General features: G+C 59.0%; 82 protein-coding genes and 1 pseudogene (1 of these 83 cut by a window edge). 43 read left to right on the top strand and 40 right to left on the bottom strand.

Going from position 1 to position 84,498, the window contains the following annotated elements:
• Positions 1 to 745: the 5' portion of a nuclear transport factor 2 family protein gene (locus tag B9Z48_RS13820; protein ID WP_158273269.1), read on the bottom strand. 476 nt of this gene lie to the left of the window's left edge; the window shows 745 of its 1,221 coding nt (coding positions 1-745); it begins with the start codon at positions 743 to 745; its stop codon lies beyond the left edge, outside the window.
• A gap of 247 nt (positions 746 to 992) precedes the next feature.
• Here B9Z48_RS13820 and B9Z48_RS13825 point away from each other — a divergent pair, with 247 nt between their 5' ends.
• Positions 993 to 1,883, top strand: a complete 891-nt coding sequence (locus tag B9Z48_RS13825; protein ID WP_158273270.1) for a DMT family transporter — start codon at positions 993 to 995, stop codon at positions 1,881 to 1,883.
• Positions 1,884 to 1,886: 3 nt separating this feature from the next.
• Here B9Z48_RS13825 and B9Z48_RS13830 read toward each other — a convergent pair whose 3' ends face one another.
• From B9Z48_RS13830 to B9Z48_RS13840, 4 genes are all read right to left on the bottom strand, one after another.
• Entirely contained in the window at positions 1,887 to 2,573 is a 687-nt protein-coding gene (locus B9Z48_RS13830) for an RluA family pseudouridine synthase (RefSeq protein WP_108379152.1), read from the bottom strand.
• Between the two features lie 40 nt (positions 2,574 to 2,613).
• Complete coding sequence (locus tag B9Z48_RS21670; protein ID WP_019427071.1) at positions 2,614 to 2,754, bottom strand: hypothetical protein; 141 nt, start codon at positions 2,752 to 2,754, stop codon at positions 2,614 to 2,616.
• Positions 2,755 to 2,871: 117 nt separating this feature from the next.
• Positions 2,872 to 3,510: a nitroreductase family protein gene (locus B9Z48_RS13835; RefSeq protein ID WP_108379154.1), complete on the bottom strand. Its 639-nt coding sequence runs from the start codon at positions 3,508 to 3,510 to the stop codon at positions 2,872 to 2,874.
• 89 nt (positions 3,511 to 3,599) lie between these two features.
• The gene (locus B9Z48_RS13840) at positions 3,600 to 4,130 is read right to left on the bottom strand and encodes a pseudouridine synthase (protein WP_108379156.1); all 531 of its coding nucleotides are present in this window, start codon (positions 4,128 to 4,130) and stop codon (positions 3,600 to 3,602) included.
• Between the two features lie 122 nt (positions 4,131 to 4,252).
• Here B9Z48_RS13840 and B9Z48_RS13845 point away from each other — a divergent pair, with 122 nt between their 5' ends.
• The 3 genes from B9Z48_RS13845 to B9Z48_RS13855 are packed head-to-tail and all read left to right on the top strand — an operon-like array spanning position 4,253 to position 5,598.
• A complete protein-coding gene (locus tag B9Z48_RS13845) occupies positions 4,253 to 4,975 on the top strand; it encodes an SOS response-associated peptidase family protein (protein ID WP_108379158.1) in 723 nt (240 codons plus the stop codon).
• 60 nt (positions 4,976 to 5,035) lie between these two features.
• Complete coding sequence (locus tag B9Z48_RS13850; protein WP_108379160.1) at positions 5,036 to 5,299, top strand: type II toxin-antitoxin system ParD family antitoxin; 264 nt, start codon at positions 5,036 to 5,038, stop codon at positions 5,297 to 5,299.
• Positions 5,299 to 5,598: a type II toxin-antitoxin system RelE/ParE family toxin gene (locus B9Z48_RS13855; RefSeq protein WP_108379162.1), complete on the top strand. Its 300-nt coding sequence runs from the start codon at positions 5,299 to 5,301 to the stop codon at positions 5,596 to 5,598. The genes B9Z48_RS13850 and B9Z48_RS13855 overlap by 1 nt, the downstream gene beginning before the upstream one ends.
• A 28-nt stretch (positions 5,599 to 5,626) precedes the next feature.
• On the opposite strand, the gene argH is transcribed toward B9Z48_RS13855, so the two are convergent.
• The 3 genes from argH to ppc all read right to left on the bottom strand — a co-directional run bounded on the left by argH (position 5,627) and on the right by ppc (position 11,327).
• Positions 5,627 to 7,075, bottom strand: a complete 1,449-nt coding sequence (argH, locus tag B9Z48_RS13860; protein WP_108379164.1) for an argininosuccinate lyase — start codon at positions 7,073 to 7,075, stop codon at positions 5,627 to 5,629.
• A gap of 54 nt (positions 7,076 to 7,129) precedes the next feature.
• Complete coding sequence (locus tag B9Z48_RS13865) at positions 7,130 to 8,389, bottom strand: serine hydrolase (protein ID WP_108379166.1); 1,260 nt, start codon at positions 8,387 to 8,389, stop codon at positions 7,130 to 7,132.
• 82 nt (positions 8,390 to 8,471) lie between these two features.
• Positions 8,472 to 11,327 carry a phosphoenolpyruvate carboxylase gene (gene ppc, locus B9Z48_RS13870; RefSeq protein ID WP_233261130.1) on the bottom strand — a complete coding sequence of 952 codons (2,856 nt, stop codon included), beginning with the start codon at positions 11,325 to 11,327 and terminating at the stop codon, positions 8,472 to 8,474.
• Positions 11,328 to 11,509: 182 nt separating this feature from the next.
• Here ppc and hemC point away from each other — a divergent pair, with 182 nt between their 5' ends.
• Genes hemC through B9Z48_RS13890 form a run of 4 tightly spaced genes read left to right on the top strand, consistent with a single transcriptional unit; the run spans position 11,510 to position 15,614 of the window.
• The gene (hemC, locus tag B9Z48_RS13875; RefSeq protein ID WP_108379168.1) at positions 11,510 to 12,427 is read left to right on the top strand and encodes a hydroxymethylbilane synthase; all 918 of its coding nucleotides are present in this window, start codon (positions 11,510 to 11,512) and stop codon (positions 12,425 to 12,427) included.
• 14 nt (positions 12,428 to 12,441) lie between these two features.
• The gene (locus B9Z48_RS13880; protein ID WP_108379170.1) at positions 12,442 to 13,281 is read left to right on the top strand and encodes a uroporphyrinogen-III synthase; all 840 of its coding nucleotides are present in this window, start codon (positions 12,442 to 12,444) and stop codon (positions 13,279 to 13,281) included.
• Positions 13,282 to 13,295: 14 nt separating this feature from the next.
• The gene (locus tag B9Z48_RS13885; protein WP_228769129.1) at positions 13,296 to 14,318 is read left to right on the top strand and encodes a uroporphyrinogen-III C-methyltransferase; all 1,023 of its coding nucleotides are present in this window, start codon (positions 13,296 to 13,298) and stop codon (positions 14,316 to 14,318) included.
• 6 nt (positions 14,319 to 14,324) lie between these two features.
• The gene (locus B9Z48_RS13890; RefSeq protein ID WP_108379172.1) at positions 14,325 to 15,614 is read left to right on the top strand and encodes a heme biosynthesis protein HemY; all 1,290 of its coding nucleotides are present in this window, start codon (positions 14,325 to 14,327) and stop codon (positions 15,612 to 15,614) included.
• Between the two features lie 95 nt (positions 15,615 to 15,709).
• Here B9Z48_RS13890 and B9Z48_RS13895 read toward each other — a convergent pair whose 3' ends face one another.
• The gene (locus B9Z48_RS13895) at positions 15,710 to 18,847 is read right to left on the bottom strand and encodes an Rne/Rng family ribonuclease (protein ID WP_108379174.1); all 3,138 of its coding nucleotides are present in this window, start codon (positions 18,845 to 18,847) and stop codon (positions 15,710 to 15,712) included.
• Between the two features lie 589 nt (positions 18,848 to 19,436).
• On the opposite strand from B9Z48_RS13895, the gene B9Z48_RS13900 reads away from it, so the two are divergent.
• Genes B9Z48_RS13900 through B9Z48_RS13915 form a run of 4 tightly spaced genes read left to right on the top strand, consistent with a single transcriptional unit; the run spans position 19,437 to position 22,481 of the window.
• A complete protein-coding gene (locus tag B9Z48_RS13900) occupies positions 19,437 to 20,432 on the top strand; it encodes an RluA family pseudouridine synthase (RefSeq protein ID WP_108379239.1) in 996 nt (331 codons plus the stop codon).
• Complete coding sequence (locus B9Z48_RS13905; protein ID WP_089955005.1) at positions 20,422 to 21,102, top strand: HAD family hydrolase; 681 nt, start codon at positions 20,422 to 20,424, stop codon at positions 21,100 to 21,102. Before B9Z48_RS13900 ends, B9Z48_RS13905 begins: the two co-directional genes overlap by 11 nt.
• Before the next feature lie 12 nt (positions 21,103 to 21,114).
• Positions 21,115 to 21,480 carry a Rieske 2Fe-2S domain-containing protein gene (locus B9Z48_RS13910; protein WP_089955001.1) on the top strand — a complete coding sequence of 122 codons (366 nt, stop codon included), beginning with the start codon at positions 21,115 to 21,117 and terminating at the stop codon, positions 21,478 to 21,480.
• A 56-nt stretch (positions 21,481 to 21,536) separates the two neighbouring features.
• Entirely contained in the window at positions 21,537 to 22,481 is a 945-nt protein-coding gene (locus B9Z48_RS13915) for a S49 family peptidase (RefSeq protein WP_233261131.1), read from the top strand.
• 3 nt (positions 22,482 to 22,484) lie between these two features.
• Here the strand turns inward: B9Z48_RS13915 and B9Z48_RS13920 are convergent, their stop codons facing one another.
• Positions 22,485 to 23,264, bottom strand: a complete 780-nt coding sequence (locus B9Z48_RS13920) for an SAM-dependent methyltransferase (protein WP_108379178.1) — start codon at positions 23,262 to 23,264, stop codon at positions 22,485 to 22,487.
• 2 nt (positions 23,265 to 23,266) lie between these two features.
• Complete coding sequence (locus B9Z48_RS13925) at positions 23,267 to 23,833, bottom strand: Maf family nucleotide pyrophosphatase (RefSeq protein WP_108379241.1); 567 nt, start codon at positions 23,831 to 23,833, stop codon at positions 23,267 to 23,269.
• Positions 23,834 to 23,937: 104 nt separating this feature from the next.
• Between B9Z48_RS13925 and B9Z48_RS13930 the strand changes: the two genes are divergently transcribed.
• The 20 genes from B9Z48_RS13930 (at position 23,938) to B9Z48_RS14020 (ending at position 42,042) form a co-directional block, all read left to right on the top strand.
• Positions 23,938 to 24,486: a DUF177 domain-containing protein gene (locus B9Z48_RS13930; RefSeq protein ID WP_108379179.1), complete on the top strand. Its 549-nt coding sequence runs from the start codon at positions 23,938 to 23,940 to the stop codon at positions 24,484 to 24,486.
• Between the two features lie 134 nt (positions 24,487 to 24,620).
• Positions 24,621 to 24,803: a 50S ribosomal protein L32 gene (gene rpmF / locus B9Z48_RS13935; protein ID WP_005794249.1), complete on the top strand. Its 183-nt coding sequence runs from the start codon at positions 24,621 to 24,623 to the stop codon at positions 24,801 to 24,803.
• Between the two features lie 110 nt (positions 24,804 to 24,913).
• Positions 24,914 to 25,978, top strand: a complete 1,065-nt coding sequence (gene plsX / locus B9Z48_RS13940; RefSeq protein ID WP_108379181.1) for a phosphate acyltransferase PlsX — start codon at positions 24,914 to 24,916, stop codon at positions 25,976 to 25,978.
• Positions 25,975 to 26,952 (top strand): beta-ketoacyl-ACP synthase III, encoded by a 978-nt coding sequence (locus B9Z48_RS13945; RefSeq protein WP_089954978.1) that lies wholly within the window; start codon positions 25,975 to 25,977, stop codon positions 26,950 to 26,952. Before plsX ends, B9Z48_RS13945 begins: the two co-directional genes overlap by 4 nt.
• Positions 26,953 to 27,030: 78 nt before the next feature.
• Entirely contained in the window at positions 27,031 to 27,981 is a 951-nt protein-coding gene (gene fabD, locus B9Z48_RS13950) for an ACP S-malonyltransferase (RefSeq protein ID WP_108379183.1), read from the top strand.
• Entirely contained in the window at positions 27,978 to 28,721 is a 744-nt protein-coding gene (gene fabG / locus B9Z48_RS13955) for a 3-oxoacyl-ACP reductase FabG (RefSeq protein ID WP_108379185.1), read from the top strand. The genes fabD and fabG overlap by 4 nt, the downstream gene beginning before the upstream one ends.
• Positions 28,722 to 28,783: 62 nt before the next feature.
• The gene (acpP, locus tag B9Z48_RS13960; protein WP_019427049.1) at positions 28,784 to 29,020 is read left to right on the top strand and encodes an acyl carrier protein; all 237 of its coding nucleotides are present in this window, start codon (positions 28,784 to 28,786) and stop codon (positions 29,018 to 29,020) included.
• A 6-nt stretch (positions 29,021 to 29,026) separates the two neighbouring features.
• Positions 29,027 to 30,271 carry a beta-ketoacyl-ACP synthase II gene (gene fabF / locus B9Z48_RS13965; protein WP_108379187.1) on the top strand — a complete coding sequence of 415 codons (1,245 nt, stop codon included), beginning with the start codon at positions 29,027 to 29,029 and terminating at the stop codon, positions 30,269 to 30,271.
• Between the two features lie 14 nt (positions 30,272 to 30,285).
• Entirely contained in the window at positions 30,286 to 30,783 is a 498-nt protein-coding gene (locus B9Z48_RS21415; RefSeq protein ID WP_146186290.1) for a hypothetical protein, read from the top strand.
• Between the two features lie 87 nt (positions 30,784 to 30,870).
• Positions 30,871 to 32,328: a DegQ family serine endoprotease gene (locus B9Z48_RS13970; RefSeq protein WP_089954961.1), complete on the top strand. Its 1,458-nt coding sequence runs from the start codon at positions 30,871 to 30,873 to the stop codon at positions 32,326 to 32,328.
• A 440-nt stretch (positions 32,329 to 32,768) separates the two neighbouring features.
• The gene (lepA, locus tag B9Z48_RS13975) at positions 32,769 to 34,577 is read left to right on the top strand and encodes a translation elongation factor 4 (protein ID WP_089954957.1); all 1,809 of its coding nucleotides are present in this window, start codon (positions 32,769 to 32,771) and stop codon (positions 34,575 to 34,577) included.
• On the top strand, positions 34,577 to 35,542 hold the full coding sequence (gene lepB, locus B9Z48_RS13980) for a signal peptidase I (protein WP_089954953.1): 966 nt from the start codon (positions 34,577 to 34,579) through the stop codon (positions 35,540 to 35,542). The genes lepA and lepB overlap by 1 nt, the downstream gene beginning before the upstream one ends.
• Positions 35,543 to 35,567: 25 nt before the next feature.
• Positions 35,568 to 36,254 carry a ribonuclease III gene (gene rnc, locus B9Z48_RS13985; protein ID WP_089954948.1) on the top strand — a complete coding sequence of 229 codons (687 nt, stop codon included), beginning with the start codon at positions 35,568 to 35,570 and terminating at the stop codon, positions 36,252 to 36,254.
• The gene (gene era / locus B9Z48_RS13990; RefSeq protein WP_194944635.1) at positions 36,251 to 37,306 is read left to right on the top strand and encodes a GTPase Era; all 1,056 of its coding nucleotides are present in this window, start codon (positions 36,251 to 36,253) and stop codon (positions 37,304 to 37,306) included. The genes rnc and era overlap by 4 nt, the downstream gene beginning before the upstream one ends.
• Positions 37,307 to 37,317: 11 nt before the next feature.
• Entirely contained in the window at positions 37,318 to 38,067 is a 750-nt protein-coding gene (gene recO, locus B9Z48_RS13995) for a DNA repair protein RecO (RefSeq protein WP_089954943.1), read from the top strand.
• Positions 38,064 to 38,822, top strand: a complete 759-nt coding sequence (locus tag B9Z48_RS14000; protein ID WP_089954939.1) for a pyridoxine 5'-phosphate synthase — start codon at positions 38,064 to 38,066, stop codon at positions 38,820 to 38,822. Before recO ends, B9Z48_RS14000 begins: the two co-directional genes overlap by 4 nt.
• 252 nt (positions 38,823 to 39,074) lie before the next feature.
• Positions 39,075 to 39,500 (top strand): holo-ACP synthase, encoded by a 426-nt coding sequence (acpS, locus tag B9Z48_RS14005; RefSeq protein ID WP_089954935.1) that lies wholly within the window; start codon positions 39,075 to 39,077, stop codon positions 39,498 to 39,500.
• Positions 39,501 to 39,535: 35 nt separating this feature from the next.
• A complete protein-coding gene (nagZ, locus tag B9Z48_RS14010) occupies positions 39,536 to 40,618 on the top strand; it encodes a beta-N-acetylhexosaminidase (RefSeq protein ID WP_089954931.1) in 1,083 nt (360 codons plus the stop codon).
• An 84-nt stretch (positions 40,619 to 40,702) separates the two neighbouring features.
• A complete protein-coding gene (locus B9Z48_RS14015; protein WP_146186291.1) occupies positions 40,703 to 40,939 on the top strand; it encodes a hypothetical protein in 237 nt (78 codons plus the stop codon).
• A 92-nt stretch (positions 40,940 to 41,031) separates the two neighbouring features.
• Positions 41,032 to 42,042 (top strand): serine hydrolase, encoded by a 1,011-nt coding sequence (locus B9Z48_RS14020; protein WP_158273271.1) that lies wholly within the window; start codon positions 41,032 to 41,034, stop codon positions 42,040 to 42,042.
• Between the two features lie 9 nt (positions 42,043 to 42,051).
• Here the strand turns inward: B9Z48_RS14020 and lysS are convergent, their stop codons facing one another.
• Together lysS and B9Z48_RS14030 are read right to left on the bottom strand one after the other, a co-directional pair.
• Entirely contained in the window at positions 42,052 to 43,608 is a 1,557-nt protein-coding gene (lysS, locus tag B9Z48_RS14025; protein WP_089955304.1) for a lysine--tRNA ligase, read from the bottom strand.
• Between the two features lie 93 nt (positions 43,609 to 43,701).
• Positions 43,702 to 44,388, bottom strand: coding sequence for an LON peptidase substrate-binding domain-containing protein (locus tag B9Z48_RS14030; RefSeq protein WP_089954921.1), 687 nt, complete (start codon positions 44,386 to 44,388; stop codon positions 43,702 to 43,704).
• Positions 44,389 to 44,420: 32 nt separating this feature from the next.
• Here B9Z48_RS14030 and B9Z48_RS14035 point away from each other — a divergent pair, with 32 nt between their 5' ends.
• Positions 44,421 to 44,969, top strand: coding sequence for a YggT family protein (locus B9Z48_RS14035; RefSeq protein ID WP_089954919.1), 549 nt, complete (start codon positions 44,421 to 44,423; stop codon positions 44,967 to 44,969).
• A gap of 90 nt (positions 44,970 to 45,059) precedes the next feature.
• Here B9Z48_RS14035 and accD read toward each other — a convergent pair whose 3' ends face one another.
• The 18 genes from accD to B9Z48_RS14125 all read right to left on the bottom strand — a co-directional run bounded on the left by accD (position 45,060) and on the right by B9Z48_RS14125 (position 62,677).
• Positions 45,060 to 45,932, bottom strand: a complete 873-nt coding sequence (gene accD / locus B9Z48_RS14040) for an acetyl-CoA carboxylase, carboxyltransferase subunit beta (protein WP_089954915.1) — start codon at positions 45,930 to 45,932, stop codon at positions 45,060 to 45,062.
• A 75-nt stretch (positions 45,933 to 46,007) separates the two neighbouring features.
• Positions 46,008 to 46,817: a tryptophan synthase subunit alpha gene (trpA, locus tag B9Z48_RS14045; protein WP_089954911.1), complete on the bottom strand. Its 810-nt coding sequence runs from the start codon at positions 46,815 to 46,817 to the stop codon at positions 46,008 to 46,010.
• 10 nt (positions 46,818 to 46,827) lie between these two features.
• A complete protein-coding gene (gene trpB, locus B9Z48_RS14050; protein ID WP_108379189.1) occupies positions 46,828 to 48,111 on the bottom strand; it encodes a tryptophan synthase subunit beta in 1,284 nt (427 codons plus the stop codon).
• An 86-nt stretch (positions 48,112 to 48,197) separates the two neighbouring features.
• Positions 48,198 to 48,905, bottom strand: a complete 708-nt coding sequence (locus B9Z48_RS14055; protein ID WP_089954904.1) for a phosphoribosylanthranilate isomerase — start codon at positions 48,903 to 48,905, stop codon at positions 48,198 to 48,200.
• Positions 48,902 to 49,687 carry a tRNA pseudouridine(38-40) synthase TruA gene (gene truA / locus B9Z48_RS14060; RefSeq protein WP_108379191.1) on the bottom strand — a complete coding sequence of 262 codons (786 nt, stop codon included), beginning with the start codon at positions 49,685 to 49,687 and terminating at the stop codon, positions 48,902 to 48,904. Before truA ends, B9Z48_RS14055 begins: the two co-directional genes overlap by 4 nt.
• Positions 49,684 to 51,396: a FimV/HubP family polar landmark protein gene (locus tag B9Z48_RS14065; RefSeq protein ID WP_158273272.1), complete on the bottom strand. Its 1,713-nt coding sequence runs from the start codon at positions 51,394 to 51,396 to the stop codon at positions 49,684 to 49,686. The genes truA and B9Z48_RS14065 overlap by 4 nt, the downstream gene beginning before the upstream one ends.
• 97 nt (positions 51,397 to 51,493) lie before the next feature.
• Complete coding sequence (gene asd / locus B9Z48_RS14070) at positions 51,494 to 52,624, bottom strand: aspartate-semialdehyde dehydrogenase (protein ID WP_089954893.1); 1,131 nt, start codon at positions 52,622 to 52,624, stop codon at positions 51,494 to 51,496.
• Positions 52,625 to 52,873: 249 nt separating this feature from the next.
• Entirely contained in the window at positions 52,874 to 53,959 is a 1,086-nt protein-coding gene (leuB, locus tag B9Z48_RS14075) for a 3-isopropylmalate dehydrogenase (RefSeq protein ID WP_108379195.1), read from the bottom strand.
• Between the two features lie 106 nt (positions 53,960 to 54,065).
• Positions 54,066 to 54,713, bottom strand: a complete 648-nt coding sequence (gene leuD / locus B9Z48_RS14080) for a 3-isopropylmalate dehydratase small subunit (RefSeq protein ID WP_089954886.1) — start codon at positions 54,711 to 54,713, stop codon at positions 54,066 to 54,068.
• Between the two features lie 4 nt (positions 54,714 to 54,717).
• Positions 54,718 to 54,846 carry an entericidin A/B family lipoprotein gene (locus tag B9Z48_RS14085; RefSeq protein WP_108379197.1) on the bottom strand — a complete coding sequence of 43 codons (129 nt, stop codon included), beginning with the start codon at positions 54,844 to 54,846 and terminating at the stop codon, positions 54,718 to 54,720.
• A gap of 17 nt (positions 54,847 to 54,863) precedes the next feature.
• Positions 54,864 to 56,285: a 3-isopropylmalate dehydratase large subunit gene (gene leuC / locus B9Z48_RS14090; RefSeq protein ID WP_108379199.1), complete on the bottom strand. Its 1,422-nt coding sequence runs from the start codon at positions 56,283 to 56,285 to the stop codon at positions 54,864 to 54,866.
• Between the two features lie 370 nt (positions 56,286 to 56,655).
• Positions 56,656 to 57,954 (bottom strand): citrate synthase, encoded by a 1,299-nt coding sequence (gene gltA / locus B9Z48_RS14095; protein WP_089954876.1) that lies wholly within the window; start codon positions 57,952 to 57,954, stop codon positions 56,656 to 56,658.
• A gap of 42 nt (positions 57,955 to 57,996) precedes the next feature.
• Positions 57,997 to 58,305: a succinate dehydrogenase assembly factor 2 gene (locus B9Z48_RS14100; protein WP_089954872.1), complete on the bottom strand. Its 309-nt coding sequence runs from the start codon at positions 58,303 to 58,305 to the stop codon at positions 57,997 to 57,999.
• The gene (locus tag B9Z48_RS14105) at positions 58,305 to 59,009 is read right to left on the bottom strand and encodes a succinate dehydrogenase iron-sulfur subunit (protein WP_089954868.1); all 705 of its coding nucleotides are present in this window, start codon (positions 59,007 to 59,009) and stop codon (positions 58,305 to 58,307) included. Before B9Z48_RS14105 ends, B9Z48_RS14100 begins: the two co-directional genes overlap by 1 nt.
• 63 nt (positions 59,010 to 59,072) lie before the next feature.
• On the bottom strand, positions 59,073 to 60,878 hold the full coding sequence (gene sdhA, locus B9Z48_RS14110; RefSeq protein WP_089954865.1) for a succinate dehydrogenase flavoprotein subunit: 1,806 nt from the start codon (positions 60,876 to 60,878) through the stop codon (positions 59,073 to 59,075).
• A gap of 53 nt (positions 60,879 to 60,931) precedes the next feature.
• Positions 60,932 to 61,297 carry a succinate dehydrogenase, hydrophobic membrane anchor protein gene (gene sdhD, locus B9Z48_RS14115; protein ID WP_089954861.1) on the bottom strand — a complete coding sequence of 122 codons (366 nt, stop codon included), beginning with the start codon at positions 61,295 to 61,297 and terminating at the stop codon, positions 60,932 to 60,934.
• Between the two features lie 33 nt (positions 61,298 to 61,330).
• Positions 61,331 to 61,762: a succinate dehydrogenase, cytochrome b556 subunit gene (gene sdhC / locus B9Z48_RS14120; protein WP_089954858.1), complete on the bottom strand. Its 432-nt coding sequence runs from the start codon at positions 61,760 to 61,762 to the stop codon at positions 61,331 to 61,333.
• Positions 61,763 to 61,891: 129 nt separating this feature from the next.
• Positions 61,892 to 62,677 carry a GntR family transcriptional regulator gene (locus tag B9Z48_RS14125; protein ID WP_089954856.1) on the bottom strand — a complete coding sequence of 262 codons (786 nt, stop codon included), beginning with the start codon at positions 62,675 to 62,677 and terminating at the stop codon, positions 61,892 to 61,894.
• 238 nt (positions 62,678 to 62,915) lie between these two features.
• Here B9Z48_RS14125 and B9Z48_RS14130 point away from each other — a divergent pair, with 238 nt between their 5' ends.
• The 4 genes from B9Z48_RS14130 (at position 62,916) to acnB (ending at position 68,191) form a co-directional block, all read left to right on the top strand.
• Positions 62,916 to 63,902 (top strand): malate dehydrogenase, encoded by a 987-nt coding sequence (locus B9Z48_RS14130; protein ID WP_089955300.1) that lies wholly within the window; start codon positions 62,916 to 62,918, stop codon positions 63,900 to 63,902.
• A 110-nt stretch (positions 63,903 to 64,012) separates the two neighbouring features.
• Positions 64,013 to 64,939: a CoA ester lyase gene (locus tag B9Z48_RS14135; protein WP_233261132.1), complete on the top strand. Its 927-nt coding sequence runs from the start codon at positions 64,013 to 64,015 to the stop codon at positions 64,937 to 64,939.
• 29 nt (positions 64,940 to 64,968) lie between these two features.
• A complete protein-coding gene (locus B9Z48_RS21855; RefSeq protein WP_228769127.1) occupies positions 64,969 to 65,574 on the top strand; it encodes a hypothetical protein in 606 nt (201 codons plus the stop codon).
• Positions 65,575 to 65,599: 25 nt separating this feature from the next.
• Complete coding sequence (acnB, locus tag B9Z48_RS14145; protein ID WP_089954850.1) at positions 65,600 to 68,191, top strand: bifunctional aconitate hydratase 2/2-methylisocitrate dehydratase; 2,592 nt, start codon at positions 65,600 to 65,602, stop codon at positions 68,189 to 68,191.
• 346 nt (positions 68,192 to 68,537) lie between these two features.
• Here acnB and B9Z48_RS14150 read toward each other — a convergent pair whose 3' ends face one another.
• Positions 68,538 to 69,248, bottom strand: coding sequence for a pseudouridine synthase (locus B9Z48_RS14150; RefSeq protein WP_108379201.1), 711 nt, complete (start codon positions 69,246 to 69,248; stop codon positions 68,538 to 68,540).
• Here B9Z48_RS14150 and yaaA point away from each other — a divergent pair.
• Genes yaaA through B9Z48_RS14165 form a run of 3 tightly spaced genes read left to right on the top strand, consistent with a single transcriptional unit; the run spans position 69,247 to position 71,335 of the window.
• Positions 69,247 to 70,023 (top strand): peroxide stress protein YaaA, encoded by a 777-nt coding sequence (yaaA, locus tag B9Z48_RS14155; protein ID WP_108379203.1) that lies wholly within the window; start codon positions 69,247 to 69,249, stop codon positions 70,021 to 70,023. The genes B9Z48_RS14150 and yaaA overlap by 2 nt on opposite strands.
• A 2-nt stretch (positions 70,024 to 70,025) precedes the next feature.
• Positions 70,026 to 70,871, top strand: a complete 846-nt coding sequence (gene queF, locus B9Z48_RS14160; protein ID WP_108379205.1) for an NADPH-dependent 7-cyano-7-deazaguanine reductase QueF — start codon at positions 70,026 to 70,028, stop codon at positions 70,869 to 70,871.
• A 23-nt stretch (positions 70,872 to 70,894) separates the two neighbouring features.
• Positions 70,895 to 71,335: a PACE efflux transporter gene (locus tag B9Z48_RS14165; protein ID WP_108379243.1), complete on the top strand. Its 441-nt coding sequence runs from the start codon at positions 70,895 to 70,897 to the stop codon at positions 71,333 to 71,335.
• A 77-nt stretch (positions 71,336 to 71,412) separates the two neighbouring features.
• Here B9Z48_RS14165 and B9Z48_RS14170 read toward each other — a convergent pair whose 3' ends face one another.
• The 5 genes from B9Z48_RS14170 to B9Z48_RS14190 form a co-directional block, all read right to left on the bottom strand.
• Positions 71,413 to 72,840 (bottom strand): DUF1501 domain-containing protein, encoded by a 1,428-nt coding sequence (locus B9Z48_RS14170; RefSeq protein WP_108379207.1) that lies wholly within the window; start codon positions 72,838 to 72,840, stop codon positions 71,413 to 71,415.
• A 7-nt stretch (positions 72,841 to 72,847) separates the two neighbouring features.
• Positions 72,848 to 74,590: a DUF1800 family protein gene (locus B9Z48_RS14175; protein WP_108379209.1), complete on the bottom strand. Its 1,743-nt coding sequence runs from the start codon at positions 74,588 to 74,590 to the stop codon at positions 72,848 to 72,850.
• 398 nt (positions 74,591 to 74,988) lie between these two features.
• Positions 74,989 to 76,104 (bottom strand): lipocalin-like domain-containing protein, encoded by a 1,116-nt coding sequence (locus B9Z48_RS14180; RefSeq protein WP_146186292.1) that lies wholly within the window; start codon positions 76,102 to 76,104, stop codon positions 74,989 to 74,991.
• A 5-nt stretch (positions 76,105 to 76,109) separates the two neighbouring features.
• Positions 76,110 to 78,620: an FtsX-like permease family protein gene (locus tag B9Z48_RS14185; RefSeq protein WP_146186293.1), complete on the bottom strand. Its 2,511-nt coding sequence runs from the start codon at positions 78,618 to 78,620 to the stop codon at positions 76,110 to 76,112.
• 32 nt (positions 78,621 to 78,652) lie between these two features.
• Positions 78,653 to 79,315 carry an ABC transporter ATP-binding protein gene (locus B9Z48_RS14190; protein WP_108379215.1) on the bottom strand — a complete coding sequence of 221 codons (663 nt, stop codon included), beginning with the start codon at positions 79,313 to 79,315 and terminating at the stop codon, positions 78,653 to 78,655.
• Between the two features lie 307 nt (positions 79,316 to 79,622).
• On the opposite strand from B9Z48_RS14190, the gene B9Z48_RS14195 reads away from it, so the two are divergent.
• Positions 79,623 to 81,554: an AAA domain-containing protein gene (locus B9Z48_RS14195; RefSeq protein WP_233261133.1), complete on the top strand. Its 1,932-nt coding sequence runs from the start codon at positions 79,623 to 79,625 to the stop codon at positions 81,552 to 81,554.
• A gap of 244 nt (positions 81,555 to 81,798) precedes the next feature.
• On the opposite strand, the gene B9Z48_RS14200 is transcribed toward B9Z48_RS14195, so the two are convergent.
• Together B9Z48_RS14200 and B9Z48_RS14205 are read right to left on the bottom strand one after the other, a co-directional pair.
• Entirely contained in the window at positions 81,799 to 82,155 is a 357-nt protein-coding gene (locus tag B9Z48_RS14200; protein WP_108379219.1) for a helix-turn-helix domain-containing protein, read from the bottom strand.
• Positions 82,136 to 82,525, bottom strand: a pseudogene (locus B9Z48_RS14205) (type II toxin-antitoxin system RelE/ParE family toxin). Before B9Z48_RS14205 ends, B9Z48_RS14200 begins: the two are co-directional and overlap by 20 nt.
• 46 nt (positions 82,526 to 82,571) lie before the next feature.
• Between B9Z48_RS14205 and B9Z48_RS22115 the strand changes: the two are divergent.
• Positions 82,572 to 82,850 carry an AAA domain-containing protein gene (locus tag B9Z48_RS22115; protein WP_108379221.1) on the top strand — a complete coding sequence of 93 codons (279 nt, stop codon included), beginning with the start codon at positions 82,572 to 82,574 and terminating at the stop codon, positions 82,848 to 82,850.
• Between the two features lie 101 nt (positions 82,851 to 82,951).
• Entirely contained in the window at positions 82,952 to 83,692 is a 741-nt protein-coding gene (locus tag B9Z48_RS14215) for a type IV toxin-antitoxin system AbiEi family antitoxin domain-containing protein (RefSeq protein ID WP_108379223.1), read from the top strand.
• A gap of 211 nt (positions 83,693 to 83,903) precedes the next feature.
• Here the strand turns inward: B9Z48_RS14215 and B9Z48_RS14220 are convergent, their stop codons facing one another.
• Positions 83,904 to 84,377: an ATP-binding protein gene (locus B9Z48_RS14220; protein ID WP_108379225.1), complete on the bottom strand. Its 474-nt coding sequence runs from the start codon at positions 84,375 to 84,377 to the stop codon at positions 83,904 to 83,906.
• Positions 84,378 to 84,498 lie beyond the last annotated feature (121 nt).

Raw genomic sequence — 84,498 nt, forward strand, 5'->3', positions numbered from 1 at the left:
CCGATGCCGGGGTCTGAGAGGCTGGTTTGGCGGTGGGGCTTGCACTGCTGCTGACCACCGGTGGTGTGCCGGGCGTCTGTGTTTTAGAGGGGGCAGGTGCTGAGGACGCAGGTGCCGGTGTGGGGGCGCTTGTTTTGGCCGCAGGAACCGCAGAAGCGGTGGTGGGCGTGGAGGCAACGGCCACAGTGGTTGTGGGCGGTGTTTTGGCGGCCACGGGTGATGACGCAGCTTGGCTGCGTTTTTCAGGACCGATGCTGCCCAGCAAAGTCAATTGGGGGGGGCTGCTTTTGACTTTGGGGTCCACTTGCAAGGCCTTGGCATAGCTTTGCTTGGCCAGTTGGCTGTGGACGTCAGACAAGTTGCGGTGAGCCGCTGCGTAACTGGGGTGGGTCTGAAGGGCTTTTTCGAGGTAGCTGCGGGATTCTTCGAGTTGGCCTTTGGCAGCGTAGAGAACACCGAGGTTGTTGTAAGCCTCTGACAACTCAGGGTGTGATTGGGTGATGTTTTTGAAGGTGTCGATGGCCTTGTCGGTTTGACCTTGCTGGGCTTGGATCACCCCTTCCATGAAGCGCATTTGGACATCTTTGGGGCTGCGTTCGCGCTCTTGTTGGACCAGTTTGGCCGCCAAATCAAGTTGTCCTGATTGCAGGGCTTTTTTGATGGATTCTTGGGCGTTCGGACTCGATTGGGCCATCACCGTGCTGCACAGCGCTGCGACCATGGCAATGGTCCACCCAGAAACCATTTGATGGAGTAAAGACTTGGGTGCAGCTCGCCACCGCAGAGATTCAAAAAACGACATGGCCTGCTAAAAAGTTCGAACTTATCTATTTTATCGGTTGATCGATTGAGGATGGATGTCTTGGTCAGAATTCGCACCGGAATGTGACTGGATTGGGTGTGGCGATGGATGGGGTCACCGTGAATGCGTGACATCTCCTTTGAAAGCCGCATGCAAAAATAGTTCTTCAACACGAAGTCGTTTGAAATCCATGTCCACTTCCCCTTTTGAGTTTCATGATCCCGCGCGAAGGGGTGTGGGCATTGCTTTGGCTGTGGCAGCCATGGCCAGCCTGAGCTTCAGCGACGCCACCAGCAAATGGGTCATGCTCAGCGTCACGCCCGTGATGGTGCTGTGGTTCCGTTACGCGGTGCAGGCCGTGGGCACCGCGCTGGTGCTGGCCCCATTGCGTGGGCGTGCCATGTGGCGCACACACAGCCTGCGCTGGCAGTTGCTGCGCGGCTTGCTCATGGTGTCGTGCAGCTTGTTGGCTTTTTATTGCCTGCAGCGCATGCCGGTGGCCGAGTTCACCGCCACCGTCATGCTCACACCCTTGGTGCTCACTGCATTGGCCCGCTTTGTCATGAAAGAACAAGTCTCTGCGCTGCGCTGGCTCATGGTGGTGGGTGGGCTGATCGGGGCTTTGCTGGTTATACGCCCGGGCGGGCAGGTCGACAGCACGGTGGGCTGGATGGCGCTCACGGTGGTGGTGACTTATGCCGTGTTTCAGGCCGTGACCAGCCACATGACGCGCACCGAAGACCCGGCCGTGATGCAGCTGTACACAGGGTGGGTGGGCTGGGCGGTGAGCACGCTGCTGGTGTTCAACGCCTGGGTCACCCCGCAAAGCCTGCACGATTGGGCGCTGTTGCTCATGGTGGGCCTGGCCGCCACGCTGGGCCAATACCTGCTGATCGTGGCCTTTTCCAAAGCCCCGGCCTCGGTGGTCTCGCCATTTCTCTACACCGGGGTGGCCTTTTCCACGTTCATGGGCTGGTGGCTGTTTGACCACATCCCCGACGCGCTGGCCTTCACGGGCATGGGCCTGGTGGTGCTGTGTGGTGTGGTGGCGGGCCGCATCAAGGGCGCAGCCCAGGCCTGACGCTCAGGGCTGAGGGTGATGAACGGCCAAGAACGGCGATAGGGCAGACCACTCGACCGAGGCCTTGAATGCCAAAGCTTGTTCGGTGAAGGGGTGCACAAAGGCCAGCTCTTGTGCGTGCAGCAGCAAGCGGGGGCTGAGCGCCTTGATGTCGGGTGGCGCGTACAGTGAGTCGCCCAGCATCGGGTGGCCAATGCTTTGCAGGTGCACCCGCAGCTGGTGGGTACGGCCCGTGACGGGTTCGAGCTCGATCAGGCTGGCGCTGTCACTGGTTTGCAGGGCACGCCAGCGGCTGCGGCTGGCTTTGCCGTCGGGGTGAATGATGTGCAGTGGGCGGCGCTCCCAGTCGAGCAGGATGGGGCCGTCGATGGTGCGCCAACCGTCTTCGTCAGTCTCCATGGCCGCCTGGGATTGCGAAGGCTGGCCCGCCACCACCGCCACGTAGCGTTTTTTGACCTGGCGTGTTTCAAACAGCTTGCTCAAGCGGCGCTGGGCTTCGATGCCCCGGGCCATGAGCAGCAGGCCCGAGGTGTCTTGGTCCAAGCGGTGAACGATCAGGGCTTCGGGGTAGCGGTCCTGCACCCGTTTGGACAGGCAATCTTGCTTTTCCGGGCCGCGACCGGGCACCGACAACAAGCCGCTGGGTTTTTCCAGCACCAGCAGGTGCTCGTCTTCGTGGATCGGGATCATGCAGGGCGGGCCAAGCGAGCAAGGCGCTTGGCCAAAAAAATCACTTGTCTTTGACTTTGCCGCGAGGCGCCACAAAGGTGGACGGGGCCATCGGGCGGTCTGAGGTGAACGTCTTGGGGGGTGACGTGTCTTTCTTTGGCTTCTTGGCCATTTTGTTGCTGCGTTGTTCGCCTTTGGCCATGTTGGTTCCTTGGATAAACATCCCGGTTTGGGAAGCCCTTGATGTTAAAGCACAAAGCCGCAGAATCTGCGGCTTTGTGGCGGTATCAAGCGGCCCCGCTTGCAGCGGGCGCCGCCCTTATTTGACTTCGGTCACGAACTGGGCGGTGGGGCGGCGCACTTTTTTCAGGTTCGCCAACCAGTCGCCTTCTGCGGCGCGGTAGCCCAGAGGCACGATCACCACGCTGCGCAGACCGCGTGCGGCCAAGCCCAGAATCTCGTCCACGGCTTTGGGGTCAAAACCTTCCATGGGCGTGGCGTCCACTTCTTCGAAAGCGGCGGCGATCAAGGCAGCGCCCAAGCCGATGTAGGCCTGGCGAGCGGCGTGCTCGAAGTTCACCTCGGGTGTGCGGGCGGGATAGTTCTTGAGCAACATCTGGCGGTAGTTTTCCCAGCCTTCGTTGGTGCCGCCGCGCTCAGCGTTGGTCAGGTCAAACATCATGTTGATGCGCTCGGCCGTGTAGTTGTCCCAAGCGGCAAACACCAGCAGGTGCGAGCCGTCGGTGATCTGCGCCTGGCCCCAGGCCTTGGGCTTGATCTGCTCGCGCACGCCGGGGTTGGTCACCACGATGATTTCGAAGGGCTGCAGACCGCTCGATGTGGGGGCCAGACGGGCGGCTTCGACGATGCGGTCCACTTTGTCTTGCGGCACGGACTGGGTGGGGTCCATTTTTTTGCAGGCATAGCGCCATTCGAGTTTGTTCAGCAAATCAGACATGCGGGTTACCTTGGAGGTTGAAAGATGCGCGATTGTGCAGGAAGACGCTGGCCACCGGTGTTGCGTTGGCGCAAGCCACTGTGCCGGGCTCAGACTTGTTGCCAGGTGCCCGAGGGCAGACCTTCCAGGTGGTAAGGCCCCACGGCGGTGCGGATCAGGCGCAGCGTGGGCAAGCCCACCGCCGCGGTCATGCGCCGCACTTGTCGGTTGCGGCCCTCGCGTATGCACAACTCCAGCCACGAGGTGGGAATGCTTTGCCGCTCGCGAATCGGTGGGTTGCGTGGCCACAGGTCGGCAGGCGGCTCCACAGCGCGGGCGCGGGCGGGCAGGGTGGGGCCGTCGTTCAGCGTCACGCCCCGGGCCAAGGCGGTCAGGGCTTGGTCGCTCACCACGCCCTCCACCTGCACCAGATAGGTTTTTTCCATCTTGAAACGCGGGTCGGCAATGCGGGCCTGCTCCTTCCCATCGTCGGTGAGCAGCAGCAATCCCTCGCTGTCGGCGTCCAGTCGCCCGGCCACATACACGCCGGGCAGGTCGATGTGGTCCTTGAGCCCCTGCCAGCGCCCCTCGGGGGTGAACTGGCTGAGCACGCCATAAGGTTTGTTGAAGCGGATCAGCATGGGCCAGCACGTCTTGTTATCGAGCGCTGAGCGTATCAGGTCGGTGGTCCGGATTTGTAGGTCGGTAACTTCAGGTCCGACAAGAGCTGACTGGCCCACACCTGTCGGTTAGCATCGACCGCATGAGCACCCAATACGAATGTCTGAAAAGCCCTGACCTGTACGCCGAGGCCTTTGGCATCGCCCCGCCCCAAGCCCTGCTGGGCAAAGAAGTCTGGCCGCGCCAGCCGGGTTTTTTCATCCGCAAAGCGTTTGTGGCGGCAGAGCAAACCTTGGCCTCTGTCTCTGAAACCACCCCTGAAACCGAAGTCACACCCCAGCCTGTCCCCGCCAGCCCGCTGGTGATGGAACTGGCCCAAGGCCAATTCGGTCTGGTGCCCACCTGGGTCAAGTCGGCGTCAGACGCCAAACTGCGGTCCACCAAGTTGGCCGTCACGCGCTACGAAACCATGAGCACCGCCACGGCCACGCGTGAAACCTGGCTCAAAGGCCAGCGCTGCATCATCCCCATGCAGGCATTTTTGGAAGACGACTGGCGCAGCCGCAAAGCCGTGCCCACCCGCATCGCCCGCGTGGACGGACAACCCATGGGTGTGGCCGGTTTGTGGGAGCGCTGGACACAAGGCGAAGAAGAGATCGTCAGCTTCACCCTGCTCACGGTGAACGCCAACAGCCACGCCCTGATGAACCGCTATGGCCAAAACGGCAACGAAAAACGCATGCCCGCCATCTTGAACGAAGGCGCGTATGGCGCGTGGCTCAACGCCCCCATCGACAAAGCCCGCGAGTTCATGCGGGCCTACCCGGCCCACTTGCTGTTGGCCAATCCGGTGCAGAAACGCTGACCCGTTGCGCTGTTGGCAAATGCCGTAATATGGCAATCTTTGGCATCAAAGGGGAAGCAAATGGCGCTCAATGTATCTTTGCCCATGGAGCTCGAGGCCCGGGTTCGCCAGCATGTTGCTTCTGGCATGTATGGTTCCGCCAGCGAAGTCATTCGAGAGGCGCTCAGACTCTTTGAGGCGTATCAGTCTGTTCAGCAGTCCAGTCTGGTGGCCCTCAAGTCTGACATTGAGCGTGGCATGGAGGACGTCAAAGCAGGACGCGTCAAGCCGATGGACATGGCCACCATCAAGGCGCGAGGCCGTGCCCCTCAAAAGATGCCCTGATGTCCACGGTATCGTTTGCGCAAAGCGCAGAGACGGATTTGCTGGAAGCATGGACCTTCATTGCTGAACAAAGCTTTGAAGCGGCAGACCATGTATTGGATGTCATTCAACAGGAAGCTCAAACGCTCGCCCTTCAGCCTTTGATGGGGCGTGCGAGGCCGGAACTTGCTGAAGGCATTCGGTGTTGGCCCACCTCAAGCTCTTACAACTTGTACTACTGCCCAAGTGACTGCGGCATCACGGTCGTTCGTGTTCTTCATCACGCGCGTGATGTCCAAAGCCGCAATTTCTTGATTTGAATTGATGGCTTGGATGGGCTACACCGCCTCAGCCCAAGCGGCTGCGGTGGCGTGCAATTTGAAAGCGCACCTGTTCAGGCGCGGTGCCGCCCAAGGTGTTGCGGGCGTTCATTGAGCCTTGCAGGCTGAGTGGCCCGAACACATCGGCTTCGATGCGGCTGTCGAATTTTTGCAGGGTTTCCAGCGGCAGCTCTGACAAGTCCACACCCAAGCCCTGAGCGGTCTTGACCGCGTGGGCCACCACCTCGTGGGCATCGCGGAAGGGCAGGCCTTTTTTCACCAAATAGTCGGCCAAGTCGGTGGCGGTGGCGTAGCCCTTTTTCACGGCCGCTTCCATGGCGGCGGCGTTCACGGTGATGCCGCCTTCTTTGACGCCCGTCGCGGGGTTGACCTGACCGCCGACCATTTCGCTGAAGATGCGCAGCGTGTCTTTGAGCGTGTCCACCGTGTCGAACAGCGGCTCTTTGTCTTCCTGGTTGTCCTTGTTGTAGGCCAGGGGTTGGCCCTTCATCAGGGTGATCAGGCCCATCAGGTGGCCGACCACACGGCCTGTTTTGCCGCGTGCCAGCTCGGGCACGTCGGGGTTTTTCTTCTGCGGCATGATGCTCGAGCCGGTGGTGAACCTGTCGGCAATGCGCACAAAGCCGAAGTTCTGGCTCATCCACAAAATCAACTCTTCAGAGAAGCGGCTGATGTGCACCATGCACAGGCTGGCGGCAGCGGTGAATTCGATCGCAAAGTCGCGGTCGCTCACGCCGTCCAGGCTGTTTTGGCAGACCTGCGGGTTGCCCGCCTCATCGACCATGCCCAGCGTGCGCGCCACGCGTTCGCGGTCCAGCGGATAGGTGGTGCCGGCCAAGGCGGCGCTGCCCAGCGGCAGGCGGTTGGTGCGGCGGCGCACGTCGCTCATGCGCTCGGCATCGCGGCTGAACATTTCCACATAGGCCAGCAGGTGGTGCGCAAAGCTCACCGGCTGGGCCACTTGCAGGTGGGTGAAGCCCGGCAGGATCACCTCGACGTTTTGCTCGGCCACATCGACCAGTGACTTTTGCAGGACGACCAGCAAGTCGATGATCAGGTCCATCTCGCTGCGCAACCACAGGCGCACATCGGTGGCCACCTGGTCGTTGCGGCTGCGGCCGGTGTGCAGACGCTTGCCCGCATCGCCCACCAGCTGGGTCAGGCGTGCCTCGATGTTCAGGTGCACGTCTTCCAGGTCGAGCTTCCACTCAAAAGCGCCGGATTCAATTTCTTGGGTGATTTGCGCCATGCCGCGCTGGATGTCGGCCAGGTCGCTGGCACCGATGATCTTTTGCGCTGCCAGCATGTCGGCATGGGCCAGCGAGCCCTGGATGTCGGCTTGCCACAGGCGCTTGTCAAAGAACACGCTGGCGGTGTAGCGCTTGACCAACTCGCTCATGGGTTCAGAAAAAAGGGCGGACCAGGCTTGGGATTTTTTGTCGAGTTGGTTTGTCATAAGCCCGCAATTTTATCGGGCTTCGATTCGCATGGGCTTTCCAGCCCTCAGCCCTTATCGTTCAGCCAGCAAGGCGAGCGCCAAGGCGTGGTAGGCGGGCAGGGTGTGCGGGTCGTTGGCGATGTTGGCCGCCACCGGGTGCGAGGCGTAGCGTGCAATCACCATCTCGGCCTGGGGGTCGATGTAGATGTTTTGCCCGTGCACGCCCCGCGCCATGATGGCACCGTGCGCGTTGTGCGACACCCACCACATGTTGCGGTAGCTCCATCCCGCCAGCGTGGGTGGGCCATTGGCCGCAAAACGGGCCGGGTCGGCTCCCGCAAAGGTGTCGGCCACGGCGGCTGCGGGCAAGACTTGTTGGTGGCCGACGCATCCATGGTTGCGCACCAATTCGCCAAACCGCGCCAAGTCGCGCAGGCCGGTGTTCAGGCCCCCGCCCGCAAAGGCGGTGCCGATCGGGTCCACCGTGTAATACGCGTCCAGCTCGGCCCCCATGGGCTGCCAGATGCGCTCGGACAGCATTTGCTCTGTGTTTTGACCGCTCACGCGGCGCACGATCCAGCCCAGCACATCGGTGTTGGCCGTGCGGTAAGTGAAGCTGTCGCCGTGCTCTCCGAGTTTGCGCACGGTTTTGAGGTAGTCATAAAAGCTGCCCGGGCCGCTGTAGCCCGGTGGGCTGGGCATCACGCCGCCTGCACGCATGTGGTTCCAGATTTCGGCCTGTGGGTCGGCGTAGTTTTCGGTGTAGTCGATGCCGGTGGTCATGTCCATGACCTGCCGCACGGTGGCATCGCCAAAGCCGCTGCCCGCGAGTTCGGGGATGTAATGGTCAACCCGCTGCGCATCGTCCAGCCGCCCATCGGCGACCAGGCAAGCAGCCAGCAAACCCATGAACGACTTGGACACCGACATGGCAATGTGCTCACGCCCGGGGTTCATCACACCGCCAAAGTGCTCAAAAATCACCTGCCCTTGGTGCATGACCACGAGCGCATCGGTGTAGGTGGCCTCCATCATGTCGGCCCAGTTGCAAAGGCCTGTGCCGCCCATGGGGGTGTAACTGACGCTCGGCAAGGCACGTTGGGCCAATGGCAAAGGCGTGGAGGGTGTCAGCCCTTTGGACACCGTGACCGTGGGCACCAGCTGCCGGTAATGCGCAAAGCTCCAGCGCAGTTGCGGAAAACGGTAGCCGCTGCCATCTTGAAAGCGGATGATTTTGTCGGCGGGCGGTGGTGAGCCTTGCATCCAGCCGAGTTGGACAGGGTCACAGTCTTTGGCGGCTGGAAACGTGGGCAGGGCGTTGAGCATGGACATGCGAGGCTTTCAAAATTTGATGGGTCATGAGCTGTTAAGAGTGCTTATAAAGGTGCTCATGCGGGCACCTTTTGGGTGCTGCTCAACCCGTATTGCGCAGCCCTGCTGCGATCCCGTTGATCGAGATGTGAATCCCGCGCTGCACACGCTCGTCGGCCAAGCCTGCGCGGTAGCGGCGGATCAACTCGACTTGCAGGTGGTGCAGCGGGTCGATGTAGGGGAAACGGTGGCGAATCGAACGGTCCAGCGCGGGGTTGCTGGCCAGGCGGCTTTTCTCGCCCGTGATTTGCGTGAGCGCATCGGCGGTACGGTGCCATTCGGCCTCAATGGCGGCAAAGATTTTTTTGCGCAGTCGGGCGTCGCCCACCAGTTCGGCATACCTTGAGGCCAGGGCCAAATCGCTCTTGGCCAGCACCATGTCCATGTTGGACAGCAGGGTGCGGAAAAACGGCCATTGGCGGTACATCTTTTGCAGCAAGGCCAGCGCGGCTTGGCGCTCGGCCGCCTCGGGTTTGTCCAAAAAGGCCGCCACTGCGGAGCCAAAGCCCAGCCAGCCGGGCAAGGTCAGGCGGCATTGGCCCCAGCTGAAGCCCCAGGGGATGGCGCGCAGGTCTTCGATTTTTTGCAGGGCCTTACGCGAGGCAGGGCGCGAGCCGATGTTCAGCTGAGTCAGCTCTTTGAGCGGGGTGGCCCCAAAAAAGTAGTCGGTGAAGCCGGGGGTGTCGTAGACCAGGGCGCGGTAGGCGCCCATGCTGGCCTCTGACAACTCGGCCGCTGCGTCCAGAAAGGCCCGGGTGGCGGGCTTGGTGGGTTGCAGCAAGGTGGCCTCCAAAGTGGCGGCGACCAGGGTTTCGAGGTTGCGGCGGCCGATTTCGGGGTTGGCGTATTTGGAGCCGATCACTTCGCCTTGTTCGGTCAGGCGGATCTGGCCGCGCACGGTGCCCGGGGGTTGGGCCAAGATGGCCTGGTAGCTGGGGCCGCCGCCCCGGCCCACGGTGCCGCCTCGGCCGTGGAACATGCGCAAGGTGATGCCGTGGCTGCACTTGAGTTTGTCAAACAGCTCGACCAAGGCGATTTCGGCGCGGTACAGCTCCCAGTTGCTGGTGAAGATGCCGCCGTCTTTGTTGCTGTCCGAGTAACCCAGCATGATGTCTTGCTCACCGCCCGAGCGTGCAATCAGCGCCGCCACGCCAGGCAGGGCATAAAAGTCGCGCATGATGGGCGCGGCGTTGCGCAGGTCTTCGATGGTCTCGAACAGGGGCACCACGATCAGGTCGTTGTGTGCTTGCGCGTCCAGCGTGCCGCGCAGCAGCCCCATTTCTTTTTGCAGCAGCAGCACTTCCAGCAAGTCGCTCACGGTTTCGGTGTGGCTGATGATGTAGTGGCGAATGGCCTCCCGACCGAAACAGCGCAGCATGCGTTGCGCGGTGTCAAAAATGGCCAGTTCCGAGAGGGTGTGGGCGCTGTAGGCGGCCCCGGGCACGCGCAGCGGGCGGGCGTCGTTTAAGAGGCCCAGCAGCAGCGCTTGCTTGGCGTGTTCGTCGAGTTGGCTGTAGTTTTTTTCCACGCGTGCAGTGGTCAGCAGCTCGGCGACGACTGCTTCGTGTTGGTCCGAGCTTTGGCGCAGGTCCACCGTGGCCAGATGAAAGCCAAACACCTCGACGGCGCGGATCAGCGGGTGCAGACGCTGGCCGGCCAGGGCTTCGGCGTGGTGGCTGCACAGCGAGGCTTCGATCACCCGCAGGTCGGCCAGAAATGCTTCGGCGCTGGCATAAGGGTTTTGCGGGGCCACGGCGTGGCGGGCGGCTTCACCGCCTGTGAGTTTTTTCAGGGTGGCGGCCAGGCGGGCATACATGCCGGTGAGGGCCCTGCGGTAGGGCTCGTCCTGGCGGTGTTCGTTGTTGTCGGGCGAGCGCTCGGCCAGGGCCAGCATGTCGGGGCCAAAGGGCACCAGCATGGCCGACAGCGACAGCTCGCCGCCCAAAAAATGCACCTCGGTCAGGTAGTGGCGCAGGGCCACGTCACATTGGCGGGTCAGGGCGTGTTCGAGCGTGGGGGCGGTGACGTTGGGGTTGCCGTCGCGGTCGCCGCCAATCCATTGGCCCATGCGCAAAAAGCTGGCTATTGGCTGGCCGGGCAGGGCTTGTTCCAACTCGGCATAGAGCTTGGGAATTTCGCGCAAAAAGGTGGCTTCGTAGTAACTCAATGCGTTTTCGATCTCGTCGGCCACGGTGAGTTTGGTAAACCGCAGCAAACGGGTTTGCCACAGCTGCATCACGCGTGCGCGCATTTGCAACTCGTTGGCGGCCAGTTCTTTGGGCGTCAGGGCGTCTTTGGTGGCGTTCACAGCGGCGGCGCGGGCCTTGATGGTGTCGCGCTCGGTCAGCAGGTGGGCGATGTCGCGCTCGGCGTCCAGAATGCTTTGGCGCTGCACTTCGGTGGGGTGGGCCGTGAGCACGGGCGAGACATAGCTGGTGGCCAGCATGTCCGAGATGCTGCGCGGCGTGATGCCCGCCCAGCGCAGGCGCTGCAGCGCCACGTCGATGCTGCCTTCTTGGGTGTGGCCCGCACGCTCGTGGATGGCGCGGCGGCGGATGTGGTGGCGGTCTTCGGCCAGGTTGGCCAAGTGGCTGAAATAGGTGAAGGCGCGGATCACGCTCACCGCGCGGTCGCCGGTCAGACTTTTGAGCAGTTTTTTCAGGGCTTTGTCGGCTTCATGGTCTGCGTCGCGCCGGAAAGCGACAGAGAGTTTGCGGATTTGCTCGACCAGCTCATAGGCCTCGGGGCCTTCTTGCACGCGGATCACATCGCCCAAAATGCGGCCCAGCAAGCGAATGTCTTCGACCAGGGGGCGTTCGCTGTCGCGTTTTTCGCTTTTGTTGGGGACGCTGGCGCTGGCCTTGGCAGATAGGGTGGCTTTGGGGAGGGCCTGTTTCATGGTGTGCTGCGCGGATGGGGGTGGATCGGGTGAGCAAAGGTTGGAGGCCTTGTGGCAGAAGTGCCAACCGAGAGACAATCGGGTGTCAATCAGCCTTGACGTCATGCTAGCATCGCCAAGAGAGACAAAATTACCAATTGATTTCATTTTGATGGGATCAAAATTATTTTCAGGAATCCGCCGTGACCGAGACCACCCAACCCTCCATCGTCATCGCCACCCGTGAGAGCCGTTTGGCTTTGTGGCAAGCCGAGCATGTCAAATCTTTGCTGGAGGGGCTTGGCTGCACGGTCAAGTTGCTGGGCATGACCACCCAGGGCGACCAAATTCTGGACCGCAGTCTGTCCAAGGTGGGCGGCAAGGGCTTGTTTGTCAAAGAGCTGGAGGTGGCGCTGCAAGAGGGCCACGCTGACATCGCGGTGCATTCGCTCAAAGATGTGCCCATGGACATGCCCGAGGGCTTTGAGCTGGCCTGCGTGATGGAGCGCGAAGACCCGCGCGATGCTTGGGTTTCGCCGCAATACGCCCGTCTGGAGGATTTGCCACACGGCGCGGTGGTGGGCACATCGAGTCTGCGCCGCACGGTGCTGCTGCGGGCACTGCGCCCCGATTTGAAGATCGAGCCCCTGCGTGGCAATCTGGACACGCGATTGCGCAAGCTGGACGAAGGGATGTACGCAGGCATTGTGCTGGCGGCAGCGGGCCTCAAGCGCCTGGGTTTGTCCGAACGGATTCGCCATATCTTTGAAACCAGCGAGATGCTGCCCGCCGCAGGGCAGGGCGCACTGGGCATCGAAATTTGCAGCAACCGGCCCGATTTGCGCGCCTTGCTGGCACCGCTGGCCGACAGCGTGAGCTGGCAGCGTGTGGCGGCCGAGCGAGCCGTGAGCCGCGCCATGGGCGGCAGCTGTTCCATGCCTTTGGCCGCGCACGCCACGATTGAGGGCGGTGTGCTCAAGCTGCAAGCGGCCTGGGGTGATCCGGATGGGGCGGCCACGCTGGTGACCGCCGCCGAAGACGTGACCGCCCAAGACCTGGCCGGGGCCGAGGCTTTGGGTCTGCGTGTCGCGCAAGCCCTGCAACGCGACGGGGCGCATTGACTTTTCACGCTGCCATGCCCCCGTCAGGCCTTGTACAAGTGCCAAGCTTGGAGCGCCAAGGGCATTCGATTCGGGTGATGGTGACGCGCCCGGAGCGTGAAGCGAGGGTCTGGGCGGCCGCGTTGCAGTCAAAAGGCATTGACTGCGAAACCCTGCCTTTGATTCAAATTGCGGCTTTGCCCGAAACTTCGGTGTTGGCCGGCGTTTGGGCCGGTGTGCCAAGCCACTTGGCGCTCATGTTTGTCAGCGCCAATGCGGTGCGTTTTTTCATGGCTGCCCGGCCTGCAGGCCAGCCCATGCCCACTTGTCGTGCCTGGTCCACTGGCCCAGGCACCGACTCGGCCTTGTTGGTTGCAGGCTGGCCTGCTGAGTTGATCGATTCCCCAGATGCAAATTCGCCGCAGTTCGACTCAGAAGCTTTGTGGCAAAAGGTGCAAGAACGGGTGGATTTGGCTGTCCATCAGTGCCCAAGCAAGCCTTCGGTTTTGATTGTTCGTGGTGCCGATGCACAGGGGCAATTGGCCGGGCGCGATTGGCTGGCACGGCAATTGATGTCTGCAGGGCTTGAAGTGAGCCAGACCGTGGCTTACGCACGTCAAGCGCCAGCCCTGGATTCAGCCCAACGACATCGGATTGAAAAGGCCCTTGCTGAGGGGGCTTGGTGGTTGTTCAGCAGTTCAGAGGCGGCGCAGCACCTGCTTGAATCTTGCCCCGATTTGCCTTGGAGTCAAGCCCGGGCCTTTGCCACGCACCCCCGCATTGCCCAACGCTTGCAAGCGGCCGGTTGGGGCTGTGTGCAGACCGTACCCGCCAGCCTCGAGGCGCAAGCCGTGTCGATAAAATCGTGGGCATGACACCCACTCCTGACATGACCGCATCCGACCGGTCAGCCCCCAAATCTGCTGTGCATTCGCGGTTGGCGATTTCTTTGGTGGCCGCTGTGGCGGTCATCGCCTTGGGGGTGTCGGTGTTGCTTTGGCAAAAGCTTTCACGCATTCAAGAGCAGTTGGCCCGTCAAAGCGCCGACACAGGCTTGCAAGCGCTGGAGGCCAAGACGTGGGCCAAACAATCTCAGGAATTGGTGCAAGACAGCGCTGCCCGTGTGGCACTCATGGAGGTTCGTTTGGCCGAAGTGGCCTTGCAGCGCACCCAGCTGGAAGAGTTGATGCAAAGCTTGTCGCGCTCGCGCGATGAAAATCTGGTGGTGGACATTGAGGCGGCATTGCGCATGGCGCAGCAGCAGGGGCAATTGACGGGCAGCTTGGAGCCCATGTTGGCTGCTTTGAAGTCGGCTCAAAAACGCGTTCAACGCTCGGCTCAGCCTCGTTTGGCACCGGTATTGCGTGCTTTGGAAAAAGACCTCGACCGCCTGACCACGACGCAGGTGTTTGATTTGCCGGGCTTGTTGATCCAGCTGGACGAGGGGGTGGCTTTGGTGGACGGGCTGGCCTTGGCCAATGAGGCTTTGGGCCGTGTCAGGCAGCGCCAAGAACTTGCGCCCACGCCCCAAGCCGATTCGCAAGCGCCATCGAGGTGGGTTGCTGGCTTGAATGCTTTTGGGGATCAGCTCAAAGGTCTGATCAGGGTCAGCCGCATCGATTCCCCTGATGCTGCCTTGCTGTCACCCGAGCAAGGGTTTTTCTTGCGAGAAAACCTCAAACTCAAATTGCTCAACGCCCGCATGGGTTTGTTGGCCCGTCAAAAAGATTCGGCCCGTGCGGACTTGGGGTCAGCGGCCATCTTGGTGCGCCGATATGCCGATGTCAATTCGCGCAAAACCACGCAGTTGCTGCAACTCTTGGAGCAAGCGAGTGTGCAAATGCGTGCGGGTGACATGCCGGGTCTGGAGGGGTCATTGACCGCCTTGGCCACGGCTGCAGCGGGAAGGTAATTCGGGATGCGTGCTGCTTTATGGCTCATCAGTTTGTTTGCCCTTGCGGCGGCGGGTGCTTGGTTGGCCGGTCACAACCAGGGCACGGTCACCCTTTTCCTTTCGCCTTTGCGGGTCGATGTTTCACTCAATTTAGCCGTTTTGGCCTTTTTGTTGGTGGTCCTCTTGGTGGTCTTGGCCCAAAAGGCACTGGCTGCTTTGTTGTCACTGCCCAAGCAGGCGCAGCGTTGGCGTGTGCAACAAAAAGAAAGAGCGGCGCACGCCGATCTGTTGGATGCCATGGGGCACTTCATGGCTGGGCGTTTTTTGCGTGCTCGCAAAGCGGCAGAGTCAGTGCTTGACAAAGAGGAACACCTGCGCGAGGTCGGTGTCGAGTTGGACCATGCGGTTTCTTTGCGCTCTGTAGCCCACATCATGGCCGCTGAGGCCAGTCATGCGTTGCAAGACAGGGACCGCCGTCAACATCATTTGGCTCAAGCGGTCTTGCACGCCCAGCAAGGGCAAAGTGCCCAACGGCAAACCTTGACGGAAGGTGTTCAATTGCGGGCAGCACGTTGGTTGCTCGACGACCGGGATGCCCAAGGCAGCTTGGACCGTTTGAAGGAGTTGCCACCCGCTTCGGGTCGCCGCATGGTGGCCATGCGTTTGCAACTCAAGGCGGCCCGCTTGGCGGGTCAACCTGCGCAGGCGCTGGAGACGGCGGTTTTGCTGGCCAAGCACAGGGCGTTTTCTCCCTCGGTGGCTCAGAGTCTGGTGTCTCGGCTGATCCTGGAATGGGTGGCCAGCACGCACGATGCAGAGGGCATGCAGCATGTTTGGAAAAAACTCACACCGGCTCAGAAGTTGATGCCCGAAGTGGCTGCTGAAGCCGCTTTGCGTTGGTTGCAATTGGGGGGCGAGCCCTTTCAGGCCAGGCAATGGCTGCAAGCAGTGATCATGCCCTTGTTGGACACCCCAACGGCATGGCGAGATGCCGTGGACATGCGTTTCGTTCAAGCCTTAGAGGCCAGTCTGGCCGATACTCAGTCGCAAGATGCCCTCGATTGGTTGTCGCGCATTGAACGTGCACAACAGGCCTTGCCCCGCGATCCTTATTTGCAGTTTTTAGCCGGGATGCTTTGCTGGCGGCACAAGCTCTGGGGCAAAGCCCAAGGCCTGTTGTCACAATCGATCAAGTCCTTGGTTGAGCCAACCCTCAGACGCCAAGCTTGGTGTGCCCTGGCCGAATTGGCCGAGCAAAGACAAGATGCAGAGGCGGCCAAAAACGCTTGGAAGCAAGCTGCTCAAACGATTTGAAAATCCCAGTTGAAGCCTCATGAAAAAACCGGACCTTGGGTCCGGTTTTTTGTAGAGCCCCAAGGGTCAGGGTTCAGGCAGCCAAAGTACCTTTGTTAAAAGGGAACTTTCAGTTGGTTCAGGTCTTTGCGAGTTTCGACCAACACCAGTGGGCCCTCATTCACCACCACCGCAGCAGGGCGTTCGCGCGGAATCCGCACAACGGGAGGCTCCGCTGCAATGGCGGCTTGAACAGCTGCAATTTTTTCGGCATCCGAGTTGACCCAAATGAGTCCAGAGTCATGTGCAACTTGTTGCAAACGATCCACGGGCAGTTCGTACAGAACGGCCGAAGGTAATCCCTGAACAACGGGCGCAACTTCTGTGTGGGTCGCCTGTTTGACGGTTTCTGCGGGCGTTGCGGTCTGTTCGATCGTCACGGGCTTGGTGGTCACCGGTGCAGATGCCACAGGTGCAGATACCACAGGCTCAGGGCTGGCATGGGCTGCGGCAGTCGGGGTGTGATCAGCTGCAGTATTGGCAAGGGGTTCTGAGTTTGCGCCGGCCGCTGCTGCGTTGACCATCGCAGGGCTGGAGTCGCTTGCTGCAGCGGCGGTTTCCGTGACGGTGGGCACTGCAGCTTGCTGAGCCCGCTCGAAATACGAGCGGGGCGCAGGACGCTCTTCTGACAAGGTTTCCGTTGCAGGTGCAGCCAAAGCATGGCCGGTGGGAGCCGTGTCTTGCTCCGCAGGGTTTTCTTGACGCGGCTCCGCATTGCGTTCACGGCGATCGCGACCATAACGATCCCTGGAGCGACGTTCGCGGCGTTCAGACGTGTTGTCTGACGCGTGGCCTTCTGTAACCGGGTTGTCAGAGGTTTCGGCCACGTTGCCTGTGGGTTCTGTGACCGTGGGCTCCATGGGCGCTTTGTCGTCTTGTCGACGTTCGCCGCGTTCAGCCCGATCCCGACGACCTTCGCCTCTTTCGCCCCGTTCGCGACGACCTTGGCCTTCGCTGCGATCAGCGCGAGGTGCGCGGTCTGAGCGTGCTTCGGTGTTTTCAGCGTTCAGTTCAGCCGTTGTCTCTACGCGCACTTCGTTTCGGGGTTCACCGCGTGCTTCGCCACGTCGGCTGTCGCGCTGTGGGCGTTCGCCGTTGGGACGCTCAGACCGCTCCATGCGTTCGCCATTGGGTCGCTCAGCACGCTCCATGCGTTCGCCGCTGGGGCGCTCAGACCGCTCCGTGCGTTCGCCACGCTCAGGTCGCTCGCTGCGGGCTGGGCGTGTTTCGTTGTCGCGTCCTTCAATGCGTCCTTCTGAACGGCGTCCGTTTTCGCGTGAACCTTCGCGTGGAGCGCGGCTTTCGCCCGTGATGGCCTCACCGCGTTCACCACGGCGGCCACCACGGCGTCCCTCTCGGCGCTCGTTGTCCCGACGTTCGTTGTCACGGCGTGATTCAGGTGTGTTGATGTCTTTTTTGACGGGTTCAACAGGCGCTTGGGGTGTGGCACTTGAACCAAAAAGATTTTTCAACCAAGCGAAGAAACCACCACCTGTGGAAGGCGCTGTGGGTGCAGCGGCTGCAACCGCTGGGGCTTGGACAGCTTTGGGGGCCGGTTTGGCGATTTCGGGTTTGGCCTGAGCCACAGGCGCTGGTGCATCGGGTAGCACGCCTTTGATGACCGGCGTTTGCTTGTTGGTGGGCTCTTGCGAGCGGCGCGTCACGGTGGTCGCGTCTTCGATCTCTTCGGCCATTTTGTAGCTGGCTTCGATGCGGTCCAGGCGTGGGTCGTCGTGCTTCAAGCGCTCGAGCTTGTAGTGCGGCGTTTCCAGCGACTTGTTGGGCACCAGCAGCACGTTGATGCGTTGCTGCAGTTCGATCTTGGCAATCTCGGAGCGCTTTTCATTGAGCAGGAAAGACGCGACTTCGACGGGCACTTGGGCGTGCACGGCAGCGCTGTTGTCCTTCATGGACTCTTCTTGAATGATCCGCAAAATTTGCAGCGCCGAGCTTTCAGTGTCACGGATGTGGCCCGCACCGCCGCAACGTGGGCAGGGGATGGACGCACCTTCGGACAGCGCAGGTTTCAAGCGCTGGCGGCTCATTTCCATGAGGCCGAACTTGCTGATGGAGCCGAACTGAACGCGTGCCCTGTCTTGGCGCAGCGCATCGCGCAAGCGGTTTTCCACCTCCCGGCGGTTCTTGCTTTCATCCATGTCGATGAAGTCGATCACGATCAGACCACCCAGGTCGCGCAGTCGCATCTGGCGGGCCACTTCGTCGGCGGCTTCCAGGTTGGTGCGGGTCGCGGTTTCCTCGATGTCGCCGCCTTTGATGGCGCGGGCCGAGTTGACGTCCACCGACACCAAAGCTTCGGTGTGGTCGATGACGATGGCACCGCCAGAGGGCAGTTGCACGGTTCGGGCATAGGCCGACTCGATCTGGTGCTCGATCTGGAAACGGCTAAAGAGGGGCGCGTCGTCGCGGTAGCGCTTCACGCGCGGTGCGAATTCGGGCATGACGTGGCTCATGAACTGCTGAGCCTGGTCATAGATGTCATCGGTGTCGATCAGGATGTCGCCGATGTCGTTGTTGAAATAGTCACGAATGGCGCGGATGACCAGCGACGATTCTTGGTAAATCAGGAAAGCGCCTTTGCCCTGGGTGGCGCCATCGATGGCGGTCCAAAGTTTGAGCAGGTAGTTCAGGTCCCATTGCAGCTCTGGCGCTGTGCGGCCGATGCCTGCGGTGCGGGCGATGATGGACATGCCCTTGGGGTATTCCAGCTGGTCCATGGCCTCTTTGAGCTCGGCCCGATCGTCGCCCTCAATGCGGCGGCTGACACCACCACCACGGGGGTTGTTGGGCATGAGCACCACATAGCGGCCTGCCAGACTGACGAAGGTGGTCAGCGCCGCGCCTTTGTTGCCACGCTCTTCTTTTTCGACCTGCACCAAGAGGGATTGGCCTTCCCTGATGACGTCCTGGATGCGGGCTTGGCTGACGGACACGCCTTCAGCAAAGTATTGGCGCGAGATTTCCTTGAAGGGCAAAAAGCCGTGGCGGTCTTCGCCGTAGTCCACAAAGCAGGCTTCGAGCGAGGGCTCGACGCGGGTCACAATGGCTTTGTAGATGTTGCCCTTGCGTTGTTCGCGGCCTTCGATTTCGATTTCGTAGTCGAGGAGTTTTTGTCCGTCGACGATGGCCAGGCGGCGCTCTTCAGCTTGCGTGGCGTTGATCAGCATCCGTTTCATGATGCGTTCCTTTATTGACAGCGGTGGCCCCAGCGCAGAAGTGTCTGCGATTTGAAGCCTGATTACACAACCGGCTTTGGGTTCAGAAAACCGCAAAGCCCACGTTGCCGGAGCTGACGCTAGAAACGAAGGGAATTGCCTTGGAGGATCGTCCGCTCAGCTGTGCGTAAGTACAGCAAGGGGGATCGTGGCGCGTGGATGGGGCGAGGCCAGGGGCATGCAAATATTCGTCCACTGCCGGAGGCTTCCTCCGGTGTCCAAGACAAATTGTCGGGCACAAGGCGTGACGGGTGTGCTTGGCTTCGTGAGCCATTTCATCCACATCAACAAATTTCCGAACAACACAGCCATCTCGCTTTGATCCGTTCAGCAGCCAAAAGGGCTGCTGAACTTGGGGTATTCCGTATCTGGGTTTCTGGGCGTCGGCCCAACCTCCGGGTCGTTTGGCCACTGTTGGCACTCGCCTTCAGTCTGCAAAACGTGCCGAGGGTGGCATCGACCATCTGGATTGGCTTGGTGGTGGTGAACTAAACTCCTGATTTGCAGGAATTCATTTCCATCTGAATCAACCACTTACAGCCAGTTGCCAGTGAAACACATTATAGATGCCCAAACCCCAGCTGCAGCACCTGCCGTCAAATGGTTGTTGGTGGATGAGGAGTCCGTGGGACAGCGTTTGGACAACTTTTTGATGCGTCATCTCAAGGGGGTCCCTAAAACCCACATTTATCGCATCATTCGCAGCGGTGAAGTGCGCATCAACAAAGGTCGCGCGTCGGCGGACAGTCGTGTCGAAGCGGGGGACCAAGTGCGTTTACCCCCCGTGCGGGTGTCTGAAAAGGTGATTGAAAAGGCCCTGCATCCCGCGCCTGGACGAGAGTTTCCTGTGCTGCTCGAAGATGACTTTTTATTGGCCATTGACAAACCTTCCGGGGTGGCCGTGCATGGCGGCTCGGGTGTGAGCTTTGGTGTGATCGAACAATTGCGCCAAGCCCGCCCACAAGCCAAGCTGCTCGAGTTGGTGCATCGCTTAGACCGCGACACCAGCGGCATTTTGCTGGTAGCCAAAAAACGCAGTGCCCTCAAGCATTTGCAAGACCAGTTTCGTGAGCGAGAGACGGGCAAGACTTATTTGGCCTTGGTCAAGGGCGAATGGCCAGCCAAACTGAAAGTGATTGATCAGCCCCTGCTCAAGTTTTTGTTGCCTGGCAAAGAGGGGCAAGATGGCGAACGCCGGGTGCGTGTGACCACGCCTGACGATCCGGATGGCATGCGCTCCATCACCTTGGTCAAGGTGGCCCAGCGCTGGGCTGGCGCTACTTTGCTGGAGGTGACCATCAAAACCGGGCGAACTCACCAAATCAGGGTTCATTTGTCTGCCCAAGGTCATCCCATCGCAGGGGATGACAAATATGGTGATTTTGAATGGAATCGTCAGCTTCAAAAATTGGAAAGCAAGGGACTCAAGCGCATGTTTTTACATGCTTGGCGTTTGCAGTTCAACCATCCTGGGACTGCTGAACGGGTGGCCTTGCAGGCCGATTTACCTCCTGAATTGAAAGCATATTTAGACCATGTCACTTGATTTGAATCAGTTTCGACCTCGGCAATTTGATCTGATTGCCTTTGATTGGGACGGCACTTTGTTCGATTCCACCGCGATCATCACCCGTTGTATTCAGCGGGCGGTCGTGGATGTGGGCGGGCGCGAGCCGACGCGAGAGGCGGCTTCCTACGTGATTGGCATGGCCTTGATGCCCGCTTTGGCCCACGCTGCTCCCGATGTGCCTCAGGAAAAATACCCCGCCTTGGGTCAGCGATATCGCCACCATTACATTCAACACCAAAACGACATCAGCCTTTTTGAAGGTGTGCTGGACATGCTGGACGATTTGAAGAGTCGCCACCATTGGTTGACCGTGGCAACGGGCAAAAGCCGTCAGGGATTGAATGAAGCTTTGCAAGCCGTGGAGTTGCGGGAACGTTTTGACGGATCACGTACGGCGGATGAAACGGCAGGCAAGCCGCATCCCTTGATGCTGCTTGAGTTGATGCGTGAATTTGGCGTTGAACCCGAGCGCACTTTGATGATTGGGGATACCACCCACGATTTGCAAATGGCATTGAATGCGGGCTGTGCCAGTGTGGGCGTGAGTTATGGCGCTCATGAACCGGATGCATTTCATGAGTTGAAGCCCCGATATGTGGCCCACAGCGTGCTTGATTTGCACCAATGGTTGTTACAACACGCATGAACAGGAGTTTTCATGGAGCCGATGATCCCCTTGTGCAACAGTGCGGATTTGACCAACAGCGGTCGCGCTGTGCCATTTGACATTGTTTATGCCGGCCAGACGTGCCGCGCTTTTGCCATTCGATACAAGGGGCAAGTGCATGCTTACCTCAACCGGTGCACCCATGTGGCCATGGAAATGGATTACCAGCCAGACCGTTTTTTCGATGAATCCGGTCGCTGGTTGATGTGTGCCACGCATGGAGCGACTTACCACGCCGATACAGGGGCTTGCTCGGGCGGCCCATGCCGTGGTGGTTTGGTGAAAATTGAACTCTCAGAACGTGATGGCGTGGTTCACTGGCATACTGCTTACAACTTGAAACCCCTTGAATTTTGAACATGCAAGAACCACAGGACCTGACGTCCTCCACCGCGCCTCACGATCCTTTGAAAATGCCAACCCCAAGCGCTGCCGACGGGTGGGAGCGACAGACCTTGGAGCGCTTGGCTTTTGCGCAATTGAATGAACAACGCTCCGCACGTCGTTGGCGCGTTGGCTTGCGCCTTGCTTGGCTCATTTTGTTTGTGTTTGTTTTCTGGCAAGCGTTCAGCTACAAATCTCCCACAAGTCATCCTGCCTTGCCGCATACCGCTTTGGTCACCATTGTGGGAGAAATTGGCGCAGAAACCGAGGCCAGCGCTGAAAACGTCATGTCAGCCATGCGATTGGCTCTGGAGGATTCGGGGTCGCAGGCCTTGATCTTGTTGATCAACTCTCCAGGGGGCAGTCCGGTTCAAGCGGGTCTCATCAACGATGAAATTGTTCGTCTGAGAGCCGTTCACAACAAACCCATTTATGCGGTGGTTGAAGAGTCTTGTGCTTCGGCGGCGTACTACATTGCCGCAGCGACTGACAAAATTTATGTGGACAAGGCCAGCATCGTGGGCAGCATCGGGGTGTTGATGGATGGTTTTGGTTTCACCGAACTGATGAACAAGCTGGGTGTGGAGCGTCGACTGATGACGGCGGGTGCCAACAAGGGATTTTTGGATCCTTTCAGCCCGCAAACCGAGGCCCAACGCAAACACGCCCAAGCCATGCTGGATCAAATTCACAACCAATTCATAGACGTGGTCAAAAAAGGGCGGGGGGATCGGCTGAAAGAAACGCCTGACATGTTCAGTGGCTTGTTTTGGAGTGGTCAGCAAGCGGTTGATTTGGGCTTGGCAGACAGTTTGGGCAGTGTGGATGGGGTGGCCCGTGAGGTGGTACAAGCCCCCGATGTGATTGATTACACCCAGCGCGAAAACGTGGCTGAGCGCTTGGTCAAGCGTTTTGGTGCAGCCGTGGGCGAGGGCTCTGTTCGAGCCCTGCGTGCGAGCACAGGGCTGCGTTGACCATCAAGGTCCGATGGCGTACACCGCAGGCGTGTGACCATCCGGACCTTTGATTCCCTTTTTCCATTGGCCCACACTGTGGCTTTGGATGCTGGCCGTGGCCAAGGTCAGGCCGCTGGCAATGGCCAATCGGGTTGACCCTTGAAGACCTTGTACCAAGGTCGACAGCATGGCCGCATTGCGGTACGGGGTCTCGATCCAAAGTTGTGTTTGACCGGTTCTTTGCGCTAGATTTTCAAGTTGCTTGACCCGTGCTGCTCGCTCAGCGGCATCTTGCGGTAAGTACCCCACAAAAGCAAAATTTTGACCGTTCAGGCCACTGGCGGCCAAGGCCAACAGCAAAGACACGGGACCCACCAAGGGCACCACCTTCAAATTCAGATCGTGAGCGGCACGCACCACCGAGCTGCCGGGGTCCGCCACGGCAGGCATGCCTGCTTCGCTGAGCAGACCCACGTGATGTCCATCTAATGCAGCCGATAAAAGCGGTTTGCCATCAAAACCAGATTGATGATCGCCTTTTTTGTGCACATGGCGCGGCAGTTCGGTGATGGTCTGCTCGGACAACGGAACGGCCAAAGGGTGAATTTCATTCACGCGCTTTAAAAATGCGCGGGTCGATTTGGCGTTTTCACAGACCCAGTGCCTGATTTCCGATGCGGTTTTCAAAGTCGCTTGCGGCAATACATCGGTGATGGGCGATGACTCAGCGCAGCCAAAGTCCAAAGGAGTGGGGACCAAAAACAAATGCCCTGGATCGTTTTTCATGAGAGATGAGGACATGTTCACAGCAATTTGATGCCGGCTTGGCGCAGCAGGCGTGCTGTGCGGATCAAGGGAAGACCGACCAGTGCGGTGGGGTCATCGTTGTCAATGGATTCAAGCAAAACAATGCCGAGTCCTTCGCTTTTGGCGCTGCCGGCGCAGTCGTAAGGTTTTTCTGCTTGAAGATACGCCTCGATTTCTGCATCGCTCAGGTCGCGAAACACCACCCGCACTTCGGCCAATTCGACTTGTTCGAAAGCGGTTGCCAAGCAAATCACGGCCAGTGCGGTTTGAAAAATCACCGTTTGGCCACGCATTTGACGCAGTTGTTGAACCGCTTGCTCATGGTCTCCTGGTTTGCCCAGAGCTTGTCCAGCCAGATCGGCCACCTGATCAGATCCAATGACCACCGCTAGGGGATTCAAGGCAGCCACGGCGCGGGCTTTGGCCAAGGCCAAGCGCAATGCCAAGGCTTTAGGCTGCTCGCCAGGCATGGGTGTTTCGTCAACCAAAGGGGCAACCACCTGAAAGGGAATGCGCAGGCGTTCAAGCAACTCGCGTCTGTAGCGTGAAGTCGATCCCAACACCAGGTTCGGGCCGCTGGCGTGCGGGTTGTGATTTGAGGTCTTGGTCGATGTCAAAGCGCAAATCCAAATGAAATTCAAAGAGGTGATTCTCTTACACTGGCGTCATGGATAAAAAATTAGACCCTCAACATTTGGATTTGTTGTCGTTTGCCCGTGAGGGTGCTGCATTGTCGGGCGAGGGGGCTTTGACCGCCTGGCCGCGTTTGTTCGAAGAGCAATTTGGAGTCGACGTGCTTGCGGGCCCTGTGCTGTGGCATTTGCAAGGTCGAAGCGTCCCCAAGCTGGGGCATGGCGATGAAATTTGGCTCGATTTGAACGCTGAAGTGAGTTTGCCCATGCAGTGCCAGCGCTGTTTGTCACCTGTTTTGACAAAGGTGCAGGCTCAGCAGTCCTTTCGTTTTGTGGCGGATGAGGCCACAGCTGCCGCTTTGGACGATGAGGCTGAGGAGGATATTTTGGTGATCAGCCGCGATTTCGATGCATTGGCCTTGGTCGAGGACGAGTTGATTTTGTCTTTGCCTCTTGTTCCTTTGCATGACACATGCCCAGAGGTGTTGCCCACCACAGCCGTTGACCCGGAATTTGAAATGGCCGCCGAACGCCCCAATCCATTTGGTGTCTTGGCTGGGCTCAAAAAAGGCTCGACCCCCTGACCATTCTGCGCAATGTCTCCATTTGGTTTTGGCTTGGGCTATAATCAATGGCTTCGCCCGGTACGCCGGGAGACATTCCCATCAACCAGAAGCTGCGTTTGACTGCGCGGCCTCCAAGCTTCCAAGGAGCCATCATGGCTGTTCAGCAAAACAAAAAATCACCCTCCAAGCGTGGTATGCACCGTTCACACAATGCCTTGAATGTGCCAGGCATTGCCGTGGAACCTACAACGGGTGAAACCCACTTGCGTCACCACATCAGCCCCAATGGCTTTTACCGTGGTCGTCAAGTGCTGAAAAACAAATCCGAAGCCTGATCGGCGTCAGCCCTTCAGCCTAATGAGGCCCGGCGCTACTTCACAGTAGCCTCGGGCTTTTGTATTTCTGGCTCTGATTTGTACATTCAGGTTTTGTGCCCAAGGATTTCATGACTTCGCCCACTACGATCACGTTGGCTGTCGATTGCATGGGCGGTGACCACGGTCCCCGCGTCACGCTGGCGGCCTGCCGCCGCTTCTTGTCGACCCATCCCGATGCACGCCTTTTGTTGGTGGGCCGTGCAGAGGCTTTGGTCGGATTTGTCGATCCTCGCGCCGAAGTGGTGGCTGCCTCCGAAGTGGTCGAGATGGACGATCCGCTTGAAGTGGCGCTGCGCAAGAAGAAAGACTCGTCCATGCGATTGGCCATCGAGCAAGTGCGGGACGGCAAAGCTGGGGCAGCGGTGTCTGCGGGCAACACAGGTGCCCTCATGGCCATAGCCCGTTACGTGCTCAAAACCATGGACGGCATTGACCGCCCGGCCATAGCAGGGCAGATGCCCAACTTCAAGGGCGGTGGCACCACCATGCTGGACCTTGGTGCGAATGTGGACTGCACGCCTGAACATTTGCTGCAATTTGCGGTCATGGGATCGGCCTTGGTGTCGGTCTTGCAAAACAAGGAAAACCCCACAGTGGGTTTGCTCAACATTGGCGAAGAAGCCATTAAAGGCAATGAGATCATCAAAAAAACCGGTGAATTGCTCCGATCAGCGGGCAGTTCGGGTGATCTGAATTTTCATGGCAACGTTGAAGGCAATGATATTTTCAAGGGCACAGTCGACATCGTGGTCTGCGATGGCTTTGTGGGTAACGTGGCTTTGAAGGCCAGCGAAGGTCTGGCGACCATGATTGGCGGCTTCTTGAAAACCGAGTTTTCGCGCAATATTTTCACGAAAACAGCGGCAATTCTGGCTTATCCGGTCTTATCTGCTTTTAAAAATCGGGTAGATCACCGCCGCTACAACGGTGCAGCATTGTTGGGCTTGCGTGGTTTGGTCTTCAAGAGCCATGGTTCGGCCGATGAGGTGGCATTTGAGACGGCACTGAACCGGGCTTATGATGCAGCCCGAAACCAATTGCTGGACCGCGTTCGTGAACGCATCGCGCATGCCGCCCCCTTGTTGATGGGAGCGCAAGCCGATCGGTCAGAACCCGCGGTCACCACACCATGAGAATTTATTCCCGCATTCTGGGCACCGGCAGTTACTTGCCAGAAAAACGCCTGACCAACGCCGACCTTGCCGCCGAACTGTCGCAGCAAGGCGTTGAAACCTCTGACGACTGGATCGTTGAACGCACCGGCATTCGGGCCCGTCATTTTGCCGCCGACACCCAAGGCAGCAGCGACTTGGCAACCGAAGCCGCTCGCCAGGCGCTCACGGCAGCCGGCATTTCGGCCGAAGAGCTGGACCTGATCATCGTGGCGACCTCGACGCCCGACATGGTGTTTCCGTCGGTGGCGACCATGGTGCAGCACAAGCTGGGCACCGCAGGCTGCCCGGCGTTTGACGTGCAGGCCGTGTGCAGTGGCTTCATTTATGCGCTGACGATCGCCGATTCGATGATCCAGTCCGGTTCGGCCAAGCGTGCTTTGGTCATTGGTTCGGAAGTGTTCAGCCGCATCCTCGATTTCAAAGACCGCACAACCTGTGTGTTGTTTGGCGATGGTGCTGGCGCGGTCATCCTCGAAGCCTCAGAGCAGCCCGGCATTTTGGCCACTGACTTGCATGCCGATGGCAAATACAAAGACATTTTGTGTGTGCCTGGCCATGTCAACCGGGGTGGCATTCTGGGCGATCCTGTGCTCAAGATGGACGGGCAGGCCGTCTTCAAGCTGGCCGTCGGTGTGCTCGAAGAAACGGCCCGTGCAAGTCTGGCCAAGGCCAATATGACCGATGCCGACATCGACTGGCTGATCCCGCACCAAGCCAACATCCGCATCATGCAGAGCACGGCCAGGAAGTTGAAGATGTCTGCTGACAAAGTGGTGGTGACTGTCGATCAGCACGGCAACACTTCGGCTGCCTCGATCCCGCTGGCGCTGGACACTGCCGTGCGAGACGGGCGCATCCAGCGCGGCCAGACCCTCATGCTCGAAGGCGTGGGCGGCGGCTTCACCTGGGGCTCGGTACTCCTGCGCTACTGAGGGGCAGTTGACAGACATCCCGTGGTCAGTGATGCGCGGCACGCTCAAGCTCATTTTTTACCGTTACAAAATTTGCACATGACGACATTTGCTTTTGTTTTTCCCGGCCAGGGCTCCCAATCGGTGGGCATGCTGGACGCTTGGGGTGACCACCCCGTGGTGCTCGAAACCCTGAAAGAAGCCTCCGACGCCCTGGGCGAAGACGTGGCCCAACTGATCCACGAAGGCCCCAAAGAAGCGCTGGCCATGACCACCAACACCCAGCCGGTGATGCTGGTGTCTGCTGTGGCCGCTTACCGCGCTTGGCTGGCCGAAGGTGGTGCCAAGCCGTCCGTGGTGGCGGGGCATTCGCTGGGCGAATACAGTGCCTTGGTGGCTTCGGGTGTGCTGACACTGGCGCAAGCTGCACCCCTGGTGCGCTTGCGTGCCGCGGCCATGCAAGAAGCCGTGCCCGTGGGCGTGGGTGCCATGGCCGCCATTTTGGGTTTGGCCTCAGACAAAGTCATCGCTGGGTGCCAAGAAGCCCAAGCCACATTTCCTGCGGGCAGCGCCGAAGTGGTTGAAGCCGTGAACTTCAACGACGCCGCGCAAACTGTGATTGCGGGCAGCAAAGCGGCGGTGGACAAAGCCTGCGAGGTGCTTAAAGGCATGGGGGCCAAACGTGCGCTGTTGTTGCCCGTATCGGCCCCCTTTCATTCGAGCCTGATGAAGCCTGCCGCTGAAAAACTGCGCGAGAAGCTCGCCACGCTGAGCTTGGGTGTGCCCCAGATTCCGGTGCTCAACAACATCGATGTGGCCATCGAAACCGATGCCGACCGCATCCGCGATGCGCTGTACCGTCAGGCCTTTGGCCCGGTGCGTTGGGTTGAGTGTGTGCAGGCCATCAAGGCCCGAGGCGTGACCACTGTGGTCGAGTGCGGCCCTGGTAAGGTGTTGGCGGGCATGACCAAGCGCATTGACGCTGAATTGAACGGCGTGGCCCTGTACGACCCCGCCACCTTGGCTGAAGTGAAAGGACTCCTCTCGTGAGCGAAGCACAAAAACAAGTTGCCTTGGTCACAGGCGCTTCACGCGGCATCGGTGCATCCATTGCCCTGCATTTGGCCCAACAAGGTTTTGTGGTCATTGGCACCGCCACCAGCGACGATGGTGCCGCCAAAATCAGCCAGGCCTTATCAGCCTTCCCCGGCAGCCGAGGTGCCAATCTGAACGTGAACGACGCCGCCGCTGGTGTTGCACTGATCGACGCGATCGTCAAAGAACACGGTGGCTTGCAGGTGCTGGTCAACAACGCGGGCATCACCCGCGACACCTTGGCCATGCGCATGAAGGACGACGACTGGGACGCGGTGCTCGACACCAACCTCAAGGCGGTGTTCCGCATGAGCCGCGCCGTGATCCGCCCCATGATGAAGCAGCGCTACGGCCGCATCATCAGCATCACCAGCGTGGTGGGTGCATCGGGCAATCCCGGCCAAGCCAACTACGCCGCCGCCAAGGCCGGTGTGGTGGGCATGACCCGTGCGCTGGCCCGCGAACTGGGCAGCCGTGGCATCACGGTCAACTGCGTGGCCCCCGGTTTCATCGAGACCGACATGACCGCCAGCCTGCCTGAAGAGCAACAAAAAGCCTTGTTGGGCCAGATTCCTCTGGGCCATTTGGGCAAACCCGATGACATCGCACACGCAGTGGCCTACCTGGCTGGAAGCCATGCGGGCTATGTCACCGGACAAGAATTGCATGTCAATGGTGGCATGTTCATGGCCTGATTTTCGGAAACCCCTTCCGGACAGGTAAAATCTTCATTTTTCACAACCCTCAGAGGGACCCCATGAGCGATATCGAAGCACGTGTCAAAAAAATCATTGCTGAACAACTCGGCGTTGAAGAGTCACAAGTCACCAATGAAAAAGCCTTCGTGGCCGATTTGGGTGCCGACTCCCTGGACACGGTGGAACTGGTGATGGCACTCGAAGACGAGTTCGGCATCGAAATTCCTGACGAAGACGCAGAAAAAATCACCACGGTGCAAGCTGCGATCGACTACGCCCAAAGCAAGAAGGCCTGACTGGCAATGACCCGGCGCCGCGTTGTTGTCACGGGTTTGGGATGCATCAGCCCCGTGGGCAACACGGTCGCTGATGCATGGTCCAACCTGATTGCCGGCCAGTCCGGCATTGGTCTGATCACTCGTTTTGATGCTTCAGCTGTAGCCTGCCGGTTTGCGGGTGAGGTCAAAAACTTTGATCTTGAGTCTTACATGTCCTCCAAAGAAGCGAGGACCATGGACCGATTCATCCACTTTGGTATTGCAGCTGCTGCTCAGGCCATTGAGGATTCTGGCTTGCCTACAGGGGCTGCGCTGGATGAAGAGGATGCTTGTCGTATCGGTGTGGTGATTGGTTCTGGTATTGGTGGTTTGCCACTGATTGAAGAAACACATACCGAGTACACAGCGCGGGGTGCACGCCGCATTTCCCCATTTTTTGTCCCTGCTTCGATCATCAACATGATCTCTGGACATGTTTCAATGCGAAGCGGTTTCAAAGGCCCCAACCTGGCGGTTGTCACCGCTTGTACGACGGGTTTGCATTCCATTGGTGAAGCCGGCCGTTTGATCGAATACGGTGACGCCGACGTGATGGTGGCAGGTGGAGCGGAAGCCTGTGTGTCTCCTTTGGGCGTGGGTGGTTTTGCCGCCATGCGTGCTTTGTCTACACGCAATGACGACCCTGCGGCTGCTTCACGCCCGTGGGACAAAGACCGTGATGGTTTTGTGCTCGGTGAAGGTGCAGGCGTGATGGTGCTCGAAGAGTACGAACACGCCAAGGCCCGAGGTGCCAAAATTTATGCCGAGCTGGGCGGTTACGGCATGAGTGCCGATGCCGGTCACATGACTGCACCGAGCATGGATGGACCACGTCGGGCCATGATCAATGCGATGCGCAATGCCGGTGTGAACGCCGACCAAATTGATTACTTGAACGCGCACGGCACGTCCACGCCGCTGGGTGACATCAACGAAACCAATGCCATCAAGGCCGCCTTGGGCGACCATGCCTACAAAACCGTGGTCAGCTCAACCAAGTCCATGACCGGTCACCTTTTGGGTGGAGCAGGAGGCATTGAGAGTGTGTTCACGGTTTTGGCACTGCATCACCAGAAAGTGCCGCCGACCATCAACTTGACCAATCCCGATCCTGAGTGTGATTTGGACTACTGCGCCAACACAGCGCGTGATGTGAAAATCGACGTGGCTCTCAAAAACAATTTTGGTTTTGGTGGTACCAACGGATCCTTGGTGTTCAAGCGCATCTGACTTGAAAGCCGCTGATGCGCCATCATGCCCCACCTGTGGTTTACCCGGTGGGGCATTTTGTTTGGGGTCGTGTTGTCTTTGTGACGACAGCTTTGTTGTCCGCCTTGGGTTTGTTGGTTTGGCAAATACAAGGCGCTTACAGCGTTGTTTGTAATGCTGCTTGGCTCGGATGGCTGGCCTGTTTGATCGGAACTGCAGTGTGGGGGCCTCGGCAAACCCTGAGCCATGGGGAATTGTTTTGGTCTGGTGAAGCTTGGTTTTGGCAGTACCGTGACCCACACTGTCAATTTCAAGCACATCAGGTGCTTTTGGAAAAAGGTTGGGATACAGGCACAGGACTTTTGCTCTGGGTCAAACCGATGGATACACCAGACCATGGTCGATCTTCTTTGCGTGCTGCCTGGCTCTGCGAAGCACAGTTGCCCTCGAAATGGCATGGATTTAGATGCGCTGTATATTCGCGCAGCAGAGAAGAAATTCATACACCCACGGCAGACGATGTCCGTGCCTGATGCGCCTTGAATTTGCCTTTTTCGACTTTATTTACCATCTGATTTCCACAACGGTTGACTGTACACAAGGAGTCTTGAGTGCTGAAAATGAATTGGACCAAAGGGGCAGCATCGGCCATTCTTGGCGGTGCCTTGTTGTTGGGTTTGGCCGGAGTTCCTACGGCGTCGGTTTGGGCTCAAAACCCAAGTGCGGGTGCCAGGGGTTTGCCTGACTTTACCGATCTGGTCGAATTGGTCGGGCCTTCGGTGGTGAACATTCGCACCTTGGAGAAGGCGCGTTCTTCTGCGCCCGGTGCAAGCGCACAGGACGAAGAGATGCAAGAACTGTTTCGGCGGTTTTTTGGCGTCCCCATGCCCAATGCTCCTCGTCAAGGTCCGCGCCAAAACAGACCCGAGCAAGAGGCACAACCTCGCGGTGTAGGTTCGGGTTTTATATTGAGCTCTGATGGATTCATCATGACCAATGCCCATGTGGTCGAGGGTGCAGACGAAGTCATGGTCACCCTGACCGACAAACGCGAATTCAAGGCCCGCATCGTGGGTGCAGACAAGCGCACCGATGTCGCCGTGGTCAAAATTCAGGCCACAGGCCTGCCCGCCGTGAAGGTGGGTGACGTGGGTCGCTTGCGTGTGGGTGAGTGGGTCATGGCGATTGGCTCGCCCTTTGGATTGGAAAACACCGTGACGGCCGGCATTGTCAGTGCCAAGCAGCGCGACACGGGTGACTACTTGCCCTTTATTCAAACCGATGTGGCCATCAATCCCGGCAACTCCGGTGGTCCCTTGATCAATATGCGTGGTGAAGTGGTCGGTATCAACAGCCAGATTTATTCGCGCTCGGGTGGGTTCATGGGCATTTCATTTGCCATTCCCATGGATGAAGCCATGCGCGTCAGCGAGCAGTTACGCGCAAGTGGACGTGTCAGCCGGGGACGCATTGGTGTCCAAATCGGGCCCGTGACCAAAGAGGTGGCCGAGTCCATCGGCTTGGGCAAATTGCAGGGTGTTTTGGTGCGCGGTGTGGAGGAGGGCTCGCCAGCTGACAAGGCGGGCATCGAGGCGGGCGACATCATTACCAAATTTGATGGCAAAGCCATTGAAAAACCGGCTGATTTGCCACGCGCTGTGGGCAACACGAAGCCGGGCAGCCGGGTGGTGGTCACGGTGTTTCATCGCGGTGCCAGCAAAGATGTGAACGTCACGGTGGCCGAAGTCGAGCCGGAAAAAACAGCTGCCGCTGCCCCAGAGAAAAAAGCACCGGTTGCCACCATTCAACATCTTGGGCTCACCCTCAGTGATTTGAGCGATGTTCAGAAAAAAGAGGCCAGAATTCGTTCGGGTGTTCGTGTGGATGCTGCCGTTGAAGCGGCAGCCCGGGCCGGCATCCGTGAGGGCGATTTGATTTTGGCGGTTGCCAACACGGAAATTGGTTCGGTCAAGGTGTTTGAAGCCTTGATGTCTCGCATCGACAAGACCCGTCCTGTGAGCGTCTTGATTCGACGAGGTGATGCTGCGCAATATGTGCTGATTCGCCCGGCGCCCTGAGTTCAGCAACCTGTTGAAGCTGTGAGCACGGTGGAGTCCATGCCACTTCATTGAGGTGGGTGGGCGCTAACAAATATCTTTTTTCATGCCAATTTTGGATAAAATCGACGGTCTTGATCTACGTTCGTGGCATATCAAGCAGGTTTGTAACCATGAAGTGATATTTGAGTGGGCCTTCCACCGATGATCCACAGACAGTCCACAAGTTATTCAATGGCGTTCTGATTGTTTTGTGGATAAGTTGTTCATCAATTTCGACTTGCATGGATGCAATGACCTGCCTAGCGAGTTGGGGGCTGTGAGAATGGGCCAATTTGCCTACAATGAAGCCCCAGCCATCGCAGTTGCCAATGATTGTTGGTTCAGGGCGCGTCGCCACCAGACGCGCCCTTTTTTCTTTTACGGGTCCTTGATCCACAAACACTTGCAGAACTTGCTTGATGAATCACATCAGAAATTTTTCGATCATTGCGCACATTGACCATGGCAAATCCACGCTGGCCGATCGCTTGATTCAACGCTGCGGGGGCCTTGAGGCCCGTGAGATGGAGGCTCAAGTTCTCGACTCGATGGACATCGAGAAAGAGCGTGGCATCACCATCAAGGCGCAGACCGCTGCGCTGCACTACAAAGCCAAAGACGGGCAGATCTACAACCTGAACCTGATTGACACGCCCGGCCATGTGGACTTCTCCTACGAAGTGTCGCGTTCGCTGTCGGCCTGTGAAGGCGCGTTGCTGGTGGTCGATGCCAGCCAAGGCGTGGAAGCGCAAACCGTGGCCAACTGCTACACCGCCCTCGACTTGGGCGTGGAAGTGGTGCCAGTGCTCAACAAGATGGACCTGCCCAACGCCGATCCCGACAATGCCCGCAGCGAAGTCGAAGACGTGATTGGCATCGACGCGACCGATGCGATTCCGTGTTCTGCCAAAACCGGCATGGGCATCGAAGAAATCCTCGAAGCCGTGGTCGCACGCATCCCGCCGCCCAAGGGCAACCCCGATGCGCCATTGCGGGCCATGATCATTGACAGCTGGTTTGACAGTTACGTCGGTGTGGTCATGTTGGTGCGTGTGGTTGATGGCCAATTGCTCAAAGGCGAGCGCATCAAGATGATGGCCAGTAATGCGGTTTATGAAGCAGGCAGCTTGGGCGTGTTCACCCCCGCCAACGAGCCGCGCCAGTCGCTGCGAGCCGGCGAGGTGGGTTACATCATCGCGGGCATCAAGGAATTGCAGGCGGCCAAGGTGGGTGACACCGTGACCTTGGAAAAGAAGCTGCCCAATAACTTGGGCCCTGCCGCCGAGGCCCTGCCGGGTTTCAAGGAAATTCAGCCCCAAGTGTTTGCCGGTTTGTACCCGACGGAAGCCAACCAATACGACGGTCTGCGCGACGCGCTCGAAAAGCTGAAACTCAATGATGCGTCTTTGCATTACGAGCCCGAAGTCTCGCAGGCGCTGGGTTTTGGTTTTCGCTGCGGCTTTTTGGGCTTGTTGCACATGGAAATCGTGCAAGAGCGTTTGGAGCGCGAATTTGATCAGGACCTGATCACCACAGCCCCCAGCGTGGTCTACCAAGTGGTCCAGCCCGGTGGGGAAGTCATCATGGTCGAAAACCCGTCCAAGATGCCCGATCAAGGCAAGCTGCAAGAGATCCGCGAGCCCATCGTCACGGTTCACCTGTACATGCCGCAAGACTATGTGGGCCCCGTGATGACGCTGGCCAACCAAAAGCGCGGCGTGCAAATGAACATGGCCTACCACGGTCGCCAGGTCATGTTGACCTATGAAATGCCGCTCGGCGAGATCGTGCTCGACTTTTTTGACAAGCTCAAGTCGGTCAGCCGAGGTTATGCGTCCATGGATTACGAGTTCAAGGAGTTTCGCGCTTCCGATGTGGTCAAGGTCGACATTTTGCTCAACGGCGAAAAAGTCGATGCCCTGTCCATCATCGTGCACCGTTCGCAGTCCCAGTACCGGGGGCGTGCGGTGGTGGCCAAGATGCGCGAGATCATCAGCCGCCAGATGTTCGATGTCGCCATTCAGGCCGCCATTGGTGCCAACATCATTGCGCGTGAAAGCATCAAGGCCTTGCGCAAAAACGTGCTGGCCAAGTGCTATGGCGGCGATATTTCGCGCAAGCGCAAACTGCTTGAAAAGCAAAAGGCCGGTAAAAAGCGCATGAAACAAATTGGCTCGGTCGAGGTGCCCCAAGAGGCATTCTTGGCCATTTTGCAGGTGGAAGATTGATGCAGTTCCTCACATCTTTGGTCTTGGCGGCTTTTGTCGGCTATGCCGGTTCTTGGTATTTCGGCTATTTAGAGGGCAATTTTGCATTGCTCTTGCTGCTGGCCACGGTGGTCACAGGCATTTATTGGCTGGCAGAGCGCTTCTTCTTTTTGCCCCAGCGACAAAAGGCGGTGGCCCAATTAGAGGCGCAGACGGCTCAGCGTCGGGCCGAATTGGCCAAAATGGGCATTGATAAGGTGGACACAGACATCCGCGAAAGCCGCGAAAAACTGCTGATGCAGCCTTGGTGGTTGGACTGGACAGCGGGATTGTTTCCGGTGATTGTGGTGGTGTTCATCCTGCGCTCGTTTTTGTTTGAGCCCTTCAAAATTCCCTCGGGCTCCATGATCCCGACCCTGCACATTGGTGACCTGATTTTGGTCAACAAGTTCCATTACGGTCTGCGTTTGCCTGTGGTCAATACCAAATTGACCGAGGGTTCGGCCGTACAGCGTGGGGATGTGATGGTGTTTCGCTACCCCCCAAAGCCCAATGTGGATTACATCAAGCGTGTGGTGGGGGTGCCAGGTGACGAAGTGTCTTACTTGAACAAGCGTTTGACCGTGAATGGTCAGCCCATTGCGACCAAGGCATTGCCGGATTTCTTTGATGAATCCACCATGCGTTATTTCAAGCACTACAGCGAAAATGTGGGTGCCAAACCACACCAAATTTTGCAAGACGATGAGCGACCAGCTTTTATACCCGGCGCAGACCCATTTCCTGGTCGCGACCAATGTCATTACACCGTGGAAGGGGTGACCTGCAAGGTGCCTGCGGGTCACTACTTCATGATGGGTGACAACCGCGACAACTCTTTGGATTCGCGTTATTGGGGTTTTGTGCCGGATGCCAACATTGTGGGCAAAGCCTTTTTTGTCTGGATGAACTTTGGCAACCTCCAGCGCATTGGCGCTTTTGACTGAGGTGGGTGTGGTCGTTCAATCCCCCATGCCTTCAGGCTTGTCCCAGCTTCAAATCCGTTTGGGTTATGCCTTTCGCCAATGGAGTTTGCTGCAACAGGCGCTGACCCACCGCAGTTTCAGTGCAGATCATTACGAGCGTCTGGAGTTTTTAGGTGACTCGGTGCTCAATTTGGCGGTCTCGCACATGCTCTACACCCAGTTGCAGCACATGCCAGAAGGTGATTTGTCTCGCGTGCGGGCCAACTTGGTCAAGCAAGACACACTGCACCAACTGGCCAAAACGCTGGATGTCGCCGAGGTCATGCGTTTGGGTGAAGGCGAGATGCGTTCCGGTGGTCAGGGCAGGCCCTCTATTTTGGCGGACATGGTCGAGGCCATCATTGGCGCGGTGTACCTCGATGGTGGTTACAAGGATGCACAAGCCTTGGTCGAGCGCCTGTTTGCCAAAGTGGACATCAAACCTGACATGCAAGCCGTGGGCAAAGACCCCAAGACAGAATTGCAAGAATGGCTGCAAGGGCGCAAGCTCGCGCTGCCCAAATACACTGTGGTCGGCACCTCCGGTGCGGCGCACCGCCAGCAGTTCGAGGTCTCTTGCGAAGTGACCGAGTTGCGCCAAACCCAACAAGGCTCGGGCGCATCGCGTCGCGCCGCCGAACAAGCAGCGGCCGCCGCCATGCTGCAAACCCTGAAATCCGAAAGCGCCGCATGAGCACCGACAAAAAAACACCTGAAACTGAACGCACGCCGCAAGAGCAAACCATGCGCCGCCCTGTGCAAATCGCGGGTGTGACCATCCAGCCACGCGATGCATCGGAAGACGCCGATTTACCCCCGGTGACGGCTACAGCAACCCCCGTGCCCGTTGAAGGCCAGCGCTGTGGCCTCGTGGCCATTGTGGGCAAGCCCAACGTGGGCAAGTCGACTTTGCTCAACGCCTTGGTCGGTCAAAAAATCAGCATCACCTCGCGCAAAGCACAAACCACGCGCCACCGCATCACCGGCATTCGCACCCAGGGCGCTGCCCAATATGTGTTTGTCGACACCCCGGGTTTCCAGACCATCCACGGCACCGCGCTCAACAAGTCGCTGAACAAAACCGTGGTGGGTGCGGTGAGCGATGTGGACTTGGTGCTGTTTGTGGTGGAGGCGGGCAGCTTCACCACGGCAGACGCCAAAGTGCTGGCGCTGCTCAAGCCCGGCATTCCGGTCTTGCTGGTGGCGAACAAGCTCGACAATGTGCACCGCCGTGGCGACATCGCGCCTTGGCTGCAAAGCATGCAAGAGCGCCATGCCTTCACCGAGTTTGTGCCCATGTCGGCCAAGCAGCCAAAAGACATCGTGCGCTTGCTCGACATTTGCGAAAAATACCTGCCCGAGCAGCCCTGGTGGCACGCCGAAGACGAACTGACCGATCGCAGCGAGAAGTTCCTGGCCAGCGAAATGGTGCGCGAAAAACTCTTCCGCTTGACGGGTGACGAGCTGCCTTATACCTCCACGGTGGTGATCGACAAGTTCGAAGAAGAAGCCGGGCGCACGGCCAAGCGCATGTTGCGCATCGCGGCCACCATCGTGGTCGAGCGCGAAGGCCACAAGGCCATGGTGATCGGTGACAAGGGCGAAAAGCTCAAGCGCATCGGCACCGAAACCCGCGTGGAGCTGGAAAAGCTGCTGGACGCCAAGGTCTTCATCGAGCTGTGGGTCAAGGTGCGTTCGGGCTGGGCCGACGACGAAGCCCGCGTGCGCAGCTTCGGCTACGAGTAATTCCACAGCCAATGGCCTCCAAGCGGATCGCAGACGAGCCAGCCTATGTGCTGCACCGCTACGACTGGAGCGAAACCAGTTTGATTCTGGAGGTCTTCACCCGCCACCACGGACGGGTGGCTTTGGTGGCCAAAGGGGCCAAACGCCCCACATCGAGCTTTCGCCCGGTGCTTTTGCCGCTGCAGCCTTTGTCGCTGGCCTTTGGGGGTGATGGTGACATCCGCACCCTCAAGTCGGCCGAATGGGTGGGCGGGCACGTCATGCCCACGGGCGAGGCGCTGCTGTCGGGGTACTACCTCAATGAACTGCTGATGCGCTTGACCGCGCGAGATGATCCGCACCCACAGCTGTTCGAGGTGTATGCCGCTGCCGTGCGCCTCTTGGCCAGTGGCGACCCGGACGCCCTGCAATGGGCCTTGCGTGGCTTTGAGTTGCTGCTGCTGCGCGAAATGGGCTTGCTGCCCGCTCTGAACCAACAAACCCTGACCCTCAAGCCTTTGTCGCCCACCGACTGTTATGCCCTGGTACCTGAAGCGGGGTTGCAGTGGGTGAGCGATGACCCTCGCCGCGCCTTGCGCGGCGAACAGTGGCTGGCGCTGCACGCGGCGCTGGCGTCCCCCAGCCCCTTGGCGGCTTTGCTGCGCGAGTGCGCCGACCTGCTGGTGCAACTGCAGCGCCCCTTGCGTCTCTTGCTCAACTACCATTGCGGTGTGGGCGCTTTGCGCACCCGCCAAATGATGCTGGACTTGCAAACCTTATGAACACCTCCATGACGACTTCTTCCCAACGTGTGGCCCTGTCGGTCAATGTCAACAAAGTTGCTTTGTTGCGCAACTCGCGCCACTTGGGCATTCCCAGCGTCAGGCGTGCGGCCGAGCTGTGCTTGCAAGCGGGCGCGAACGGCATCACCATCCACCCCCGCCCGGACGAACGCCACATCCGCGCCAGCGACGTGCCCGAGCTGCACGCCCTCATGCAGGCCTGGCCCGAGCGTGAGTTCAACATCGAAGGCAACCCCTTCCACAACCTGATGGAGCACGTTCGAGCCGTGCGCCCGCACCAAGTGACCTTTGTGCCCGACAGCGAGGGCCAGTTCACAAGCGACCATGGCTGGACCTTCCCGCAAGATGCCGAACGCCTGAAGCCCCTGATTGACGAATGCAGGGCGCTGGGCGTGCGCGTCAGCCTGTTCATGGACCCGATCCCGGAGCAAATGGCTGCCGCCCGTGCCGTGGGGGCCGACCGGGTGGAGCTGTACACCGAGCCTTATGCCGCTGCCTTTGGCACGCCAGATCAAGACCCGCAGCTGCAACGTTACGCCGCTGCCGCCGTGGCGGCCATGCAAGCAGGCTTGGGCCTGAATGCTGGCCACGACCTGAACCGCGACAACCTGCCCGCCTTTGTAGCCGCGGTCAAGGGCCTGCAAGAAGTCTCGATTGGCCACGCCTTCATGGCCGATGCGCTGGAGATGGGCTATGCCGCGAGCGTTCAAGCCTATATGGCGCTATTGGGTTGAGCGCATTGGGTTGAGCGTTCAGAGTGAAGACATCAAAACCCCGCCTTGGAGCTGGCCCGATGATGTTTGGACTGAGGTTTTTTTGTGGGAGCGACGCCCTCGTCGCGATAATCTCTCTGAGACCCCCACCCATCGCCCCAAGGACGGAGCTCTCACAGTGACTGCCTCGCTTACCGCTGTGCCCAATACAAGCCTTTCACTTCAAACTTCACAGGGCCGGATCCATAACGCCCAACGCCCAACCCCCAACATATGATTTACGGCATCGGTACTGACATCTGCGACATCCGCCGCATCCGGGCCAGCTTGGAGCGGCACGGCGATCGCTTTGCTGCCAAGGTGCTGTCTGATGCCGAAATGGCCACCTGGAAAGCCCGTAGTGCCCGTTGGCCTGAGCGGGGAGTGCGCTATTTGGCCACACGCTTTTCGGCCAAGGAGGCCTTTAGCAAGGCCATTGGCTTGGGCATGCGAATGCCCATGACCTGGCGGCTGTGCGAAATCGGCAAACTCCCCAGTGGCCAGCCGGTGATCGTGCTGCATGGGGGCTTGAAAGACTGGTTTGAAGCCAAAGGCCTGAGCGCCCACATCACCGTGACCGACGAGTCCGAGTACGCGGCCAGCTTTTGTGTGGTCGAGACCCGAGCACCAGCAGCGGCTGCAGACATGCCAGGCCCTTGATTTGCACACGATCACCCTGAACTGTTGAGACACCCATGAGCATCCACGCCCCCCTGATCCTGGACATTGAAGGCCACAGCCTCACGGCGGTGGACCGCCGCCGATTGGCGAACCCGCTGACCGGCGGCATGATTTTGTTTGGCCGCAATTGGCAAAGCCGGGCGCAACTGACCGATTTGTGCGCCGAGATCAAAAGCATCCGCTCGGACCTTTTGATCGCGGTGGACCACGAGGGTGGTCGTGTGCAGCGCTTTCGCACCGACGGCTTCACCCACTTGCCCAGCATGCGGGCCATTGGCGAGCTTTGGGGTCAAGACGACAAGGGCCAGCCCGGCTCGGGCGTGCTCAAGGCCTGCGAGGCGGCGACTTCGGTGGGCTTTGTGTTGGCCAGCGAATTGCGTGCTTGTGGTGTCGATTTCAGCTTTACCCCAGTGCTGGACCTCGATCACGGCGAAAGTGGGGTGATCGGTGACCGCGCTTTGGCGCGAGACCCGCGTGTGGTGAGCTTGCTGGCCCGCAGTCTGATGCACGGCCTGCTCCAGGCTGGCATGGGCAATTGCGGCAAGCATTTCCCAGGCCACGGCGCGGTCAAGGCCGATTCACACACCGACATCCCCGTGGACAAGCGCGGCCTCAAGACCATTTTGTCGGACGATGCCGCGCCTTATTCCTGGTTGGGCAGCGTGCTCACCGCCGTGATGCCAGCACACGTCATTTACAGCCGGGTCGACTCCCGGCCCGCTGGTTTTTCGAAGCGCTGGTTGCAAGACATTTTGCGTGGCCAGATGGGATTTCAAGGCGCAGTTTTCAGCGACGATTTGTCGATGGCCGGTGCTCGCCAAATGGACGGTCGCAGCCTGAGCTCCACCGAAGCCGTGCGTGCCGCGCTGGATGCGGGCTGTGATCTGGCTTTGCTGTGCAACCGATCGGTCGGGGGCGGGGCCGAACTGGACCAAGTGCTGGACGATTTGAGCGAAGCGGCGGTCAAAGGGCATTGGCTGCCGAGTGAGGTGAGCGAGCAACGCCGTTTGGGCTTGTTGCCGACGGCCATTGCCCGAGATTGGGAAACCTTGGTGCGTTCGGCCGATTACATGCGTGCGCTGGATTTGTTACCGTGACACCACTGAATTTCAACGAAGAGTAAACAAACCATGGTCGGCTGGGTATTCAAGCTTTTTTTAGCTTTTTTTGGACTGGTGTTGATGTTGGGCATGCTTGTGTTTTTGCTGCTTTACATCGTTTGGGCCAGTGTGCGTTGGCTGTTGACGGGCCAAAAACCCCAAGTGGCGGTGGTCTGGCAGCGATACCGTGAGATGCGCAGTGCGCGAGCCGGCGCATGGCGGCCTGCGGGCCCAGCGCAAAGCATGTCCGATGATGTGGTGGATGTGGAAGTGCGCGAAGTCAAACCGACCCCTGATCCCGTCAAACTTTTGAAATGAAGCGGCTTGTATTCGCCGTTTTGTGCGGATTTCTGAGTGTTGCCTGTGTCCCTGTTTCCTCACTTGGTGTGCTGTCACAGCCAAGCCAAAGCTTGCGGCAAGAGCTGTCAGACCTTGCCAAAGCGGGTGAATCGGCCGATTTGCCCGGGTATGCTTTAAGGGTTTATTCGCAAGGCCAATTGGTCTATGCCCACGACACCGGTTATGCGGGTGCGGGGTTTTCTAACTTGATTCATGAGGACACGACTTTCGAGTTGGCCTCCTTGTCCAAAATATTCACCGCTTTGGCCGTGATGCAGTTGCAGGAGCAAGGTCTCATTGAATTGCACGCACCCGTCGGCACCTACATTCGTGGTCTGCCGCGAGCGTGGCAAGGCGTGACCGTTCACCACTTGTTGTCTCACCAATCGGGTTTGCCCGACTTGATGAATCAGTGGTCCCGCAGACGCGTCAATGGTCTTGACCTGAAGGGGATGATGGCGCATTTTGAACACAATGTGCGTCTTCAGTTTGAACCCGGTACACGAGCGGCCTACAGCAACACCAACTACATTTTCCTGGCTGAATTGGTGGCGCAGGTTTCAGGCCAAGACTTTGGGGATTACCTGAAACTGCATGTTTTTGACCCCGCTGGCATGGCCTCCAGCACAGTGTCTTCTGAGCGTTGGCGTGCCATGGGCGTTTTCCATGCTTTGCCTTATGCCGAAAACAGCAAAATCCACGAGGCAGACTACAACCTGTTGGGTGCCATCAATCAAAAAAGCTCAATCCATGACCTGGCGAAATTTGTCAATGCATTGATGGACAAGCAACTGATTCGACCCGAAACACTGGCCACCATGATGGTTCCACACGCCGTTTTTGAGGATGGCAAACGTTATGGTTATGGTTGGTACATCGGTCAATTGGGGGGATGGGCCGCCATGTCGAGCACGCTGCCCGCTGCTGGTGTGGGGCACACAGGCAGGTTAGGGGCCTACCGAACAGCCTTGTATTTCAACAAGCAGCGCAATTTTCAATTGCTGATGCTGTCCAACGGTGGCGTCAAAACAGAAAAACTGTTGGTGGATTTCCTGCAAAAAACGCGCACACGGTTGGAGTAAGCAAGAGGTTTATTCCTGAACGTGCCGCAGGGCAGGGAACAGGATCACATCGCGGATGCTGGCGCTGTCGGTCAGCAGCATCATCAGGCGGTCAATGCCGATGCCGCAGCCGCCTGCGGGGGGCATGCCGTATTCGAGCGCACGCACAAAGTCGTGGTCGTAGTACATGGCTTCGTCATCGCCGTCGTCTTTGGCGGCCACTTGGGCTTGGAAGCGAGCGGCCTGGTCTTCGGCGTCGTTCAACTCGCTGAAGCCGTTGCCGAATTCGCGCCCTGTGATGTAGAGCTCAAAGCGCTCGGTCACTTCGGGGCGGGTGTCGTTGGCGCGGGCCAGCGGGCTGATCTCGGTCGGGTGCTCCATGATGAAGGTCGGCTCCCAGAGCTTGTCTTCCACGGTTTCCTCGAAATAAAACACCTGCAGGCTGGCCAAACTACGCGTGGACAGTTTGTCCTTGGCTTCGCTCATGCCCAGCTTTTTCAGGGCGTTGATCAGCCACTCGGCGTTGTCGACGTTGTCACCGGCTTCGGTGTGTTTGACGATGGCTTCGCGGATCGTCATGCGGGCAAATGGCTTGTTCAGGTCGACCGGCTTGCCGTTGTAGGTCAAATCGAGCGTGCCAGCCGCAGTCATGGCCGCGTCGCGGATCAGGCTTTCGGTGAAACCCATCAGGTCCTGGTAGTTCCAGTACGCCGCGTAGAACTCCATCATGGTGAACTCGGGGTTGTGGCGCACCGAGATGCCTTCGTTGCGGAAGTTGCGATTGATCTCGAACACACGTTCAAAGCCGCCCACCAGCAGGCGCTTGAGGTACAGCTCAGGGGCAATGCGCAAGAACATCTCTTGGTCCAGTGCGTTGTGGTGCGTCACAAACGGCTTGGCATTGGCACCACCTGGGATGGGGTGCAGCATGGGCGTTTCGACTTCCAAAAAGCCGTGCTGAACCATGAACTCGCGGATGCCGCTCACGGCCTTGCTGCGGGCTGCAAAGCGCTTGCGGGCGGCTTCGTCGGTCATCAGGTCCACATAGCGCTGGCGGTACTTCACCTCTTGGTCGGCCACACCATGAAACTTGTCGGGCATGGGCCGCAGGCTCTTGGTGAGCATGCGGATGCTGGTCGCGTGGATCGACAACTCGCCCGTGCGGGTCTTGAACAAATGGCCTTCCACGCCCACGATGTCGCCCAAGTCCCAGTGCTTGAACAGGGCGTACAGGTCTTCGCCCACATCGTCACGGGTCACATAGACCTGGATGCGGCCCGTGGCGTCTTGCAGCGTGGCAAAGCTGGCCTTGCCCATCACGCGCTTGAGCATCATGCGGCCTGCGACTTTGGCGGTGGTCTTGGCCACGCCTTCGCCGTTCAGTTCTTCGGCGACTTTCTCGCCATGGGCTTGGTGCAGGTTGGCGGCGTGGTGCTCGGGTTTGAAGTCGTTGGGGAAGGCCACGCCTTTGCCATCGGCCTGCGCCTGGCGCATGGCTTTGAGTTTTTCGCGGCGCTCGGCGATCAGCTGGTTTTCATCTTGTGGGGCTGGCGTTTGCGCGGCGGCAGAGGCATTTGTATCGGACATGTCGGGCGGTGTTTGGGGACGGTTGCGCGGGGGCGACCTGTACCTGGGTTGCAAAGAATGGTGAGACTGCGCCAAAGCGCAAAACCTGCTATTTTAAGAGTTCGCAGGGGGCTTGGTGTCGGGTTTACCTTGGGATTGCGAGGAAGGCTCTGCCGGGGCCACCAGATCGCCCACAAGTTCCAGCCGCATGAGCGGCTCGTTCAGGGCAAACAGCCGGTATTTCATTTGCAAAGGCAGGGGCAGTAATTCACCCCAACGGTTGGACAGCCAACTGCAGTCTTGCAGTCGCCAGCTCTCTGACCAGTGCGGCACCACGCTGGGCCGCTGACTCAGTTGGCTCAAGGCTTCGTGCATGTGTGTGGACAAATGTTGCAAGTCGTCGGGCACTTGCACGGCGGGTTCGGGTGGCAAGGCCTGCACATGACCGAGCCAAAGGCCGTCGCTGCGTTGCTGAGTGTCTTGAATGCGGAATTTCTCCAGCCCCCGGCACCAGACCATCACCAAGCCGGGTTGGGGCCTGTCGATGCGTTCGATCCGCACGCGGGTGCCCAAAAGTTCAAACTGCTCAGTGGGTTCGCCGGGGCGATGCACTTCCCGGCCCTGAGTCAGCGTCACGATGCCAAAGTCGGTGCCCTTGCGTTCGCACTCACCAATCATTTGCAGGTAACGCAGTTCAAACAGTTGCAAAGGCAACAAAGCCCCGGGAAACAACACCGTAGACAAAGGGAACAGCGGCAATGGCGGCGACAAGTCATGGGGTGGAGGGGGCAGCTTGGACATCTGGGTATCATCGCACGAGCAGGAGAACAGCAATGTGGTTTCAAATGGTCAATATGGTGTTGGATGTGCTTGCGGGCTTGGTGGCGGGCACGTGTTTGCTGCGTCTTTTGATGCAGTGGCAGCGCATATCGTTCAATCAACCTTTGGGGCGTTTTGTGTTCGCGATGACCGACTGGCTCATCCTGCCCTTGCGCAAAGTGATTCCCCCCGCCTTGTCTTGGGATTTGTCGAGTCTGGTGGGCGCCTGGCTGGTCAAGTTGGTGCAGTTTATTTTGCTTTGGCTGGTCGCAGGGGCACATGGCAATTGGGGTCTGCTGCCCCTGGTCAGCCTGGTTGGGCTGGCGCAATTGCTCGCCTCTGCCCTGAGCGCCTTGGTGCTGGTGCTGGCCATCACCTCTTGGGTCAACCCGGGCACGCCCATGCATGTCTTGGCCATGCGTTTGTGTGAGCCGTTTTTGCGCCCATTTCAGCGTGTGTTGCCTTTGATGGGCGGGATTGATTTGTCGCCCATGGCGCTGCTGTTGGTGCTCCAATTACTCGGCATGCTGTTGTCAGGCCTGCAAATGAGCCTGATGCGCTGAAGGGGTTCTTTCCAATTTTGAGGGCGTGTGGCGGTACATGCCATGACAAAGGCCCTCGAAAGAGGGCCTTTGTCATCGGGTCTTGAGTGATCAACTCACCGCATCGGCGGGTTGGCGTTGCAACATGGCCAAGGTGCTGGCAATGGTCTTGCGCAGTTCGCGGCGGTCACAGATGAAGTCCACAGCCCCTTTGCTTTGCAAAAACTCGGCACGCTGGAAGCCTTCGGGCAAAGTCACGCGCACAGTGCTTTCAATCACGCGCGGGCCTGCAAAGCCAATCAGGGCTTTGGGTTCGGCAATGACCACGTCACCCAAAAAGGCAAACCCTGCGGACACGCCACCCATGGTCGGGTCGGTCAGTACGCTGATGTAAGGCAGCCCCTTTTTGGCCAGACGGGTCAACGCGGCGTTGGTTTTGGCCATTTGCATGAGGGACAGCAGGCCCTCTTGCATGCGTGCACCGCCCGTGGCGGTGAAGCAAACAAAAGGCACTTTTTGTGCGATGGCGGTTTCAACACCCCGCACAAAGCGTTCACCCACCACCGAGCCCATGGAGCCGCCCATGAAGTCGAACTCAAAACACGCCGCGACCAGTTCAATGCTGTGTACCGCACCGCCCATGACCACCAGCGCATCAGTTTCACCCGTGTTGTCCATGGCTTCTTTGAGGCGTTCGGGGTATTTGCGACTGTCCTTGAATTTGAGGGCGTCCACTGGCAAAACTTCTTGGCCAATTTCGTAGCGGCCTTCGCCGTCCAGGAAGCCATTGAGTCGGGCACGGGCACCGATGCGCAGGTGATGCGAGCAGCTGGGGCAGACGTTCTGATTTTCTTCGAGGTCGGTCTTGTAAAGCACGGTCTCGCAGCTGGGACACTTGACCCACAAACCTTCGGGCACCGTGCGGCGCTCGGCCGGGTCGGTGTGCTGGATTTTGGGGGGAAGCAGTTTTTCTAGCCAACTCATGAGGGTTCTCCTTCAGGGGCGGATTATCGTCGAAACGCTTTTGTCATTTTTGATGACTTTGGCACGCAAGCCTGTTCAAGCATCCAGCGCCTGGCGGATACCGCTCAGGAACTCGGCGGCCACAGCATTGACCTGATCGGCTGGGGCCGCGTCGATCAGCTGAATCAGGCGTGAGCCGATCACCACCGCATCGGCCACGCGGCTGATGGCTTGGGCAGTCGCCGCGTCGCGGATGCCAAACCCCACGCCGACGGGCACACTGACGTGCTGTCGGATGCGCGGCAGCATCGCTTCGACCGCGTCGGTGTCGAGCGTGCCCGAGCCGGTCACGCCCTTGAGCGACACATAGTACACATAGCCGCTGGCCACCTGGGCCACCTGCTGCATGCGCTCGTCGGTGCTGGTGGGGGCCAGCAAAAAGATCAGGTCCATGCTGTGTGCTCGGAGCTTGGCGGCAAATTCCACGCACTCTTCGGGTGGGTAGTCCACGATCAGCACGCCGTCCACACCCGCTGCCGAGGCGTCGCGGATGAAGCTGTCAGCGCCGTGTTTTTGGTCGTAGCGCTCCACCGGGTTGGCGTAACCCATCAGCACCACCGGGGTGGTGCTGTTGGTTTGGCGGAACTCACGCACCATGGCCAGCACCTGCGCGGTGCCAATGCCCAAAGCCAGCGCTTTGTCACCGGCTTTCTGGATGACCGGACCGTCGGCTGACGGGTCCGAAAACGGTACCCCCAGCTCGATGACGTCGGCCCCGGCTTGGGCCATGGCGTGCATCAGGGGGACGGTGGTGTCCGCTTGCGGAAAACCAGCCGTGACATACGGGATCAGGGCTTTGCGGCCTTGGGCTTTGAGGGCGGAGAGGGTGGTGTCGATGCGGCTCATGTTTTTGCCCTCACTTCACAAAGTTCACAGGCTGCTCAGCGCCTTTGACCGACTGGCCTTGGCAGCTGGGTCGGCAGAAAAAGTCGGCATTCGACAAATCGGCCACAGTACCGATGTCTTTGTCACCACGGCCCGACAGGTTGACCAGGATCGACTGGTCAGGGCGCATGGTTTTGGCCAGTTTCATGGCGTAGGCCACGGCATGGCTCGACTCCAGCGCCGGGATGATGCCCTCGGTACGGCACAGGTAGTGGAAGGCTTCGAGCGCTTCTTTGTCGGTGATGCCCACATACTCGGCGCGGCCGATGTCTTTGAGGAATGCGTGTTCGGGTCCGACGCCGGGGTAGTCCAGTCCCGCGCTCACGCTGTGGGTTTCGGTGATTTGGCCGTTGTCGTCTTGCAGGATGTAGGTGCGGTTGCCGTGCAACACACCGGGGCTGCCCAGTTGCAGCGAGCACGAGTGCTTGCCCGAATCCATGCCTTCGCCAGCCGCTTCTACGCCGATCAGGCGGGTGTTCTCGTGCGGAATGTAGGGGTAAAAAATGCCCATGGCGTTGCTGCCACCGCCCACGCAGGCGATCACCGCATCCGGTTGCTGCTCCGCCATCTTGAGCGACTTGAACATCTCGGGCATTTGCGTCAGGCACTCTTCGCCGATCACGCTCTGGAAGTCGCGCACCATCATCGGGTAGGGGTGTGGACCGGCCACGGTGCCGATGATGTAGAAGGTGTTGTCCACGTTGGCCACCCAATCGCGCATGGCTTCATTGAGCGCGTCTTTGAGGGTGCGACTGCCACTTTCCACGGGCACCACGGTGGCACCCAAGAGCTTCATGCGGTAAACGTTGGGGCTTTGGCGCTTGACGTCTTCACTGCCCATGTAGACCACACATTCCAAACCATAACGGGCACAGATGGTGGCGGTGGCCACGCCGTGTTGGCCAGCGCCTGTTTCGGCAATGATGCGCGGTTTGCCCATGCGCTTGGCGAGCATGGCTTGGCCAATGGTGTTGTTGATTTTGTGGGCACCGGTGTGGTTGAGGTCTTCACGCTTCAAAAAGATTTGCGCACCGCCCATCTCACGGCTCATCCGGGCTGCGTGGTAGAGGGGGGAGGGACGGCCCACAAAGTGCGCCAATTCGGACTTGAATTCGGCCATGAAGGCCGGATCGTGCTGGTACTGGGCGTAAGCGGCTTTGAGCTCGTTGATGGCATGTGTCAGGGTTTCGCTGACAAAACTGCCGCCGTAGATGCCGAAATGGCCTTTGAGGTCGGGTTGTTGGTATTCGAACATGGTGATGGCCTTGGTTGGGGCGGGGGCCGCTCGGTGCTTGCAGTGGTGAACGCTGCAGAGGGTGCCGAAGCAAGCCCTTCAATACTTTAAAAGGAGAGGTTGTTGTCTGCGGTGCGCACCGCTTGGACAAACTGCCGCATTTTGTCGGCATCTTTGAGGCCCTTGCTTGCCTCGATGCCAGAGCTCACGTCAACGGCCAGAGACAGGCCGTGCGTGCGCAGTGCCCGAATGCCATCGCCCACGTTTGCAGGTGTGAGTCCACCAGACAAAACGAGGTGAGCATTGACGTTTGGTGGCAGCAGTGACCAATTGAATGTTTTCCCGCCCCCGCCGTATCCGTCGACATGAGCGTCGAGCAAGAGGGCTTGGGCAGCGTGGTGAGTTTCGGAGAATTCTAGCAAGTCGAAGTCCTGGACTTCGGACAGGGGGATTCGGGCCGCTTTGAGGTGCGGGCGGCCTGTGAGCAGCGACATGGCTTCGCAAAATTCGGGAGACTCATCGCCATGAAACTGCAGCACAGCGCCAGGCACTTGTCTGCAAGCGGCTTGAATGCGGTCGGCATTTTCGTTGACGAACAACAGCACCGGGCACACAAAGGGGGGCAGCACGCTGGCCAGCTCGGCAGCCCTGTTCACACTCACAGCGCGAGGGCTCGGTGGGTAAAGCACAAAGCCGATGGCGTCTGCACCCGCAGCACAGGCCGCCAGCACATCGGCTTCGCGGGTGAAGCCGCACATTTTGATGCGTGTGCGCTGCTGTACAGCGTTGCAAACTGTGGTGTTCGGTTGGGTCATGGCAACCAATCAAAAGCCGGGGTGGTGTCGGGCAAACCCCAGTCGGGGCTGTAAATAGGGCCTGCAAAGTACAGACCGTCGGGTGAAAACGTGGGTGCAGCAGCGTCACGACTTTTGGCCAGCAAGACCTCTTGCATCCACTCGGGAGGGTGGTTGCCTTGTCCAATGGTCACCAGGCAGCCCATGATGTTGCGAATCATGTGGTGCAAAAAGGCATTGCCTTCAAACTCAAATCGCCAGTAGGCACCCTGTTTGGAAATGCGGATGTGCCGCAGTGTTTTGACAGGCGACAACGCCTGGCAGCTGCTGGCCCTGAAGGATGAAAAATCATGTTCGCCCAGCAGGTACAAGCTGGCCTGGTGCATGGCGTCTTCGGCCAGAGGCCGGTACACCCAACCGACCCGGCCGGTTTCCAGACTGGGGCGAACGGCCGAGTCGAGCACCACATAGATGTAGCGCCTGCCCGTGGCGCTGGCGCGACAATGGAAAGAGTCAGGCATGACTTGTGCCCACTGCACTGCAATGTCAGAAGGCAAATAACGGTTGGTGCCGCGCACCCAAGACTGTGGATCGCGTTGTAAATCGGTGTCGAAATGCACCACCTGCATGAGTCCATGCACCCCCGCATCGGTGCGGCCTGCACACAGGGTGCTGATGCGCGGCACATTGGCAAACTGGGTGAGCGCTTTCTCCAGCTTGTCTTGAACCGTCAGGCCCGAAGACTGGCTTTGCCAACCTTGGTAGGCTGAACCCGAGTAACAAACGCCCAGTGCCAGCCTCACCGGATTTGACCGAGCATCTGCAAGGCCCGTGATTTCAAATCTCCTGTGGCGGTCGAGGCCACAGACAAAATCAGGGCGCGTGCCAAATCGTGATCCCCTTTGGAGAGCAGTTGTTGCGCCAGATTCAATTTGTTGTTTTCGGTTTCATCGGCAGCAAGGGTCGCCGAAGGGGGGGGCACGGGCACGCTCGCCGGTGAAGGTGCCGAGGCCATCGCATTCAAATTCAAGTCAATCGATGACATTTGGGCTGGAATACCCTGATCTGCTGGCGCAGGTGTCGCAGAGGGCTCGATGGCGCTTTCGGTGATGTCGTTGTAAGACGGCGCAAAAACATCTTCTTGGGGTTCGGTCTTTTTTCTGACCCACAACACCAAGAGCATCATCAGGCTCAAGAGCGCTGCAGCCCACAGCCAGATGTCCTTGTTTTGTTGGGTTTTTTCAAGAATGGACGAGAACAAATTGGACTCGGACGCGTCAGGGGCGGGCGCGGTGACCACCGATGCCGATGCATCTTGAGGGGCTGAGGCAGCAAGGCCTGCAGCGGCAGGGGTTTTGCCGGAGGCCAAGGCCTCCAGGTCTTTCAGGTTCTGGTTCAGACTCTCGAGTTGGCTGGCTTTGTCGGCACTTTCACGCTGAACGGCCAATTTGGCTTCAGCACTGTCCGTGCTGACTTGGGGTTTTGACAAAGTGAGCTTGTCTTGCTGGGGTGATTGTCCATCGACGTTTTGCACATCGACGCCCACTTTGCCCGTCATTTCGCGGGTGTTGCGAGAGCCGATCACCATGGGCGATTGCGCCAGTCGTCGGGCGTATTCTGCAAAGTCGCGAGTCTGTGCAATCACCGTTTGACGGGCTTCACCCCGGGAAATCTGAGCTGCTTCATCCGGGGTGGGGATGCGCAATGAGGCTCCCGCCTTGATCAAATTGACGTTGTTTTCGATGAAGGCATCGGGATTGGCCTTGAGCATGGCCAAAAGCATTTGGTCCAGCGAAATGTTGGCCGCCAAATGCCGAATGGCCAATCGTGAGGCGGTGTCCCCTGGCATGACGAGCACACGGTCGCCCTCTTGAGGGTTGGCAATGGCTTTGGGTTGCGCTTGAACGGCCGGTGCCGATTCTGATGCGTTGGCCGTTGGCGCAGCGCCATTGGCTGTCCGAGCAGGGGCGGGTGGAGCCGCTTTGTTGTCGACCGGCTCAAAGCGATAAACCGGCACTTTTTGTGCATTGAGTTCGACGCTGCTGGGGTTGAGTCGTGAACTGGATGCTGTCGAACGGTTGGCGGCTGTGTCGGCTGCGTTGCCGGTCACAGGCAATTGCAATGCGGGTGCTGCGCTGGCGCTGCTTTTGTCACTGACCGAATTGAGCAGGACCGCATAGTTTTTGACCACATTACCGGTCGCCCATTGGCTTTCGATGACCAAATCGATGAAGTTGTCCTGAACGGGTGTTTTGCCATTCAAGACGATCACGGAGTTGCCATTGGCTCCGGTTCTCAGTGTGGCGGTGACCCCCCTCAAGGCGGGGTTGAATTCCATGCCGACCTTGCGGAAACTTTCGGGTGAAGCCAACTGAACACGCAAACTCTTGAGCTCTTCAGGCAAAAGCTTGGCGATTTCGATTTCTGCACGCAAGGGCTCACCAATGGCCGACTGAAGTTGCAGTCGGCCTAATTCAAGGGCAAAAGTGGGCAAACCCCAGACAGAAACCATCAAAGCACTGATTGCTTTTACTTTGAAGCTGGTCACTCTGACCTGTTTTGATGAACCCATTTTTTTCCCTGAAGATGGTTTGTCGTTGGCCTGAGATTCAGGCTTCCAACAGAATGCGCAGCATGCGGCGCAGCGGTTCCGCTGCACCCCAAAGAAGTTGATCCCCGATGGTAAATGCTCCTACATATTCTGGACCCATTGCCAACTTTCGTACTCTTCCCACCGGGATTGCCATGGTGCCGGTGACGGCCACTGGTGTCAAGCCCTGGATGGTGGCTTCCCGAGTGTTAGGAATCACTTTGACCCACTCGTTGTCGGCAGCGATCATGGCTTCGAGGTCGGCCACGGGCACATCTTTTTTGAGTTTGAAGGTCAAGGCCTGGCTGTGGCAGCGCATGGCACCCACGCGCACGCAAAAACCGTCGACCGGGATGGCGGCAGAGTCAAAACCCTCGCCCATGCCCAAAATCTTGTTGGTTTCGGCCATGCCTTTCCACTCTTCTTTGGACATGCCGTTGCCCAGGTCCTTGTCGATCCAGGGAATCAAAGAGCCACCCAGTGGCACGCCAAAATTGGCGGTCTCAGAGGCGGTCAGGGCGCGTTGTTTGGCTACAACCATCCGATCGATTTCGAGGATGGCGCTCTTGGGATCGTCCAGCAAGGATTTGACTTCGGCGTTCAGGGTGCCGTATTGGGTCAGCAATTCGCGCATGTGCTGCGCACCACCGCCTGAAGCCGCTTGGTAAGTCTGGGTGCTCATCCATTCCACCAAACCCGCTTTGTACAAAGCACCTACGCCCATCAACATGCACGACACAGTGCAGTTGCCGCCCACCCAGTTCTTGCCACCGTGCGCCAAGGCGTTCTTGATCACGGGCATGTTGACCGGGTCCAGAATGATGACCGCGTCTTTTTCCATGCGCAGGGTCGAAGCCGCGTCGATCCAGTGCCCGTTCCAGCCTGCTGCACGCAGTTTGGGGAAGACTTCAGAGGTGTAGTCGCCGCCTTGGGCCGTGATGATGATCTCGCAGCGCTTGAGCTGCTCGATGTTGAAGGCGTCTTGGAGTGTGGTTTCGTTCTTGGCCATCGAAGGGGCTTTGCCACCCGCGTTCGATGTGGAGAAGAACAATGGCTCGATCAGGTCAAAGTCTTTTTCCTGAATCATGCGGTCCATCAGAACCGAGCCGACCATGCCGCGCCAGCCGACCAAACCTACTAACTTGCTCATTTCAACGCCCTTTCAGTTTTTAAAACAGTGTTTGACCAGACTGTTTGCCCGGCTCGTCTGGCCGGGAGGGCGCACGACGAACCAGGCCGGATCAGCCCTTAATGGTCGTGGTTTTTGTGGAAGTTGCACGCGCACCAGCAGCCACTGCAGCGGCAGTGATCAGGTTCAGGGAGAACAGGTGGGCGTGGAACATGGCCGAAATTGTAATGGATGCTGCCTGAGTGCTTCCTGACAGCATCCTTTGGGTGCTCAACCCAGCGCTTTGACCACCGCATCACCCATTTGCGCGGTGCCCACCTTGGTGGTACCTTCACTCCAGATGTCACCCGTGCGCAGACCTTGGGCCAGGACGTTTTGCACGGCCGCTTCGATGCGTTGGGCGGCTTCGGGCTGGTTCAGGCTGAAGCGCAGCATCATGGCGGCGGACAAGATGGTGGCCAGCGGGTTGGCCACGCCTTTGCCCGCGATGTCGGGGGCGCTGCCGTGGCTGGGCTCGTACAGGCCTTGGTTCTTGGTGTTCAGGCTGGCCGAGGGCAGCATGCCAATCGAGCCCGTCAGCATCGAGGCTTCGTCGCTCAGGATGTCGCCAAACATGTTGCCTGTGACGACCACGTCAAAACGCTTGGGTTCCTTGACCAACTGCATCGCTGCGTTGTCCACATACATGTGGTCCAGCGCGATGTCGGGGTACTCTTTGCCCACTTCGGTGACCACGTCTTTCCAGAACTGGAAAGTCTCAAGCACGTTGGCTTTGTCCACGCTGGTCACGCGGCCCTCGGTGCCCGCAGCTTTGCGCTTGCGGGCGGCCTGGAAGGCGACGTGCGCGATGCGCTCGATCTCGGGCTTGGAGTAGCGCATGGTGTCGAAGGCTTCTTCGGCGCCGGGGAAGTGCCCATCGGTCGCGATGCGGCGCCCGCGTGGTTGGCCAAAGTAGATGTCGCCCGTCAGCTCACGGATGATGAGGATGTCCAGACCCGAAATCAGCTCAGGCTTGAGGCTGGAAGCGCCCACCAGTTGCTCGTAGCAAATGGCGGGTCGGAAGTTGGCGAACAGGCCCATGTTTTTGCGCAGGCCCAAAATGGCTTGCTCGGGGCGCAGGGGGCGGTCGAGCTTGTCGTATTTCCAGTCGCCGACCGCGCCAAACAGCACGGCATCACTGTCCATGGCCAGCTTGAGTGTGGCTTCGGGCAGGGGGTGGCCATAGGCGTCGTAAGCGGCACCACCGACCAAGGCGGTTTCCATCTCGAACTTCAAGTCGAGCGTTTTCAGGACTTTGACGGCTTCAGCGACGATTTCGGTGCCGATGCCATCACCGGGGAGGACTGCGATTTTCATGGGGGTTCCTAGGGGGGTGTCTGGGCAGATGGCGCGGCCTTTGGCAATGGCGCGTGCACCGGTGGGCGTGCGCTCATCGCGGCGGGGGCGCCGCTCCTACAAGGGGTCAATGGGCGGTGTGTGCGAGCCAGGGCTTGGTGGCCAGACGCTCGGCTTCATAGGCCTTGATCTTGTCGGCGTGGCGCAGGGTCAGGCCAATGTCGTCCAAGCCGTTGAGCAGGCAGTACTTGCGGAAGGCTTGCACTTCAAATGGGATTTCCTGGCCTTGGGGGCGCACCACCACTTGGCGTTCCAGGTCCACTGTCAGTTCGTAGCCGGGGAAGGCGGCCACTTCGTCGAACAGTTGGGCCACCACCGCTTCGGGCAGCACGATGGGCAGCAGGCCGTTTTTGAAGCAGTTGTTGAAAAATATGTCGGCAAAGCTGGGTGCGATCACGCAGCGAAAGCCGTATTGGTCGATGGCCCAAGGCGCGTGCTCACGCGATGACCCGCAGCCAAAGTTTTTACGGGCCAGCAAGATGCTGGCACCTTGGTAGCGAGGCTGGTTCAGCACGAAGTCCGGGTTGGGCTTGCGGCTGGCCGGGTCTTGGCCGGGGTAGCCCACATCGAGGTAGCGCCATTCGTCGAACAGGTTGGGGCCAAAGCCCGTCTTGCGGATCGACTTGAGGAATTGCTTGGGGATGATGGCGTCGGTGTCCACGTTGGCGCGGTCCATCGGGGCCACCAGGCCTTTGAGTAAAGTAAATTTTTGCATGGCTTTATTTCTTGGCAGCGCCTTCAATGGTGGAACCCAGTTTTTCAATGTCCTGACCGATGCCGCGCACGGTGTTGCACGCGGTCAAACTCAGCACACTGGCGATCAGCATCATGCGAATCAGGGTGTTCATGTCCAGGCTCCTTGGGTTCAGGCGAATTTGCGGATGTCAACAAAGTGGCCGTGCACGGCCGCAGCAGCGGCCATGGCGGGGCTGACCAGGTGGGTGCGGCCACCCGCGCCCTGACGGCCTTCGAAGTTGCGGTTGCTGGTCGATGCGCAGCGCTCGCCGGGCTCCAGGCGGTCGGCGTTCATGGCCAAGCACATGGAGCAACCGGGTTCACGCCATTCAAAGCCGGCGGCCTTGAAGATTTCGTGCAAGCCTTCGGCTTCTGCTTGTGCTTTGACCAAACCGGAGCCAGGCACGACCATGGCCAATTTGACGTTCTTTGCAACTTTTTGGCCAAGCTTTTTGACGACGGCAGCGGCTTCGCGCATGTCTTCAATGCGGCTGTTGGTGCACGAGCCGATAAATACCTTGTCGATGGTGATGTCGGCCAGCGCTTTGCCGGGCTGCAAGCCCATGTAAGTCAGTGCACGCTCAATGGCATCGCGCTTGACGTCGTCTTTTTCTTTGTCGGGGTCGGGCGTGTGGCCGTCGATGCCCAGTACCATTTCGGGCGAGGTGCCCCAGGTGACTTGCGGCACGATGGCGCTGGCGTCCAGCTCGACCACGGCGTCAAAGTGCGCGCCGGGGTCAGACTGCAAGGTCTTCCAGTAGGCCACGGCGTGGTCCCACTCCACACCCGTGGGCGAGAGCAAACGGCCTTTGACGTACTCGATGGTTTTTTCGTCCACCGCCACCAAGCCCGCGCGTGCGCCGCCTTCGATGGCCATGTTGCAGACCGTCATGCGGCCTTCCATGCTGAGTGCCCGGATGGCCGAGCCTGCAAATTCGATGGTGTAGCCGGTGCCGCCTGCGGTACCGATCTTGCCGATGATGGCCAGCACGATGTCTTTGCCCGTGAGGCCTTTGGCCAGCGTGCCTTCGACTTTAATCAGCATGTTTTTGGCTTTTTTGGCCAAGAGCGTTTGCGTGGCCATGACGTGTTCGACTTCGGAGGTGCCGATGCCGTGGGCCAGAGCGCCAAATGCGCCGTGGGTGGAGGTGTGCGAGTCGCCGCAGACCACGGTCATGCCGGGCAGGGTGGCGCCGTTTTCAGGGCCGATGACGTGCACGATGCCCTGGCGCTTGGACAGGAAGGGGAAGAAAGCGGCAGAGCCATATTCGGCCATGTTCGCGTCAAGCGTGGTGATTTGTTCTTTACTGATCGGGTCGGTGATGCCGTCATAGCCCAACTCCCAGCCGGTGGTGGGTGTGTTGTGGTCGGCGGTGGCCACGATGGAGCTGACACGCCAGACCTTGCGGCCGGCTTGACGCAGGCCTTCAAAGGCTTGGGGGCTGGTGACTTCGTGCACCAGATGGCGGTCAATGTAGAGGACGGAGGTGCCGTCTTCTTCGGTGTGGACGACGTGTTCGTCCCAGATCTTGTCGTAGAGCGTGCGTGCCATGGAGCTTCCTTGCTGTGCAACCTGCCATTTTATGCGGTTCGCATGCTGTGTCAGTCGCGTTGGCTAATGCCTAGCCAAGGCTTGTGTCAATGGACAGATGAAGTGCCCCCCTCGCGTGGGCTCGAGGGGACGAATCCGGGGCCTGCCAGGCCTCATCAGTCGCTTCGCGCCAGCAAATCGGCCAGCCAGGCCCCGGACCCGTCCCCTCAAGTGGTTGTGATTTTGTAGGTCGGCGGCTTCAGCCCCGACATGTGGCTCGCAGATTTGTATGGGACAAGATTGTCGGGGCTGAAGCCGCCGACCTACGGGGTTGCACCAGGCATGAAAAAAGCCCGCACAAGGCGGGCTTTCGGGTTCGGTTGAAAACCGATCAGCGCTGCACGTCGCGGCGCACAGAGCCGGTGAACAGCTGACGTGGGCGGCCGATTTTGTACTCGGGGTCGCTGATCATTTCGTTCAGTTGGGCAATCCAGCCCACAGTACGGGCCAAGGCGAACACACCAGTGAAGAGGTTCACTGGAATGCCGATGGCGCGTTGCACGATGCCGGAGTAGAAGTCCACGTTGGGGTAGAGCTTGCGGCTGACGAAGTAGTCGTCTTCCAGAGCGATTTTCTCCAGAGCCTTGGCCAACTTGAACAGTGGGTCGTTTTCCAGGCCCAACTCTTTTAGCACTTCGTCGCAAGTTTCTTGCATCAACTTGGCGCGTGGGTCGTAGTTTTTGTAAACGCGGTGACCAAAACCCATCAGCTTGACGCCGGAGTTTTTGTCTTTGACCTTTTCCATGAACTCGCCCACTTTGGAGATGCCCCCCATTTTCTGGATGTCTTCGAGCATGTTCAGGCAAGCCTCGTTGGCACCGCCGTGCGCAGGGCCCCACAAGCAAGCCACGCCCGCAGCGATGGCCGCAAACGGGTTGGTGCCGGACGAGCCGCACAGACGAACGGTGGAGGTCGATGCGTTTTGCTCGTGGTCTGCGTGCAGCGTGAAGATGCGGTCCATGGCGCGTTCGAGCACGGGGTTGACCACGTAGTCTTCGCACGGTGTACCAAACATCATGCGCAGGAAGTTGCCCGCATAGGACAACTCGTTGCGGGGGTACATGTAGGGCTGGCCCACGCCGTATTTGTAGGCCATGGCCACCAAGGTGGGCATTTTGGCGATCAAACGGATCGCCGCAATGTGGCGATGCTCTGGATTGTTGATGTCGGTGCTGTCATGGTAGAAGGCCGACAAAGCGCCAATCAGACCGGTCAACACGGCCATGGGGTGCGCATCACGGCGAAAGCCACGCAGGAAAAACTGCATTTGCTCGTTGACCATGGTGTGGTTGTTGACCAGCTTGTGGAAGTCCTTGCTTTGCTGGCCGACGGGCAACTCGCCATTCAAGAGCAGGTAGCAGGTGTCCAGGTAGTCGGCCTTGTTGGCCAGCTGTTCGATGGGGTAGCCGCGGTACAGCAGCTCGCCCTTGTCGCCGTCGATGTAGGTGATGGCGGACTGGCATGAAGCCGTGGACAGAAAACCCGGGTCATAAGTGAACATGCCGCTTTGGCCGTACAGCTTGCGGATGTCGATCACATCGGGACCGATGTTGCCGGAGTAAACGGGCATCTCGATGCTGGGGCTGCCGTTGGAGAACGACAGGGTGGCTTTGTTATCGGCGAGTTTCATGGTGGGTTTCCTCAAAAATTCAGGGGGGTGAACCTGTTGGGTTCACGCTCTCAACATGTCCAGGACTTCGCGCACCTCTTCGGTGCTGATCTCGGTCTGCAGCTCCGTGCGGCGCAGCAGCAAGTCCATGAGATCGTTGTCTGACAGGTCCATCAGCACGTACATGCCCCGGGCCTGGCCAACCGTCAGCGCAGCAGCGTGCCGGTTGAAAAAGCGCTCGATGAACAAATCGTTTTCAAGCAGGCCGCGTCGGCTGCGCCAGCGCAGCTTGCTCAGCGACCGCTCGCTCAAAAGAGCGAGGCGGTCTGCGCCAACCAGAGACGCGTCTTCCAGGATGGGGGTGACGGTCATCAGACAGCGCGGCGAACCATCATCTCTTTGATCTTGCCAATCGCCTTGGTGGGGTTCAGACCCTTGGGGCAGACATCGACGCAGTTCATGATGGTGTGGCAGCGGAACAGACGGTAAGGGTCTTCCAAGTTGTCCAGGCGCTCGGCGGTGGCTTCGTCACGACTGTCGGCGATGAAGCGGTAGGCCTGCAGCAAACCGGCGGGGCCCACGAACTTGTCGGGGTTCCACCAGAAGCTGGGGCAGCTGGTAGAGCAGCTGGCGCACAAGATGCACTCGTACAAGCCGTTCAGCTCGTCACGCTCTTCCGGGCTTTGCAGACGCTCGGTCTCGGGCGGGATGGTGCTGTTGATCAGGTAGGGCTTGATCGAGTGGTATTGCTTGAAGAACTGGGTCATGTCCACGATCACGTCGCGGATCACGGGCAGGCCTGGCAGGGGTTTCAACACGATGGTGCCGGGCAAAGTGTTCATGTTGGTCAGGCAAGCCAGACCGTTTTTGCCGTTGATGTTCATCGCGTCCGAGCCGCACACGCCTTCGCGGCACGAGCGGCGGAAAGAGATCGTGGGGTCCACGGCCTTGAGCTTCATCAGGGCGTCGAGCAACATGCGCTCGTTGCCGTCCAGTTCGACCTGGATGGTTTGCATGTAGGGCTTGGCGTCCTTGTCGGGGTCGTAGCGGTAGATCTGAAAAGTGCGTAGGGTCATGAAAGAACTCCTGGTGTATTCGGGTGGTGGACCGCCAATGAGGGTGAGCGGTCCAGACAATCTTTAGAAAGTACGAACCTTGGGTGGCACGGAGTCCACAGTCAAAGGCTTGAGCTTGACCGGCTTGTAGGTCAGGCTGTTGTCGGCGCTGTGCCACAAGGTGTGCTTCATCCAGTTGGCGTCGTCGCGACCCAATGGGGCCACGGCGTCATCGGCTGGGCGCTCGTAGTCGCTCACGGTGTGGGCACCCCGGCACTCGCGGCGGGCAGCGGCCGAAACCATGGTCGCTTGGGCAGCTTCGATCAGGTTGTCCACTTCTAGGGCTTCGATGCGGGCGGTGTTGAACACTTTGGAGGTGTCCTTCAGGCCAATGGCATTGACGCGCTCGCGGATGGCCGCGATCTTTTGCACGCCTTCGTCCATGGAGGCCTGGGTGCGGAACACGCCAGCGTGTTGCTGCATGGCGGCACGCATGTCGTTGGCCACGTCTTGGGCGTATTCACCGCCACGGCCTTCTAGCTTGTTCAAGCGGCTCAGGGTGAAGTCTGCAGCGTCGGCAGGCAAAGGCTTGTGCGACTTGGTTTTGGAAGCGAAGTCCACGATGTGGTTGCCCGCTGCGCGGCCGAACACCAGCAAGTCGAGCAAGGAGTTGGTGCCCAGGCGGTTGGCACCGTGCACCGACACGCAAGAGCATTCGCCCACCGCGTACAGTCCGTTGACCACGGCGTTGTGGTCGGTGGGGTTCTGGATGACGACTTGGCCGTTGATGTTGGTCGGGATACCGCCCATCTGGTAATGGATGGTGGGCACAACAGGAATCGGCTCTTTGGTGATGTCAACGTTGGCGAAGTTGACACCAATTTCGTACACCGAGGGCAGACGTTTGTGGATGGTCTCAGCACCGAGGTGGTCGAGCTTGAGCAGCACATAGTCCTTATTCGGACCGCAGCCACGGCCTTCCTTGATTTCCTGGTCCATGGAACGGGACACGAAGTCACGCGGGGCCAAGTCTTTCAGGGTGGGGGCGTAGCGTTCCATGAAGCGTTCGCCATTGCTGTTGAGCAAGATCGCGCCTTCGCCACGGCAGCCTTCGGTCAACAACACGCCAGCACCAGCCACGCCGGTGGGGTGGAATTGCCAGAACTCCATGTCTTCGAGCGGGATGCCTGAACGGGCAGCCATACCCAAGCCGTCACCGGTGTTGATGAAGGCATTGGTGGAGGCGGCATAAATGCGGCCAGCACCACCGGTGGCCATCAGCACGGTTTTGGCGTGCAGGATGTGCAAGTCGCCCGTTTCCATCTCCAGTGCGGTCACGCCGACCACATCGCCTTCGGCGTCCCGGATCAAGTCCAAAGCCATCCATTCGACAAAGAAGCTGGTTTTGGCAGCGACGTTTTGTTGGTACAGGGTGTGCAGCATGGCGTGACCGGTACGGTCAGCGGCAGCGCAAGCGCGCTGCACGGGCTTTTCACCGTAGTTGGCGGTGTGGCCGCCAAACGGACGCTGGTAAATGGTGCCATCGGGGTTGCGGTCAAAAGGCATGCCCATGTGTTCCAGGTCGTACACGACTTTGGGGGCTTCACGGCACATGAATTCGATCGCATCCTGGTCGCCGAGCCAGTCGGAGCCCTTGATGGTGTCGTAGAAGTGGTAATGCCAGTTGTCGTCCGACATGTTGCCCAAGCTGGCACCGATGCCGCCTTGGGCCGCCACGGTGTGCGAACGGGTGGGGAACACTTTGGACAGCACGGCGACATTGAGGCCAGCACGGGCCAGTTGCAGCGAGGCACGCATGCCCGAACCACCGGCGCCGACGATCACGACGTCAAACTTGCGGGTGGTGATTTTGTCTTTGGTATAGCTCATGGTTTATCTTGGTTGGTGTGGTTTCAGCGCAATGACAGGCGAGGGCTGACGCATCACAGGCGCCACAGGGCCTGAACAGCCCAGCCAGCACAGCCGATCAGCCAGACGAGGGTGAAAACGTGCAAGGCCAGGCGCACGGCCAAGGGCTTGACATAGTCCATCCAGATGTCACGCATGCCCACCCAGACGTGGTACAGCAGGGAAAGGATCACGCAAAAGGTCAAGACCTTCATCCACTGGGAAGCAAAAATACCCGCCCATTCTTCATAACCGATGGGACCCGTGGTGAAGATCACCTGGGCCAGCAAAATCACGGTGAAAAGGGCCATCAAAATGCCGGTCACGCGTTGCGCGAGCCAGTCACGAAAGCCGTAGCCTGCACCGGTCACGATGCGCTTGGAGCCGTAGTTCACGGACATAGTGGAGTTTCCTTTTTGTTGTTAGGGGGCAGATCAGTACAAGCCGAACAGCTTGGCACCCAGCACGGCTGTGAGGCCAATGCTCAAAACCAAGGTGACGATGGCCGAAGACTTGCCGAACTCTTTGGTCACGGCGTGGAAGGTGTCCATGTACAGGTGACGCAGACCTGCAATGAAGTGGTGCAGGTATGCCCAGATCAATGCCAGGGCGACCAGTTTCATGAACCAGCCCGGTACAAAACCAATACCGATGTTAAAAGCGGCAGAGAACTTGGCAAACGAAATTTCGGACGAGATGGAGTTGTCAAACATCCAGATGATCAGCGGCATCAGCAAAAACATCAGAAAACCGCTGATGCGATGCAAGATGGACACAATGCCGGCCACTGGAAGGCGGTAGCTGGGCAAGTCTTTCAGGGCGTTGATGTTGCGGAATTCAGGCCGCTTGCGGGCGAGTTCGGTCATGTGGGTACTTTCTGGGTGTAACGCGTTCTTGACATTTGAGGCTAACGATCGAATTCTATTGCAACGCAGCAAACTGACATGAGCATTTCAGCGACAGTCTCAAAACAGACTTGTAAAGGGTGGTTTTCATCAATTCAGGGCGTTGTGGTAGTGGTGGGTGTCGGTGCGGTAAAAACCGCGCCGCAGTTCCATGGGGGTGTCGTTGTAGGTGTAGGCCACCCTTTCGACACTCAGCAAGGGGGTGTTGCTGGCCAATTGCATCAACTCTCGCTGAGACTTGTCCGCCAAGACCGCCCGAATTTTTTCTTCTGCCCGCACCATTCGTACGCCAAATTCGGTCTCAAACAGCGCATACATGGGGCCGTGATAGGCCGTCAGCCTTTCTGCAGTCAAGCCTTTGAAAGGGACACCCGGCAGCCACAGATCTTCCAAAATGGTGGGAATGCTCGCAAAAGACAGGACGCGCCGCACTTGCAAGACGGCGTCTCCGGTCCTCAGCGCCAACGCTCTGGCAATGTCGGCCGAGGCGCGTAAACGCTTGCAATCGACGATTTGACGCTGGGCAGGGCCTTCGGTGTTCAAGTCACCTTGGTCGGGCACGAGTTTCAAAAAACGGTATTGCACCTGGTGCTCGGCATGGGTGGCCACAAAGGTGCCTTTGCCTTGCTTGCGGATCAAAAGGTGGTCACTGGCCAATTCGTCGATGGCCTTGCGCACCGTGCCCTGGCTGACCCGGTAACGAGCAGCGAGTTCCATTTCGCTCGGGATGGACTCGCCGGGCTTCCACTCGCTGGACTGCAGACTTTGCAAAATCAACCCTTTGATTTGCTGATAAAGGGGGCTGAATGCCGGAGTCACGGCGGCGGCCTGTACAGCAGGCGAGGCAGCGTCGGTCGGTGTCAAAGGGAGGTTCATGGGCGCCAATGCTTCATGCGGTCAGGTGCATGTCAGATGCCGCATCATATCTTATATAAGACATAAGACAAATTGACGAATCAGGGTTTTCGCGGGTACACTCCTTGGCTGTTTGCCAGCGCTTTTGGCCTATTTGGTGGGTTGGGGGTGCGGGTCCGGTGCGCTGGACAGCCTTGCTGACACAGATGTTGGCAACGGACTGCAACCCTTGTTTACAACACTTCTGGAGTTTTCCACCATGAGCAAAAAGCCCGTCCGCGTTGCCGTCACCGGCGCAGCAGGTCAAATCGGTTACGCATTGTTGTTCCGCATCGCCTCAGGCGAAATGTTGGGCAAAGACCAGCCCGTCATCCTGCAATTGCTCGAAGTGCCCGTTGAAGGCCCCCAAAAAGCGCTCAAGGGCGTGATGATGGAACTCGAAGACTGCGCATTCCCATTGCTGGTGGGCATGGAAGCCCACGGCGACCCCATGACCGCATTCAAGGATGTGGACTACGCCCTGTTGGTCGGTTCGCGTCCACGCGGCCCTGGCATGGAGCGTGCCGAGTTGCTGGCCATCAACGGTGCCATCTTCACTGCACAAGGCAAAGCCCTGAACGCGGTGGCTTCGCGTGACGTGAAAGTGCTGGTCGTGGGCAACCCCGCCAACACCAACGCTTACATTGCCATGAAGGCCGCGCCTGACCTCAAGCCCGGCAACTTCACTGCCATGTTGCGTTTGGACCACAACCGTGCTCTGTCACAAATCGCAGCCAAGACTGGCAAAGCCGTGGCCGACATCGAAAAACTGTGCGTCTGGGGCAACCACTCGCCCACCATGTACGCCGACTACCGCTTTGCCACCATCAACGGCGAATCGGTCAAGGACATGATCAACGACCAGGAATGGAACGCCAACGTGTTCCTGCCCACCGTGGGCAAGCGCGGCGCAGCCATCATTGAAGCCCGTGGCCTGTCTTCGGCGGCTTCGGCTGCCAATGCGGCCATCGACCACATGCGCGATTGGGCCCTGGGCACCAACGGCAAGTGGGTCACCATGGGTATCCCATCACAAGGCTGGTACGGCATTCCTAAAGACGTCATGTTCGGTTTCCCCGTCACCTGCGAAAACGGCGAATACAAAGTCGTGGAAGGTCTGGACATCGACGCCTTCAGCCAAGGCTGCATCGACAAGACGCTCAAAGAGTTGACCGACGAGCAAGCTGGCGTCGCTCACCTGATCTGATTTCAGGCCGAGAAGTCCAAGTGAGCCATCCTCGCGACGTACTGTTGGGAGCACAAGCCGGAGCCGTCCAGCTGCCGGTGTGTGACCATTACTCTGGTGTCGAAGCGAGGATGCGTAAAAGCCTTCAATTGCAGGCAGACATGATGCAAGAGTTCGGTGCTTGCGTCTTTGATGTCACCCTGGATTGCGAAGATGGTGCACCCGTGGGTGGCGAAGCCGAACATGCCGCCTTGGTCACCGAGCTGGCATTGGCCGCTACGGCTGCCAACCCTGGGGCTCGTGTGGCCGTGCGTGTCCATCCTGTCGATCACCCCTCTTTTGATGCCGACATGGCGCTGATTGCGGCCCAAGCGGGTTCATGCCTGTCGCACATCATGGTGCCCAAGGTCGAAACCGTGGCCGATGTTGAGCGTGCGCAAGCGGCCCTGTTGCAAGCAGGGGCAGGCCATTTGCCACTGCATGTGTTGATTGAATCACCGGCAGCCGTGCACCGGGCATTTGACATCGCTGCCCACCCCCGTGTGCAGTCGCTGAGCTTTGGCCTGATGGACTTTGTCTCGGCCCATGGCGGGGCCATACCCGCAGAAGGCATGGGCATCCAAGGCCAATTCACGCACCCCTTGGTGCTGCGAGCCAAGCTCGACATCGCCAGTGCCTGTCACGCGCACGGCAAGGTGCCTTCGCACTGCGTGGTGACCGAATTCAAGAACACCGAGGCCATGCGCATGGCCGCCCACAAAGCCGCTTGTGAGCTGGGTTACACACGCATGTGGAGCATCCACCCGGACCAGATTCGCCCCATTTTGGCTGCCATGTCCCCCAGCGAGGCGCAGATTGAGCAGGCCAGCGCAATCGTGTTGGCTGCTCAGGCCGCTGCATGGGCACCGATCAGTCATGCGGGACAGCTGCATGATCGGGCCAGCTACCGCTTTTTCTGGCAGTTGCTCGAGCGAGCCCATCAGACCGGTTGTTCCTTGCCCCCCGAAATCCGATTGTTTTTTTCTGAACCCGTGGCTTTGTCCGGAACTGGTTCATGATGGCTGTTTCAAACCTGAGGTCGCTTGTCATGAAACCAGTTTTTGTCATTGTCTCGGTGCTGCTGCTGCCTTGGGCCGTGGGTGCACAAACCGCAGTGCCTGTGACCAAGCCTGGCGTCAGCAAGTCGGCAAACTACAAAGCGTCGTCCAAAAAAGCGGTGGACAAAAAGAAGACCCAACCCAAGACCCGCGTTTCACGCCAATCCGACCCTCTTTCACGACCCCAGTGGTTGCAGCCAGCGGCGGCGGTGCACACCCCCCTGCCCATGGGAGTCGACGAATTGGCCATCGCAGAGCGGGTCCATTTGGGCCGTTTGCCCTGCGAATTGGGGGCCAGTGTGAGGCTCGAAGCCGATGCCACCCAGCCTGGCTACTTCCACGTCTTGGGCAAGGGCTTTCATTACCGCATGCACCCTGTGACGACCACCACGGGAGCCATTCGGCTGGAAGACAAAAAAGCCGGCGCTGTCTGGCTGCAATTGGCCAACAAATCCATGTTGATGGACCAAAGCAAAGGCCGTCGTCTGGCTGACGAGTGCGCACACCCCGAACAAATGGCCTTTGCCGAAAACATGAAAACCAACCCACCCCCCGTCCTGTTTGACACAACAGGCATGGGGCGTCCCAACGATTAATTTTGACTGACCGGAGAAAAAAACCATGTTGAAAGCCTACCGTGACCACGTAGCCGAGCGCGCAGCGCTGGGCATCCCTCCACTGCCACTGGACGCCAAGCAAACGGCTGAACTGATCGAGTTGATCAAAGCCCCCGCCGCAGGCGAAGAAGCCTTTTTGATGGACCTGCTGACCCACCGCGTGCCCCCAGGCGTGGACGATGCGGCCAAAGTCAAGGCCTCGTTTTTGGCCGCTGTCGCCCATGGTGAAGTTCAAGTTGGCCTGATTTCCAAAGCCAAGGCCACCGAGTTGCTGGGCACCATGGTCGGTGGCTACAACGTGCACCCCCTGATTGAGTTGCTGGACGACGCCGAAGTGGCCGCCGTGGCCGCTGAAGCCCTCAAAAAGACTTTGTTGATGTTTGACTTCTTCAACGATGTGGCTGAAAAAGCCAAGTCTGGCAACGCCAAGGCCAAGGAAGTCATGCAAAGCTGGGCCGATGCCGAGTGGTTCACCACCCGCCCTGAAGTCGAGAAAAAAATCACCATCACCGTGTTCAAGGTGCCAGGCGAGACCAACACCGACGATTTGTCGCCAGCGCCTGACGCCTGGAGCCGCCCCGACATCCCATTGCACTACTTGGCGATGTTGAAAAACACCCGTGAAGGCGCCCCCTTCAAGCCCGAAGAAGACGGCAAGCGCGGCCCCATGGCCATGATCGAAGAGCTGAAGAAAAAAGGCCACTTGGTGTCTTACGTCGGCGATGTGGTGGGCACAGGCTCCAGCCGCAAATCAGCCACCAACAGCATCATCTGGGGTTTTGGCGAAGACATCCCCTTTGTGCCCAACAAGCGTTTTGGTGGCGTGACTTTGGGCGGCAAGATTGCCCCCATCTTCTTCAACACCCAAGAAGACTCGGGCGCTTTGCCGATCGAAGTGGACGTGACTGCCCTGAACATGGGCGACGTGGTGGACGTGTTGCCCTACGACGGCAAGATCGTGAAGAATGGCGAAACCATCACCACCTTCCAACTCAAGAGCGATGTGCTGTTTGACGAAGTGCGTGCTGGTGGCCGTATCAACTTGATCATCGGCCGCAGCTTGACCGCCAAGGCGCGCGAGTTCTTGGGTTTGCCCGCATCCACCGTGTTCCGTTTGCCCACAGCACCGATCAGCACCAAAGCTGGCTTCACATTGGCCCAGAAGATGGTCGGTCGCGCCGTCGGTCTGCCAGAAGGCCAAGGCGTGCGCCCCGGCACTTACTGCGAACCCAAGATGACCACCGTGGGTTCACAAGACACCACCGGACCGATGACCCGCGACGAACTGAAAGACCTGGCTTGCTTGGGCTTCTCGGCCGACATGGTCATGCAGTCCTTCTGCCACACCGCAGCGTACCCCAAGGCCGTGGACGTCAAAACCCACCGCGAATTGCCCGCCTTCATCAGCAACCGTGGCGGCGTGTCCCTGCGTCCTGGTGACGGCGTGATCCACAGCTGGCTCAACCGCCTGTTGTTGCCCGACACCGTCGGCACCGGTGGCGACTCGCACACCCGTTTCCCCATCGGCATCAGCTTCCCCGCTGGCTCCGGTCTGGTGGCCTTCGGCGCGGCCACAGGCGTGATGCCTTTGGACATGCCCGAGTCGATCCTGGTTCGCTTCAAAGGCGACATGCAGCCTGGTGTGACCCTGCGCGACCTGGTGCACGCGATCCCGCTGTACGCCATCAAGCAAGGTCTCTTGACCGTGGCCAAGGCTGGCAAGATCAACGAATTCTCGGGCCGCATCCTGGAAATCGAAGGCCTGCCTAACCTGAAAGTTGAGCAAGCATTTGAGTTGTCCGACGCGTCTGCCGAACGTTCTGCTGCGGGTTGCACCATCAAGCTCAACAAAGAGCCTGTGCAGGAATACCTGAAGTCCAACGTGGTCTTGATGAAAAACATGATCGCCGACGGCTACAAAGACGCCCGCACATTGGCCCGCCGCATCGAGAAAGTCGAGCAATGGCTGGCTGCGCCTGATTTGCTCGAAGCCGACAAAGATGCCGAGTACGCACACGTCATCGAAATCGATTTGGCCGACATCAAAGAGCCGATCGTTTGCTGCCCCAACGACCCCGATGACGCCAAGTTCCTGTCTGAAGTGTCTGGCACCAAGATCGACGAAGCCTTCATCGGTTCGTGCATGACCAACATCGGTCACTTCCGCGCAGCCGCCAAGCTGCTCGGCGGCCAGCGCGACATCCCTGTCAAGTTGTGGGTGGCACCCCCCACCAAGATGGACGAGAGCGAGCTGATCAAGGAAGGTCACTACGCCGCGTTTGGCACAGCCGGTGCCCGCACCGAAATGCCCGGCTGCTCGCTGTGCATGGGCAACCAGGCGCAAGTGCGCGAAGGCGCGACGGTGGTGTCGACTTCCACACGCAACTTCCCCAACCGTTTGGGCAAGAACACCAACGTGTACTTGGCCTCTGCCGAGCTGGCCGCCATCACCTCCAAGATGGGCAAGTTCCCCACCGTGGCCGAATACCACGAAGCCATGGGTGTGGTGAACAAGGACGGCGAAGCCATCTACAAGTACCTCAACTTCAACCAGATTGAAGAGTACGTGGAGAACGCCAAGGGTGTGACCGCTTAAGTGTTGGCGCAAAACTGAAGAAACGGCTCAAGGAGTGATCCTTGGGCCGTTTTTTTTGACTGGCGGCAACTTCAATAGCGAATTGCCCCCGATCAGCCTGAAGGCATGAACCAGATCAAGGTGCAGCAATTTTGTAGCCGCAACGCCCCCGTCGCGACCCCCCCGCAGACCACCCCGTATCGCCCCGAGGACGGGGCTAGCCACCTGTAGGAGCAACGCCCCCGTCGCGAAAACCCCCGCAGACCACCCCGCATCGCCCCGAGTGCGGGGCTAGCCACCTGTAGGAGCGACGCCCCCGTCGCGAAAACCCCCGCAAACCACCCCGCATCGAGATGCCTCACTCGATTCAAGCAACGATAGGCAGCTGAAAAGCATCCCAAAGCCCCCACTCGCTGGGCAGGGAAGATGCCAGATGCAGCCGCTGCCTGCTGACCGGATGAGGTAGTTCCAGACTTTCAGCATGCAACCACAGCCGCTGCAGCCCGATCAAATCTGCCACGGCGCGGTTGAGCGGCCCCTTGCCGTGTGTGGCGTCGCCGATGATGGGGTGGGCGATGTGCTTCATGTGGCGGCGCAGTTGGTGGCGACGGCCAGTCAGGGGCTGCAGCGCCACTTCGGCGCAGCGGGTGCTGACAAAGCTTTGCTGGGGCAGAGGAAGCTCAAAGTGGCGCAAGGTGGCAAAACGGCTTTGGGCCGGCTGGATTTCGGTGCGCTCCGTGCGCATGTCGTCGGGCATGCGCTTTAAGGGGTGGTCGATCAGGCCCTCAGGCAAAGGCCAACCGCGCACCACAGCGCGGTAGGTTTTTAGCAGACCAGCGCCGCTTTCAAAAGCCTGCCCCAACGAGCGGGCCACCTCGGCGCTCAGCGCAAACACCAGCACGCCGCTGGTGCCTTTGTCGAGCCGGTGCACGGGCCAGACGTGTTGCCCGATTTGGTCGCGCAGGGTTTGCAGCACAAAGCGGGTTTCACCCCTGTCCAAAGGCGTGCGATGCACCAGCCAGCCGGCGGGTTTGTTGACGATGGCGAGATAATCGTCCAAGTAAAGGATGTCGAGCATGTTGTTCTTATTGTCACCCGCCAAATCTCTGGATTACGAAACCCCCGCCGCAGGCGTGCCGCACACGCTGCCCCAGTTCGTGCCGCAATCGCAGGCCCTCATTGAGGTGCTGCGCCAAAAGTCACCCCAGCAAATCGCCGAGCTGATGGACTTGTCCGACGCGCTGTCGGCTCTGAACGTGGCCCGCTACGAGGCCTGGGTTCCGAAGTTCACTGCCAAAAATTCCAAGCAGGCCGTGCTGGCCTTCAATGGCGACGTGTACGAAGGCCTGGACGCCAAAACCCTGTCCGCGCAAGAGCTGGACTGGGCGCAAACCCATGTGGGCATTTTGAGTGGCCTGTACGGCGTGTTGCGCCCGCTGGACTGGATGCAACCCTACCGGCTGGAGATGGGCACCACGCTCCAAACCGACAAGGGCAGCAACCTCTACAAGTTTTGGGGGCCGCAAATTGCCGAGTACCTGAACGCCCAGCTGGCCAAAGACAAAACCCCGGTCATCGTCAACCTGGCCTCGCAAGAGTATTTCAAATCGGTGGACCGCAAAACCCTTAAGGCCCGCGTCATCGAATGCGTGTTTGAAGACTTCAAAGGCGGCAAATACAAAATCATCAGCTTCAACGCCAAACGGGCGCGGGGCTTGATGGCTCGGTTCGCCATCCAAAACAAGATCACCCACCCCGAAGGCCTGTTGAGTTTTGATCTGGAAGGCTACGCCTACGACTCGGCCGTGTCCGAGCCAGACCGTCTCGTTTTCCGTCGCAAGGTGCAAGCATGAGTATGAACTCCCCAGAACAATCCCAATTGGGCAAGTCCAGCGCCTATGTGGACCAGTACGACGCGAGTTTGCTGTTTCCCATTCCCCGCGCCACCAAACGCGCCGAAATCGGTGTCACCGGGCAGCCCGTGTTTTTTGGGGCCGACCTGTGGACCGCGTTCGAGCTGTCTTGGCTCAACACCAAGGGCAAGCCGCAGGTGGCACTGGCGCACATCACCGTGCCTGCCGAAAGCACGCACATTGTGGAGAGCAAGTCCTTCAAGCTGTATCTCAACAGCTTCAACAACACGCGGCTGGAGAGTGCCGATGTGGTGCGCGACATGATCCGCCGCGACATCAGCGCGGCCATCTGGCACGGCGGCGCCATGCAGGCCAGTGTGGGCGTGAAGCTGCTGCTGCAAGAACAGTTTGACGCCGAGCCCGTGCACGAGCTCGACGGCTTGAACCTGGACCGCATGGACATCGAGTGCACGCGCTACCAGCCTGCACCGGAGCTGCTCAGCGCCAATGCCGAAGAACTGCCCGTCAGCGAAACCCTGGTCAGCCATTTGCTCAAAAGCAATTGCCTGGTCACAGGCCAGCCCGACTGGGGCAGCGTGCAAATCACCTACAGCGGCCCGCAGATCGAGCAAGCGGGTCTGTTGCAATACATCGTGAGCTTTCGCAACCACAACGAGTTTCATGAGCAATGCGTCGAGCGTATCTTCATGGACATCTGGACGCGCTGCAAGCCCACCAAGCTGACGGTCTACGCCCGCTACACCCGGCGCGGCGGGCTGGACATCAACCCCTGGCGCACCAGCGCACCGGGCGCATTGCCGCCCAATGTGCGCACGGCGCGGCAGTGAACGCATTCACCGCGTTCGCCAACATGACCCCCACCACCCGCCGCGTTCTCCAAGCCCTTTTGTACGAGGCCATTGCGATTGCCGTGGTCGGTCCCGTGTTGAGTGTGGCTTTTGACAAGTCGCCCGCCTCCACATTGGGCCTGGCGGTCGTGTTGTCGAGCATTGCGCTGACGTGGAACTACGTCTTCAACTCGCTGTTTGAGCGCTGGGAGTCGCGTCAAGCCGTGCGTGGCCGCTCCTTTGCGCGGCGACTGGCCCACGGGGCGGGTTTTGAGGGCGGGCTGGTCATCATTCTTTTGCCCGTCATGTCGCTGTGGCTCGACATTTCGCCCACCGCTGCCTTGGTGGCCAATTTGGGCCTGCTGGCCTTCTTTTTCTTTTATGCCATTGCGTTCACCTGGTGTTTCGACCGGGTCTTTGGATTGCCCGCATCGGCCCAAGCGGGTGCTGCGGATCGGCGCTGATGACGCTGGTGTGATGGCGCAGTAGAAGCGCACAAAACTTCACCCTGAACGCCGTGTCCCATGTCCACGGCGGAGATTCAGGCGCTGAAAAACCCCAAGTCGGGTTGGTCAAAACGGTTGATGTTGGGGAACAAAGCACTGACCTCGGTCGGGCTGACCCCCATCCACTTGGCCAAGGTGGCGCCCAGTTGGTCGACGCTGGTGGTGGGGATCAAGCGCCCCTGACCCAGGTCGTTCGGGCCATTGTGGGCCTGTAAGGGCCACTTGCCCCAAAAGCGCCGACCGCGAACCGCACCACCCATGATCAGATGGTGCGCACCCCATCCGTGGTCGCTGCCGTCACCGTTGCTGCTCAGCGTGCGGCCAAAGTCGCTGGCCGTGAAGGTGGTCACATTGTCTGCCATGCCCAACTCGGTCATGGCGGATTGGAAGGTGCTCAAGCCGTTGGCCAGTTGCCCGAGCAAGCCGGGGTGTTGGGTGAGCAAAAAATCGTGGTTGTCAAAGCCCCCGATGCTGACAAAGAAAACCTGTCGCTGTGCACCCAGTGTGCTGCGTCCCGCAATCAGCCGGGCGACCATTTGCAATTGGCGACCCAAACTCTGGGTGGTGTCAAAGGTGGCTGAAAACGGCAAGGCATTGGCATTGCCCAATGCGGCTTTGACGGTGGCTTGGGCGTTGATGGAGCGCAAAGCCACGCGGTTGAGTTCGGCCTCCATCCAGTGCGTGCGCGACGCCGTGATCATTTTGTTCAGAGCTTGGCTGCATGCCGCTGACCCAAACAAATTCGACACCACCCCGTTGACCGGGACCGCGCCACTGTTGCTGATTTGGTATTGCACCGCCTGATCACCCATCAAAAACACCGCATTGCCACTGGCGTTGATGCAGGTGAACGTGCTGGTGGCGTTGCTGGACAAAAACAGGTCGCCCATGGCACCGCCCCAGCCTTTGGTGGAGCCTTCGGCACCGCTGCTTTGCCAAAACGATTGTTGGTCGTTGTGGCTGAACAGCTTGGGTGGCAATCGAACTGACTTGGCCAAGTATTGCACTTTGGTGGTGGGCTCCATCAGGGAGCCCACATTGAGCAGCCAGCCCAGTTGGCCGGCGTCAAACAAGGGTTTGAGCGGCAACAGTTCTGCCGCCATGGCCAGTTGTGTTCCATTGACGCCAGTGCCTGTCAGCGGCACTCTGGGTGACAAGGTGGTGGCGGCCAAACTGGCCCGTGGAGCCACCAAGCCACCCAGGTCGGTGGTGCCTCCACGCAAGCTCGCCAAATTGGCGTGACTGGCCACGTCAACGGGCACCAAGGTGCGGCCGTTGTCGTTGCCACCCGCTAAAAATACGCAAACCAGCGCTTTGTAGCCTCCTCGGGCATCGGCAGCGGCGGCTTCACCCAGGGCCGCAAGGTTCAAGGCCCAAGGCGCAGCCATGCCAGCCAAGCCCAGTTGTGCAGAGCGCCGCAAAAATTCGCGGCGCTGTAATTCAGGCAGTCGATTTAGTTTCATGGGGGGCTTATTTCTGGATCAGGTATTCAGGCGCGGCCATCACCAACAAGATGGCCGCTTTCACGCGGTTGAGTTGGCCTGTTGCATTCGATGCGCTGATGGTGGCCACGGCGGTGCTCAATTCAGACAAAGTCGTGGCGGGGATGGCGTCTGCCGCCAGGCGCAAATTCAGGTGCGCCAAGAGCTTGGGTGCGTCAGTGGCGAGGCTCAGCTCGTGAGCGTAATTGGCGGTGACATCACCACTGGCGATGCCATTGCCGATGACCGACTGCATGAAGTTGAGGTAACCCGCGATGGTGCTTTCGTTGAGCAGCTGAAACTCCGGGGCCGTGATCTGGTTGGCGGCCAATTCATGGCCCGGTGGCACATAGCCTGGACGAAAGAAATTGAACACCGATGGGCTGCGCCAAGGGCTTTGGCCCAGGCGGCTGGCAGGGTCGCTCGTGTCACCGATGGCCCAGCGACCTGAGGCGCTGGTGATGCCGAAGCTGCGCCCCCATTGCACAAAACGGTGCACGGGCTCACGCAGGCGCCCAGATGCATTGCCAGAGGGTGTTGCGCGTGCTTCAGGGTCGAGCAAAACGGCGCGCAAGGTGGCTTTCAAGTCACCGCGCACACCGCGCCCATTGTTGTTGAACACGGCGGCAACACGGCCCACATAAGCGGCGCTGGGGTGGCTCATGGTGTAGCGCTGGATGAGTTGACGCCCCATAAAAGGCCCCACGTTGGGGTGATTGGCCAAGGTGTCCAAGGCCAAAAACAGCGCTTGTGGGCCACTGAGTGAGCCCGCGATGGTGGTGCCCAAAACAGACTTGTCGCCAGTTTGGAAGTTGGCGATGTTGTGTTTCATGGGGCGGGTGACGTGCGCGTAATCCGTTGCATCCACGCGATCGCGTTCCCACCCGGTGAACACGCTGGCCAGTTGGCTGATGTCTTGCGGCGAGTAACTGTCGATGGTTTGGCCGTTGTTCAGGCGCGGCGTGCCATCGCTGTTCAGTTGCACCAAGCCGATGCTGAACAACTGCATGACTTCGCGGGCGTAGTTTTCGTCGGGCACGCGCCCCGTGAACGTGTCTTCCTTGCGGTTGCCCAACATGTTCAGGTAACTGCCCATGCCCACGCTGAGGGTCACTTCTTGCAAAAGCTGTCTGTACGTGCCAAAGGCATTTTTCTCCAGCAAATCGGCGTAATGGGCCATGCACAGGCCCCGCCATTCGATGGGCAAACCCTGCATGGAGACCACAAAAATCTCGGACAAGGCCAGTGTCATGCGCTGACGAACGGGGTCGGGACTGCTCATCAACTTGAGCCAAATGGCGTTGTCAGTCCCCGTGAAGTTGCTTCGGTTGGCTTCTACGGCATAGCCGTTGGCAACCATCCAGTCGTAGCGCGTGATCGCTTGCACAGGCAGGTCCAATTGCGAATCCAACCAGTTGGCAAAGCCCGAGGTTTTGACCGCTGCAATAGTTTCGGCCGATGCTGAAAACCCCGCTTGGGTCAGGAAGCGAACAGCCTCTGCATCGGAGGGGGCGGGCGCAGAATTTGTGCCATTTTCACTGCCGCCACCCCCACACGCGGCCAACAACAGGCCTGCCGCAGCCAAGGGCGTGCTCTTGAGCGTGGGCGAGGACAAGCCCAAAGAAGCCGTTGGCTCAACAGACGGGGCAAAGGCCTCTGATGGCGCTTGGCTGCACACTGCTGCGGCAAGAGAGGGGACAGTGCGTGGGGCGCAGGGTTGGACGGGATTCATAGATGTTCATGTGGACATGATCACCTGATTTTAGTTATTTTGTAATCACTTTGGACTCACCCTATACGGTGACGGCCGCTCAACGCGGTTACCCCGCGATAGAAGGCTGGGCCGAGGACGATGCCAAGTTGGGCAAAGCCAGTCGGAAAGTGGATTGATTGGGGTTTTGCCTTTTTACGCCGCGAACACTTCCTGCAGCGTAAGAAGGCAAAAACCCAAGTGCATGGGTATGTCGAAAGCGTTGATCTAAATGATGCGACTTGGTACGACCATGTGCATGTCGTGCCTCGGGTTGAGCGTGAAGAACCCTGTCTGGCCTTTGCTCAAAAACCGGTCAAAAAATAGTCGACTCTTGGATTTTTTCCTCCAATCAAAAGACAGCCAAAATCCTGCAAGGGTCAAATTTTTAAAGGTGCGCCGTAACCCGTCAGCTCCAAATAACCATGGCCGAGCAAACGCTCGCCATGCATCAGACTGACCGCACCTTCCCAATAAAAACCGCCCGTGCTGGCCCGTGCATCGATCTCTTGGCCCAGCATGAGCGGCACCAATCTGTAGCGCTCTTGACCCACCCACAAATCCATGGGGATGGGGTAGTCGATCAAAGACTTGGCCCGCCAACGGCCTGCGCTCTGCCAGCGAAGACCCTGCCAACCTTTGGCAAGGCGGCCAGCTGCGTCACGGGCATCCACATGGGTGTAGATCGCGGCCGCTTTGTCGTTGCGAATCTGAAAAGCCATCAGCGTGCCGCCGTCCAGCAAGTTGATGCCCAACCAGTCCCACCCCACGGCCCCAGGCATCATCAGTTGGCTGGACCACTCGTGATCGAGCCAAGCTTTGCCCTCCAGCGTTTGGGTTTGCTTTGCCAAAGTCACTGCGGCTTTCACATTCAAAGGTGCACGGCTGTAGTAGTGGCTGGCCTGCAAGGCGTCTGGGCCTTTGGACGAAAAGCCCTCTTGGCCACGCAAAAGGGCGGGCTGCGCAGCGCTGGCATCCAAAGACACGGCAAAACCTTCGCCTGCAAAGCGGCCTGCGTACACCTCGCCCGCTGCGCCTTGCACACGGCGCAAGTGCCAATCTTCAAACTGCAAATCGGTGTCCGTTGTCTCTGCGCGAAGCAGGGTTCCGTTCAAACGACCCGCCCGGTTGGCATGTAAAAAAACATTTTTGGCGGCCACCGCCACGGCCGCATGCGCAAAAAGCAATTGGGTCGGTGCCAGTCGGCTGGGGTTCTCTGGCGAATGCTGGGTTCGGCTGCGGAAAAAGGTCAACTGAAAACCCATGGCCGTTGGGCCCTGTCCCAGCCATCCCGTCAGGTACCACCACTCGGTGCGGTAGTCGGGGTGTGAACCGTGATCTCTGGGAAAGTTCAAGCGACGCGGCTTGACGGGTGGATAAAACGGAGCCTGTAAAGCGGACGCAGCGGCAATCTGCGTGGGCCAAGCTGACAGGCCTGCCGCCATCATGGCGGCGGTTTGTAGGGCAAGCCGCCGATTGGCCGAGGGTTGTGTCATGTCTTTCACCAATCGGCCCTCAGGCTTTCGGCCAAGCGTTTGGAATCCAGCCCTTGGCCAGCCGCCCAACGCGCCGCCAGCACGCCCAGCATCAGCAGCACAGCACTGATCGCCAACCACTGCCCCACATCCAAATGCGTGTTCATGGTCCAGTGAAAAGACTCAGGGTTCACTTTGTGGATCAAGATCTGGCTCATCAAACCACCCAAGACACTGGCCCACACCACGGCCACAGCCAAGAGCAAACCGACTTCCAAAGACACCAGGCGCAAGCTGTCTTGGTGTGATAGCCCCAAGTGCGCCAGCAAGCCGAACTCGCGCCGCCTCAAAAGCAACTGACCAGTGACACCCGCCGCCACCGAAAACAGGGCCACAAACAAAGCCGCAGCTTCCAGGGCGTAGGTCATGGCAAAGCTGCGGTCAAAAATTTTGAGCGACAGCTGACGCACATCGCTGGCACTGATCCATTTGAGTTGCGTGAGTTCTGGCACTTGGCGCTGGATGTTGGCGATGACTTGCGCCGTGTCTGCACCGTTTTCTACCCAAACCGAAACGCTGGAGCGCGAACGGTCGCCCGTGATGGCCTCGTAGTCTGCGGTCGACATGATCACCGAGCCGTGTTGGCGGCCATAGTCTCTGTATAAGCCGCCGACCCACACTTTGGACGGACCCTGCGAGCCCAGTGGCAAGCTGGCTTCTTCGCCCACACGCCAGCCGTACAGGTCGGCCATGGCCTCGGAACCAAAAACCACCCGATGCTTTTGCCCATCCACAGCTGGCAACTTGGACAAACCCACCAAGGCCACCGACTGCATCGGGTCTTGCAAGTTCACAGGCTTCGCAATCAACACCACCTCAGGCCGGTCGTTGGCGATGCGCAGATTTCTTTGGCGGCTGGTTTCCACCTTTTGCACTTGAGGCACTTTGGCCACCAAAGACTGCACCGCCGGGTCAAACCCCGGCTGATCGACCATCGACTGGCTGCTGGTGTAAAGGTCAGCGGGCAACACCAAACCCAACCAATCAGACACCGAGGTTCTGAAACTGCTGACCATGACCATCATGGCCACGGTCAATGAAAACGCCGCCACCGTGCCCGCAATCAAAGGCGTGGCCGCAGAGGGCGCTTGCGCCAGCCGCCAAACGGCCAAGCGAACCACAGCCGGAACGCGCAAAGGCGCCACAACACGCGACAACGCACCCCAGAGCTTGGACAAAATCCACGGCACCGCCAAAAGCCCGGCGCACAGCAGCGCCGCAATCGCCCCATAGGCGGCCCAGGGCAAGCTACCCAGCGTGGGCAACATCAGCAACACCACGGCCAGCGCAGCGCTCAGCAGACTCCACTTCAAAGTGGGCAAGCTCAGCACCAGTGTTTCGGCTTGGCCCGCACGCAACAAAGCCATGGGCCGACGCCAATTGATTTGCGACAAAGGCAGCCACGCAGATGCCAAGCCCATCAGCACCGCGGCCATGGCAAAAACAAACAGCGCCACCCAGTCAATGACCATGGCAGCGGGTGCGCCCGAAAAGTAGTTGCCGCCCAAGTCACCCCCCACGATGCGCATCAAAACGGCCGCCAACAACAAGCCCATGCCCACACCCAAGGCACCCCCCAAAGCACCAATCAGCCCGCCTTGAGCCCAAACAAAGCGCCGAAGCCACGACTCGCTGGCTCCCAGCACACCCAACAAAGCCAGCTCGGCCCGCTGACGAACAATGGACAAATGCACCGCTGTGGACACCAAAAATCCCCCCGTGAGCAAGGCCACCATGGCCAGCACCGTCAGGTTCACCCGGTAGGCCCGCGACAGCAGCGACATGCGCCGGTCGCGGTCTTGTGTGGCCACCAATTGCAGGGATTCAGACTGCGCTTTTAATGTGTCACTCAGCCCCTGTGTGCTTTGCCAATCTTCGAGGCGCAGGTCCAGCCTGGACACCACACCCAGTCGCTTGAAGGCCCATTGCGCACTGCCAATGTCCATCACGCCAATCACTTGCGCTGCAGCGCCTGGAACCTCGCCTGCCACCCGCAAGTTCACCGAATCCAGGCCATGCCGCAGGGTTATGCTGTCGCCCACCTTGACGTTCAAAACTTCCAAAGCTGCACGCGACAAAAACAGCGCCTTGGCATTGAACAAATCAACGGCATCCCCTGTGGAAGAAGGCGACAAAGAGGGCAGCAAAGACGGCGACACCACGGCGGCTTTGAAAATATCCAGGCCCAGCACCGTCAGTTGGTCGGTGCGCACCACCAGCACAGGGCTCACAGCTTGGATGCCCAAAGCCGCCCGGCGACGGTCCCAGTCTTCGATTTGCCGGTCATCTATCTCGCCCAAAGGCGCAACCAACTGGGCCGATGCTTGGCCATTGACCGTGTCCAAGGCTTGGCCAAACGAGGCGAGTGCCGAATGGTTCACGGTGTGAATGGCCACCGCCAGCATCACACCGATGGCCACCATCACCAGCGCAACCAACCAGCGCGTCCAAGCTTGGATGGAAGCGCCTTTCAACAACCAAAGGAAAAGGACCTGCTGGCCCGTCAAGCTCAACAAACCAAGCCCTTTTTGGTCAGGCGCAGCGTTCTGCCCATGGCCCTGGCCGCCTCGTCAGAGTGGGTGACCATGACCAGACTGGTCTGGCGCTCTTTGCACAAGCCAATCAGCAGGGCCAGCGTCTTGGCGGCGGTGTCGGTGTCCAGATTGCCGGTGGGCTCGTCTGCAAACACCACTTTGGGCCGATGCACCAGCGCACGCGCCAGCGCCACACGCTGCTGTTCACCGCCGGACAAACTGGTGGGCTTGGCGTCTAGCCGTGTGGCCAAGCCCAAGTCGCCCAACAGCTCTCGCGCCGCCTCTGCGGCGTCCTGGCCAGAAGCATTGCCCAACAAACAAGGCACCATGACGTTTTGAAGTGCTGACAAATGTGGCAGCAGGTGGAACGCCTGAAACACAAAACCCATGTCGGCTTGACGACAAGCGCGCCGCTGCTCAGCCGACCACGCCGACGTGGGCTGGCCAGACCAATGCACCTCGCCATGGGTTGGGACTTCAAGCCCCGCCATGATGTTCAGCAAGGTGGACTTGCCGCAACCCGACGTGCCCTGAATGGCCACATGCTCACCCAAAGCCAGGTCAAACGACAGGCCTTCAAACAGCCATTCACCTGGCATATGGGCGTGGCCCACTGACATTAAACTTAAAACAGACATGGATCAAAGCCGAGGTGTGAGCGGGGAGGGGAGGGGTGGTGTGTGTACCCAATCCATTGTGTCGGTGATTATGGTTCGCGTCGCCTAGCTTTGCTCAATGGGCCTGACAGTCAGCACACTTTGGGGTTTAGGTACGATCCAACCCCAGCGATCTGCCCATGGCGGTTTTAATGCCCCCCGAATTCCCTGTTCTTGCATTTATCGCGCTTAACCTCCTATTCCTTTGGCTGATCCCAACCCAACCCCCACCGCCAATAGCACTGCTCAAGTTGATGTTCAACAAGAGTTGCGTCATGTGCGCGCACTCATGCACCTTGAGCAACAGGAAGACCAGGCGCAGTTCAAGCTCAAAAACGCCAGTGCCAGCATCAAGGAGCGCCGTCGGCGTGGCCTGACTTGGTACCCCGTCACCATCACCCAAGAAGACATTGGGTTTGGGGGCAAGGTGGTGCTGGAGCTGGAGCGCCCGGCGCATCGGCAAGACCTGCACTTGTTTCAGGTGGGGGCGGCTGCGGCGCTGTTCAGCAGTGCGCCCGGCTATTCGGGGCCAGACCGGCCCGTGGTGAGCGGCGTGGTGACCCGCGTGCGGCGCAACAAGCTGCTGTTGGCCACCACCAAAGAAGCGCTGCCCGACTGGGTGCTGGACGGCAACACGCTGGGTGTTGACCTGACGTTTGACGAGGTCAGCTACCGCGAGATGAACCAAGCCCTGAGCGCCGTCATGGCCGCCCACGGCAACCGCTTGGCCGAACTGCGCGACGTGCTGCTGGGCGCTCAGGCCGCCCGCTTTCGCGAGCCCCAAGCCGACGACCTGTTTTACCCCAGTGCGCTCAACGACTCGCAACTGGCGGCGGTACGCCATGTGGTCACGGCGCAAGACGTGGCCATCATCCACGGCCCGCCCGGCACGGGCAAAACCACCACGCTGGTGCAGGCCATTTTGGAAACCATCCGGCGCGAGCGGCGCGTGCTGGTGTGCGCCCCCTCGAATACCGCCGTGGACCTGCTGACCGAAAAGCTGGCCGAGCGCGGTGTGAACGTGATCCGCTTGGGCAACCCCAGCCGCGTGTCGGAGCTGCTGCTCCAGCACACGCTGGACGCCGGGGTGATGGCCCACGCCAGCTACGCCAAGATGCACGCGATGCGCCAAACCGCCGAGCAGCACCGAGAGGCTGCCAGCGAACGCGTGCGCAACTTTGGTTTTGAGGAGCGACAGCGCCGCCAATGGCTGCGTGAAGAAGCCCGCACGCTGCGCCAAGCTGCCGACGATTTGGAGCGCTTCATGACCGAGGACGTGCTCGAATCGGTGCAGGTCATCACCTGCACGCTGGTGGGCGCCAGCCACCGTCACATTCGCCACCTGAGCTTTGAGACCGTCTTCATCGACGAAGCCGCCCAGGCCTTGGAGCCGGGTTGCTGGATTCCCATTGCCAAGGGCCAGCGCCTGGTGTTGGCGGGCGACCACCACCAGCTGCCGCCCACCGTGAAAAGCGAAAAAGCCGCCCGCGAAGGCCTGCGCGAAACCCTGTTTGAAAAGTGCATCCAGCGCCAACCCAACACGGCCCGCATGCTGAAGGTGCAATACCGCATGCACGCGCACATCATGGGCTTCAGCTCACAGAAGTTTTATGGCGGCCAACTGGTGGCGCACCCCAGCGTGCGCGACGCTGACCTGGCCGCGTATGACCCGCGCTTTAATGACCCGCGTTTTGCACCCGACCTGCCTGTGGAATTCATCGACACGGCGGGCTGTGGCTTCTCGGAACTGGCCATCCCCGAAAGCCGTTCAACCGCCAACCCTGAAGAAGCCCACTTGCTGCTGGAGCGACTGGCGCAGCTGCTTGCGCTAGGCGAGCCCACCGACCCAGACCAGCGCCCGCTTACCATTGGCGTCATCGCGCCGTACCGCGCCCAAATCAACTATTTGAAAGACGCCATCGAAGACAGCGCTGTGCTGAACGACTTGCTGCTGCAACGCAGGCTCAGCGTGGGCACCGTCGATTCGTTTCAGGGCCAAGAGCGCGACATCATTGCCATCACCTTGACGCGCAGCAACCCCCAAGGCGAGATCGGTTTCCTGTCCGACATCCGCCGCATGAACGTGGGCATGACCCGCGCACGGCGCAAGCTGCTGCTGGTGGGCGATTCGTCCACGCTGTGCAAGCATCCGTTTTTTGGGGATTTGTTGACTTATGTGAAGGGGGTGGGGGGGTATCGCACGGCGCGTGAGGTGGCCTAAATGGGTGCCTGCTTGAGCGCTGTTTGCCGTCAGGGACTTGCAGCGCAAGGGGGGTGCAAGTTGTACCCCAGTTGGCAACTATTGATCCGGCACGCTGATGTTTGAAATTTATTGCACAGACATCCCGTAGGTCGGTGGCTTTAGCCCCGACATTGCTGGCTTCGGCGTAGGCTGCATGTCGGGGCTAAAGCCACCGACCTACAACCGACAAACACAGGGGCAGTTCAATCTTCATAGGGCCGGATCAATAGGCCGCTGCCCGTGATCGGCGGGCAGCACCTGCGCGCTTGTTGAGTGTGACGTCTCCTCCCAAGTGGTCGATCACCACGGACGGGCGATCAGGAAACTTGGCCACCAGTTCTAGCTTGCCGCCTATGCTCTCCACATAGTGGCGCATCGTTGAAAGCAGCATGTCGCTGCGCTTTTCCAAACGAGAAATGGTGTCCTGACGCACCCCCAAGGCGGCAGCCATTTGCTCTTGTGTTTGCTGGGCGGCATGGCGAAGGTCTTTGAGTGTCGCCAACTCCATGGCCCGATCCTCCACCCGTTTTTTGCGATCTTTGGGCAGTGCAGCCATCACGTCATCGAGTTTTCTTGCCATTTTTGGACTCCTTGGTTGATTGACTCAAAGTGCCCTGATGATCGTCGTAACGCGCATCGGCCACCGTGAGTAAGCGCTTGTAAAACCTGCGCTGATCTGCCCCACCTTTATCTCCACCCACCAGCAAGATGGCTTGTCGGCGGGGATCGAAGGCAAAGGCCACTCGTCAAACCTGACCATTCCAAGAAAACCGAAGTTCCTTCATGTTGCTGTGTCGTGAACCCTTCAGGGTATCGACGGTAGGTCGCCCCAATTCAGGTCCAAACATCGCCAGCAACTTGGCATGTGCCAAGAGTTCGTCTTGAAGTTCCTCGACCAAAGCTTCGAACTCAGCGTGGAAGGCGTCGTGAAACAGAACAGTCCAAGTCATTGCAAAATTATGGACTTAAAGACATATGGAGTCAAATCCATTTTGAGTGACAAACAGAACTTTGACGCGCAGCAACACCCAAGGCAAGATCGGCTTCTTGTCCGACATCCGCCGCATGAACGTGGGCATGACCCGCGCACGGCGCAAGCTGCTGCTGGTGGGCGATTCGTCCACGCTTTGCAGTCATTCGTTTTTTGGGGAGTTGTTGGCTTATGTGAAGGGAGTGGGGGGTATCGGGCAGTGCATAAGATGGGCAAACAGATTTGAAGGAAACCAGACAGACAGGCTGATTGAAGTCAGACTTGACATCAGATGTTTGAAATAATTGAAGAAATTCACTTCCAATGCTTTTTTTCAGAAATATTTCAAACAAATGCCCTGAGACCTCTTGCCTCTGTTTGAAATATTTAAGATAGTTCACTTTAAATGCGAGTTTCTAAAAATATTTCAATCAAAGAGCTTCTGGGCAAACTCGAATGGGACACGCCATACAGTTCCCGTGAGCTGCAGATGCTGGGCTTGGATTCGACGGCTGCGGCCCGTTTGGCCCACACAGGCTGGCTCAAAAGATTGGGGCGCGGCGTGTACCAAGTGCCCAACGCCAAATTGGACATGAACAAAACACTGGCGCACCTGTCGCTTGAAGTTCCGCAATTGCATGTTGGCGGGAAAACCGCTTTGGCATGGCGCGGAACACGCCACAACCTTGCACATCAGGAGCGCTTGAACTTATGGGGCCACAAAGCGGCACGGCTGCCCACATGGTTCACAGAACTGTTCAACGCCAACTACCAGTCAACCCGGATTTTTGACGACGCATTGCTCAAAGGGTATGGTCTGGCACCCCTTCCCGCAGGACACCCCCAAGTGATGGTTTCTGTTCCCGAGAGAGCGTTGCTGGAACTCTTCAGTGACACGGGCAAGCTCCAGTCTCTGGAAGAAACCTTGAACGTCGCTGAAAGCGTTCGGCACCTGCGCCCAGAAGTCCTGGACACCTTGCTGACCCACACCACACGCGTCAAGGTGGTGCGACTGGCCAAGGCCTTGGCCGAAAGCCTTGATTTACCTTGGCTTGAGATTGCCAAGAAACACAACGAACGGCTTGGAAGTGCAAGCCGCTGGGTTGCTGTGACCAGGGACAAGAAAATTCTTCACCTCAAAAAATGAACCCAACCTACGTACAAACGGTCAACCTGCTGCTGGACATTGCACCCACTGCGTATTCCAGAACCTATTGACCATCCGCTCCAATCCCTCGTGACCATCACTTCCAGTCAAAGCTGACCACTCAGTCCAGCAAGTTGACCAAAGAAAAAAGTATGGCGATTTGACCAGGATAGTAGTCAGACTGACATGGTCAATCTGACTACTCAGACTATCAGCTGGATTGCATTTTTTTGCGAGCCATTGTTTTTCGCATGGACTCCCCTTTCAGAGATAACCGATGCGATTGATGCACCACGCGATCCAATATCGCATCAGCAAGCGTGGGATCAGGAAAGAACCCATGCCATTGATCGGTTGGATACTGCGTTGTGATGAGCAATGATCCTGTGCGCATTCGACGATCAATCACATCTAACAAGAACTGCGACGCATGTTGATTCATCTCACCCAAACCCAGATCGTCAAGTATCAACAAACTTGGTTTGCTCAATGACAGCTTCAGAGCGGGCAATGAGCCATCAAGCAATGACTCTGTGATTGCTCCGTAAAGATCACTGGCGCGATAGAAAAGGACTGGCATTTTTAGCCTGCACGCCTGCTGGCCAAATGCACACGCAAGCCACGTTTTACCAACACCCGTAGCGCCTTGGATGATCAAATTTTGCTGACGCCTTATCCATGTCACTTTTCACCATATAGAGGCCAAACCGTTTTCGGCATTTAGGAGCCACCCCGTTTTCGGCATATAGGAGCCAGTGCGTTTTCGGCACTTACAGGCCAGCTGAATTTCGGTATATAGGAGCCAG

Source organism: Limnohabitans sp. WS1 (genome assembly GCF_003063265.1).
Taxonomy (GTDB): Bacteria; Pseudomonadota; Gammaproteobacteria; order Burkholderiales; family Burkholderiaceae_C; genus Limnohabitans_A.

Bases quoted from the DNA above. Each gene is read 5' to 3' on its own strand.
- B9Z48_RS13825 (WP_158273270.1), top strand. From the start codon at position 993: ATGTCCACTTCCCCTTTTGAGTTTCATGATCCCGCGCGAAGGGGTGTG.
- B9Z48_RS13830 (WP_108379152.1), bottom strand. From the start codon at position 2,573: ATGATCCCGATCCACGAAGACGAGCACCTGCTGGTGCTGGAAAAACCC.
- B9Z48_RS21670 (WP_019427071.1), bottom strand. From the start codon at position 2,754: ATGGCCAAAGGCGAACAACGCAGCAACAAAATGGCCAAGAAGCCAAAG.
- B9Z48_RS13835 (WP_108379154.1), bottom strand. From the start codon at position 3,510: ATGTCTGATTTGCTGAACAAACTCGAATGGCGCTATGCCTGCAAAAAA.
- B9Z48_RS13840 (WP_108379156.1), bottom strand. From the start codon at position 4,130: ATGCTGATCCGCTTCAACAAACCTTATGGCGTGCTCAGCCAGTTCACC.
- B9Z48_RS13845 (WP_108379158.1), top strand. From the start codon at position 4,253: ATGAGCACCCAATACGAATGTCTGAAAAGCCCTGACCTGTACGCCGAG.
- B9Z48_RS13850 (WP_108379160.1), top strand. From the start codon at position 5,036: ATGGCGCTCAATGTATCTTTGCCCATGGAGCTCGAGGCCCGGGTTCGC.
- B9Z48_RS13855 (WP_108379162.1), top strand. From the start codon at position 5,299: ATGTCCACGGTATCGTTTGCGCAAAGCGCAGAGACGGATTTGCTGGAA.
- argH (WP_108379164.1), bottom strand. From the start codon at position 7,075: ATGACAAACCAACTCGACAAAAAATCCCAAGCCTGGTCCGCCCTTTTT.
- B9Z48_RS13865 (WP_108379166.1), bottom strand. From the start codon at position 8,389: ATGTCCATGCTCAACGCCCTGCCCACGTTTCCAGCCGCCAAAGACTGT.
- ppc (WP_233261130.1), bottom strand. From the start codon at position 11,327: ATGAAACAGGCCCTCCCCAAAGCCACCCTATCTGCCAAGGCCAGCGCC.
- B9Z48_RS13880 (WP_108379170.1), top strand. From the start codon at position 12,442: ATGCCCCCGTCAGGCCTTGTACAAGTGCCAAGCTTGGAGCGCCAAGGG.
- B9Z48_RS13885 (WP_228769129.1), top strand. From the start codon at position 13,296: ATGACCGCATCCGACCGGTCAGCCCCCAAATCTGCTGTGCATTCGCGG.
- B9Z48_RS13890 (WP_108379172.1), top strand. From the start codon at position 14,325: ATGCGTGCTGCTTTATGGCTCATCAGTTTGTTTGCCCTTGCGGCGGCG.
- B9Z48_RS13895 (WP_108379174.1), bottom strand. From the start codon at position 18,847: ATGAAACGGATGCTGATCAACGCCACGCAAGCTGAAGAGCGCCGCCTG.
- B9Z48_RS13905 (WP_089955005.1), top strand. From the start codon at position 20,422: ATGTCACTTGATTTGAATCAGTTTCGACCTCGGCAATTTGATCTGATT.
- B9Z48_RS13910 (WP_089955001.1), top strand. From the start codon at position 21,115: ATGGAGCCGATGATCCCCTTGTGCAACAGTGCGGATTTGACCAACAGC.
- B9Z48_RS13915 (WP_233261131.1), top strand. From the start codon at position 21,537: ATGCCAACCCCAAGCGCTGCCGACGGGTGGGAGCGACAGACCTTGGAG.
- B9Z48_RS13920 (WP_108379178.1), bottom strand. From the start codon at position 23,264: ATGTCCTCATCTCTCATGAAAAACGATCCAGGGCATTTGTTTTTGGTC.
- B9Z48_RS13930 (WP_108379179.1), top strand. From the start codon at position 23,938: ATGGATAAAAAATTAGACCCTCAACATTTGGATTTGTTGTCGTTTGCC.
- rpmF (WP_005794249.1), top strand. From the start codon at position 24,621: ATGGCTGTTCAGCAAAACAAAAAATCACCCTCCAAGCGTGGTATGCAC.
- plsX (WP_108379181.1), top strand. From the start codon at position 24,914: ATGACTTCGCCCACTACGATCACGTTGGCTGTCGATTGCATGGGCGGT.
- B9Z48_RS13945 (WP_089954978.1), top strand. From the start codon at position 25,975: ATGAGAATTTATTCCCGCATTCTGGGCACCGGCAGTTACTTGCCAGAA.
- fabD (WP_108379183.1), top strand. From the start codon at position 27,031: ATGACGACATTTGCTTTTGTTTTTCCCGGCCAGGGCTCCCAATCGGTG.
- acpP (WP_019427049.1), top strand. From the start codon at position 28,784: ATGAGCGATATCGAAGCACGTGTCAAAAAAATCATTGCTGAACAACTC.
- fabF (WP_108379187.1), top strand. From the start codon at position 29,027: ATGACCCGGCGCCGCGTTGTTGTCACGGGTTTGGGATGCATCAGCCCC.
- B9Z48_RS21415 (WP_146186290.1), top strand. From the start codon at position 30,286: ATGCGCCATCATGCCCCACCTGTGGTTTACCCGGTGGGGCATTTTGTT.
- B9Z48_RS13970 (WP_089954961.1), top strand. From the start codon at position 30,871: ATGAATTGGACCAAAGGGGCAGCATCGGCCATTCTTGGCGGTGCCTTG.
- lepA (WP_089954957.1), top strand. From the start codon at position 32,769: ATGAATCACATCAGAAATTTTTCGATCATTGCGCACATTGACCATGGC.
- lepB (WP_089954953.1), top strand. From the start codon at position 34,577: ATGCAGTTCCTCACATCTTTGGTCTTGGCGGCTTTTGTCGGCTATGCC.
- rnc (WP_089954948.1), top strand. From the start codon at position 35,568: ATGCCTTCAGGCTTGTCCCAGCTTCAAATCCGTTTGGGTTATGCCTTT.
- era (WP_194944635.1), top strand. From the start codon at position 36,251: ATGAGCACCGACAAAAAAACACCTGAAACTGAACGCACGCCGCAAGAG.
- recO (WP_089954943.1), top strand. From the start codon at position 37,318: ATGGCCTCCAAGCGGATCGCAGACGAGCCAGCCTATGTGCTGCACCGC.
- B9Z48_RS14000 (WP_089954939.1), top strand. From the start codon at position 38,064: ATGAACACCTCCATGACGACTTCTTCCCAACGTGTGGCCCTGTCGGTC.
- acpS (WP_089954935.1), top strand. From the start codon at position 39,075: ATGATTTACGGCATCGGTACTGACATCTGCGACATCCGCCGCATCCGG.
- nagZ (WP_089954931.1), top strand. From the start codon at position 39,536: ATGAGCATCCACGCCCCCCTGATCCTGGACATTGAAGGCCACAGCCTC.
- B9Z48_RS14015 (WP_146186291.1), top strand. From the start codon at position 40,703: ATGTTGGGCATGCTTGTGTTTTTGCTGCTTTACATCGTTTGGGCCAGT.
- lysS (WP_089955304.1), bottom strand. From the start codon at position 43,608: ATGTCCGATACAAATGCCTCTGCCGCCGCGCAAACGCCAGCCCCACAA.
- B9Z48_RS14030 (WP_089954921.1), bottom strand. From the start codon at position 44,388: ATGTCCAAGCTGCCCCCTCCACCCCATGACTTGTCGCCGCCATTGCCG.
- B9Z48_RS14035 (WP_089954919.1), top strand. From the start codon at position 44,421: ATGTGGTTTCAAATGGTCAATATGGTGTTGGATGTGCTTGCGGGCTTG.
- accD (WP_089954915.1), bottom strand. From the start codon at position 45,932: ATGAGTTGGCTAGAAAAACTGCTTCCCCCCAAAATCCAGCACACCGAC.
- trpA (WP_089954911.1), bottom strand. From the start codon at position 46,817: ATGAGCCGCATCGACACCACCCTCTCCGCCCTCAAAGCCCAAGGCCGC.
- trpB (WP_108379189.1), bottom strand. From the start codon at position 48,111: ATGTTCGAATACCAACAACCCGACCTCAAAGGCCATTTCGGCATCTAC.
- B9Z48_RS14055 (WP_089954904.1), bottom strand. From the start codon at position 48,905: ATGACCCAACCGAACACCACAGTTTGCAACGCTGTACAGCAGCGCACA.
- B9Z48_RS14065 (WP_158273272.1), bottom strand. From the start codon at position 51,396: ATGGTTTCTGTCTGGGGTTTGCCCACTTTTGCCCTTGAATTAGGCCGA.
- asd (WP_089954893.1), bottom strand. From the start codon at position 52,624: ATGAGCAAGTTAGTAGGTTTGGTCGGCTGGCGCGGCATGGTCGGCTCG.
- leuB (WP_108379195.1), bottom strand. From the start codon at position 53,959: ATGAAAATCGCAGTCCTCCCCGGTGATGGCATCGGCACCGAAATCGTC.
- leuD (WP_089954886.1), bottom strand. From the start codon at position 54,713: ATGCAAAAATTTACTTTACTCAAAGGCCTGGTGGCCCCGATGGACCGC.
- B9Z48_RS14085 (WP_108379197.1), bottom strand. From the start codon at position 54,846: ATGAACACCCTGATTCGCATGATGCTGATCGCCAGTGTGCTGAGTTTG.
- leuC (WP_108379199.1), bottom strand. From the start codon at position 56,285: ATGGCACGCACGCTCTACGACAAGATCTGGGACGAACACGTCGTCCAC.
- gltA (WP_089954876.1), bottom strand. From the start codon at position 57,954: ATGAAACTCGCCGATAACAAAGCCACCCTGTCGTTCTCCAACGGCAGC.
- B9Z48_RS14100 (WP_089954872.1), bottom strand. From the start codon at position 58,305: ATGACCGTCACCCCCATCCTGGAAGACGCGTCTCTGGTTGGCGCAGAC.
- B9Z48_RS14105 (WP_089954868.1), bottom strand. From the start codon at position 59,009: ATGACCCTACGCACTTTTCAGATCTACCGCTACGACCCCGACAAGGAC.
- sdhA (WP_089954865.1), bottom strand. From the start codon at position 60,878: ATGAGCTATACCAAAGACAAAATCACCACCCGCAAGTTTGACGTCGTG.
- sdhD (WP_089954861.1), bottom strand. From the start codon at position 61,297: ATGTCCGTGAACTACGGCTCCAAGCGCATCGTGACCGGTGCAGGCTAC.
- sdhC (WP_089954858.1), bottom strand. From the start codon at position 61,762: ATGACCGAACTCGCCCGCAAGCGGCCTGAATTCCGCAACATCAACGCC.
- B9Z48_RS14125 (WP_089954856.1), bottom strand. From the start codon at position 62,677: ATGAACCTCCCTTTGACACCGACCGACGCTGCCTCGCCTGCTGTACAG.
- B9Z48_RS14130 (WP_089955300.1), top strand. From the start codon at position 62,916: ATGAGCAAAAAGCCCGTCCGCGTTGCCGTCACCGGCGCAGCAGGTCAA.
- B9Z48_RS14135 (WP_233261132.1), top strand. From the start codon at position 64,013: ATGCGTAAAAGCCTTCAATTGCAGGCAGACATGATGCAAGAGTTCGGT.
- B9Z48_RS21855 (WP_228769127.1), top strand. From the start codon at position 64,969: ATGAAACCAGTTTTTGTCATTGTCTCGGTGCTGCTGCTGCCTTGGGCC.
- acnB (WP_089954850.1), top strand. From the start codon at position 65,600: ATGTTGAAAGCCTACCGTGACCACGTAGCCGAGCGCGCAGCGCTGGGC.
- yaaA (WP_108379203.1), top strand. From the start codon at position 69,247: ATGTTGTTCTTATTGTCACCCGCCAAATCTCTGGATTACGAAACCCCC.
- B9Z48_RS14150 (WP_108379201.1), bottom strand. From the start codon at position 69,248: ATGCTCGACATCCTTTACTTGGACGATTATCTCGCCATCGTCAACAAA.
- queF (WP_108379205.1), top strand. From the start codon at position 70,026: ATGAACTCCCCAGAACAATCCCAATTGGGCAAGTCCAGCGCCTATGTG.
- B9Z48_RS14165 (WP_108379243.1), top strand. From the start codon at position 70,895: ATGACCCCCACCACCCGCCGCGTTCTCCAAGCCCTTTTGTACGAGGCC.
- B9Z48_RS14170 (WP_108379207.1), bottom strand. From the start codon at position 72,840: ATGAAACTAAATCGACTGCCTGAATTACAGCGCCGCGAATTTTTGCGG.
- B9Z48_RS14175 (WP_108379209.1), bottom strand. From the start codon at position 74,590: ATGAATCCCGTCCAACCCTGCGCCCCACGCACTGTCCCCTCTCTTGCC.
- B9Z48_RS14180 (WP_146186292.1), bottom strand. From the start codon at position 76,104: ATGACACAACCCTCGGCCAATCGGCGGCTTGCCCTACAAACCGCCGCC.
- B9Z48_RS14190 (WP_108379215.1), bottom strand. From the start codon at position 79,315: ATGTCTGTTTTAAGTTTAATGTCAGTGGGCCACGCCCATATGCCAGGT.
- B9Z48_RS14195 (WP_233261133.1), top strand. From the start codon at position 79,623: ATGCACCTTGAGCAACAGGAAGACCAGGCGCAGTTCAAGCTCAAAAAC.
- B9Z48_RS14200 (WP_108379219.1), bottom strand. From the start codon at position 82,155: ATGGCAAGAAAACTCGATGACGTGATGGCTGCACTGCCCAAAGATCGC.
- B9Z48_RS14215 (WP_108379223.1), top strand. From the start codon at position 82,952: ATGCGAGTTTCTAAAAATATTTCAATCAAAGAGCTTCTGGGCAAACTC.